This is a genomic window from Paraburkholderia tuberum STM678, from assembly GCF_902833905.1.
GTDB lineage: Bacteria > Pseudomonadota > Gammaproteobacteria > Burkholderiales > Burkholderiaceae > Paraburkholderia > Paraburkholderia tuberum.
In genome coordinates this window covers 57,672-168,360 of record NZ_CADFGP010000011.1, presented here as the reverse complement: position 1 = coordinate 168,360, position 110,689 = coordinate 57,672, and the positions used below count along the sequence as shown (strand labels likewise).

The following is a 110,689-nucleotide window of genomic DNA, read 5'->3' as shown; positions in this document are numbered from 1 at the left end:
ATTCACGCAGGTACTGATGTTGCAGATCCCACGCATAGCGGATCGGCGAATGAATGTAGCTGATATGCATCTGGTTCGGCCCGGTCAACACGCCTTTCGCGACCGCGTGCGAACTCGAAATGACGAGATCGTAGCCTGACAGATCCACCTGCTCGATCGCAATCGGCATCAACGGTAGATAGGCGCGGTATCGTCTTCGCGCAAACGGCATCTTCTGGATGAATGACGTGTTGACGGACTTCCCCTTCACGCAATCGCGGTCTTCGAGAAAATCGACAATCGAAAAGACGTCCGCATCCGGGAAGCACTCGATGATGTTCTTCAATACTTTCTCGGCGCCGCCGGACACTACCAGCCAATCGTGAACAATAGCGACTTTCACTTCGACCTCCTGTGACAATCCACCCAAACTCCCACACACTCACGCGCCACTTCAATCGTCCTTTGCGCCGCCCGCCTGCGTACTCAGCCCGCACACCACACGCACCCGCTCGAGCGCGCGCTCGGCGCCGGGCAACAGCCCGACCAGCTCGAGGCGAATCAACACGCTGAGCAGCGTCACCGACAGCGCCGCTTCGCCGATCACCCGAGCAGAGGCCATGCCAATCGCGCCAAAACGCGGCGCGAGAACGAGCGCCGCTGTGAGATTGACCAGCGCCGAGGCGACGCCGGCAATCGCGAGCACCCGGTCTCTCCTGCGCGGCACGAATACATAGAGCGCGACGAACTCGTTGAAAGCCGCGAACGGGAACATCCATGCAAACACCTGCAACACGTGCACGCTCGGCTCGAACGCGGCGCCGAGAATCAGCGGCAACACGAAAGGCGACAGCGTCAACGCGCCGCACAGCACGAGCACGCCATAGCCGAGCAGCAAGATGGCGCCGCGCCGCGTCGTGACATGCGCGCCCGCCTTGTCGCCCTGCGCGAGTTGCCGGGTTATCGTCGGAATAAAGACTTGCGCCGCGGGGGCCATCAGACTCAGTCCGATCGTCGCGAAACGCTCGGCCGCGCCGAAATAGCCCACCTCCGCGGGCGTCGAGAACAAGGTCAGCAAATACGTCGACGATGCCGTCAGCACGACGGAGCCGGACGAATAGCAGAACAGCATCGTCGACCGGCGCACGAGCGGCAGGACGCCGGCAAACGCCAGACGCGGCCAGCCGAGTTGCCACGTCGTCAAACCGTAGGCAATGATCAAGGACGCGATACCCGCAATCAGCAAACTCGCCAACACCCATACGGCATCGTTCGGTCCTTTGACGAGAGTCAGCACCAGCACGAGACTCAGCGCGAAGCCGAACACTTCGATCATGATCGGCGTTCGAATGTGTTGCCGCCCCTGAAACAGCCAGCCGAGATTGCATGCCGACACGATACCTAGCAAGGTCGCGAGCAGGCCGATCAGCGGCCGCTCCGACAGTAACGGTGAACAGAACGTCGCAATGATGCCGATGCCCGCGCCGATCACGGCGAGTGTCAGCCGCGCGCTGACATGCAGCGAATAGATCGCATTGCATTCCTGGGTCGACTGCGCTTTCGCCACCTCGCGCATGCCGACGAAGGTAAAGCCGAAGCCGACGAGCATCCATATCACGTTCATCAGCGACATCGACGCGAGTACCCGGCCGTATTCGGCCACGCCGAGCACCCGGCCATAGAACGGCACGACGATCATGAGGTACACGTACCTCATGAAATAGCCGGCGTAAACAAATACGATCAGGTTGGCGCTCGTTCGTCTATCCATGCCGTCCTCCTTCGCCTCAGCGTCTTGCGACGCGACGGCGCGCGAGCGGGTTCGCGATATAACGCACCGCGAAATCCGACAGCGGCGAATAAGGCACGAGACACAGGCTCGACAGTACGAGCGTGCCGAGCTTCTTCTTCAGGCTCCAGAACGGATTTGCAATGATCGTGTGCAGATAGTTGCGCGAATCGAGGATCATCCAATGCCAACGCCGGAACAGGGTCGCGCGATAAACGGAAGAGCAGAATGTCGCCTTCTCGTGTGAGAAGTCGAGAAATGTTGCCGGTAGTTCTATGTCGAGCCGATCTTTGGCGATATTGCGCAGAATGGCCCAGCGCATGTTGAACGCGCGCGGTGCTTTCGTCAGTTGTTCCGAGTTCGCGAACGACACCGTTTCACTGCCCGCGTTATGCACCCGGTAGCCGCCTAGCGACTTCGACACGGTAGCGATCGGTCCAGCCAGCGCGACGCCATAGATCGCATAAAAGTCCGCGCCATAGCGATTCACGCCCTCTTCGGGAACCGGGAAGATCTGCTTGAGCGCGCTCACCCGGTAAGCATTGCCGGACGCGGGCGGAGACGGATAGAGCCAGCCGCCGCGCAGCAGCCTGCCGCAGTCGTGTGGCGGCTCGCTATTCGGCACATAGGCGCCCGTCAATGCGCCTTCGTTGTCCATAACGTCGAGCCGGAATTGCACCTTGGCCCACTCGCCGTCCTCGAAAAAGCGCATGACTTCGGTAACCGCGGATGGGTACAGCACGTCATCGGAATCGAGAAGGATCACATACTCGGTGGTGAGCGACGCGATTGCATAGTTGTAGGCGGATACTTGCCCGCCGTTTTTCTTGCACAACGTCAGTACGCGATCGCCATAGCTTTCGATGATCGCGCGCGAACCGTCGGTCGAGCCATCGTCGACGACCATGACGGTGGTCGCCGGATAATCCTGCGCGAGCGCCGAGTCGATCGCCGCGGCCAGATAGTGCTCGTAGTTGTAGTTGCAAATCGCAATGGTGACCTGCTTCATGATGTGTCAACGCTATCCGTCAGGTTCGATCCGCCGGCTCCCGGCGGTCGTCATGCTCGCGAAATATCGCTATGCCACTGCCTGCGTCACACGACGCACCACGAGATAAGCCAGATGTTTGGGCGGATTATTACCAGCGCCGTTCACCTGGTCGGGTACCTTGAATCGCACGTTCATCAAATCGTTGTCCCAACTCGATGCAACCGTGTCCGGTGCGCTCGCCTCGCCGCTCAGCGCATCGATGAAATCGACCTGCACCGCGTGGGAGCGCAGCGGCTGCAGCCCGCCGATGGAAATGTTCTGCCAGCCCGCGCTGCTGCTCACCTGCATCACGAGGTCGTTGCCGGAAAGCAAGGCATTTGCAGCAACACCCGGACCGCATTGCAGCGGCTTCGAAAAACTCGCCAGATGCCCACCCGCTGTTTGATGCAACACGACCAAGCTTCGACCGGAAACGTTGTAGGTTCGTTCAGGCGGGCCGGGATGCGTGAGACGAAAAGGTTCATAGCCGTCCCAGTGATAGATCATCGACAGGTACTTGTTCGGGTCGTCCCAATTCCTGCCGAGCGCCCACACCGCGAAGTCGAAGAAATAACGCGGCAAATAGTGCGGGTCTTTCATGTACTCGTTGCCGATCTCCGTTTGCCAGATGCCGCGCGCGGGACCGTTCTTCACATATCGCTGGTACAGCGATTCCATATCGGCAACCGGCAAGTAGTGCGTGTCGACGTAGTCGACCCAATCGAGCATGCGCTCTTTCAAGACCGGACTGCGATATTCGAGCCAGCGGTGGAAGTTATCGAGGCCGCCCTGGTCCGGCCAGCCGCCATACACTACATATGCGCGATAACTGCGAATGATGCGGGCCGCCGGAATATGAATCCGCTCGACGTAATCCTGCATCGCGCGTTCGTACGGTTTCGAGCGTTTTTCGTCCTTGCTGAACTCCGGGCCGTGCCAGAACACGGACTGAGGCAAGCCGCCGGACAATTTGCCGGCCGCCTCGTTCCAGATCTGGAAATAGCGCAGGTTATAAGGCGGCGCCGAATACTTTCGCACCACCGCGTCGACATACTGCTTCCACACATCCACGTCGACGGGTGCCGAATTGCTGTCGCCGGGCACAGTCGCATTCCATCTCGGCGTATAGCCGAGCATCAACAGCGAACCGATTCCATTGCGTTCGTTTCGCAACAGTGCCGGCGGCAGATCGATATCGAACGCCGAGCTCGTTTTGTCGATGCGCATCGCCTCGCCGGGCCGATCAGGTTGACCAGGGCCGACCGTGTCACGGCCCCAGCTAATGCCCATCGCTCGCCACATCTCGATGTCGGCTTCCGATCCGGCCCAGCCGTTCGTGCCGATCAGATCGGTCATCATGCGGGCGCGCGCGTTCGCGGGCGCTGGGTCCGGTACCAATGCGAGAGCGGGCCTGAGAGTCGACAACGGCGCGGCCGCACCCGCCGCCAACGCGGCGAGTGTGCGCAATGCACGTCTTCTGCCAGCACGGGTCTTCATGCGATCCATGTTCGTGCCCACCCATCGCTAGCTCGCGGACGCGCGCGGCGTCAGTTCGGGCAGCCGCTCGCCAGTCTTGACATCGAGGATTTCGAGCACCGTTTGCGCCGCGCGCTCCCAGCGAAACTCGCGCGCATGCAGCAGCCCCGCGCTGCGATAACGTTGGCGAAGACCGGCGTCGCTCATCATCTGCGCGATCTTTGCGGCGATGTCGTCCGCGGAGGTCGCGTCGCAGTACATTGCGGCATCGCCGCATGCTTCGGGTATCGACGTGCGCGCCGACGCGATCACCGGACAGCCGCAATACATCGCTTCCAGAGGCGGCAGGCCGAAACCTTCGTATAACGACGGAAACACGAGGCAGCCAGCGCTCTCGTACAGTGCCTTCAACTCCGCGTCCGACACGAAACCTGCCCACACGACCTGCCGCGAATGCACAGGATGCTCGACGCCTGCACCGCTGAAGATGCGCGGATACTGTTTTCCCACGATGACGAATTTGACGTCGCGCAGATGCCCGAGCCGCACGATCGCATCGAGCACGCCGCGCAGATTCTTGCGCGGATCGAGACTGCCGACGATCACGCAATAGGCGTCCTTCTTCAATTCGAGCCGTTGCAGCACCGATGGGTCGGCAACGATCCGGTCGAAATGATCCGCGCCGGGCGCCACCACTTTCACACGCGATTCGTCGATTTTCAGGTGATGGCAGATCCGCATTTTCGAAAACGTCGAGACCGTCAGAACGATCGGATGCGTGCGCGGCAAGAGCGCGAAACAGATGCGATACCAGAGCCGGAATTTCCTCGAAAAGCCCTGCGGCACGTCAAAGACGGCCATGTCGTGAACCATCACGACCTGACTGTGCTTGAACAGCGGGTTCGTATTGCACAGACTCAGCAGCGTGATGCCGCGGGCGGCGACTGGCAGCGTGATCTGCTCCCACAGCGTGCCGCGCAGCCACGGAAAGCGCCGCTGCGGTTTGAGCAGCGCCCCCGGCTCGACGGCGTTTTGCGGCACGAACACTTCCGGTTCGTCACCGGGCGCGGCGCGCATCTGCATGGCCCGCGTCAGCTCATACGCAACGCGTTGAACCCCCGTGATGGACTGAGAAGTAAACTTTCCGTTGATTGCAAAGGCCATCTGGTTCTCCGTTTTACGCCATCGCGAACGCGCTTTACCGCGTTGGGGTCTCCACACGCTCAGGCGCCTCGCGGCGCTTGCTGTCCGACGTCGTTTTCGCCGAAATCGCTGGCATAGTTCGTTTCGTAGCCATAGTTCTTCGTGCTTCGACGCAGCGGAATGCCGTTGAACACCGCGCCCGCGATGCGCCCTTCCGCGCGTTCCACCTTTCTGAGCGTGTCGGCGATCTCCTCCTCGCTTTGCATGCCCGAGCGCAGCACGAGCAGAGATGCGCCCGCCTCGTTCGCGACGATCGAGGCGTCGGTGACCGCGAGGAAAGGCGGCGTATCGATGATCACCAGATCGAACTGGCTCGACAGCCGCTCGAGCACATCCTTCAGGTGCGGCCTCATCAGCAGCGCGGCGGGGTTCTCCGGGCGCACGCCGCATGACAGGAACGTCAATCCGTCGATGCGGGTCGAGCGCAGCGCATTGCGGAGCGGCAGGCGTTCGGACAGTACTTCGGAAAGGCCTCCACGATTGCTCTCGTTGAATAGCGAGGCGAGATGACCGCGTCGCATGTCGGCATCGATCAGCACCACCCGTGAGCCGATTTCAGCGTGCAGGATCGCCAGATTCGCGGCGACGAAGCTCTTGCCGGCCGACGGCGTGGGCCCGATGATCATCACGATGTTGTTGCGTGCATGCGCGAGATCGCGCGTGACGGCGGTCCGTACGCTGCGCAGCGCTTCGACCGACGTGTCGTGTGGAAAGCGCGCGGCGAGAATCCTGTTCTGGACGCCGGAATCGAACTGAATCTCGTGCAGACTCTTCTGCATCGGCGGATGGGCGCGCCCGGCTGCTGCCGGCAGCGATTTGCGCCCCGCGGTCGCCTCGCGGTCGAGCAGCAGTTGCTGATGGCTGAACAGAATCTCGCCAAACACCGGCACGCTCATCTGGCGCTCGACATAGCGCGGGTCGGTCACGCCGATCATCACGTGGCGGCGCATGAAGACCAACACGACGCCGGACACGATACCGAGCACCAATCCGCCGCCGAGCACGAGAATCGGCTGTGGCATGACCGGCATATGCGGTCTGATCGCGCGATCGAGAATATGCGCGCCGCCCGTCGTGCTGGCGCGGCGCACCTGCAATTGCTCGGCCTTCTGCACCATGCCGAGATACACCGTTTCCGCGACTTTCTGCGCGCGGATCAGATCGACGCTCGCGCGTTCCGACGCGGGCATGCCGTTGAAATGGTCGGAGAATTTCGCTTTCGCTTCTTTCAATTGCGCCAGTTGCTCGTCGACGTTCTGCACCCAGCGGCTCTGTCCCGTATAGCGCTCGAGCATTTGCGTGCGCTGCAATTGCAGCGCCGCGATCTGCTTGTCGAGATCGAGGCCGCCCTGCAAATAGGCTTGCGCCTCGTTGGTCGGCTGCATCGATTGCGAGCGCGAGCGGAAGTTCTTCAGCGCTTCCTCGGCTTTTCGCAATTCGCCGAGTAGACGCGGGAGTTCGCCGTCAATAAACGCGAGCGTCTGCGTGTCGTTCGCTTGCCGGCTCGCCACCGCGGATGCGAGGTATTGCTCTCCCAATGCATTGGCGACGGCCGCGGCTTTGTCCGGACTCTTGTCGCGGTACTGGATTTGCATCAGCCCGGAGTCTTTCACCTTGTCGCCAATCTTGACGAGACTGGTGAAGCGCTTGATGGCATCGAGCTCATTCCAGCGGATCACCTCGAACTTCGTACCCGGCCGCGCATCGAGTTCCTTCACGAGCATCGACACGCCGTTCTGCTTGAGCGGCATGCCGACCGTGCCTCTCGCCAGCAACTCGCCGGACGGGCCGTGCAATTCGAAGGCGCCATTGTCGAGCGCGGTCAAGGTCAGCTTCTCTTCCTCGAGTTCGCGCGGCACGTCGAGCGCGGCGATCTGCACACGCTCGCCGCCCCATGCAAACGATTTCAGCCCGAGCCACGGCGCCGCGGGCTGTCCCGGTGTAGCGAATTTTTCGGCGATGTCGCCGAGAACCGGAAGCTTGTGCGGCTTCACCGAAATGTCGAAACGGAACTGGTCCATCACCGGCTGCAAAACTGCACGGCTTTCCATGACCGCCATTTCGGTTACCGACGACGGCGTCGGTGGCGGCAACAGTTCCTGGTTCTGCAACGCGAGTCCGAGGGCATTTGGCTCGGGTGGGTCCACGCGAATGATTACGTCAGCGGAATAGATAGGCGTGGCAATCAGAAGATACGCGACCGCGAACGTGAGGACGACGACCGTCGTCACCACGATCTCCCAGATGTGGTCGCGCATTAGCGTGAGCATCGCGCGGGCACTGAGTTGTCTACGCTCGGTATCAACAGCGGGATAGAGCGAGTTTTGCGGATAGTAATCCACCGGTCTGATCCTTGCAGGTTGATGAAACAAAACGATCGGCGATCGCTTTGCGTCGCCACGTCGCTATTTATGCCGCCGGCCGGATAGACCCTCGATTGGCTGGCAGCACGGCGAAGCGACGTGCTGTGTCGGGTTAGGTCGGGGAGCCGTGTTCGGGACCTCTCGAACCACGGAAGGCTACACACCTATTGCTTATCCACCGCGGTATTGCCGATTGTTCTTCTCACGAATCAGCAAATGCGAAGCCCGCCATTCACGTAATCCGCGATTGACAATTTCTCTCTCGATGTTGCGCTGAAGCATAGTCCGCAAAGGATCGAGGCATTCGCCGGCGGCCCAAAGTAGGGTGCTATTGGCCGATAATGCGGAGCCCTTTACAAATGAAAAGAAGCCAGAAAGGCTTGTTGCGATCTGCAATTGCTGTAACAGAGTAATACGACAGGCATCGTACATCGCGACAGAACGCCAATTGCACGGCTCAAGTGCCAGGAATGCCCTTGTTATCCCGCAAATCGCGCCGAATCCAAGCCGCTCGGCGCATTCCGCCGATGCCCCAGCATTTCGCTTGCAAGAATCGCGCTAATTGATCGGGAAAAAAATTCCGTGCAACGTTAATTAGTAGCACGCATTTCTGCGAATAGCGAGGTAAGAATTTCTTGAATCCGGACGATTACGCCAAAACACCCACGCATGCCGGCCAAGCTCGTCTCGCCCAAATCGATGCGCTAATCTCAATGCGTAGATTTTCCTGACTGGAGAAGCTCGCGTGATGAAGCACATTGGTCTATTCGTCTTTCAGGATTGTTCGATGGCAAGTACCGGCGCGATCGGCGACGCGTTCCGGCTTGCCAATGAGTTCAAGAGAACGGCTGGCGAAGAGGCGCCATACCGGTTTACCGTGGTATCCGACGGCGGCGGTCTGGTGACCAGTTCGTCCGGCATATCGATCTGGACGCAAGGCCTCGAACGCTACTGTCTCGCTGATTTCCACGCGCTCTTCGTGGCCTGCCGCGACGTCACCGAAGTCGCGGAATCCAACGACCGCTTTCTGTCGTGGATCTCGCTGCAAGGATCGATTGCGTCTTTCGGCATGCAACAGGGTGCGAATCTCGCGGTCGTCTGCAACGATCCGCTGCAATCGATCGTGCCGATTTTTCTGTTCGACGACAGCGGTGACGCCGCGCGCACGCAAAGCAATGTGACGCCGACCGATCTCGCGCTCGCGCAGATCGAACGCGACATCAATACCGACACTGCCCGCAAGATCGGCCGCATCCTGCAAAACGGCTACGCCGAGAAAAGCCGCTCCGAGTTCGACGACGTCAACATCACGACGACGACGGAGAAGATTCGCGAATCGGCGCGCTGGATCAAGGAAAACTACAGCAAGGCTATTTCGGTTGCGCAGGCGGCCGAATCGGTGGCGATGAGCAAGCGCAATTTCCAGCGCCGCTTCAAATGCGAGTTCGGCATGACGCCGCTCGAATATCTGCTGCGCACACGCTTCGAGATCGTTCGCTCGATGCTGAAGAACACCGATCTGCCGGTCGACAAGATTGCGCGCCGCTGCGGAATGGGCGACGGTAATCGGCTTGGGCGGCTATTCAAGGAGCGCTATGGCATGTCGCCGACGCAATTCCGCGCGCAACAGCATGTGGATGCGGACGAACGCTGGCTGACGCCGGAGGAAAGCTGGAGTGCCGCGACCGAGATGTTGCGGCAAGCGCCGCTGACGCTTTGATTTCAATTCCCGTTACTCCGAGGACGACTCGTCGACTCGACCGCAAAGGGATTAGAACATGACGATCATCAAATCCGCCGAACTGGCCGCGCAGGATGCGGCCGTCGCGCCGAAAAACATGGCCTCCCTACAGTCCGGTGACAGTGCTCTGGCTGCGCCCTGCGAGCAGCCGGGCTTGCACACCGGTGCGCATGCGGCGCACGGGCAATCGCCATCTGCCGCGAGAAAAATCAAGGAAGCGGCGAAAACGCTATTGCCGGACGCCCTTTTCTTAAGCCTGTTACATCACAAATGCATTGGCCGCTATCCGAACCTGATTCGTCCGGTGACGTTCAATGAGAAGATCCTGCAGCGCAATCTTCATCCTGATCCGCGCTATATCGACCTGACCGACAAGCTTCTGGTGCGGGAATATATTGCCCGGAAAATCGGCGACAAGCATTTGATACCGCTGATCGCAGCGCCCGATGCATTCACGCCCGAAGTGTTCGACGCACTGCCGGATGCTTTCGTAATGAAAGCCAATCACGGCAGCAGCTACGTCGAAGTGGTGAGAAACAAATCAGAGACCTCGTTCGAGAAGCTGAAGAAGCTCGCCGACCAATGGTTGCGCAGCGAATTCTATTACGTTGGGCGCGAGCGGCACTATCGGACGATCGAGCCGCGCGTTTTCTTCGAGCAGTTGCTGCTCGATCGGCGCGGCCAGATTCCGGCGGATTTCAAAATGCACTGCTTTGGCGGCCGTCCTGGCGGGCCGATCATCTATATCCTCGTGATCTCGGATCGATTCGGCAACGCGACGCACGGCGACGTGTACGACGCCGACTGGAATCACCTCGATATCGCAATCGGCGACTACAAGCGCAGCGCGTTGCCCGCTCCGCGCCCGCCGCATCTACAGGCCGTGCTCGATGTCGCGGCCCGTCTGTGCGAAGACTTCGACTATGTGCGCGTCGACCTGTATGCGCCGGACGACCTCGTTTATTTCGGCGAACTTACATTTACGCCCGGCGCGGGCGTGCTGCCCTTCACGCCGGACAGTATCGATTACGAGTGGGGCAAGCTGCTGGCTTGAATCCGCTTTCATTCGTAGCGTTTTGCCTCCTCCATCCGATCGGGCGTGCCGGTCGGCGCTGTCAGCGTTTCGAAGCCGAGCATGCGCTCGCGCAAAGAGATGGAGGCGGAAAAGGCAAGGACACAAGCCTGGGCGGCGAGCGCCGCCCGCCATCAAGCCGGTGACATGCCGTTTTGCAGCTTTGCGCCGTCGGCCTCGCGCGAGGCCAGAAACGCCAGCAACGCCTGCGCTGCTTCACGCTGGCGCGCCACCGTGCAGATCGCGGCGGTGAAAGTCGTGGTGGACTGGGTGGCGGCCGGAAGCTCGCCGAGCACGTCGATGCCCGCCACGTGAATCAATTCGCTCATCTGCTGAAAGCCGAGCGCGACTTCTCCGCGCGCGACGAGCGTGCCGACCGGCACACCCGGCGGCGCCTTCACGATACGCGAAGCGATCTGCCCGCCAATGCCCCAGCGTTCGAACAGCTTCAGTAGATGCGTGCCGCTCGGCCCCGTCGAGTAACCGATGCTGCGCGCACCGAGAATCGCGTCGCGCAGCGCTGCTTCAGACGCGATGTCCGGGTGCGTTTCTCCGGCCGCGACCGCGACCGCGATGCCGGAGCGCGCGAGCCCGACGCGGCTCGCCGCCTCGACACAACCCGTCACCACGAGCCGCTCGATCGCGTCGGCGGCAAGCACGACGATGTCGAAGACTTCGCCATCCTCGACCCGGCGCGCCGCATCGACGCCGCCGACCGATTCGATGGCGACGCCCTGCCCCGTGCGCCGCTCGTAGAACGCGGCGAGTCCGGCCAGCACCTGGCGCATGGCCATCGACGAAATGCCGGTGATCGGCCCGCGCGTGGCTTGATCGTTGATCATTGCGACCACGCCTGTCAGTCCTTGTAACGCAGTCCGGCCTGCTCGAGCGGCCCGCGCATGTTGTACATGTCGAGACCGAGCACCCCAGAGGCGAGTTTCGCGCGCTTCCCGGCTTCATTGGCCTCGCGCGCCGCAGCCTTGTCGAGCACGGCTTGCGCGGCGGCCGCCGGCACCACGACCACGCCGTCCTCATCGGCAACGACGACGTCGCCCGGTGTGACCAACGCACCCGCGCACACGACCGGAATGTTCACCGAGCCGAGCGTCGCCTTGACCGTGCCTTTCGCGGAAATCGCCTTGCTCCAGACCGGGAAGTTCATTTCGCTCAACACGCTGACGTCGCGCACGCCGGCGTCGATGATCAACGCATGAGCGCCGCGCGCCTTGAAGCTCGTGGCCAGCAGATCGCCGAAGTAACCGTCGGTGCTCTGTGCGGTGACGCCGGCGACGACGACGTCGCCCGGCCGGATCTGTTCGGCCGCGACGTGCAGCATCCAGTTATCGCCCGGTTGCAGCAGCACCGTGACGGCCGTGCCGCTCGTGCGCGCGCCGGTATAGATCGGGCGCATATACGGTTGGAGCAGGCCCGTGCGGCCCATGGCTTCATGCACGGTGGCCGAACCGAGCGCGCCGAGTTTCGCTGCCACCTCCGCATCCGCGCGCTGGATGTTGCGATAGACGACTCCGATTTCATACATGATCACAGCCCCTTCGTTTTCAGCAACGCGTCGAGACGCGGATAGACGCGCCGCGCGTTACCTTCGTAGATCTTGTAGCGCTGCTCCGGATTCATATCCGCGGCTTCGACGTAGCGCTTCGTGTCGTCGAAATAGTGACCGGTTTCCGGATCGACGCCGCGCACCGCGCCGATCATTTCGCTCGCGAACAGGATGTTGTCCACGGGAATCACGCGCGTGAGCAGGTCGATACCCGGCTGATGATAGACACAGGTGTCGAAGAACACGTTGTTCAGCAGATGGTCTTTCAGCAAGGGCTTTTTCAGTTCCTGCGCGAGGCCGCGGAAACGACCCCAGTGATACGGCACCGCACCGCCGCCGTGCGGAATCACGAAACGCAGCGTCGGGAAATCGCGAAACAGGTCCGAGGTCAGGCATTGCATGAACGCGGTGGTATCCGCATTCAGGTAGTGCGACCCGGTGGTGTGGAAGCACGCGTTGCAGCTCGTGCTCACGTGAATCATCGCGGGAATGTCGTACTCGACCATCTTCTCGTAGATCGGATACCAGGAACGGTCCGACAACGGCGGGCTGGTCCAGTGGCCGCCCGACGGATCGGGATTCAGGTTGATCGCGACATTGCCGTACTGCTCGACGCATTTGACGAGTTCAGGAATACAGGTGGCCGGATCGACACCCGGACTTTGCGGCAGCATCGCGGCCGGCACGAAGTTCTCGGGAAACAGCCGGCTCACGCGATAGCACAGTTCGTTGCAGATCGCGGCCCACGTGCTCGAGATTTCGAAGTCGCCGATGTGGTGCGCCATGAAGCTCGCGCGCGGACTGAAGATCGTCAGATCGAGGCCGCGCTCGCGCATCAGTTTCAACTGGTTGTTTTCGATCGACTCGCGCAGCTCGTCGTCGCTGATCTGCAATTCCGACCCCTTCGGCATCCCGGAAGGACTGTTGATGCCTGCGATCTGGCGGTTACGCCACGTCTCCAACGCTTTCGGCGCGGTGGTGTAGTGTCCGTGAATGTCGATGATCACCGTGATTCCTCAGTAGATGAATTTATCCAGCGGCGCCCGCGAAACGCACGCGCGCCGCGTTGCCTCACGCCTCAATGCGCGATATTCGGCTGCGCCACCGTTTCGGCGCCGGCCACACGCTGGCTCACCAGGATGGCGATAGCGGCGAGTGTGGCGGGGATCGCGAGCATCGCCAGGATCGCGCCGAACTGCCAGCCGAAGCCGAGCAGCGCGCCGCCGATCGCCGAGCCGAAGATACTGCCGAAGCGGCCCATGCCGAGCATCCAGCTCACACCAGTCGCACGCGCAACGGTCGGGTAGCGGCCGGGTGCAAATGCGTTCAGACCGGCCAGCCGTGAACCGGAATCAGCCAGCCGGCCGCGAAGCCGATCAATGCCGAGCCGAGATTGAAGCCCGTGAACATCACGGTGATCAGCAGCGCGCGCTTGCGTTGCGGTGCGTACTCGGACAGCAGCGTCGTCGAGTTCGGCATCGCGGCGCCGAGACCGACACCGCTGAGCAAACGCAATGCTGCCATCGAAAACGGCGATTGCGCGAATGCAGTCGCGATCGTGAACACGCCGAACAGAAACACCGACGTAATCAGCACCCACTTGCGGCCGATGCGGTCCGATGCCGGACCCGCGAACAATGCGCCAATCACGAGACCGATCGGCGCCGCGCTCATCACGAGTCCGAATTCGGGGCGCGAAATCGCCCAGTCATGAATGATGGAAGGCGCGACGAAACCCATGATCGCGACGTCCATGCCGTCGGCGGTCACGATCAGAAAACACAGCACGACCAATAGCCACTGGTAGGGCGAAATCGACCGTTCGTCGATGAACTTCTTGATATCAATCCTGTTACCGCTGGTAGTACTGGTCATCAAAACTCTCCTGTCTCCTTCATTGGTCTCATCGCGCGCTCGAAGCGGGTTAGCTTCGCAAAGTACGTCGACTCCGTCTCCATCGTGGCGATGGGCTCCTACACGGCTTACTCAAATAACTGGCATGAAGGTACGTTTCGTCCTTCGCGGGCCAAAGCGCGGGTTAACCATTGGGTCGATGCGAGTATCCGCATTCTCAGCGTTCCGCATAGCATCGGCGAAGCCCGTCCGATTCGCGCAAAGCCCCGCTGGACAAGCGTTCAAGCCAGAGCCACGGCCCTTCGAAGCGGGCTTTTCGAACGCCTGCCGGTGCACACCCCGATAAACAGAACAGATGAAGCGGGAATGAACTCGCATAGAACGGCAGTGAGACGCCCCGCTTTTCCGATCAACATGGATGCGCCGCGCTGGTAGCGGATTTGCCCCGCGCAAAAAGAGCACAAAAAAAAGCGGCATGACCGTGCTATGGCCATTCCGCTTCGGGCTGAGCCGGCCTCGCGAGACCGGCCGGCTGGTACTCAATTACCGTTGTGCGCTACCCGGCTCAGGGTGCTGCGACACCCCTTCCGCGCTGCAACCTTCGAGCCAGCGTCCGTCCGTAGTCAGGAATGTCGTATGCTGCGTTTCCCATGCGGCGGGACGGCCTTCCTGCGCGATGTGCATCGTCATTGAAAGTCGATAGCAAGAACGAAAAGATTTCAGACACGACGGAATAACCGTCGATCGATCGCGATACCGCTTCGGGCGCAATGCCAGTCAGACGCTCGCAGCGTACCTCGTCGCCCGATCCTGCCTGCGGCCCCATACCGGCGCCGACGGCATCCCGTTGACGGCTTCCGCGGCACCGGAATGATTGTCAACGAGCATGGAGTGGTCTTGAGGCACAACATGGTTCAACCCGGATGGGTGCGAATTACGCACTGGATCAATGCCGTCGCGGTCGTGCTGATGGTAATGAGCGGCTGGCAGATCTACGACGCGTCGCCGATCTTTCCCGCAATTGAGTTTCCACCTTCGATCACGCTTGGCGGCTGGCTCGCCGGCGCGCTGCAATGGCATTTCGCAGTGATGTGGCTGCTGGTCGCCAATTTCATCGTCTATCTGGCGCTGAATCTGGCGACCGGACGCTTTCGACGCAAGCTGCTGCCTGTCCGGCCGAAACAGTTGGTCGTCGATCTGCTCGCTGCGCTGAGCGGGCGCCTGAAACACGACGACCTCGCGCACTACAACTCGGTGCAAAAGCTCGCCTATCTCGTCGTGATCGCCGACATCCTGCTGATCGTGTTGTCGGGGCTCGCCATTTGGAAGTCGGTGCAGTTCCCACTGCTGCGCACGCTGATGGGCGGATATGACAACGCGCGCGTGGTGCACTTCATGTGTATGAGCGTCCTGGTGGCGTTTTTCGTCATTCACCTCGCGATGGTTGCGCTCGTGCCCCGCTCGCTGCTGTTGATGCTACGCGGACGGTAAATCATGACGATCCGAAAACGAACCGCGCAACAAGGCACCTTCCTCGCGACGCATGGCGAATCGATCATTCGCGATGCTCAGCGCGAACTCAAATCGCCTGCGCGCCGGCTGTTCGGCCGGCGGCTGCTGACGTTAGGCGGCATCGCGCTGCTATCCGGTTGCGATCTGACCGACGACAAGGCGGTGAATACCGCGCTGCGCCGCATCTCGTTCTTCAACGACGACGTGCAGGCACTGCTGTTCGATCCGAACAAGCTGGCACCCACGTATCCGGCATCGATGATCACACGGCCGTTTCCGTTCAATGCGTTCTATGGCGTCGACGAGGTGCCCGAGATCGATGCCGCGACCTACCGTCTGCAGGTCAGCGGCCTCGCGCACGGCAAGCGTACGTGGACGCTCGACGAACTGCGCGCGCTGCCGCAGGAAAGCCAGATCACGCGTCTTATCTGTGTCGAAGGATGGAGCGCGATCGGTCGCTGGGGCGGCGTGCGCTTTTCCGAATTCCTGCGCCGCGCGGGCGCGGACACGAGTGCAAAGTACGTGTCGCTTCATTGCGCGGACTACAACTACTGGACGAGCATCGACATGCCGACCGCGCTCCACCCGCAGACGCTGCTCACGCTGACTTACGACGGTGACGTGCTGCCGCCGAAGTATGGTTTCCCGATGAGGCTGCGTGTGCCGACCAAGCTCGGCTTCAAGAATCCCAAGCATGTCGTCGCTATCGAAATCACGAACCAGTATCCGGGCGGCTATTGGGAGAACCAGGGATACAACTGGTTCAGCGGCTCGTGACGCAATGATGTTTTTCTCGTTCCATCAACCACGCACAGCGTCATGTTGACGTGACGCGGGCTAAGTCGTGTCAGGATCATTGCGCGCGGACCAATACGAGCAGTCGACGGGTTGACAAAATATTACGTTTTTCACCGTGGTAGATCGCGTAGCATAGTGGGGGTATGTCCTGCGAGCGCCCCCACTCGCATTCGTTATTCAACCGCGGAGATTTCGGAAATGAGTATTTTTGGTGACATCGTGCACAAGCTGTTCGGCAAAGCGAAGCCGGACCAACCTCCCCCCGCGACAGAACCCACCCCCGACCCGGCCGCCGCGCAAGCCGCGACGCCCAGCGCTCCCGCCGCGCCCGCGCCGCTGACCGACGTCGACGTGGCCGCCGTGATGGATCAACTCGTCAGCGAAAGCGGACAGACGTTGAACTGGCGTACGTCGATTGTCGACACGATGAAGGCACTCGGCGTCGACAGCAGTCTCGAACACCGCAAGCAACTTGCGCAGGAATTGAAGTACAGCGGGGACATGAACGACTCCGCGAGCATGAACATCTGGCTGCACAAGCAGGTGATGCAGGCGCTCGCGGCAAACGGCGGCAAGCTGCCGCCCGATCTGGCAAGTTAAGCAGGACGAAGCAGGCGTTTCGCAGTAAGCGAGGCGCCGTGGAAGTCGAGCAGTAAAAATCAAACCCTCAGTCCAGGTTGCCCGGTCGAAGCACGAAACCGGGCAACCGGACACTTCTCCGCTCGGCAATCAATGCTCACACAATCGACTATCGAGAGCGCGCACTGCACGCGCCCGCGACAGCACGATTGCCATCAGCCCACGTATCGAAACGCGGGTGACGGAACACATTGCGATGGAATAGACGCGGCTATTGCGCCGCGGTGAGCTTGAGTCCCGGCCGCAACGGCTGGGGAGGCTCCAGAGGAGCCTTGCGTTCGTCCGATACCTGTTCGATTCCCTTTCTCGTGACTTCTTCGAGGAAGGTCAGGCGAGCCCGATAGTAATCGGCACGCAGCTGTGCGTCGAGCACGAGCTGTTCGGCCTGAAACAGTTCCATGCGCAAGTTGTTCAGCGCGCGTTCGGCCTGTTTCTCGGGAGTAGGAGCATGTTGTGAAGCCCAGTTAGCAAGCCACCTTATCATGGTGAAGCCCTCCTTGAGTTCAATGCTCTGCTGCGACAAAGGCTATCAAATTATGGATGCGGCGTGTGTTAAATCGCTTCAGGCGTTGCTTATTGTGCGAGCTACCGTGGGTCGTCGCACGATCGACTTCACCGCCGCGCCTTGACTACTGATACCACAACACGCGCGAGGCGAAAAAAGCCCGCACAGCAAAGGCGGGCAATCCCACTCTCTTTGAAAGCGTGTCACGAGGATGACACGCCACAAGTTTAGAGCTCGTGCAACCCCAACGTCCGTGTGCTGGCGATCACTTTGCGCGAATATATCGATCTCCAATCATGCGTCGCGCGTTATTGCAGCTCTTGAAGCGCTGCCACATTTTTCGCAATGGCCCGCGCGAACTGCGCGATCTGCCGGCCCTGCTCGATCAGATCCATGGCGATCCGGAACGTGACCACGTCCGCCTTGTCCGCCAGTTGAAGCTTCGCGAGCACGACCTGACGCGCGGTCGCGGCGAGCTTGTCGATGCCGGCCTTCGCGTCGACGACCTTCGCGACCTCTTCCGGATCGCTCGTCGCAATCGTGCGGATCGCCTGCTCGAGATTGCGGATCACCGCCTCGGAAAACTGCGTGGTCGCCGCATCGCGCAGACGCAGCAGATCGATCTGCTGCGTCATTCGTTGTTGTCCGACCGTCATCAGCGTCATGCCGACAATGCCGCTGATGCTCTCCAGATGACTCGTGACCTGCGTATAGCCGACCACCTGCTGACCTTCTTCCTCCGAGTGCTGCCGCTGCGACAGGCGGCCGATATATTGAAGAATCTCGAAGGCCAGCCGGTCGCTTTCCTTGTCCTGATCGAGCATCTGATTGATCTCTTCCATCGTGCCGGTCGACACTATTTGCGAGCCGCGTTGCACAACGTCGAGCACCTGCGCGCCGAGCCGGGTCAGCTCGATACGCACGCGTTGCAGTGCAAGCGCCGGCACCGCCAGCGACGTCTCGTCGAGATACTGCGGATCACCCGCGGGTTTGGCGGCCTTCGCGCGCTTCGGCACGACCAGTTGCGCGAGCCGCGCGATCGGACCGGCAAACCAGATCAGCAGCAGCGTGTTCGCCACGCTGAACAGCGTATGCACATTGGCTACCTGACGCGGCGCTTCGGCAGCGAGGCGCGCAAGCCCTTGCAGTTCCGGATGCGACGGCGATATCCAGCGCACGACCTCCGCCATCTGCGGAATCAGGAAGAGCGCAATCACGACGCCGAGCACATTGAAGATCAGATGCACGACGCCGACCTGCAACGCTTCCGGTGGCTTGCCGATCGAGGCGAGCAGTGCCGTGCCGCAGGTGCCGACATTCGCGCCGAGAATCAGCGTGATGGCGGCTTCGAGCGGCATCAAGCCCTGGCCGCTCAACGCAATCACGACCGCGAGCGTCGCCGCCGAGCTTTGCACAACCGCGGTGAAGACCGCCCCCACGATGACGCCGACGAGCGGATTGCGCATGTCCTGCATCGCGTCGATGAACGGCTGATAGGTGCGCAGCGGATGCGTGGACTCGCCCATCAGCTGGATGCCCATGAACAGCAGTCCTAGCCCCATTACGACGCGTCCGATCTGCCGCAGCAGCTCGCGCGGGGCAAACGCGTGCAGCACGAAGCCGATCGACAGCATGTACGGCGTCAGACGCGAAACGTCGAAGGCGATGATCTGCGCGGTGATGGTCGAGCCGATGTTCGCGCCCATGATCATCGGCACCGCCTGGGTCAACGTCATCAGGCCGGCGGACACGAAACCGACCATCAGCACCGTCGTGATGGTCGACGAATTCAGCAGCGCGGTCACGACGGCGCCCGCCACCACGCCGCGAAACCGGCTTGCGGTCAGCACGCCGATCAGCGACTGCAGTTTCGATCCCGCGATCGCCTTCAGGCCGCCGGTCAAGAACTCCAGACCGAGAAGAAACAGCGCGAGGCCGCCAATCAACAGCCCGAAGATCCCAAGGAAGTTCAACCTGTCGGGATCGATGTCAGCAAGATAGTCAGCCATCCTGATGCGCCTCTGATGATCACACGAATAGAGCGGGAGCGAGGGACGGCTTCGCGCCCCGCATCGACGACCGTGCAGGCAGCCTGCCGCACGGTGTCCGGGGCAGGTACTTAAGGCTAAGGGTAAGAGGAAGACGGCGCGCAGGCAAGGACGGGAGGGCGGCCGGCAGTCTCGAGCGCCCCCGGAGTTCGCAAAGCATGCAACCCGCAATCGACGTAATTCATTGCCCCGTCAAGCAACGATTCCACCCCTGATTTTGCAGTTAACCCGTAGGTGAAAATGCCCATCGTCCCAGCCATTGGCCGCTGCCAATAATAGGTCCATCCTCCAATCAAACTTGCTCAACTCACCCAAACAAGAAGGAGGACTTATGGCAAACCGTGTTGCATACGTAACCGGCGGCATGGGCGGTATCGGAACCGCCATTTGCCAGCGCTTGCACAAAGAGAACTACACCGTCATCGCGGGCTGCGGCCCGAACTCGGCGCGCAAAGCCCGATGGCTGGAAGATCAGAAAGCGCTCGGCTATAACTTCGTCGCATCGGAAGGCAACGTCGCGGATTGGGAGTCCACCGCGAAAGCGTTCGAGAAGGTCAGGAAAGAAGTTGGTGAAGTCGACGTGCTCGTCAACAACGCGGGCATCACGCGCGACGGCATGTTCCGCAAGATGACGTTCGAAGACTGGGAAGCGGTGATCGACACCAATCTCACGAGCCTGTTCAACGTGACCAAACAGGTCATCGAGGGCATGGTCGGCCGAGGCTTTGGGCGCATCATCAACATCTCGTCGGTCAACGGCCAGAAAGGCCAGTTCGGCCAGACCAATTATTCGACCGCAAAGGCCGGCATTCATGGCTTTACGATGTCACTCGCACAGGAAGTGGCGACCAAGGGCGTGACGGTCAACACCGTGTCGCCGGGCTACATCGGCACCGACATGGTCAAGGCCATCCGTCCGGAAGTACTGGAAAAAATCGTCGCGACAATTCCGGTACGGCGTCTCGGCACGCCGGAAGAGATTGCGTCGATCGTCGCGTGGATCGCGTCGGATCAAGCGGGCTTTGCGACCGGGGCGGATTTCTCGCTGAACGGCGGTCTGCATATGGGCTAACGGGAACGGCGCCGCGTCGCGCGCGGCGCAGCCGTTTTCCGTTATGGACGTTGTCAGGTTCCGTGATGGTGTAGCGGCCGGCGCGAGCCGGCCGCCTCAGTGAGCTTATGACCAGAAAAGCGAGCCCTACTCGCACTGCACCCGCGAAGTCGCCGCGCACGCACCCGAAGGCTATGCTGCGCCCGATCGTACCTGCCAAAGCAGGCGAAATTTCGCTCGACTATCACATGACGCTCGAGGCATTACGCAGCGGCGTCGCCAATCAATATCACGTCGGCAGCATGGCGCAGGCCATTTACATGGCGATGCTGCTGAATCAGCGCGGCTATGGTTCGGCCGTACCCGAGCTGTTTCGCGACGCGGAGGGCGCAATTCTGCGCTGCCGGCAGGCGGGACTCGAAACGGGCCTCTGCGTGGTCGATCACGACGCCTACGCGCTACTCGGTCAGGTTCTCACGCTCTTCGATCAGCAACTCGCGGCGGCGCCAGTACGGGAGTTGATCGCGGTCAATGCGAAGCTGAAGACGCTGTTCAGCGCCGCCAATGGCCACTGCGACGGTGACGAGAACACCGCATGACGAGGCGCGTTGGCATTTACTTGCGCAATGCGCCGCGCACGCTCGACACATCGTTTCGCGTGACCGGTCCGGCCATATTTCCCCATGTGGTCCGAACAAACGTGAGCACGCGGGCCATTTCGGTGTCCGTCAGCTTGCCGGCGAAAGACGGCATCTTGCGCGGCTCCGGTCCCGACTCGGTATGCGGACTGCCCCCGCCTTCGACCAGCAGGCGCACCAATGACGCGCTCGACGCCGACAACACCGCGGGGTTGCCCGCGAGGCGCGGATACTTGTTCGGCACCCCCGCCCCATCCATCTGATGACAGCGCGCGCAATACGATGCGTAAATGCCCGCGCCGGGTCTTTCCACATCCCCGGTTTTCAGCGCCCGTACGGTTTGCTGCGCGGCGGCGGAGCGGGCGTTGAAATAGCCGCTTGGCGCGCGCGGCGGCAGGCTCTTCAAATACGCGGCGATCGCCGCGAGATCGTCGTCGTTCAGGTACTGCGTGCTGTCTTCGACGACCTGAACCATGCTGCCGAACGGGATGAGTCCGCCGCCGTGGCCGTTTCGAAGGAACTCGACGATGTCGGTCGCGGAACTGCGGCCGAGCCCCGAGCCCGGGTCGGCGCTCAGGTTCGGCGCGAACCAGTGATCGTTGGTGCCTCCCGTCAGATAGGCCGATGCCGACTCGTCATAGCCGCGCTCTTCGTACGCCGGTCCGCGCGGCGTGTGGCAGGCGCCGCAATGGCCGAGCGATTGCACCAGGTACGCGCCGCGATTCCATTGCGCATCGCGTTTCGCATCGGCTTTGAACTGGCCTTTCGGCGCGAATGCCCAGTCCCAGAACATCAATACCCAGCGCTGATTGAATGGAAACGGCAAGCGCGTTTGCGGGGCGGGCGCCGCGACCGGTTGCACGCCGTGCATGAAGTATGCGTAGAGAGCATGCATGTCGTCATCGGTGATCTTCGCGAACGACGGGTACGGCATCGCCGGATAAAGCCGCTTGCCCCCGGGCGCGATGCCCTCGCGCAACGCGCGTGCGAAGTCGTCATAGCTATAGCGGCCGATGCCGTATTGCGGGTCCGGCGTGATGTTCGCCGTATAGATCGTGCCGAACGGCGAACCCATGCCGAGGCCGCCGGCAAACGGCGGCGTTGCTTCAGGCGCCGCCCCCGGATGCGGCACGCGCGGCGCGGCGGTGTGGCAACCGGCGCAATCGGCGGCTTTGGCGAGATATGCGCCGCGCGCGACCTGCGCGGCGTCGGTGGAGGCGCCGGCGGCGTTTGCGGTCGCTGCTATCGTCAGCGGGCATGCGGCCGCGATGGCGAACCTGAGCGCGTTGAGAACGTCGCGCTTCATCACCACCACCTGCATGGCGATACGATCGCGACCGCGGCATCCGTTGCGATCAATGCGAACAGAAACAGCGTGCTGCACATCACCGCGACGCGCGTCAGAAACCAGTCGAGTTCGGCACGCGTGCGGCGCTCGCCGTTCAGCGCACCGAACTTCAGTGGCGCGACGCGGCGCAAATTGCGCCACGCGACCCACGTGCCGAACGCGCCCGCGATCAGACACACGGTGCCGAGCGCGACGAGCGCCGGACGCATCCACGACACGAGCGGCGCGCCGAGCGGATGGTTGTACGGATAGCAGGCCTGCGCCGCGAGCGCTTCCGCGAGCATCATCTGCAACAGCCACGCGAACGGCGCCGCGAGCAGACCGATCAGCACGTAGGGCATCGAGATGTGCGAGTCTCTGGGCGCTGTCGTCACGACCACTCCCGGAACAGATACGGCGTCAGATACAGCGTGCTGAAAATGAACAGCCAGACGACATCGACGAAGTGCCAATACAGCCCACCGACCGACAGCGCCGCGCAGCGTTTGTCGTCGAAATAGCCGAGCGCGGTCCAGATCGCCAGCAGCGTCAGCACGACGATCCCGACCAGTACGTGCGCCATGTGAAAGCCGGTAATCGTGAAGTACAGCGAACCATAGAGATGCGAGGTCAGCCCATAGGGGTGGTTGTGCCATTCGCGCAACTGAATGCCCAGGAAGATGCAGCCCAGCACGATGCCCACCGCCATCGACGCGACACCGAGCCGCAATCGCCGCCGACGCACGCAGCGCTCGCAGAACCAGACGAACACGCTGCTCGATAGCAGAATGACCGTATTGGCGCTGCCGAGCCCGAGCTTCGGCAATCCTTCCGGCGGCCAATGCTGCTGGCTTTGCGAGGCCAGATACAGATACGAGAAGATCAGATAGCCGAACAGCGCGCCTTCGGTCGTGATCAGCGTGAAGCAGCCCCACCAGCCGCTCGATCGCTCGCCCGCGCTGCCAACCGGCAACGCACGCGCGGTCTCGTCCGGTTCGCTCGACGAGCGATTGAGATCCAGTGCATCGCTCATGTCAGCCTCCGGCATCCTCGACCGCGACCGGCTCGCGCTGGATCAGCGCGCGCTCGGGCCACAGCCACGTGATGATCGAGACCGCGCAGCCGGCCAGCATCGCCCCCACGAACACCCAGGCGGTCAACGCGAGCCCCGCGAACAGTAGCGCGGCAAAGACCGCGAGCCAGAACGGCGCGTACGAATCTTCGGGCATCTTCAGGATCACGTCGGGACTCGCCTCGAGCGCGGTCGTGCCCAACGCTTCGCGACCTTGCGCGAGCAGATAGCCTTCGTCGAGTTGCGAGCGTGTTTGAACCGCGTCGCCCGGCTCTTCGATCCGGCCTTCCCACAACGGATGCCGGCTCGCGAGCGTCGGCACCACCGCGAAGTTGTACGGCGGCGGCGGCGAGCTGATCGACCATTCGAGCGTCGGCGCGTCCCACGGGTTGTTGCCGGCGACCTTTCCGCGCCTCAGGCTCACCGCGACATCGATCAGAAACAGCAGCACGCCGGCCGCAAACAGGAACGAACCGAGCGACGTGACGAGATTCACCGTGTTCCAGCCCATGTCGGCGGGATACGTGTACATGCGGCGCGGCATGCCGAGCAGTCCCGCGATATGCATCGGAAAGAACGCGACGTTGAAGCCGATGAAGAGCACCCAGAACGCGAGCTTGCCGAGACGCTCGTTCGTCATCCTGCCGGTGAATTTTGGAAACCAGAAGTAGATGCCGCCGATCACCGGAAATACGTTGATGCCAAGCAGCACGTAGTGCAGATGCGCGACGACGAAGTACGTGTCGGTGAGTTGCCAGTCGAACGGCACCGCGGCCGTCATCACGCCGGAGACGCCGCCGATCACGAACAGCAGCACGAAGCCCGCAAAAAACAGGAACGGCACGCGATACACGGGGCGACCGGTCCAGATCGTCGCGACCCAGGCGAACGTCGCGACCGCGCTCGGCACCGCGATGACCATGCTGGCCGAGCCGAAGAACGACAGCGCGAGCGCGGGGATACCGGTCGCGAACATATGGTGAATCCACACGGCAAAGCCGACCACCATCGTCGCGACCGTCGCCAACGCGACCGGCCCATAACCGACCAGCGGCCGGCGGCAAAAGACCGGCAATGCATCCGACACGATGCCCATGGCCGGCAACACGACCACGTAGACCCACGGGTGCGCGAAAATCCAGAACAGGTGCTGCCAGAGCAGCGGCCGCCCGCTATTGAGCACGTCGAAGAAATGCGTGCCGATGCGGCGGTCCATCCACAGCATCAGAAACGCGAGGCTCACCGACGGCACCGCCAACAGATTGCCGGCCGACGCGGTCAGCGTGCCCCACACGAGCACCGGCACGCGATCGAGCGACATGCCCGGCGCGCGCATCCTCAGCAGCGTGACGACGAAGTTCATCGCGCCGACCGTCGTCGAAATGCCGAGCAGCACCATGCCGAGCGCGTACACGTCGATATTCGGGCCGTTGCTGTACTCGAGGTCGGACAGCGGCACGTAGTTGAACCAGCCGGCGTCGGGCGCCTGTCCCGTCGGAAAACTCGCATACAGGAAGATGCCGGAGAACAGGAACACCCAATACGACAGCGCGTTCAGGCGCGGAAAGGCCATGTCGCGCGCGCCGAGCACGAGCGGCCATAGATAGTTCGAGAAGCCGGACAGAACGGGCAGCGCGTACAGAAAGATCATCGTCAGTCCGTGCATCGTGAACAGCTGGTTGTACTGTTCGGGCGTCAGCACCGTTGCGTTGGGGCGCGCCAGTTGAACGCGCATGATCAGCGCTTCGACGCCGCCCATCAGCAGAAAGATGAACGCGCTCACCAGGTAGCGCAAGCCGATGGTCTTGTGATCGACCGTCGAGAACCAGCCGCGCCAGCCGGGCCGCGACTCCCAGATTTCGCGCAGCCGCTTTTCCTGCTCGCTGCCGGGCTCGACACGGCCGCGCCGCGGCGTGCGGGTCAGCGCGGGTAGCGAAGCGGAAGCGGGATGATCGGACATTGAACGGGCTCCTCGAGTGCGATGCGCTTCAATGCAGCGTCGCGAGATACGCCGACAACGCGGCGGCCTCGCTGGTGGTCAGCGCGATACTGGGCATCAATGCATCGGGTTTGATCCGCTGGGCGTGCTCGATCCAGTCGAGTAGATGGTCGGGCGTGTTGCTGAGCGCGCCTGCCGCGATCGTGCGACGCGAATCGAGATGGGTCAGATCGGGCGCCTGCACGCCAGTCGCCTTGGTGCCGCGAATCGTATGGCAACCCGCGCAGCGCTCCTCGAACAGATGCTGGCCGGCCGCGACGGCCGCGTCGCCCGTGGGCACGGTGGCAGCGCGTCCCTGCGCGTCGCGCCACGCGTTGAACGCCGCGGCGTCCTGCGCGATCACTTCGAACGCCATATGCGCGTGCTGCGCGCCGCAGAACTGCGAGCACTGCCCACGATAAATACCGGGACGGTCCGCCTGCAGCCACTGCTCGTTGGTTTGGCCTGGAATCGTCTCCGTCTTGCCCGCGAGTTGCGGTACCCAGAATGCGTGCACGACGTCCGCGCTTTTGAGTTCGATCTTCACCGGCTCACCGACCGGAATATGAATCTCGTTCGCCGTGGTGAAGTTGCGGGCGGGGTTCGGATCGTCGCGGTAATCGGCTTTCCACCACCAGTCGTAAGCGGTCACGGTGATCGTCAATTGCGGATCCGACGCGGGCGACGCCACCGATTCGAGCGTGATCAATGCATAGACCAGCATCGCCAACAGCACGACCGACGACACCGCGGTACCGATGAACACCCAGCGGATGCCGCCGGGCTCGGCGCTCAGCGCATCCGGTTGCGCCACGGGACGCTTGCGGACCATCGCGCCGATCAACAGGCCAGCGACGATCAGCGTGACCAGCGTCACGATCGCGGTGAAAACCCAGCCGAGGTACAGCGTCGGACGAGCCGCCGGGCCGGCCGCGTGCAGGAAGTAGTTCAGCGGCGCCACCGCGTTCGCGTGTGCGGAGTTGGCGAAACCGATAGCCAGCGCCGGCAATAACGTGACGCTGCCGCGCGTGACGCGCCGGCCTGACGTTCTGGATGCTTCCGCTGCTGCCACTGAGAACCCCGCTGACAGTGATGACCTTTCGACACGCGCCGTCCCCTGCGAACGAGGCGACGTCCGAGCACATCAGCAAAAATCAGGCCGCGTCTGCCGAGGGTGCGGGCGTGAGGTTCGCACTGACTCGAACAGGTCAGCAGAAGGGTGCATTCGCTCGGTTATGCGAACGCGTAGACGAGCTGCTGCGTAGGCAGGAATTGTCGGTGCGGAAAATTTTTTAATATTGGCTTTCTCAATATAAATCGCCTTTAAAATGGCCGTTCGGCATAACTGAGCTATTTCTTATTTCACACTTGTCAGCCGATATGGAGGACTGATGCTTCAATGCTCATTCAAACTGAATAATAAACCGATGAGTGAATTTCGAATTGGCGCGCTAGCGTTTCCCGCGTACTCTGGGCAGGAAGGTTATATCAATAGGGCGGCTGGAATGTGCACGCCGAAGTATGGCGCCATTCCCGTCGGCAGGTATTATATTTTTGACCGAAGGTCCGGAGGCATTCTTGGGCCATGGAAAGATCAGCTTAACCTGAATGGCAATAACAAGAGCGAATGGTTCGCGCTCCACGCTATCGACGGCGATATTGATGACGACAAACTCTTATGCGACGGAATCATTCGCGGCCGATTCCGATTGCACCCAAAGGGAAGATTGGGGAAAAGCGAGGGCTGCATAACTATCGATCAACTCGCGGACTGGCGTCATATCCGTTCAATACTAACCGATACGCCGAAAGTTTCAGTTCCCGGTTCGGAACTTAAAGCGTACGGTGAAGTGATGGTGAGATGAGAAAGCTCCTAATCTGCCTCGCGGTCGGTTTCGGCTTACTGCTCGCAATCTTTGCCAATGCGCTGTGGTGGATGATGAATCCCGAAGCGCCCTTGAACTTTTCGAACCCGATATGGAAATTGGCGGTTCGTCTGTATGGGGTCAAGACGGCATATCAAGAATCCGACCTGGCCTTCCTCATGTCGTCGGCCGCAATCGTGCTAGGGTTCGCCGCAGCTGTGCTGGTTTTCCGGCGGAGCAGGAAGCGTGGTCAGCGAAAGCTTGACGACTAGCCATCTCACGACGGGAATAATCGCTGTTGGCGCGGAAATTTTTTACCAGCAAAGTGATTGGCAGCGTATCCGCTCGATACTCACCGATACACCGAAAGTATCAGTACCCGGGTCTGAACTTAAAGCGTACGGCGTAGTGACGGTGGCATGAAAACAATCCTGCTCTGTCTAGCTGTCGGCATAGCTTTCGTGCTCGCAATCTCTGCTAATGCAGTCTGGTGGATTTGGCATCCGGATACGCCCTTGAACTTTTCGAACCCGATATGGAAATGGGCGGTTCGTATGTATGGGGTCAAGACGGCATATCAACAATCCGACCTGGCCTTCCTCATATCGTCGGCTGCAATCGCGCTAGGGTTCGCCGCAGCTGTGCTGGTTTTCCGGCGGAGCAGGAAGCGTGGTCAGCGAAAGCTTGACGACTAGCCATCTCACGGTGGAAATAATCGCTATCTCAGCACCAAAAGTTGCGCCTGAAGCCCGCCGCCCAGCGGGCTTCGCGCGGCTAGCTCCGCTCGCACGTCCGGTCGCCCAGCCTTGAAAACCGTGTCATGCCATTGACGGCGCCCAGCGCTTTCGGCAAGGCTTCTTGCACTCGTGGGCCGAGAACATTCTTCGAGGCAGTTTTGCCTTGGCACGGTCCCACCATGACGGCGGTAGCTCAATTTCTCCGTCGTCGCCTTCCGCCGATGTGTCGTATATCAGAGAGTCCTCTGTCCAGAACAGCCGGATTCGCTCTGGATATCGATAAACTCTCGCGGCGAGCAATTTTGCCGTAGTTGCCCGGTACAGCCTCAAGGCGATCCGGTCGCGAGGCAGATATGCATACCGGGCGATGTATTTCCCGTCATCTGATTTCTGATCGTGAAATGTGGCTCCTGTCATTTGCCTGACCGCGGAACGATAGTGGACCGCGCCGAGCGCGATAATTACACTCGTCGTTACGATGAACACCCTGGCGGGAACCGATCGCAAGGCCTTGCTCCTGAAGACATTCATTGATCAAAAATGCACAACGATCGACGACACGCCGCATAGCTTCTCGCTCCAGATTCAACGTTCGTAAACTACTGATGACCGGAATGCGGGAGCACTGCTTTCTAGCCACATGACATTAATAGCTAACTGACAGTTCGAAAGAAATCAGAGCATGCCCAAACGGGGCATCCAGCCTGGCGCGCCAACCCGGTATCAGGTCGACGGCAACAGCGAAGCGATGACGCCGACGCGCGTGAACGTCGAGGTACGCGCCGCCGACGGTTCGCTGCATACCGTGTCGCGCACGCTGTATCGTTCGCGCTTCGGACCGCTGGTCAATCTCGGCACGATGTCGCCCGCGCTCGCGTGGAATGCGCAGCAGGCGTTCGCGCTGCGCGATATCAATACCGACAACTTCCGCGTGTTCGAAAACTTCCGCGCATGGAATCAGGCGGCCTCGCTCGACGATTTCATCGCCATCCAGAAGAAGAACGCGGCGGTGCCGTGGGTCAACACGCTCGCGATCGGCCGTGACGATCCGCGCGTCTCGACGGTTCGCGCAGCGACTGCGACTGGCGCGACGAGCCCGGCGCGGTACAGCATCATGCGTTGCCGGTCGCGCAGATGCCGTCGCTGCTGCGGCGCGACTATGTCGGCAATTTCAACGACAGTTACTGGCTCAGCAACCCGGCCGCACCGATGACCGGCTATGCGAAGATCATCGGTGCGACCGCGACGCCGCAGACGCTGCGCACGCGACTGGGCCATACGATCGCGGCGCAATTGCAGAGCGATCCGCATGGCGTTTGCGCCGATGCGCTCGGCCACGCTGCGCTCGACAGCCGCTCGATGTCGGCGTTGCTGTTCAAGTCACCCGTGCTCGACCGTCTGTGCGGCAGCGACACGCTCGCGGCCCTGCCGGCCGACCCGAACGCCCACCCGCAGCGCGCGGCGTGCAAGGTACTCGCCGCATGGGACGATACGGCCGCGGCCGACGCAGTGGGGGCAACCTTGTGGGACGAACTGTGGCGACGTCTGCTGACGATACGGCCCGCGCAGCTATACGCGGTACCGTTCGATCCCGCGAAGCCGTTGACCACACCCGCGGGCATCGCCGCCGATCCGCCGCAGCTCGCCGCCGCGCTGCATGACGCGCTCGCGGCACTGCAACGCGCCGGCATCGCGATCGATGCACCGCGCAGCGTGGCGCTCTACGTGCAACGCAACGACGAGCGCATTGCGCTATTCGGGGGTTGCGACGCGGGCGGCTATTTCACCTCGGCGTGTGCCGCGCATCCCTTCGATGCGAGCGGCTATTCGATGAACGTCAAGCCAATGGGCGACACCTATCTGCAGATAGTGTCGTTCGCCGGCGCTCAGGTGATCGCGCGCACGCTGCTCGCACCGTCAGAATCGGATGACCCGGCGTCGCCGCACTATGCCGACGGGACGCGCGATTACGCGGCCCAACGCTGGGCGATTATTCCGTTCTCCGAAGAAGCGATTGCGCACGATCCGGCGTTGAGTGTGCGCACGGTAAGTTCGTCGGATTCCGAGGGAAAAGCGCAATAAATAAGCGGTACGACGGGCATCAGGCCCGTCGTACCGCAGAAAATCACAGATCGAGCACCAGCAGCGGCGATTTCGCGCGCGAGCAGCACGGCAGGAACTGATCGTTTGCCGCGCGTTCGTCATCGGTCAGATACGAATCCAGATGATCCGGCTCGCCGGACAGCACCCGCGTCAAACAGGTACCGCACACGCCCTGCTCGCACGACGTGATCACTTCGACGCCATGCGCGGCCAGCGCCTGCACGACCGTGCATTCGGGCGGCACGTCGATCGTCGCGCCGCTGCTCGCGATGCGCACCTGGAAGCTGCCGCCCGTCGCCGCCTGATTCGCGGCCGCGCCGAAGAACTCGTAGTGCAGCCTGTGTTCCGGCCAGCCCTTCGCACGCGCGGTCTCGAGCACGAAGTCCATGAAGCCGCGCGGACCGCAGACATACAGGTGGGTGCAGGCCGGCGCATCGCTGAGCGTCTGCTCGATATCGAACGTCGAGCCGCCCGGATGGTCATCGTGATGAAGCTGGACCGACTTCGCGAAGCCAGCTTGTGCGAGACGCTCGACGAACGCCGTGCGTTCCTTCGAGCGCGTGCAGTAGTGCATGTCGAACGAAGCGCCCGTGGCGGCAAGCCGCTCGGCCATGCAAAGAATCGGCGTGACGCCGATCCCGCCCGCGAGCAGCAGATGATGAGCCGCATCGTCAGCGAGCGCGAAATGATTGCGCGGCGCGCTGATCTGCAGGCGATCGCCTTCGCGGACCAGATCGTGCACCGCTTTCGATCCGCCGCGTCCCCCTTCGTCGCGTAGCACCGCGATCAGATAGCGATGCGTTTCGCGCGGATCGTTGCACAACGAGTACTGACGCACGAGCCCGTTTGGCAAATGCACGTCGACGTGCGAGCCGGCGTCGAACGCCGGCAACGCCTGAGCGTTTTCGCTCGCGAGTTCGAAGCTCGCGATACCGAGCGCTTCGTCGCGCCGGCGCGCGACCACCACATTCAGCACGGGATGATTCATGTCGCCGTCCGCACGGGAATGACGCGCGTCACTTCAGCCTGCGGCGCGCCCGTCTCCGCGCGTTCCTGCGCGACGAGCCGATCGATCACGCGACGCGACATCACGCCGCCCGCATCGATATTGAGCTTCAGCAGATTGCGCTCGGGCCAGCGCAACAGGTTCTGCTGCTGACGTTCGAGCATCTCCAGATCTTCACTGAAGATCTTGCCCTGCCCTTCGCGGATGCTCACGGTCAGCGCCGCATCGTCGGGACGGAAATTGCGCGCCATGCCCCAGAAATACCAGATCGACGTTTCCGTTTCCGGCGTGATGAAATCCACCACGATCGACGACGCTTTCTGGTCGGCCGGCGCGTGATAGCCACCCTGCCCGGCATGCGCGACGCCCACCTCGATCAGCACGTGACTCGGCGGCGTGAAGTGGCAGATCTGCCAACGGTCGACGGGCACGTCGTCGGCGAGACCATTGCCGCGCAACGCCATCTTCCAGAACGGCGGCGCCGCGACGTTTTCCATGAAACGGCTCGTGCGCACGGTATCGCCTTCGGCCACGGTTTTGGGCGCGGCTTCGTCGATTTCCTTTTGCCCGATGCTGTTCGCGTGCACATAGGTCTCGTGCGTCAGATCCATCAGGTTGTCGATCATTAGCCGGTAATCGCAGCGGATGTGATAAAGACCGCCGCCGTACGCCCATTCGGCACTCTCGGCCCACTCCAGATGATGCAGCTTGGCGGCATCGGCCTGCGCCGCATCGCCGGGCCACACCCAGACGAAGCCATAGCGCTCGATCGCTGGATAGCTGCGAATCGATGGAAAGCCGTTGACGCGTTGCCCCGGCATGCCGGTCGCCTTGCCCTGACAGCCCATTTCGAGGCCGTGATAGCCGCACACGAGCGTGCCATCGCGCACGAAACCGAGCGACAGCGGCGCGCCGCGATGCGGACAGAAGTCTTCGAGCGCCACCACGGCACCTCCCGCGTTGCGATAGAAAACCATCGGCTCGCCGCAGATCTGCCGGCCGAGCGGCTTATCCGCGACTTCATCGGGCATACATGCGACGTACCACGCATTCTTGGGAAACATGTCAGTCTCACTCCCTGGATTATTCATGGATTGCATTCAGCCTACTCATTGAGATTCAGTGTACTCAATGCGTCTTTAATGATTAAATGAAGGTTTTCCCCTAGACGAACTTTCAATCAGGTAACACGAACGCCGGTTCGCCATTTCCATTCGCAACGAAAAGGCGCGAGGTCTTCAGAACTAATATGGTCACTTCAACCGATACCAGCACTTCCGCGATCAGCATCGATCTGTACGACCAGCCCGGCCATTTGATCCGACGCGCGCATCAGATTTCGGTGTCCATGTTTCATGATCTGATCGGACGCGAGGTGACGCCCGTTCAGTATGCGGTGCTCAGAATGCTGCAGGAATTGCCCGGACTCGATCAGGTCACGCTCGCGCAGCGAGTCGGCCTCGACACGTCGACCACCGCCGATATCGCGGTACGGCTCGAAGCGAAAGGCTGGATCGTGCGCGAAGTTCTGCCGCGCCGCCAGCGTCGTCTATTGCTGACGCCGGCTGGAGAGCAGTTGCTCGATGAATTGATCCCCGGCGTCAACGCGCTCAATCACGGCCTGCTCGACGGGATGGGAGACGAGGATGCGCGAGAGCTATTGAGACTGTTGAGAAAGTTCGTGCATCTGAATAACGATCAGAGCCGCGCGCCGCTGCGCAGCGCGAGCGACGACGCGAATCCGAACTAGCAGACAGCGCGCTCTCCGTACTACGACGCCAGCTCCACCACGATCTTGCCGCGCACGTGGCCTTTCGCGAGCCGTTCCAGCGCCTTGGCCGTCGCATCGAACGCAAACCGTTCGGCGACCACGACACGCACGCTGCCCTTGTCGAGCAACGACGCGATCTCCGTCAATTGCCGGCCGTCGGGTCGCGCGGTATAACGCGTGGCCCGTGCGCCATGGCTCGACGCCTCGGACTGCGACGGCTCGTTGAGCGTCGAGACCAGCGCGCCACCGGTCGCGACGGCCGACCACGAGCGGCGCTGCGTATCGCCGCCGATCAGATCGAACACGAGGTCGATGTCGCGCGCGACGTCTTCGAAGCGCTGCGCGTGATAGTCGATCACGCGATCCGCACCGAGCGAGCGCACGAACTCGATGCCGTCGCCGGACGCCGTAGCGTACACTTGCGCGCCCTTCTGCTTGGCGAACTGCACGGCGAAATGTCCAACGCCGCCCGCGCCCGCGTGGATCAGCACGCGGCCGCCGGCTTCGAGGCAGCCGTGATCGAACAGGCCCTGCCATGCGGTCAACGCGGCGAGCGGCACGGCGCCCGCGGACCCCACATCCAGTTTTTCCGGCGCATGCGCTAACGCGCTCGCGGACACGACGACGAATTCCGCGTACGCACCCTGTCCCTGGCCAACGAAGCCATACACCTGCTCGCCCGCGCGCCATTGCCCGACGCCCTCGCCGACCCGTTCGACCACTCCGGAAAAATCGCGCCCGAGCGTATAGGGCAGTTTCTCTTCACGAATCAACGGGTACTGGCCCGAGCGCGTCTTCAGGTCCACCGGATTGGCGCTGGCCGCGCGCACGCGCACCAGCACCTGGCCGGCGCCAGGCTCGGGGATCTCGATCTTCTCGGCCTTGAACACCTCGGGACCGCCGAAGCGGTGAATGCGATATGCGAGCATCGTGCTCATGATGGCCTTCTCCTTGAAAGGTCCTGTGTCAGCGGCGCTATTTTGCCGGCTGCACGCAAGCCGCGTTCCTCATCGCGGGGTTCTTTTTCATTCGCACGACGTGCGCCGCTGGAAAACGCAACTCGAGCCCGCGCGCCGAGGCACGAGATATGCGGGAGGTACCGGTAGGCGCGCAGTCGTGATGTACTCATTCAAGGAGGAACCATGTCACAGCACCCCGCCCATTCCCAGGATCACCGCCACCCCGGTCAGCCGAATCCCGCTGACGTCGAAAAAGCAATCAGTGGTGTGAATTACCCGACCACACGCGAAAAGCTGGCCGCGCAGGCGCGCAAAAATCAGGCGAATACCGACATCGTCGATCTGGTCGACCGTCTGCCCGATCACAATTTCGACAGCCCGGCCGCGGTGGCGAAGCAAATCGCGCGTATTCAATGACGCTGCGATCCGTCGAGTCGGAGCCGGACTCCGAACCCCATTCCGCCGGACCCGACGCGCGAATGAAGAAAACCGGCGATGTGCGTATCGGCATTTCCGGCTGGCGCTACCAAGGTTGGCGCGGCAGCTTTTACCCAGAGGATCTCAAACATGCAGCGGAATTAAAGTACGCGTCGGCGCTATTCGGCACGATCGAAATCAACGGCACGCATTACAGCCTTCAATCGCTCGATAGCTGGCAGCGTTGGTACGCGCAAACGCCTGACGGCTTCGTGTTTGGCATCAAAGGCGCGCGCTATCTGACTCATATGCTGCGGTTTCGCGATGCGAGCGCACGTGTCGGCATCGCGAACTTCTTCGCGCAGGGGCTGCTCGCGTTGAACGAAAAGCTTGGTCCGGTCCTATGGCAATTTCCGCCCTCGTTCCGATTCGAGCCCGAGGCAATGGAGCGCTTTCTGAGCGTGTTGCCGTCCGACGTCGCGAGCACATCGGCGCTGGCGAAGCAACATGATGCGCGTGTCAAGACGCCTTATGTCGCCATCGATCGCAAGCGGAAGTTGCGTCACGCGGTCGAAGTGCGCCACGCGAGCTTTGTCGATCCGGCGTTCGTGACCTTGCTTCGGCATTACGGGGTCGCGCTCGTCGTTTCAGATTCCACCGAACCGTGGCCCGTCGCCGAAGATCTGACGGCGGACTTCGTCTATCTTCGCCTGCACGGCAGCGAAGCCAAATACTCGGGTTCGTATGGGGACGACGCTCTGCAACGATGGGCCGAGCGAATCGATGCATGGCGCGGCGGCTCCCAGCCTGCCGACGCGCGCTTGATCGCGCCGCAACTCCGGCCGCCTCGCCGAGCCGCGCGAGACGTCTACTGCTACTTCGACAACGATGTAAAAGCTCGGGCGCCGTTCGACGCACAACGATTGATGAAAGGCCTCGGATTACGAGCGACGCACGCGCCGGCGTCATCCTGAGCGCTTGCCGCCGTGGGCCAGCTTCTGTGCGGTGCGCAATGCTGCGACGATGCGTTCGTACACCTCGCGACGCGTTTCAGGGTCCGGCGCGCGCAGCGCAAACGACGGATGGTACGTCGCGACCACGCGTTGCTCGCCGCGCTCGAGCGTTTTGTCGAACGCGTCCTGCAAGCGCGCGTGCGAGTCGTGAACAACCGCTTTCAACGCGGTCGCGCCCAGTGCCACGACCACGCGCACATGCGGCATGTCGAGTTCCTGCTCCAGCCAGTAGCCGCAAGCATCCACTTCACGCTGAGCGGGCGTTTTGTGCAAGCGACGCTTGCCGCGCGCGATCCACTTGAAATGCTTGACGGCGTTCGTCACGTAGACGTCGTCACGCTTGACGCCCGCTTCTTCGAGCGCGCTGTCGAGCAACGCGCCGGCCGGCCCGACGAAGGGCTTGCCCTGCAGATCTTCCATGTCGCCGGGTTGCTCGCCGACCAGCACGATCGACGCATGCCGCTGCCCTTCGCCGGGCACGGCCTGAGTCGCGTTGCGCCAGAGCGCGCAACGGCGGCAATCGTCGAGCTTCGCCGGATGCTGATCGGGTTCGACATCCGCTGGCTCCGATTGCGGGTCGCCATGCGCGCGCTTTTTCTGCGGCCTGTCGGTCATGGGTACGACCGCGCGTGCTGAACCGCTTATTTCTCACTCTTCTTCGGAATCTTCGCGCCCGACTTGCGCGCCTGATTCAACGCGATCGCGACAGCCTGCTTGTGTGGCTTGCCATGCTTCGACTCGGTCTTGATGTTGTGCGACACGGTCTCTTTCGATGTCCCTTTCTTCAGCGGCATGATCTTCTCCGGGTGTAGATGACGAGAGGAAAAATCAGGACCCGCACGGAATGGCGTCCCTGCACCGAAGCTACGCAGCATATGCTGTGCCCGGGGGCCTCATCGGCCGGATCGGCCGCGTCGAAATCAACCGGAAACGCCCGCTGCCGCCGCGTTCAACGCCAGCGACACGCCGCCCACCAGAATCAGACTCGACGCCCATACCGCATCGAGATTGAACCAGCTGCGCGACACGAACCTGAGCCCAAGGTAGCGATAAACGAGCCATGCGAGCACGCCGCCGGCCATCGTCATCGCGGCCGCATGCACCGCGGAGACCGACAGCGCCATGCGCAGACTCGTTTCGATCAGCGTTTGGGCGGCTTGGTGCGCGCTGTCCATTGCGTCTGCGCGGCACAGACCGAGGTAGATCGGCACCAGCATCAAGCCGGCGCCGTGCGCGATCGCCACCGCGAACGACCAGAGCGCGAGCCGCGACGGCGGAATTCTCGCCAGTACGCGCGGATGGCGCCGGCGCATCAGCAACACCAGACCGAAGCCGATCACCAGCACGCTCGCGCCGATCTGCATCTGACGCTGCCACGCGAGCACACTGGCTAACATCGCGAACGGCAGCATCATCAGCAATATGGCGAGCGCGTGCCCCGCCGCGAGATAAAGAAGCGCTACGACCAGCGCTTGCGAGCGCCGCTGCATCAGCGCGTTCGACACCGCGAGCGGCCACCCCATCGCCGGATTGAGTCCGTGATACACACCGCTCGCGAGGACGGCCATCCACAGTGCCGCTTGCGGCGACACCGCGCCGCTCAAACGCCCACCGAGGGATAGCAGAACGAATCGGTCGAGCAGTCGCCGCCTTCGAGGCGAATCTGGTGCGCGCGATAGCCGGCGGGAAACTCGACGAAGTAATCTTCGGCGAGCTCGAGACCGCCATTGGGCTCCGCATGCGCCATCACTTGCACGCCGGGCACACCATCCGGGTAGAACTGGTCGTCCCACGTCGAATAGAGCGAGTTGGTCCAGTAGATGCGCTTGCCGTCGCGACTGATCTCGACCATCTGCGGACCGCCGGCGAAAGCCTTGCCGTTCGGATGCGGCGCGCAATGTTCGATTCCACCGATGCGCACCGAGCCCGTCAATTTCGGCTTGCGCGGTTCGCTGACGTCGTACTGGCGCATCTCGCCGGTGCCCCAGCAGGAGACGTAGAGGAATTTATCGTCGATCGAAAGATCGATGTCGGTGACGAGCGGCGGCACCGCGCCGAAACCTTGCAGCAGCGGCGGCAATTCATCGGCATGCGCGGGCTCCGGTGGAATGGTCGCGGTCTTCTCGATGTGGAAGTGGCCGCCTTCGCGCCACCAGGTCCAGATCGACCCTTCCAGATTCGTCGTATCGACCACGACGCCGATAAAGCCGTACTCGCGGCTCGGGTCGTGCGCGGGCCGCACTTCGAGCGCCATCTGATGATTCGCGCCGAGATCGAGCGTCTGCACGTTGCGCCTCGCGCGCAGATCCCAGCAGTGCACGCGATGGCCGTATTTGTTCGCGAGCAGGTCTTCGGGCACGATGCCGTTTTCGAATTGCGGCGGGAGCGCCCATTCGGTCGACACCATGTAGTCGCGCGGCAGATTCCACCAGAAGTCGTAATGCTTTTCCTGCGCGCCGCGCTCGATTTCCCAGCGGCCCAGCACCTCGAATGTTTGGCAGTCCATGATGAAGATTCCGGGCGGCCCGTCGGTGCCGTCCTTGCCACCACCGCCGAGCGTGCTCACGTAGATGCCCTCCGGTCCGCAATGCACGGTGTGCGGGCGCGAATAGCCGGTCTTGCGGAAAATTTCCTCCGGCTCGATGATCTTGTGAATCTTCGCCTGGGTCGGATGCGGCTTCGTATCGACGATATAGATGCGCGACGAGCGCATGCCCGGAATGATCAGATAGCGACGTTCCAGAAACGCGTGGCCCGTCAACGGCGACAACGCGGACGAACACGCGTTCCAGCCGAAGTGATGGAATTCGTCGCCCTTGTTCGGCACCGGCACCGTGTGGACCACCTGGCTATAAGTCGGCGAACCGGGCTTCACGTCGATCACGGCGAGCGCGTCGGGCTGCGAGGAGTCCGGACTTAGCAGCACCGTGTACGCGTATTCTTCCGCCGGCGCATCCATCGCGAGCTTCGGCGATGCATGAAAGGTAGGATCGGGGCGCATTCTCATGACGGCACTCTCCCTGTCGTTCGAACGGTTCTGAACGGAAGCCCGGCCCGCCGAAAATCGAACCAGCGCGTAACTTTAGATTTGTAGTTCACGATAGCGACGGACGCAACCGAAAATATGCACCCGAACGCAGGTGCGATCCGGCTGCCGGGCCGCATCGCACGAGAACTGCCAATCTGGTGGGGGTGAAGAGGCGCGGGGAAGGCGGTATGGCGGGGTGGTATTGGAGGAATGAAAGGGAGCTAGCGGTTTGGGGCTATTGCGCTATCGCGCACGCCGAGCTTCGATAAAAGCTTCGACATAACGCAGCGCCTGTTCGCACTGCTCGGGCGTGAACGCGTGAATGCTCGCCGGAACCGGATCGAAGCCAAGCTCGGTCGCGACCCACCGGATCGCTTTCGCGCGGGCTTCGAACGCGTTGACACCATCGCGGCGCACCTTCCCGGCAACGAGCGGTTCAAGCGCATCGTGCAGCTTGCTCTTCGACTCGCGCAACGTTGCGTCGGCGAGGCGGCCGAGCGGCAGGTTGTGCTTGCTGCGCGAATAAACGCCGATCCACGCCTGACATGCGGTGCAGATCCACAGCGGCCCTTGATCGCTGCGATAGGGGTAGGACTCGTCGCCGTAACGCGCGAGCAACGCACGGTTGCCGCAGTAGTCGCATGACGGCTGCGGCAGTGCCTTGACGGGCTTGCCTACGCGCATGGGGAGTGCCCCGGGGAAAATTCTTCGTACTTCATCGCATCGATCCGACTGGCGGAAACGGGTAGAGCCACACAGTTTAATGGAATGCCCGTACCCGCATGCAAGACTTAGCTTCTCTCCGCGATCTCCATCACCACCCGGCGCCGCGCGGCCAGGCCTTCCGCCGACCGTCGCCGGACCAGTTCCACCACCGCTTGCGGCGCCAACGCCGGATCGCCCGCGTCGAACGGCGGGGCTGGCGCGTATTCGAGTTCGAGCTGGATCGCCTGCGCCTCTTCTACGCCCGCCAGTTCGGCCGCGACGGTCAACCCGAAATCGATGCCCGCTGTCACGCCGCCGCCGGTAATCAGATTGCCATCGCGGACCACACGCGCATGCGTCGGTATCGCGCCGAGCGGTGCAAGCAGCGAGTGAAACGCCCAGTGAGTCGTCGCGCGCCGCCCGCGCAGCAAGCCGGCCGCGCCAAGCAGCAACGCGCCGGTGCAGACCGACGTCACGTAGCGCGCGCTGGCGGCCTGTCGGCAAACGAAGTCGATCGTTTGCTCGTCTTGCAACAGGTCGGTCACGCCGCTTCCGCCTGGCACACAGATCACGTCGAGCGGCGGGCAGCTTTCGTAGGTCGTGCTCGGCGTCAGCACGAGCCCGTTACTCGACACCACGGGCTCCCGTGTCTTCCAGATCAGATGCATCGTGGCGCCCGGCAACGATGCAAGTACGTCGTGCGGGCCAGTCAGATCGAGTTGCTGTACTTTCGGAAACACCAGAAAACCGATTTGCAGGTTCATAGGGATACCTTATTCAGGGAGAAATCGAAACACGTGATCCGCCGCGTCTTCCAGGTGGACGGACTGATTCTATGCGCGTAGTCTTTGGCAAGACTGCCATTAACCCCAGTTTTTCTGCCACGCGCGCTCTCTCTTACAGCCCCTGTTACACACGATATGTCCAGCGCTCCCCCCTCCATCGTGCTGCTCGCCTTCCCCAACATGCAACTGCTCGACGTCAGCGGTCCGCTGCAGGTATTTGCGTCCGCCAATGAACTCGTCGCGCAGCGTGGGCTCGACGAACTCTACTCACCCCGCGTCGTGGCAGCCGAAGCCGGGCCCGTCACGTCGTCGTCGGGACTTGCGGTACTCGCCGGTTCGCTGCGCTCGGTGAAAGCGCCGGTCGATACGCTGATCGTTCCGGGCGGCTGGGGGATTCGTCAGGCATCGGCCGATCAGCGTCTGATCCGCTGGACGCAGCGCCATGCGCCGCATTGCAGACGCGTTGCCTCGGTCTGCTCGGGCGCGTTCCTGCTCGCCGAGGCGGGACTGCTCGACGGCCGCCGCGTCGCCACGCATTGGGGGCGCTGCGACGAACTCGCGCAGGCGTATCCGCAACTGCGCGTCGAAGCCGATCCAATCTTTATTCGCGACGGGGCTATCTGGACATCGGCGGGCGTCACCGCCGGCATCGACCTCGCGCTGGCCATGCTCGAAGAGGATCACGGGCGCGCGTTGGCGCTCGATGTCGCGCGCGAGCTCGTCGTGTTTCTGAAGCGGCCGGGGGGTCAGTCGCAGTTCAGCGCGACGCTGTCGCTGCAACATGCCGACGACCGTTTCGGCGAATTGCATGCATGGATGACGTCGCATCTCGCAACCGACCTGTCGGTCCCCGCGCTCGCGCGACGGCTTCATATGAGCGAGCGCAGCTTCATGCGCCACTACAAGGCGCAAACGGGCCGCACGCCGGCCCGCGCGGTCGAGCAGTTGCGCATCGAAGCGGCACAGCGCTTGCTAAGCGAGACATCCTGGTCGATCAAACGAATCGCGGCGCGGTGTGGATTCGGCAGCGAGGAAACGATGCGCTGCAGCTTCGTGCGTCAGCTGCGCGTGGCGCCGCAGGTGTATCGCGAGCGCTTTTCATCGACGTGACTCGTCGACGTGACTCGTCGACGTGAAATGCGCGGCCGTCCGACATCACTCAGTAGCGACGTTTGACGATCAGCGTCGCGCCCGTATCGTGAGAATGCAGAACCGCGACGCGCGCGGTGCCGGAGAACACCCAGTCGTCGATCGTCAAGGACAAGCGTCGCTGCGGTGACGCGCCTATCGACAACACTGAACTGTTCATCTGAACGATGGACAATTGCGGCGCGGTAGACGGACCCAGTTGCAGAGGATTCGAAGCATTTTGCGCGGCAGGTTTTGCGCCCGGTTCGGACACCGGTGCGAACTCCGGTCCGGACGACACCAATGCCTTCGCAGTGCCGAGCTGGACATCGCGCGTCACGTCCACACTATAGTAATTCTCCATTTGCGCGAAGAACGGCTTGCCCTGATCCCCGTGATACTCCATCGCATAGCGCTGCTGCTCGAAGTAGTGCCGAGGCTCGGGAATCGGCGGCACGACTTCGACGGGCGACGCGACGATGTTGGCGACCATCATCGCTTGCGGCACATCGCCGAAGGGGCCGCCCGCAAACGCGTAGCCGCTCATCAAGACGAGTACCGCTCCGACAATCCTCTCGTTTTGGCACGTCATCGCATGCCTCCAGTGAAGGAATTGAAATGTCACATGACACGGCGCTCCCCTCGAACCGAGCGCCTTGCAGCGTCGCTTGCACTCAGACATTGTAGTCAGTCATTGGCGTACCGGTAGGTCAAAGTGTGGGGTATCTCGCGTGAGTGTGGCGAGCGCATGCGCCTTCGCGACTCAGCGCTGGAGTCGACGTCGAAGTGGACCGATTGAGAATGATTCCTGGCAACGCTCTCCGGCCTCGAAGACCGGCAAGAGCTTCTGGCGCAAGCCTCGTGAGTCGGTCGAACCCGGCAACTCTTGCGAGGTTTCGCAAGCAACTACGCGGTTCGATCGGATACCTGCACCTTCAACCGTTGCAGCGTCAACGGTCGCGCTCGCGTGAGTCAGTCGACTCGTGTCGGCCGGCCATTGAATGCCGGCGCGATCTGCAAAACGATCGTTCGAATGCGCTTTCGCCAGGCGCGCGGCCATGCGAGAACGGCATCCGGCATGAAGCGCGCGACGAGCAGCAGCAACGCGAGCAGCGCTGGACACCAGCGCAGATCGGTCGGCACCGGTTCGCGGCGAGCGAAGCGCGCATCGAGCAGCGCATCGCCGAACGACGTCACGTTCAGCAGGCGCCGGTAGTCGAGGCCAGTCTGCCCCGCCACCGACGCAAGGTACTCGCCGCGCAATTCGGACAACTCCTCGTGCGTTTGCGCCTCGACACCGGAGCCTGGCGTCGGCGGCAGCTGGATCACGTCGTCGGCCTGCCAGTAGCCGATCCGGTTACCGTTGGCGTCGGTCTTCGGAATGGCCGCGGGCTGGTCGCCGCCGACGCCGATCAGCCAGCCCCTGATTCGCGCGGCATTGATGCCCTCCATCAGCGGGCGCGACGCCGATACCGGCGGCGCCTCCTGACCATCGGTGACGAACGCGATGGCCGCGCCGCCGCCGACCTCCTGCGCGACCCGCACGGCCGAATACACACCGCCCTCGGCAATGCGGCTCCAGTTGGTCCAGCGCATGCGCCCGTCGATGCCCTCGAGCGACACCAGCAGCGCGTCGTAGTTGCCACAGACTTCGAGCGGCGCCATCAGCAGCAACACCCGCTGCCCCGTGAACACGCTCCAGCCGACCTTCGAGCCGCACGGCAAGCGCCCGAGCGCGTCGCGCATCGCGGCCTGCGCGAATTTGAGCCGGCTGACCGGAGCGCCGTCGAGCACCACGTCCTCGACGTCCATGCTTTGCGTGATATCGAACGTCACGATGTAGTTAAACGTGTTGCGCGGCAAGGTGACGTCCGGCATCGCAACCGCCGCAATCAATGCGACGAGCGCGAGCGGCGTCAACGCGTGACGCCATCTGGCGAAGCCGCGCTCGCGCGAGACGCCGCTCATGGCAAGTCCTGGCTCTGCGGGTCACGCAGCTTGACGTTGTGCTGCTCTTTCACATCGGGCCCGGCGAGCGCGGACGGCGTTTCCGGCGCAAGCCACAGCGCGCGCTCGAGGTTGTAGCGCGCGTCCCAATCGTCGGGCGCCGCGCGCAGCGCGAGCCGGTAGCGCGCCTTGGCCTCACCGATCATCGCGAGAGACCTGACCGTCTGCCCCGTCTCGCCGCTGCCTTCGCGCAGGTACAGGTTGCCGAGATCGAACAGCGCCGCGCGGCCGACTTCGTCAGGCGGGCTGCCCTCGGGGATCAGACCGTTATAGAGCCGCGCCGCTGCGTCATACGCGCCCGCTTTCGACAGCGCTATCGCGCGGGCCAGTTGGACCTCGCGCGCGTCGTCGCCGGCAGGCTGGTCGCGCGCAGCGGCGTTCGTCGCGAGAATGGCCTGATCGACGCGCTCCGCGTGCTGCAGACGAACGAAGCCATACCCGGCCCACGCGGCGCAACAGATCGCCACGGTGCCGAACAGCGTGTGGATCAGCGTGCGCTTCATGCCCAGCTCCTGACCTGCAACTGGTGCAGCAGCACCAGCAGCGCCGAACAGAACAGCGCGAGCGCGAAACAGTACAGACTCAGGTCCTGGCGAGGCAGATGCTCGACGAACGTCGTCGTCGCGTTCTGCTGCCGGTTGATCTCCGCGATCGCCGCCATCATCGCCTTCGGGTCTTCGGCCTGAAACAGCCTATACGGTGTCCTGAGCGTCAGAAAGAAGCGATGCAGCTGCGCTTCGGCCGAGGTTCCGCTGACGGGCTGCGTCGCGTTCAGATCGGGACTGAAGACGCTGCTGCGCAAGTAGATGAAGTAGAGGGCGATCCGGTTGCGTCGCAGTCCCGCCTCGATGCGCCGTTGCATCGTTTCGTCGAGCAACGCGCCGCCATCGGAGACGAGCACGATCGCGCGGCGGCCCGACGACAGGCGCCCGTCGAACTGCGCGATCGCCGCGAGCATGCCGCGATCGAGCTCGGTGTCCGGCATGCCACGGCCAATCGCCGTCGCCGCGACAGCGGCCTCGATTACGCGATGGTTGTACGTGAACGGCATCGCCAGCACGGGGTTGGTGCCGAACATCATGAACGCGAGCCGGTCGTTGGGCCGCTGCTCGACGAAGCGCGTCAACGCGGCGCGCGCCACGTGGTTCTTGGAGTCGCCGCGCGGCGCCTCGACGCCCTTGCTGCCCATCGGCTCGTCCATGCTCGCACTGCGGTCCATCAGGATCAGGATCTGCGCGCCGCTGCCGGTGCGCAGCACCTGCAACTGCGAGCGCCCCGGCCCCGCCAGCCCGACGACGATCGCGGCGATAGCCAGTGCCGCGCCGCCGCGTACGAGCCAGCCGGCCGCGCGCCCGAGATCGTCGGCGGGCAGCCACGCGACGCTCGAAAACACCAGCGTGTCGCTGCGTCGCCGCAGCAGCGGCAGCGCGGCGAGCGGCAGCAGCACCAGCATCCACGGCAGGGCGAAATCGAGGCTCATGGTCATCGCTGATGGCGCCTCTCCGCCCGATACAACGCACGGCACAGCGCGTGCAACGACAGCTCGCCGGGATTCCCGACGGCCTTCGGCGCCGGTGTGAAAAAGCGCTCGGACGACGCCAGATAGAAACGTTCGAGCTGCGCGCGCAGCGGTTGCAGATAGGGCGCGCGCGCGAGCAACGCGGATAGCGAAGCCGCATGCACGACCTGGCCGGCGGTTTCGTTCAGTGCGCGATGCAGGCAGACCCACGCATCGTTCGATGAAGCAGCGGGCGCCTGCGGCAGCCGCTGCATCTGCCGCCATGCACGCGCGAACGGCAGCCGTGCCGCCTCGCGTCGGTTGCGCGCCCACCACCAGCTCGCCCACGCGAGCAGGGTCGCGAGCAGCAGGCCGAGCGCCCACGCGATCTGCCGACGCCAGCCGGCCGTGCCCAGCATGGGTGCCTGACGATCGGGCCGCAGCGGCTGCAAATCCCCTGCGGCGAACGCGGTTTGCGGCGTCAACGGGCCGATGCTCGCCGGCCATTCGGCGACCTGCAATTGCGTGCCCGCCGCCGACGTCAACGTCAACGCGGGCAACGTGATCTGCGTGAGCGTCTGCGGCGCGTTGACGACCTGATACGCGATCACCATCCACTTGCGGCCGTTGGCATCGGTTTCGAGCGTCACGGGCCGGCGTTCGAGCCACACGCCCGTGCGTCCGACCGAAGGCGGCGTGACCGCGCCGATGTCCCGATCGTTGGCCTCCAGCAGCACGCGCTGCGTCAGCACATCGCCGAGCACATAGCCGAACGCGCGCGGCTCCTGAACGAGCGCGGTCGCCACGGCGGCGCTGGCCGTCGCGCTCGCGGCGCCGCAGAGCGACGCGATCAGCATAAGCAGCGCCGCCCGACGAGCGACGCCACCGCGCACACCGCGCGCGCTCATACCGTCATCTCCAGAAAGTAGCGCGACATCGCTTCCGGATCGAACGCGCCTTCGACATAGAACGGCCGGATGCCGCGCGCGCCGAACCCCGCGGCGAGTTCGTCGCGACGGCGCGCGACGCCTTCGCGCCAGCGCTCGCGCACATCGCGGGAAAGCCACACGCGACGCTCCTCGCCGGACTCCGCATCGTTGACGGCCAGCAGCGAGGCGTGCTGCGGCGGCGTGATCTCGGCCGCGTCCCACACGACCATCGGCACCACACACGCATGCACCAGCATGTCGAGTACCGACGACAGTCGCGCGAGCGGCCAGTGGAAATCGGACACGACGAACACGAGCGCCTGGCGTCCAGCGATACGGATCGCGCAACGCCGCAATCCTTCGACGGCCGCGGGTCCGGCCAGACGTCCGGCCTGACGTTCTGCCTGACCATTCGCCTGACGATCAGCCGTTTCACCGGCGCGTTCGCGCAGCATGCTCGCGAGCAGCGAGCCCGTGCCCCGCCCCGTGCGCGCCGGCATGAACAGATCGTCGCGTTCGCCGCCATCGAAGGCCAGCATGCCGAGCCGGTCGCCGACCCGGAATGCGCTATGGCCGAGCGCTTCGACGAAATCGGCGGCGACCTCCAGCTTCGTTTTGCGGCTGCCGAACCGCATCGACGCCGATACGTCGACGATCACGAACACCGGCACCGCGACGCGCTGCAAATGCACGCGCACGAGCCACTCGTCGCGCGCCGCGCGCAAGCTCGCGCGCAGATCGAGCCGGCGCGGGTCCGGGTAGTCGAACAACCGGCCGTGCATCGCGAACTGCTGACCCGAGCCGAAGCTCGAGCCCGGATGTGAGCCGGGCCGCGCGCCGGCCGCGCGCATCGGCAGACGGTAGTGGAATTCCGCGGTGTCGTTCATCGTGGTGCGCGCGCCGCCGGTCAGCGAGGCACGGCGACGTTCGCGACGATCCGCGCGATCAGCGCCTCGGCCAGCTCCTGGCGGCGCAGCTCGTAGATCGGCGTGAAGAACACGCGATGCCCCAGCGCCGGCAGCAGCACTTCGTGAATATCCTCCGGAAGCAGATGCGTGCGTCCCGCGAGCCACGCGACCACGCGCGCGGCCCGCAGCAGCGCGCTCATGCCGCGCGGACTTGCGCCCGCGAGAATCAGCTGCTCCATGTCGACGCCGTCGAGCGCGATGCCGAAGCGCGCCGGCGTTTCCGTCGCCTGCCAGATGTCGTGCACGTAGCGCTCGATCGTCTCGCTCGCCTGCACGCCCTGCTGGATCGCCGCGCCGATCCGGTTCAACTGTTCCCACGGCACGATCGACGCTGTCAGTTGCGCGAGCAGGCCGTCGACGTCATGGAACCTCGTGTCGAAGACGAGGCTGCGCCGCGCGTCCTCGTCGGTCGGCGTCGGCATGTTCAGCTCGAACAGGAAGCGGTCGCGCGCCGCCGACGCGAGCTCGAAGGTCTCTTCCTTCTCGACCTTGTTGCGGTCGGCGTATACGGTCATGTGCGGAAAGCGGTGCTCGCGGTCGAACGCCCACACGGAACGTTCGGCCATCGCGCGCAACAGCAGCGATTGGACCTGCGGACGCGCGCGATTGATCTCGTTGAAGAAGAAGGTGGTCAGCTGCTCGCCGTGGCGCAGCAGCGGGCCCGGTTCGATGCGCGGCTTGCCGTCGGCATCGACATAGGTGTGATAGACGAGGTCGCCCGGCATCAGATCGATCGTCCCTTCGACGCGCTCGAAATCGCCGCCGACCACGCGCGCGAACGCCCGCAACACGGTCGTCTTGCCGACCCCCACGCCGCCTTCGAGCAGCACGTGGCCGCGTGCGAACAACGCGACGTTGATGAGCCTCAGCGTTTGCTGCTGACCGACGACGACTCTCGCGACTTCGTTTTCGATCCGCTGGGCGTGAGAACGCCAGTCCTGAAGCTGCTCGCCGGAAACCATCGCTGCGCTCCCCTTCCGTGGTGGCTGGCGTTTATTTGCACGACGCTCGAACGTCGACGCGCTTCAAGGCTCGCCAGCCTTCCGTTCAAGCATGGTTTATGCCGATCGTGAGCACGGGACCCAGGAGTTAAATCGAATGCGAAAAGTTGGCAGCCTGTCACGACAGCCGGGTACAGACTGTGCCATCGACGCGGCCTGGGACGCGTCGTTCACCAGCAAGCCGACAAGCGCATGACGCTACCGCTGCGCGCCGACCGGCGGTTTCGCAAACACCCCGGCAAACTGCGCATATTCCTGCTCCAGATGCACCGCCGCATGCTCGAGCAGAAACTGCCGGAACATCATGCTGGTCGGCGAAAGCTGCTTCGTGCGCAGATGCACGACCTGCCACGCGCGTTCGATCGGCGTGCCGTTCACGTCGAGCAGCGCGATCTCGCCGGTGCGCAACTCCAGCTGCAACGTATGCAGCGAGATCAGACTCACGCCCATGCCCGCCATCACCGCCTGCTTGATCGTTTCGTTGCTGCCGAGCGTGATGGTTTTCGCGGGTGTGAACAGATGCTGCCGGAACATCGCCTCGGCGGCCATGCGCGTACCCGAGCCCGGCTCGCGCAGCAGGAAGGTGTCGCGGCGCAACTCCTGCAGATCGAAGCGGCGCGCGCCGCACAGCGGATGATCGAGCGGCGCGATCACCACCTGAGGATGACTCGCGAGCGGCTCGGCCGTCGTATCGAGTTCGGGCGGCGGGCGGCCCATGATCGCGAGATCGATCGCGTTGTCCTGCAACAGACGCAGCAACGCGTCGCGATTGCCGACCGAGAAGTGCACGTCGACCTTCGGGTATAGATGCGAGTACATCGCCAGCAGTTTCGGCGCGAAGTAGGTCGCCGAACTGACGATGCCCACGTTGATCGAGCCGCTGTCGGCCTGCTTCAGCGACATCATCGCGTCTTCGGTGTCCTTGATTTCGCCGAGAATGCGGCTCGCGTGATGGGTCAGCACCTCGCCCGCTTCGGTCAGCGTGAGCTTGCGCGCGATGCGCTCGAACAGCCGCAGGCCGACCGCCTCTTCGAGCTGATGAATCTGCATCGACACCGCCGGCTGCGTCAGATGCAGCTCCTCGGCCGCGCGCGCGAAACTCGTATAGCGGCTCGCGACGACGAAAATCTGCAACTGCCGCAGGGTCAGCGTGCGAACGAAATTCAGCTTGACCCGGTTCGTCGCGAAACTCGCGTTCTGCATTTGATTCAGCGACTCGCTCGCGGCGCATTCGATGACGGTTTCGCCGGCGCCTTGCCCGACGGCAACTTGTTCAGTGCCGATTGAAAGCTCAACGACTCCGTATGCGCCGGATGCGCAAAGTCGTTGTGGGGGCCCGGCACGTCGGTGCGGATCTGCACGACCTGGCCCGGCACGCCGTCTGCGAGCAGGAACGTGTAGCGCTTGCCCGTGTATTGTGCGAAGCGCTCCGCGTTCGGATCGTTCAGATAAGGCCGCACGACGATGCGCCGCGCGCTGACCGGCTTGCCGCCGACCTCGCTCGGCACGCTCTCGATCTGCGGCCCCGCGGCGAGCGCGAGACGCAGACGCTGCTGGAAATAGCGGCGCTGCCCGCCGGTGAGACCCTGCATCTCCGCGATGTCGTGTTCGAGAAAATAAATGATTGCCGGATTGCACTGCAGGCCGCCGATCGGCAGGTTCACGCTGCCGCTATGGTCGGACACCTGTGCGTCGCCTTTCGCGTTGTTCTCGCTCAGCACCAGCACCTTGACGACATCGGCGCTGCGAGACGGCTGCCCGGAATCGATCAGCGCGTAGTCGAGTTCGGTCTGCGCGGCGACGCCGTGCAGATGATCGGTCAGAAAAATCAGCCGCTCGGCCGGCGTGATCTCGTCGCCGCCCGGCGCCGACGCCGGACTCGCCGCACGCGCGGCGGCTGGCGCGAGGCACAGCACACACAGCGTGCCCATCAGCGCGGCGCGTGCCGCGCGCAGCCAGGCGCCGCCCGCGCGCGTCATTGCGACGCGTCGCCAGGCTTGCCCGCCGGCGCGTCGACCGGTTTGAGCATCGGCACCTGGTAGGTCGCGAGGATGCTGTCGATCTTGTCGTGATTCGCGCCGATCCATTGATCCACCTTGTCCTTCCAGTCCTTCTCGCCGTAGCGCACGCCCATCGAAATCGTGTAGTCGAAGCGGATGCCCGGCCCCGGCGGGAACGGCACGAGTCTGACCGAATCACCGGCGCGCTTCGCGAAGTAGCCAGCGATCGGCCCCCACAGAAACACCACGTCGACGTTGCCCGCGCGCAGGTCGTGTTCGATCATCTGGCCCGGGTACACGGCCGGATCGCCGCTTTGCACCTGGTACGACACCGCCTGGTCGATCAGGTTGTGGCCGAGCAGCCAGTCCACCGCGGGGGTTTGCGAAAAGATGCCGAAGCGCAGCTTGTGCAGTTGATCGGGCGGCAGCTTCAGCAGGTCGTCGGGCGTCTTGATGCTCGCGAACTCGGGGCGGTTCGGCAGCACCATTGCGTAGGTCGAGCGCAGATACGGCTGCGTCGTCGACGTCATGTCATAGCCCTTCGGCACGCCGATGATCAGGTCGCACCGATAGCGCTCGCTGCCGTCCTCCTTCTCGCGCAGCGTGTGGCGCACGAAGCCCATGCGCTGCGGAAAGTACGTGTATTCGAGCTTGTAGCCGAAGTCGCTCGCCATCTGGGCCGCGATGCGGTTCTCGTAGCCCTCGCCCTTGTCGTTCGACAACGGCATGTTGTTCGGGTCCGCGCACACCCTGAGCACGCCGTCCGCGCCGTCGTTGTTCGGCAGCGCGGGGCCGTCCGCCCGGACCGCGGCGCTCGCGAGCGCCGCGCCGCACAACGCGGCCGCGATCACGCTGACATGCACGGACATGCTTCTCTTATCACGCATCGTGAGCCTCCGGAAGAATGACGGCACGGCGTTATTTGGCGTCGATGGCCTTCAGATCGCCCGGCTTGATCTGTCCATCCGAGCGCCCTTTCAGGTACGCGTAGAGGTTTTCCCAGTTCTTCTGCATCATCTGGCTCGTGCTGAAATCGGGCATGCCCTTGTCCACCCGGCCGCCGAACACCGTGCGATGAAACTCGGTCTTGTCCAGCGTCTTGAACGCGTCGATCAGCGACGGCCCGACCATGCCCTGCTGCTGCGCGCCGTGGCAGCGTTCGCAGGCGAGCGCGCGCCACGTCTTCCAGCCCAGCAGCGTATTACTGTCCACCTTGGTGCCGTCGACCACCTTGTACGCGACCTGCGCAATCGAAGGATTGTTCTGCGCGTATCCGACGGGCAGCACGACGAGCGCTGCGGGCAACACCGTGAGCAACAGGATAGATCGGCCTTTCATGCACATGTCTCCATCTGGGAATAAGCCGCGCCCCGACGCGTTTCATCGACGCATCCACCAACGGGCGCGATCGGGGGGTGATTCAATGCTTGCGCGAGGCCGACGGGGCGGCCGTGCCTGTTCAAGCCGCCCCGCTGGTTCAGCCTTTCATTTCAGCCGTTCGTTCAGCTCTTTTCGCCAGGAATCGCGAACACGAACAGCGTGCCGCCGAGCGCGGTGTACTTCGCGAGATCTTTGTAGCCGCCGACCGCACCCAGACCTTCGGTCGGCTTCTCCAGACCTGCCGCCATGCCGATGCCGGCCCAGCCGCCGATGCCCGAATACACGCCGACGTACTGCTTGCCCTGATACTCATACGTGAAGACGTTGCCGATGATTCCCGACGGCGTCTTGAAGCGCCACAGTTCCTTGCCGTCCTTGATGCGCACCGCCTTCAGGTAGCCTTCCAGCGTGCCGTAGAACGCGATGCCGCCCCCGGTCGCCAGCACACCCGACCACACCGAGAACCTCTCCGGCTTCGAGTAGACGATCTTGCCCTTGCTCGCATCCCACGCGATGAAGTTGCCCATCGCGTTGCCCTCGTTCGGGCCCGGATACATCGACAGCGTGGCGCCGACATACGGCTGTCCCGACACGTAGTCGACATCGAACGGCTCGTAGTCCATACAGACGTGGTTGGTCGGCACGAGGAACAGGTGCGAGTTCGGATCGTATGCCGCCGGTTGCTGGTCCTTCGAACCGAGTGCCGCCGGGCAGATGCCCTTCACGTTGTGATCGGAGCCGGCCGCCTGCGTCGAGTACGCCGCGTTGCGAATCGGCAGGCCGCTTTGCAGGTCGACACGGTCGGCCCAGTTCACCGCCGGGTCGTACTTCTGCGCGACCAGCAGCTGTCCGGTTACGCGATTGAGCGTATAGCCGAAGCCGTTCCGGTCGAAGTGCACGATCGCGGGCACCTGCTTGCCGTTGATCGTCAGATCGGACAGGATCATTTCGTTGACGCCGTCATAGTCCCATTCGTCGTGCGGCGTCATCTGGTAGACCCATTTGGCCATGCCGGTATTCAGGTCGCGCGCGAAGATCGACATCGACCATTTGTTGTCGCCCGGACGTTGCGTCGGGTTCCATGTGCCCGGATTGCCGGTACCGTAGTACACAAGATTGAGTTTCGGATCCCACGCATACCAGCCCCACGTGGTGCCGCCGCCGAGCTTCCACTGATCACCCTTCCATGACTTCAGCGACGAATCCGCGCCCACCGGCACCATCTGGCCGTTGGAATACGTCATCGTCTTTTGCGGGTCGAGCAGCATATCGTTGTCGGAGCCCGTGCTGTACGCGGTCCAGGCCGGTTTGCCGGTCTTGATGTCGTACGCGATCAGACGACCGCGCACGCCGAACTCGCCGCCCGAGATCCCGGTCAGCACCTTGTCGCCGAATACGTGCGGCGCGTTGGTGTTGGTTTCGCCGGCTTTCGGATTGCCGTTCTGCGCGGTCCACACCACGTCGCCCGTCTTCGCGTTCAGCGCGACGAGCTTGGTGTCGGCCTGCTGCAGGAAGATCTTGCCGTCGCCGTACGCGAGACCGCGATTGACGGTGTCGCAGCACATCACGGAGACGACCTGTTCATCCTGTTTCGGCTGATACTGCCAGAGGAACGTCTGATCCTTCAGGTTGACCGCAAAGACCTTGTTCGGAAACGGGGAGTGGACATACATCGTGTCGCCGATCACGAGCGGCGAGCCTTCATGGCCGCGTAGCACCCCGGTCGACATGGTCCATGCGACCTGCAGTTTGCCGACGTTGTTCTCGTTGATCTGCTTGAGCGGGCTGTAGCGGTGATTCGCATAATCGCCCGCCTGGGCCGCCCAGTTGGCTGGATTTTTCATCAGCGCGTCGAGCTGCGAATCGGCCTGCGCAGCCAGAGAGCCAAAGGCTGCGGATGCGAGGATCGCGAGCCCAAGAACTACAGTGCGTAAGTTCATGTCTCCTCCAGAATTGTCCTGCTGTTCAACTCACGAATGACCCACGCTACCTCATCGCATCGTGCGCGCCTTCTCGAGTGCAGGTAACGATTAACGCGCTATCCCGATTCGATGTCGGGCTTCGCGACGCATGAACGGCCGATGCACATTCCATGCCGGAATAGCGGCAACGTTTGCCGCTATTGGCTGCGCTGGCCCGGCGACTCGGCACGCGCGAGGTGTCGCGGCACTCGGGCGTTGCACGCCGATGCTTGCATGGCGGTAAGCTGAAGGGCCTGCGTCACGCGATGCGGCACATACTGTGTCACTTGCGTGATACGAATCGTGTCCTTTGCGAATCACACGCCGCGGCACGGGCCTGTCACTTGCAACGATGCTTCGTTCGGCGATCGATTCGCGCATTCGAGGAGCAACAGCCATGGCAAACACCGAGCACGTCTATACCGACGAAGAGATCCAGCAGCGCCTCGTCGGTCCGCTGCAGCACTGGTATCTGGAAGATGGCTGGCTGCGGCGCAAATACCGCACCGAGGGCTGGAAGGGAACGCTGATGGTGGTCAACACTGTGGGCCACCTCGCGGAAGCCGCCTGGCACCACCCCGATCTGACGGTCTCGTACGCATTCGTGACCGTGAAGCTGAAGACGCACAGCGCCAAGGGCATCACCGACAAGGACTTCGCGCTCGCGACGAAGATCGAATCGGTGGTCCACTGGCAGCCCGGCCTCGAGGACGGTCCGCTCGAAGGCACGCCCGCCGACGATCAGCGCTTCCGCTATATCAAGTACGACGCGCCCAAACCCGCGCAAGGCAGTTGACACGCGTTCCTGTCGCCGGATGAAACAGCGCGTGACACAGTGCGCCTTCGGCGTCACACAGCGTCCATGCGGCGGCGAAACCGCGTGGGCGCGGCGTGCCCGTTTCGCGGTTCCAGTGGGCCAAACTCGCGGCGGCGGCCGTTGCGCGTGCCTGGTACGGCTTTCGCTTGACGTCGCCGGGCGCACTATCGCTGGAACCCGCGACGCGTTGCGGACGCCCCGCGGCCGAACCCGGTCTTGCGCACCCGCAAGGACACCTGAGGACACTCGAGATGCCGCTTCAGCTCCGCCGCCTGCCGCCACGCGCCCCCATCACGATCGATGCGCCCGCGCGGCTGCATCTGGGCTTTCTCGATCCGAACGCGTCGCTCGGGCGTGCGTTCGGCAGCCTGGGGCTCGTCATCGATACGCACGGCACGCGGATCGAAGCGCGGCTCGCCGAACGCGAGCAGATCGGCGGCGTGGTCAGCGAGGCCGAGCGCGAGCGCATCGCGCTGAGTCTCGCGCGGCTGCAGGCCGCCTATGGACCGGCGACACTCGCGATCGACGTGCTGGAGGCACCGCGCGCGCACACCGGCCTCGGCTCCGGCACGCAGCTGGCGCTGGCGGTCGGCACCGCGTTCGCGCGCCTCGTCGGCCAGCCGGCGAGGAGCGCCGAGCTCGCGAGTCTGCTCGGGCGCGGCGCCCGCTCCGGCATCGGCATACTCGGCTTCGAGTGCGGCGGCCTGCTGCTCGATGGCGGCCCGCCCGGCGATCTGCGCCAGAGCATGCCGCCGCTGCTGTCGCGCCAGCCGTTTCCGCAGCCGTGGCGCGTGCTGCTCGTCAGCGACAACAGCCGCGAGGGCTTGCACGGTACCGAGGAACGCAGCGCGCTCGCATCGCTCGCGCCGTTTCCGCAGCGGCTCGCCGCGCATCTGTGCCATCTGGTGCTGATGCAGATCCTGCCCGGCGCCGCCGAACATAACTTCGCGCCGTTCGCGCACGGCCTCACCGAGCTGCAGCAGACCATCGGCGAATATTTCGCGAGCGCGCAAGGCGGCGTGTTCGCGAGTCCCGACGTCGAGCACGTACTGCGCGCGGTCGCCGCCGAACGCACCGCCGGCATCGGCCAGACCTCGTGGGGCCCGACTGGCTTCGCGGTGCTCGCGAGCGCGCGCGAGGCCGACCGCGCGCTCGCGACCGCGCGCGCCGTCGCGAGCGCGCTGCCGCATATCGAATGCAGCGTCGTCGCGGGCCGTAATAGCGGCGCGGCGATCAGCGGCGCCGAGGCGCGCGCGCCGCACATCGACGCCGCATGATGCGCTGCACCGCTCAGGCCGCCGCTTACATAAGCCGCTGCCACGCGCGGCGCGGCCTTGCCTTGCGCCGTCCCCGAGATTGCCACTGAAACGAGCCCCTGCCATGTCAGAAACCCTTGAAAGGCCCTACATCCTGCACATGTTCACGGCCACGCCACAGATGAGTCCGTTCGACGTCAACATGGCCGCCGACGCCGGCTATCAGGTCATCGTGCCGTATTGCAACGTCGAAGCGGGCATGGTCGCGAATCTGACGCAGGACGCGATCTTCTCGCGCGGCCCGAAAGGGGTGTCGCGCACCGGCATCTTCATCGGCGGACGGGACGTGATGCAGGCCGCCGACATGCTCGACACCGCGCGCCGCGCGATGGTCCCGCCGTTCGAGGTCTCGGTGTTCGCCGATCCGAGCGGTTCGTACACGACCGCGGCCGCGCTCGTCGCGCTGGTCGAGCGGCATCTGGGCAAACAGCACGGCGTGGAGCTGGGCGGCAAGCGCGTGCTGATTCTCGGCGGAACGGGCGCGGTCGGGCGCATCGCGGCGGCGATCGCCGCGTCGCGCGGCGCCGACGTGACGATCGCGAGCCACCACGACCGCAATCGCGCGCTCGGGGCCTCGGACGAAGTCAACGAGCGCTTCGGCATCTTCACGAACGGCATCAGCGCCACCACGCCCGCCGAACTGCGCGGCGCGCTCGCCGACGCGGAAATCGTGCTCGCCACCGCCGTCGCGGGCGCGCAGGTGGTCGGCAGGGACGACCTCGTGCATGCGAAGCGCCTGCTCGTCGCCGCCGACGTCAACGCGGTGCCGCCCGAAGGGATCGCCGGCGTGAACGTGATGAACGACGGCAAGCCGATCGACGGCGTGCCGAACGCGGGCGCGGTCGGCATCGGCGCGCTGGCGATCGGCAACGTCAAATATCAGGTCGAGCATCGCCTCTTCGTGCGCATGCGCACGGGTGGTAAGCCGGTCTACCTGGGATTCCCGGAAGCCTACGACGAGGCCCGCGCGGTCGCGGCCGGTCTCGGCTGAGCGCGGTCGTCATGAAGTCGCACCGCCCGCTCATGCATGCGCCGTTGGTCGCGGTCGTCGGGCAGTCCGCGCGCTTGCTCGCGCAGTCCGCGGCGCGCGCCGGCCTGCATGTCGCCGCGCTCGATGTCTTCGGCGACCGCGACACGCGCGAGGCCGCCGAGCTATGGTTCGACATCGGCCGTGGTGATGGCGCGCTCGGGATCGACCGGGCGCGGCTCGTCGATGCGCTTGCGCGTGTCGCGCGCTTGCCGGGTTTGCTTGGCTGGATCGGCGGCAGCGGGCTCGAAGCTTTGATGCCTCAGTTGTGCCGCGAATCCGGCTTGCCGCGCTTTCTCGGCAACGCTGCCGAGGCGATCGCGGCCGTGCGCGAGCCGCGGCGTTTTTTCGCGCTGCTCGACGCGTTGCGGATTGCGCATCCGGCTGTGTCGTTCGAGCGGCCCGCGACGGCCGAGGGCTGGCTGTTCAAGCAGGCGGATGGTTGTGGCGGTACGCATATCGAGGCGGCCGACTCGTTCCATTTGACGACCGACTCCGCGCACGGCTACTTCCAACGCATTGGCCAAGGCCGTTCGCTGTCGGCGCTTTTCATCGGCGCGCACGGCAGCGCGCATCTGATCGGTTTCGCCGAGCAATTCACGTGCGCGATCGGCGATCTGCGCTTCGTGCATGCCGGCTCGATCGGGCCGATCGACTTGCCGCCAGCGTTCATCGCGCGCGTGCAGCAAGCGCTCGAGGCGCTGTGCGCAAACACCGGCCTCGTCGGCATCAACAGCTGCGACTTCCTGTCGGACGGCGCCTCGTTCGACGTGCTCGAAATCAACCCGCGCCCTTCGTCGACGATGGCGCTCTACGAAACCGCGTCGCCCGATGCATGGCCGGCCGGCCTGCTCGCCTGCCACCTCGACGCGTGCCGCCACGGCCGCGCGCCGTCGGCCGCGAGCCTCGCGCTCGCCCGCGCGCCGCGCTGGCGTGCCGGTCAGCGCGTGCTGTTCGCGCAGCGGCCGTTCAGCGTCTCGGCCGCGTTCTCCGACGCCTGCGTGCGCGATCCGCAATGCCGCGACGTGCCGATGCCGGGCACCCGCATCGACGCAGGGCAGCCGGTCTGCACGCTGCAAGTGCGAGCGGCATCGGTGGACGCGGTGCTCACCGCGCTCGACGCGCAGCACGAACGCGTCGTCCAACGAATCGAAACCTGCGATGAACCCGACCATGCCTGCCTCCACGCCCACAGCTGAGACTTCCGCGCCCGCCGCGTTGCCGAGCGTGAACGCGCTTTCAGAGCGCCTCGTAGCACGGCTCGTCGATCAAGCGGCACAGCTCGGCGTCGCACTGACGCGCACGCGCGATGGCACCGTGATCGCCGACGCCGGCGTCGACGCGCGCGGCGGCGTCGACGCCGGCGTGCTGATCGCGCGCATCTGCATGGGCGGTCTCGGCCGTGTCGCGGTACGCGCGAACTTCGACGCCGCGCCGCTGTGGCCGACGATGCTCGAGGTCAGCACGTCGTCGCCGGTGCTCGCGTGTCTGGGCAGCCAGTACGCGGGCTGGAGCCTGTCGGCGACCAGGGAGCAGACCGGTGGCAAGAAATTCTTTTCGCTCGGCTCGGGGCCCGCGCGCGCGCTCGCGGTCAAGGAGCCGCTCTTCGACGAACTCGGCTATCGCGACCGCCACGAGCGCGGCGCGCTGGTGCTCGAAGTGGACCGCCTGCCGCCGCAGGTCGTGATCGACAAGGTGCTGCACGATTGCGGCCTCGCGCCCGAACACCTGACGCTGATCGTCACGCCGACACACTCTGTCGCGGGAACGGTACAGGTCGTCGCCCGCGTGGTCGAAGTTGCGCTGCACAAGGTGCACGTGCTCGGCGTACCGCTCGATGAGATCGTCGCGGGGACGGGCTCGGCGCCGCTGCCGCCGCCCGCGCCCGACGGCATTCAGGCGATGGGCCGCACCAACGACGCGATCCTGTACGGCGGCCGCGTGCACCTGAGCGTCCAGCACGACGAGATCGCGCAACGTCTCGCCGACACCCTCCCTTCCGCCAATTCGCGCGACTACGGCCGGCCGTTCGCGGACGTCTTCACGGCCGTCAACTTCGACTTCTATCAGATCGATCCCGCGCTGTTCGCGCCCGCCGAGGTGTGGGTCAGCAGCCTCGAAAGCGGCGCGACCTATCATGGCGGCCGGCTCGACGGCGGCCTGCTGCGCAAACAGTGGGGCGGCGAGTCCGTCGCGCGATGATGATCACATCAGGCGTGCGCATCGCGATCATGACCGACGAAACCGGCTGGCACACCGGCCGGCTGAAAAAGGCGTTCCGCGCGCGCGGCGCCGAAGCGCGTTGCGTCGATCTCGCGGATTGCCGCATCGACACCACGTGGCTGCCGCACGGCCTCGCGATCCCGGGCTTCGGCCGCACGCTGCCGGACGCGGTGTTCGTACGCGGCATCGCCGGCGGCAGCTTCGAGCAGGTGACGCTGCGGCTCGGCATCCTGCACGCGCTGCGTGAATCGGGCGTGCCGGTGTACAACGACGCGCGCGCGATCGAGCGCAGCGTCGACAAGTCGATGACGAGCTTCCTGCTGCATCGCGCGGGCGTGCCGACACCGGCCACCTGGGCCGGCGAATCCGCCGCGTTCGCGCAACGCGTACTGATGCGCGAAGCGGCCGCCGGCCGTCAGGTCGTGCTCAAGCCGCTGTTCGGCTCGCAAGGCCACGGGCTCAAACGGCTCGGCGCGCGCGGCGGCCTGCTCGCGCCATTGCCGTCGCTCGCGCGTTATCGGCAGGTCGCTTATCTGCAGCGCTTCGTCGCGAGCGACCGGCCGGGTTTCGACTGGCGCGTGCTCGTGATTGGCGGCAAGGCGGTCGCGGCGATGCGGCGCAGCGGCGGCAAGGGCTGGATTCACAACGTCGCGCAAGGCGCGCGCTGCGAGCCCGCCGAGCTGACGGTCCCGCTCGCACAGACGGCAGTGCGCGCAACCGCCGCGCTCGGGCTCGACTACGCGGGCGTGGACCTGATCCCGAATGCCGACGACGCCGCGCTGCCCCTCGTGCTCGAAGTCAACGGCGTGGCCGCGTGGCGCGGTTTGCAGTCGGTCGTGCCGCTCGATGTCGCGGCGGCGCTCGTCGACGATCTGCTCGATCGCAGGCTGGCCGAGCAAGCCGCTAGCGCCGGGTTGCCCGAGCAGTCTCCGCAGCGCCGGGCTTGAGCGCGATGCCCGACACTCATGCGATTCCCGTCGAGCACGCGCGCGCGGCCTTCCTCGAAGCCTGCGCGCTCGACGTCACCACGCCGAAACCCGGCAACGTCAGCACCCAAAGCCCCGGCCACGGCATGCACGCGGCCCAGTTCCTCGCCAGCGCGGACGCGTCGCTCGACGCGCTATTCGCGCGCGGCGAGCGCGTCGGACAGCGCATTCTCGACGCGGTCAAGCGCACGCGCGCGGCCGTCGGCTGCAATACGAATCTCGGCATCGTGCTGCTGGTCGCGCCGCTCGCCGCGGCCCTCGACGAAACCGGCGAACCGCCGGTGTCGGCGCAAGCGTGGCGCGCGGCCGTCGGCGACGTGCTGAGCCGGCTCGACGTCGAAGACGCTCGGCTTGCTTACCGCGCGATCGCGCTCGCCAATCCCGGCGGCCTCGGCGACGCGCCCGAGCAATCGGTCCGCGCACCGCCGACGATCGGCCTGCGCGACGCGATGCGGCTTGCCAGCGAACGCGACAGCATCGCGCGGCAATACGCGAACGGTTTCGCCGACCTGTTCGACACCGGCCTCGCCGCTTACTTCGAAGCCTCGAAACCAACGTCCGAACCCGCGCCCGCCGATCCAGGCGAAATCGCGATGCTCAACGTGTTTCTCACGTTCCTCGGCGGCTGGCCCGACTCTCACATTGTGCGCAAGCACGGCCTCGCGCTGGCGCAGAGTGTCACGCTCGTGGCACGCGAACAGCGCGCGCGCTGGCGCCAAGCGCGATCCGCCGCGCGCCGCTCGGCAAGCGATCCGCAACTCGATGCTTGGGACGCCGAATTGAAGGCACGCGCGATCAATCCCGGCACCAGCGCTGACCTCGCGGTGGCCACGCTGTTTCTTGCGCGCTGCGTCGAAGGGCGCGGTTAACCCTGAATCGTCTGGACTGAAGAAGACCCGAACAGCCGCGTCAGCAGGCCCTTAGCGACAACTGGCACGGAACCTGTTAGTTAGTACCGCCGTGCATTCCCGCACCGCTCTCGCGAGGCTGATCCGGACGATCGCGGGCGGCGCCTCGTCAGCAGGTCCATACCTACTCTTTTGGAGGAACAGAATGGCCAAGATCAACCGCGTCATGATCGGTGAGTCGCTCGTCGGCGACGGCAACGAGGTCGCGCACATCGACTTGCTGATCGGACCGCGAGGTTCGGCTGCGGAAACCGCGTTCTGCAACGCCCTCACCAACAACAAGGACGGCTTCACGTCGCTGCTCGCCGTCGTCGCGCCCAATCTCATCACGAAGCCCAATACGATCCTGTTCAACAAGGTGACGATCAAAGGCGCCAAGCAGGCCGTGCAGATGTTCGGCCCGGCGCAGCACGCGGTCGCGCTCGCGGTGGCCGACAGTGTCGAGGACGGCACGATCCCGCAGGAAGAAGCCGACGATCTGTTCCTCTGCGTCGGCGTGTTCATTCACTGGCAGGCCGAGGACGACAAGAAGATCCAGCAGTTCAACTATCAGGCGACGCGCGAGGCCATCAAGCGCGCGGTCAGCGGCGACCCGAGCGCGGCTGAAGTGCTGGCGAAGAAGGGCAGCGTCGCGCATCCGTTCGCGCCGAACTGACGGCGCATGCAAGCGCAGGAGACGCGGCGCCGTTGCCGGCCCCGCCTCCTCGCGCATCCCGTCGCCTCGCGGCCGCAAGGCACGCATCTCGCGCAGCGGTTCGCGAAGCAGGCTCAATGCTTTCGCAGAGGCATTCAATGACCAACAGATGTCGCGCGCTTCTCGCCTTTACCTCGCTCCTGCTCGCCGCGCCGCTCGCGTGGGCGGGCGGCTACAACTATCCGACCGAGGGTCGCGTCGAATACGTGCTCAGTTGCATGGACGATAACGGCCACGATTTCGCGAACGTCTACAAGTGCTCGTGCGTGATCGACAAGATGGCCGCGTCGTTGCCCTACGACGAATTCGTCGACCAGTCGACCTTCTCGAAGTACGCGACGCTAGGCGGCGAAGGCGGCGCGGAATTCCGCGTCGACCACGCTAAGGCGCAAACCAAGCGCTTCCGCGCGCTGCAAACCAGCGCATATCAGGCGTGCGGACTCGGTCCGCAGAAAACGTCGACCGTGGCGAAATGACCACGGCCTGAAACGCGCCGGGCATTCTGCGCGCCCCGCTCGGCGCGCCCGGCTGGGCGCCCCCCTCAACTAGGCACCAGCCCCTCGCCCAGCGACGCGTACCGCGCGAGACCCACGGCCGCCGCCGAGCCATCGCCGCGACGCCGCTCGATCTGCACGCCGACGGCCGCGAGGTCGGCGAACTTGGCCGGCTTCGCGAGCGACACGCGCACCCAGTGCGCGCCGAAGTCGGCGATCAGCAGTTGCGCGATCGTCTCGGCAAGCGCCTCCAGCAGCCGCACGCGATGCGACGCGAACAGATCGAGCAGCGCCCCGCGCACGGCCGCGTAGTTGACCGTATCTTCGATCCGGTCCGTCGCGCAGGCGCGGATCGCTGGCACGCCGATAGCCAGGTTCACACGCACCGGTTGCGCAACATGCAACTCACTGCTATCGATACCGATGACCGTCTGGCCGATGAAATTCTCGATGAATACGATGTCCAGGCGCTCGGGCAACGCGCCGACTTGCGGGCCGGGATTGGCGCCGATGCTGGAAAATGCGGCAAGGCGAACAGTATCGAAACGATCCATGATTTGCTCTCCGCCGCGGCGCGGCCCAGGATTGAACAGCCTGTGATGACGAGCGAAACGATGCAACAGTAGAACAGTAGAACTGAACGACGCGCGGCACACTCTGTGCCGAAGCTGCGACAGGCATGCAACCTGCAACCCGTTTAACGCGTCGCGCATCGAGAAAAGCAAAATCCGGGCACAGTGAGGTAAACCCAGTGTGACTTTCTGTTGAACCAATCCTGCATCGGGCGTACAGTTTTCAACACCCGCCTCGTAATAGGGCCGGTCGGGAGGGCGCAGGCGAACCGAGATTGCGCCGCGCCAGGGGCAGGCAGGCTTGATAAAGCGGCATTCGCGGCGTGCGAAGCAGTCACGCTTGCGAAATGACGCAACGGAGGCAAATCCCATGTCGTTGCTCGCTGACAGCAGTACGCACGTCCGGGAAGTTCTGAACGTGGTCAACCATCAGTTGACCACTCGCCCGACAAGCGAACCCGTAGCTCAGTCGTGGACGCGCTGCATCAACGAATTCCAGCTGGACCCCGCGCGTTTCGTGCCGCCGCCGGTGCTCACCGAGTACGAACTCAGCGCGCGCCGTGAGGCGCTCGGCGATCTGATCGCGTGTTCGAAGCTCGAGATGACGACGCTCTATCAGCAACTGGCCGATCCCGAGCTCGCGGTCGTGCTCGTCGATTCTGGCGGCGTGATCGTGCATCAGGTGTCGTCCGTGCCGTTCGCCGAGGCGGTCGCCGTCGACGGCTTTCGCGTCGGCGCGCTGTGGAGCGAACGCGAAGCCGGCACCAACGGCATGGGCACCTGCCTCGCGGAGCGCGACTGCATCGCCGTCTGTCAGCACGAGCATTTCTATCCGCGCTATACGTCGCTGACGTGCTCGGCCGCGCCGATCTTCGACGACGGCGGCGAAATCGCCGGCGTGCTCGACGTCACGAGCCGCTCGAAGCTGCTGCAGCAGCACTCGCTGGTGCTGGTCGGCATGTCGCGGCAGATGATCGAAAACCGTCTGCTCGATGCGCGCTACCGGCATGCCAACATGATCCATTTCCACAGCCGCCCGGAATTCGTCGGCACGCTGCACGGCGGCAAGCTCGCGGTCGGCGACGACAGCACCGTGCTCGCCGCGAATCGCAGCGCGCTGTTCCAGCTGGGCTTCCGCTCGCTGAGCGAGCTGCGCGGCCGGCGCATCGAGGAAGCATTCAACGCGTCGCTCGAAGACATGATCGCGCGCAGCATTCGCGGCTCGTTCCATCCGGTCACCGTCTACAGCGCAAACGCGACGAACCGCTTTTTCCTCGTCGCGCAGACGCCGCAAAACGCCACGGGGCGCGTGACGCGCGTGCTCGTCCCCGACTCCGCCATGCGCGCCAACGCCTCCGAAAAACACGACAAACATCCGCCGGTACCGAAGCTCGACGAGATCGCGCACCTCGAATTCGGCGACCCGCGCATGGCCTCGCAGATCCAGTTGGCCGCGCGCGTGATCCAGCGCAAGATTCCGATCGTGCTGCGCGGCCAGACCGGCACCGGCAAGGAAGTCTTCGCGCAGGCCTTGCATAGCATCAGCCCGCACGCCGACGGTCTGTTCGTGCCGGTCAACTGCGCGTCGCTGCCGGAGAACCTGATCGAGAGCGAGCTGTTCGGCTATCGCGCGGGCGCGTTTACCGGCGCGCAGCGCGAAGGACGGCGCGGCAAGATCGTGCAGGCCAACGGCGGCACGCTGTTTCTCGACGAGATCGGCGACATGCCGCTCGTGTTGCAGGCACGCCTGCTGCGCGTGATCGAGGAACACGAGGTCACGCCGCTCGGCGCCGAGACCACCGTCAAGGTCAATTTCCAGCTGATCAGCGCGAGCCACCGCAATCTGCTCGAACTCGTGCAAAGCGGGCAATTCCGCGAGGATCTGTACTACCGGCTCAAGGGCGTCGAGCTGAATCTGCCGGCGCTGCGCGAGCGCGTCGACAAGCTGCCGCTGATCCATCATCTGCTCGCGAACGAAACCGACGATCCGCCCGATCTGACGCCGGAAGCCGAACACGCGCTGCTCACCTACGCGTGGCCCGGCAACATCCGTCAGCTGCGTCACGTGTTGCAGATGGCCATCGCGCTGTCCGACGGCGAGCCGATCCGCTGCGAGCATCTGCCGCCCGAGGTCACGCAACGCACGTCGGCGGTCGACCTGCCGATTGCGCTGCGCCTCGCGAACGCGGACATGGACGGGCATCTCGCCGACGAGGCGGACATTTCTTCGCTGAACGCGATCCAGCTGAACGAGCGCGAAACGGTGCTGTCGCTGCTCGACGAGCACCGCTGGAACGTCAGCAACGTCGCGAAGGCGCTCGGCATTAGCCGCAATACGCTGTATCGCAAGATGCGCCGGCTGCATATCCGGCTGTCGCATGAAGGCTCGCCGGCCGACGGCATGCCGTTCGATCTCGACGCATGACCGGGTCGTCCCTCAGGTCCCCCAGCGAGTCTGCTCGCAAGGGTGCCCGCGATCTCGCCGACTTCAGGCCGGATGCGCACTTCGCGTGGTGCGTGACCGGCTCCGGTCATATGCTGGAAGAATCGATCGCGCTCGCGCGGCGCTTGCCGCGCGTCGATCTGTTTCTGTCCGCGGCGGCCGAGGAAGTGCTGCCGCTCTATGGCTGGTCGCTCGACAAGCTGCGCGAACACTTTCGCGTACTGCGCGACAACAGCGCGAGCGGCGTGCCGGTCGGCATGCTGTATCACGGCGTCTATCACACGGTCGTGATCGCACCCGCCACCAGCAACACGGTCGCCAAATGTGCTTACGGCATCTCGGATACGCTGCCGACCAATATGTACGCGCAGGCCGGCAAGCAATGCATCCCCGGCATCGTCTTTGCGTGCGACACCGAACCGAGCGTGATCACGCATAGCCCGGACGAATGGGTCGAACTGCGGCCACGGGCGATCGAACTCGACAACGTCGAGCGTCTGGCGCGCTTCGAATACACGACGCTCGCGCGCTCGCTCGACGAACTCGAAGCGGCGCTCACCCAACGCCTCGCGACCCTCGACCTCGCATGGACCACCTCCTCTTCCTGACCGGCCGGCTTGCCGAACCGAGCCTGCGGCGCGTGCTCGACGGCATGGCGCCGACGCCGTTTAGTTGGGAGGTGCGCGAAATCGGCCTGCAAGTGGCCGGGTTGATGACCGCCGACCTGATCCAGCGCCGCGTGAGCGCGCCGCTCGCCGCGCAGCGCGTGATCGTGCCGGGCCGCTGCCGTGGCGATCTCGACGCGCTGAGCGCGCACTACGGCGTGCCGTTCGAACGCGGTCCCGAGGAGGTCAAGGACTTGCCGCAATTTTTCGGCCGCAAGGCGAAGCCGTTCGATCTGAGCCGCTACGACACGGAGATTTTCGCGGAGATCGTCGATGCGCCGCGCCTCGACCTCGACGGCATCGCGGCAAGAGCGCGCGAGTATGCGGCCCAAGGCGCGGACGTGATCGACATCGGCTGCCTGCCGGACACGGCGTTTGCGCATCTCGAAGACGCGGTGCGGCGGCTGAAGGCCGAAGGCTATCGCGTCAGCGTCGATTCGATGCGCAACGACGAACTGCTGCGCGGCGGCCGCGCGGGCGCCGACTATCTGATGAGCCTGAACCTCGACACGCTATGGATCGCCGACGAAGTGCCGTCGACGCCGATCCTCGTCGCGCGCGAACCGGCCGACCCCGCGTCGCTCGACGCCGCGATCGACGCGCTGTCCGCGCGCGGCCGCGCGTTTCTCGCCGATCCGATTCTGGATCCGATTCCGTTCGGGCTGGCCGCGTCGATTGCGCGCTATGTGCGTTTGCGCGAGCGCTATCCCGACATCGCGATCATGATGGGCGTCGGCAACGTGACCGAACTGACCGAGGCCGACACGAGCGGCATCAACGCGGTGCTGCTCGGCATGGCGGCTGAATTGCGCATTGGCGCGGTGCTGGCGACGTCGGTGAGCCAGCATGCGCGGCGCGCGTTGCGCGAAGCCGATGTCGCGCGCCGCGTGATGCATGCCGCGCGCGATGCGCAGGTGCTGCCGAAGGGCATCAGCACCGAACTCGCGACGGTCCACGCGAAACGGCCGTTTCCGTACAGCGCCGAAGAAATCGACGAATTCGCGCGCGGCGTGCGCGACCCGAATTTGCGCGTGCAGATCAGCGCCGACGGCATTCACGTGTACAACCGCGACGGCCATCGTCGCGGCGACGATCCGTTCGCGCTGTACCCGCAGTTGAACCTCGAAACAGACGGCGGCCACGCGTTCTATATGGGCGTGCAGCTTGCGCGCGCCGAGATTGCATGGCGGCTCGGCAAGCGCTTCGATCAGGACCAGCCGCTCGACTGGGGCTGCGCGGTCGACCGGCCTGAAGAAGATCTCAGCGCATGGTGCGCGCCGGGCGAGACGCTGAAAAAGCGCTGAAACAGCAGCGCCATCACTGCATGGCGGCCACCCCCGCGGGTTCGTCGACAGTGGCCAGTTCGCCGCGCATGCCGCGGATCGCCTGCGCGCGATCGCCCGCACCGAACACGGCCGACCCGGCAACGAACACGTCCGCGCCCGCCGTGGCGACACGCGCGATGTTCGACGCCTTCACGCCGCCGTCCACTTCGATCAGCAAGGGCCGCCCGGTGCGCTGCATCGTCGTGTCGACGCGCTCGCGCAGCAGCCGCAGCTTGTCGAGCGTTTCGGCGATGAATGCCTGGCCGCCGAAGCCCGGATTCACCGACATCACCAGCACGACGTCGAGCATCTCCAGCACGTGATCGAGCGCCGCGAGCGGCGTGGCCGGATTCAGCGCCAGCCCCGCGCGCGCACCGTGCGAGCGGATCAGGTCGATGGTCCGATGCACGTGCAGCGTCGCCTCCGGATGAAAACTGATCAGGTTCGCGCCGGCCTCGGCAAACGCCGGCACCAGCGGATCGACGGGCGTGGTCATCAGATGCACGTCGAACGGCAGCGTCGTGTACGGCCGGATCGCCGAGCACACGAGTGGGCCGACTGTCAGGTTCGGCACGTAGTGGTTGTCCATCACGTCCAGATGAATCCAGTCCGCGCCGGCCGCCGTCACGTCGCGAATCTCGTCGGCGAGCCGGGCAAAATCCGCCGACAGCAGCGACGGCGCAATCAGGAATTCGCGCATTGCGTTCTCCGTGGCAGTGGCGTTAGTGGTAGCGGCTCGCCATCGTGTCGAGCGGCAGCGGCTTGATGCGCGCCGCCTGACCCGCGCAACCGAACGCCTCGAATCGCTCGACGCAGATCGCGCTCGCCGCGGCGGTGGCGGCCTTCAATGCCGCGCGCGGATCGAACTCCGCGCGCGCATTGGCGAGCGACCTGCGCATCGCGCCGCTCATCGCGAGACGGATGTCGGTGTCGATGTTGACCTTGCGCACGCCCTGGGCGATGCCGCGGCGGATTTCGTCGACGGGCACGCCGTAGGTGGTCGGAATCTCGCCGCCATATTCGCGGATCACCGCGAGCCATTCCTGCGGCACCGACGACGAACCGTGCATCACCAGATGCGTGTTCGGAATGCGCGCATGGATATCGGCGATCCGGTCGATCGCGAGGATGTCGCCGGTCGGCTCGCGGCTGAACTTGTACGCGCCGTGCGACGTGCCGATCGCGATCGCGAGCGCATCGACGCCGGTCGCGTCGACGAAGCGCCGCGCTTCGTCCGGATCGGTCAGCAGGTGCTCGCGTGTGAGCTTGCCTTGTGCGCCGACGCCGTCCTCTTCGCCCGCCGTGCCGGTTTCGAGCGAACCGAGACAGCCGAGTTCGCCTTCCACCGACACGCCGACCGCATGCGCGGCGTCCACCACGCGCCGGCTCACCTCGACGTTGTAGTCGTACGCGGCGGGGGTTTTCTGATCGGGCAGCAGCGAGCCGTCCATCATCACCGACGTGAAGCCCGAGCGGATCGCCTGCTGACACACCGCGGGGCTCGCGCCGTGATCCTGATGCAGCACGAGCGGAATGTCCGGGTGCGCTTCGAGCGCGGCGAGCACCAGATGGCGCAGATACGGCTCGCCGGCGTACTTGCGCGCGCCGGCCGACGCCTGCAGGATCACCGGGCTAGCGGTGGCCTCGGCCGCGCGCATGATCGCGTGAATCTGCTCCATGTTGTTGACGTTGAACGCGGGCACGCCGTAGTCGTGTTCGGCCGCGTGATCCAGCAGTTGCCGCAGGGTGATGAAGGCCATTGCGTGCTCCTCGAAATGAAATGAAATCTTGGCGAACGGCGGGCTCAACGCGCGCGGTCGGCGACGCGCCGCGCTTCGTCGAGCGCGAGCATGCGCAGCGCGTCGGCCATCGAGCGCGTGGCGGGTGCGTGAAGCGGTTGCGCGACTGCACTCATCGAATCTCTCCTTGCGAAATGAACCTCGGTATCCGTCTGGTGCCGCTCAGGCGCGCGAGCGTCGGTCGATCAGTTGCAGGATCATCGGCGTGAAGATCAGCTGCATCGCGAGTCCCATCTTGCCGCCTGGCACGACGATCACGTTCGGGCGCGACATGAACGAGTCGTGCAGCATCGTCAGCAGATACTGGAAATCGATACCCTTCGGCCGCGCGAAGCGGATCACCACGAAGCTCTCGTCCGGTTGCGGAATCTCGCGGGCGGTAAACGGGTTCGACGTGTCCACGGTCGGCACGCGCTGGAAGTTCACATGCGTGCGCGAGAACTGCGGGCAGATGTAGTTCACGTAGTCGGGCATGCGCCGCAAGATCGTGTCGACCACCGCTTCGTGCGTGTAGCCGCGCATCGTCTGATCGCGGTGCAGCTTCTGGATCCATTCGAGGTTGATGATCGGCACGACGCCGATCAGCAGATCCGCATGCCGCGCGATATCGACCTTCTCGGTCACCGCCGCGCCATGCAGCCCTTCGTAGAACATCAGGTCGGTATTGGGCGCGACCTCCTCCCACGGCGTGAAGGTGCCGCCGTCCTGCTTGTACAGTTGCGCTTCGCCCGCGTCGTGCACGTAGTGGCGAAACTGCCCGCTGCCGTTTTCGCCGTAGCGCGTAAACAGCGTTTCGAGTTCTTCGAGCAGATTCGCTTCCGGCCCGAAGTGGCTGAAATTCGGCACACCGTCGCGTTCGCGCTCCTGCATCGCCGCGCGCATGCCGTTGCGGTCGTAGCGATGGAACGCGTCGCCTTCGACGATCTGCGCATTGATGTGCTCGCGTCTGAAGATATGCGTGAAACTCTTCATGACGGTGGTGGTGCCGGCGCCGCTCGAGCCGGTCACCGCGATGATCGGATGTTTGACTGACATGCGTTTGTCTCCGGATGACTGTGTTCTGTGCGCTGAGCGCGCCGTCGGTCGCCGATCACGCCGTGAAATCCGGCAGGAACAACGAGCGCGTGCCGAACAGCGGCGACGTGAACGGCTTGTCCTCGCCGCGGTCGTATTCGCCGTGATAGCGCGCAATGCGCTCGACCTCGTTCTTCGAGCCGAGAATCACCGGCACGCGGCCATGCAGCGCACGCGGCGCGACGTCGAGAATGCGTTCCCGGCCGGTGATCGAGAGACCGCCCGCCTGCTCGACCAGGAAGCTCATCGGGTTCGCTTCGTAGAGCAGGCGCAGGCGTCCTTCCATCGCCGGCGTTTTCGAGTCGCGCGGATACATGAACACGCCGCCGCGCATCAGGATGCGATGCACTTCCGCGACCATCGACGCGATCCAGCGCATGTTGAAGTCGCGCGCGCGGCAACCGCTGCGGCCGTCCTTGCACTCCTGCACGTAGCGGCGCACGGGCGGCTCCCAGAAGCGCTCGTTCGATGCGTTGATCGCGAACTCGCCGGTTTCCTCCGGAATCCGGATGTTCGAATGCGTGAGCACGAAGTTGCCGATCTCGCGCTCCAGTGTGAAGCCATGCGTGCCATTGCCGACCGACAGCACCAGCATCGTCGACGGTCCATACACGGCATAGCCGGCCGCGACCTGTTCGCAGCCCGGCCGCAGGAACGCGGCTTCGCTGGTTGCATCCTCTGCCGGGTCGCGCGTGCGCAGCACCGAGAAGATCGAGCCGACCACGCCGTTGATGTCGATATTCGACGAGCCGTCGAGCGGATCGAACGCGAGCAGATACTCGCCGCGCGGATAGTCCGGCGGAATCGCGTAGACGTGCTCCATTTCCTCGGACACCATCGCGGCCAGCAAGCCGTCCCACTCGCATTGCTGCACGAAGATCTCGTTGCTCGAGACGTCGAGCTTCTTCTGTTGCTCGCCGTGCGTGTTGAGCGTTTGCGCGGAACCGTAGTTGCCCCCTAGCGCGCCCTTGGTCAGCATCGCCGAGATCGACTTGATGGCCGCCGCTACGTCGATGAGCAGCGCGGAGAGTCCTGCAGTGTCGCGCGTGTCGTCCGTACACGGCGGGCGATCGAGCGTGTCGATCAGGAACTTCGAAAGTGTCGTGCGTCCGTCCTGCATGGCGTTCTCCGTCGATGGTGTCGTGATTCAGCCCGGCGGCGCCGTGACGGCGCGCGCGGTGGAAGGCGAATGCGAGGACTGCGGCGGCGCGTCGAACACGCGGCTCGCGCGCACGTCGGCGGCATCGATCAGCGTCAGCGTGGCGGCGTCGATCGGCTCGCCGCCTTGCAAGGCGCTCGCGAACAGGCGGTTCGCCTGGCGCAGCCGCGCGCGGTCGAGCGCGTTGCGCACCGAGCGCGCGTTGGCGAAATTCGGTTGGCGGATGCGGCGCGCCAGATAGTCGGCGAACGCGCGGCGCGACGCGGCATCGAAGCGGTAATGCATGGCGCCGAGCATCCGCTCGGCGATTTCGAGCAACTCCGTTTCCTCGTAATCGGGAAACGTAATGTGATGCGCGATGCGCGAGCGGAAACCCGGATTGCTCTCGAAGAACACTTCCATTCGCGACGCGTAGCCGGCCAGAATCACGACCAGGTCGCTACGCTGGTTCTCCATCGTCTGCAACAGAATTTCGATCGCTTCCTGCCCGTAGTCGCGCTCGTTCTCCGGGCGATACAGGTAATACGCTTCGTCGATGAACAGCACGCCGCCCATCGCGCGCTTGAGCACGTCGCGCGTTTTCGGCGCGGTGTGGCCGATGTACTGGCCGACCAGATCGTCGCGTGTGACCGACACCAGATGATTGCGGCGAATGTAGCCAAGCCGGTGCAACACTTCCGCCATGCGCAGCGCAACCGTCGTCTTGCCGGTGCCGGGGTTGCCGGAGAAGCACATATGCAAGGTCGGCGCGCCGCCCGCGAGACCCAGCGAAGCCCGCGCGCGCTCGACCAGCAGATGCGCGGCGACTTCGCGAATGCGCGTTTTCACGGGCGCGAGCCCGACCAGATCGCGATCGAGTTCGCCGAGCACGTCGCCGATCCCGGAGTCGCGGTACAGCGCCGCGAGGTCGATGTGGGGCGCGGCGGCGTCGCTGTGCGCGGTGGACGCGGGCAGTGCGTCCACGGTGGCGGCGTCTGTCATGGTTCCTCCTCGCTGCGGGTCGTCGTGTGCGTTGTTGCGCGATCAGCGGCGTCAGCCCGCCGCGCCGTAACGCTCGCCCGCTGGCCGGTCGCCCGCGTAGCCCGTCATGCTGTAGCGCTGCGTGCGCCCCTGCGCGTCCTGCCGCAACAGCCGGAAGCCCGGCTCCACGTCCGGCCGGTTGACGATGAACGACAGGCGCATCGTCTCGAAGGTGCGCACCGAGTCGAACGCGTTGACCTTGATGTAGTGCTGCGGCCGCGCCTCGCGGCAAGCCCTGACCTCCTGCAACACGCCGGCCGCGTCGTGCAGGTCGAACATCGGCAGACCCCACATTTCCCAGTAGGTGTTGCGCGGATGCGGGTCGTCGGTGAATTCGACCGAACAGGCCCAGCCCTGGCGCAGCGCGTAGTCGATCTGCAAGCCGATTTCCTCGTCGGTCAGCTCGGGCAGAAAAGAAAACGTTCCTTGAGTAATACGCATGACGAACCTCGTGGATGGATGTCGCGTTCGGATCGGCGTCAACGGTGCCCCGCGCGGTGCCGTTGCACCGCGTTGCGGATGCGCTCGTGAGGCGCTCGCGGGAAAAGCTCGGCGTGGCTAGGCCGCCGTCGGCGTGGCGGCGAAATCGGGCGTATCGGTCGATGCGTAGTTGAAGCTCACGTCGCGCCACGTATCGAGCGCCTGCTTGAGCGGCGTGCACCAGCGCGCGGCGGCTTCTAGCACGTCGGGCCCTTCGCGCAGAATGTCGCGGCCCTCGTTGCGCGCCTTCACCATCGCTTCGAGTGCGACGCGGTTCGCGGTCGCGCCGGCCTGGATGCCGGCCGGATGGCCGATCGTGCCGCCGCCGAACTGCAGGATCGCGTCGTCGCCGAACAGATCGAGCAGCTGATGCATCTGCCCCGCGTGAATCCCGCCCGAAGCGACCGGCATCACCTTGCGCAAGCCGGCCCACGGCTGATCGAAGAAAATGCCGCGCGACAGATCGACCGCGTTGTGCGCGTCGCGGCACACGTTGTAGTAGCCCTGCACCGACAGCGGATCGCCTTCGAGCTTGCCGACCGCGGTGCCCGCATGCGCGTGATCGACGCCCGCCATGCGCAGCCATTTGGCGATCACGCGAAACGAGATGCCGTGGTTGCGTTGCCGCGTGTAGGTGCCATGCCCCGCACGATGCAGATGCAGGATCATGTCGTGCCTGCGGGCCCAGCGCGACATCGACTGGATCGCGGTCCAGCCGATCACGAGGTCGATCATTACGATGCACGAGCCGAGCTCCTTCGCGAATTCGGCGCGCTCGTACATGTCCTCCATCGTGCCGGCCGTCACGTTCAGATAGTGCCCTTTGAGCTCGCCAGTCTCCGCCTGGGCGCGGTTCACCGCCTCCATCGCGAACAGGAAGCGGTCGCGCCAGTGCATGAACGCCTGCGAGTTGATGTTCTCGTCGTCCTTCAGGAAGTCGAGGCCGCCGCGCAGGCCTTCGTAGACCACCCGTCCATAGTTTTTGCCCGACAGACCGAGCTTCGGCTTGACCGTGGCGCCGAGCAGCGGCCGACCATACTTGTCGAGCCGTTCGCGCTCGACGACGATGCCGGTCGGCGGCCCCTGAAACGTCTTCAGATACGCGACGGGAATGCGCATGTCTTCGAGCCGCAATGCCTTCAGCGGCTTGAAGCCGAACACGTTGCCGATGATCGACGCGGTCAGGTTCGCGACCGAGCCCTCTTCGAACAGATCGAGTTCATAAGCGATATACGCGAAGTACTGCGGCTCGTCGGCGCGAGACACCGGCACCGGCTCGACGCGATACGCCTTCGCGCGATACATGTCGCAGGCGGTCAGGCGGTCGGTCCACACCACCGTCCACGTCGCGCTCGACGATTCGCCGGCCACCGCGGCGGCCGCTTCCTCGGGTTCGACACCGGGTTGCGGCGTGATGCGAAACAGCGCGATCACGTCGGTGTCTTTCGGTTCGTAGTCCGGTTGCCAGTACCCCATCTCGCGGTATTTCATCACGCCCGCCGCGTACCGTTCGCGCGGATTGTGCGGATCGCGCGCTTGAGGTTCGGGCTGGATCGGCGGTTGACTGAAATCGTTCATGACGTGTCCTCGAAGGTGGCAAGCGCACTGCCGGAAGAACGAAGCGCTTGAGTTGCACTGTAGGCACGGACACGCCCAAGGTGAATTCACGATTTTATTTGGCAGACTTAACGGATCGGTTATCGCTATCACATCGTGAGGTTCTTTTTCGAGCCGTGCGACGCGAATCGGAGCAGAATGTGTTGGTGAGCGAGGCGGGCGCGGCGTGACAGCGCAATCGAATTAGCGAATCGCGATGGCACACTTTGCTTCGTTTTCGCCACACCGCGCGGCTCTTTGCGTCTGGCAACCCGCGCAAGCGCCACGGCGTGGCGCAATTCGCCGGGTGCTGTATTGGCGGTCGAATGCACGCACGCCTGGTCGGCCGGAACGCGCATGGGCACGGAGCTTGCATGATGCCGGCTGCCGTCGACACCGGGCATCACGCCGGGCCGGCGGCGCAACGCTGTTCCACCCGCTGTTTCAACCGAAGGAGAAAGCACGTATGCAATGGACGACTCCGAGCTACACCGACGTACGCCTCGGTTTTGAAATCGTGATGTATGTCGCTACGCGTTAAGCCCGCAACCGGGCCGCACGCCGCGGCCCCCTTGCGGTTCCCGTTTGTGTTTGACCTCTGCTGACGGCCGGCCTTCCGGCGCTGTCGGGACACGCGTTCCCAGCCATGATCCACGAAACGATCGTCACCACGGCAGCGTGCGATGGCCGTCCTCATATCGCGCCAATGGGCGCGCGCTACGAGGGCGAGCGCATCATCCTCGCGCCTTTCCGTCCGTCGGTCACGCTCGACAACGTGATCGCGACGCGCGCGGCCGTGCTGAATTTCACCATCGACGTGCGGATCTTCGCGGGCTGCGTCACGCACTGCGCGACCGATTGGCCGACCGTGGCCGCGAGCCGCGTGCCGAGCGTACGTCTGGCCGAGTCGCTGGCCCACGCCGAGCTCGAACTCGACGAGCTGCGCGACGACGCCGAGCGCCCGGTGCTGGTGATGAAATGCGTGCACCGTGAAAACCACGCGCCGTTCGCGGGCTTCAATCGCGCGCAGTCGGCGGTCGTGGAAGGCGCGATTCTGGTGAGCCGGCTCTTCATGCTGCCGGCCGACAAGGTCGATCGAGAAATGGCGTATCTGCAGTTCGCGATCGACAAAACCGCCGGCGACAACGAGCGCACCGCATGGAGCTGGCTCGTCGCCGCGATCGCGCGATATCGCGCGAGCCTCGAAGACGCGGCGCATCAGGCCGCCGCTTCGGCCCATCACTGAACACCCTTCCTTCCGCGGAGAACCCCGATGACCGCATTGCTCGCGAGCGTCCGCTCGGCTGACGAAGCATTCGACGCCGCCCGCGCCGGCGCCGAGCTGATCGACCTGAAAGAGCCGGACGACGGCGCGCTCGGCGGCCTGTCGATCGGCGCCATCACGACCATCGCGCAACAACTTCGCGCGCACTACCCGGTCAAGCCGATCAGCGCGGCGATCGGCGACGTGCCGGCCGATGCGTTCGACGAGATCGCCGCGCGCGTGATCGACGTCAGCGATGCTGGCGTCGACTATGTGAAGGTCGGCGTCGCGCGCGGACCGGCCGCGCGCCGCTGCCTCGAGCAGCTCGCGAATCTGCCGGCTAGCGTCGTGCCGGTGCTGCTATGCGACGGCGGCATGGACGACGAACTGGTCAGCCACACCGCGGCGCTCGGCTTCGCCGGCCTGATGTTCGATACCGCGAGCAAGGACGGCGGCACGCTGTTCGATCACGTCGATGTCGACTCGCTCGCGCGCTGGTTGCGGCTCGCGCGTCAGCGCGGCGCGATGGCGGGCATCGCCGGTGCGCTCGGCTGGGCGCAACTGCCGCAGATCCGCGCGCTGGCGCCCGACGTGGCCGGTTTTCGCACCGCGCTGTGCGCCGACGGGCGCCGCTCGCGGCTCGACCCCGAGCGCGTCGCGCAATGGGCGAGCGCGTTGCATCGGCCGGCTGGCGAGATTCGCGTCGATGGCGCGGCGCCGTTGCCGGGCTCGACGAACGCGACGCGGCTGTAGCAGCCGATCACATCACCGGAATATTCAGCAAACGGTCGCGCATCAGCGCGACGTTGCTCTTGTCGAGCAATTCGACCACATAGTTCGCATCGTTCACGTAGTCGACGAACTTGCGGTCGATCACCCCCGACGCGGCCAGCGTTTCGAGCGGATCGTCGACGGCGATCGGACAGGATTTGACGACGACCAGCCGCTCCGCGTTGAGCATCGTCGATAGCCAGGCGGCGAGGCTGTCCGAGGTCGTGTCCCAGTTGCTCATCGCGTCGGGCGTGTCGCGCATCAGCGCGGTCGGCGCCCACACGGCCACATGACCGTCACGCAGGGTGCGGCGAATCTTCGCCTCGCTCGACGCGATCACCAGTTCGGGCGAAACGCCCTGCATCAGCAGCGCATATTGCGTCATCGCGAGCAGACACATGTTGTGCGCGGCCAGATCGTCGAAGTTCCACTCGCCCTGGTACTGGCGGACCTTGTCCGCGAAATCGCCGCCGCCGGGCACGATCACGACCCGTCCGCCGCCGACTTCGCATAGCTCACTGAGCCAGTGGCGCAGTGCCGGGTCGTGACTCAGGCTGCCTCCGATCTTGACCACCCACATGACTGCTGCCCTCGTGTCCAGTTGAGTGCCCGGCCGGGTCGCGTCGTTTCGCAACCTCGTTCATCACCGAACTTGTCCCGCTCGCCATATCGTGTCCCCTGCCCCTCTTTGCGCTACTCGTGCGCCGGCGCGCCGCGTCCCCGGATTGCGCGCCGCGAGCAGCGCGACCGCCACGCTCGGCGCGCAGGTCGCCGCCCATGCCGCGCAAGCATCGGGCACGCCCGCCAGCGCGCCGAAGTCGATATAGCCGCGCGCCTCGTCGCGCGCCAATGCGGCGACGAGGAAGCGGCCGCAGCCGGCGCCCACCAGCGGCGCGGCCGCGAGCGCCGGCTGCGCGGCGACCACCCGCATCAGGTTCGCGCCGATTTCGCGCATCTGCAGCGCGCGCCAGCGCCGCGCAAAGTGCAGCCATTCGACGTCCGACGCGTCGTGCGCGTCGTGCCCGATCATGCGCGCGAGCCGCGCGCGGCTCGCCGCCTGCGTCTTCGGCCCCTGGTCGGCGCTCGGCTGCACGTCGTGCAGCGGGTCCAGTTCGCCGGTCAGCCGGTAGACGTCGGCGGTCGTCGCAAACCATTCGTTCATCACGTTCAGCATGGCGCCGCCGAATTCGATCCGCTGCGCGACGCCGCACAACGGCGTGCGCACGACGCCGTGATACACGAGTTCGCCGGTCGCGAGCCGGCCCGCATCGGTCGCGGCACGCGCGACGACGCGGCCGTCGACGATCGGAATGATGTCGGTGGTGGTGCTGCCGATGTCGATCAGCAGCGCGTTCGCCATGCAGGTAGCGACCCAGCTCGCGGTCGCGAGCCAGTTCGCCGACGCGACGTGACGCCAGCCGGCCGCGCAGTCGGCGGCGGCGAGCCAGCCGGCGGCGCCGGCGTAGAAACGCAGTGATGGACCGAGCCGCTGCGCGAGCGCGGTCACGATCGCGCGCACGCCTTCGGCGCGATCCGCGAACAGGTCGACCATCTCGCCGGTCATCGTCACCGCATGCTGCGCGGCGTCAGTGCGGGCCTGCGGCCAGCGCTCGAAGACGAGGTCGATCGCGCGGTGCAGATGGTCGAGGCCCTGCCAAAGCGGACACGGCCATTGCACGACGTCCAGCACGGCGTCGCCGCCGTCGACGAGCGACACCTTCACGTGCGCGCCGCCGACGTCCCAGCCGAACCGCGCCGCCGGGTTCGAACGGGCGGGGCTCAAGGGCGCACCTCGTACGTCGCCGAATTGGCGCGCGCCGCGCCGCAGCGCTCGATGCGCACGCCATGCGCGGCCAGCAGCGCGCGCGTCAGGCCGCTGCCGCGCGCCGCCGACAGCCCCGCATAAGCGACCGTCAAACGCGGATTCACTTCGATCACGACCGGCCCGAGTTGCGGATGCCACACGACATCGATGCCGACGAAGCCGCGCAAACCCGGAATGGCCCGCGCGACGCGATGCGCGAGCGTGTCGAGCGCGCGGCCCATGTCGCTGTGCTGGTCGATCTGATCGACCAGCACGCCGTCGAACTCGACGATCCGCGCAACATCACCCGACGCGTCGCCGCCGCTCAGCCCGATCTGCTGACGGTTGATGCTGAGGAGCTTGGTGGCGTCGCCGCGGCAGATCAGCGACAGGCTCAACGGCTCGCCATCGACCCACGCCTGCAGCACCGGATTGCGCGCCGCCGCCGCGCGCGCCTCGTACTCGGCGCAGGCATCGGCGAAACGCTCGTACACGATGGTGTCGAGGCCGCCCGCGCCGTCGTCCGGCTTGACCACCCACCGGCCGTCGTGCTGCGCGGCTGAGTCGCCGGGTTCGAGCGCCGGCGTCGTCGCAATGCCATGCGCGGCAAGACACGCCGCTGTCGCGCTCTTGCTCGACGCGACGCGGATCGCTTCCTTCGCGCATCCGAGCCAGCGCGCGGTGCCGACCGCATCGTGAAAGCGCAGCAGCAGCCCGTCGCATTCCGGCGCAACGACCCACGCGTAATCGTGCTCACGCGCCGCGCGCGCGACGAACGCCGTCATCGATTCGCCGGGCGCGGCCATACAATGGGCCTCGCCCGCCCCTGGCGTTTCGAAGCGCGAGGTCGCGAACGTGACCTGCACGCCGTCGAGTTCACGCAGAGCGTCGACCAGCGCGTCGCGCATCACGCGTCCTTCGACGATCAGCGCGCTCAAATCGGCGAGACTGCCCGGGCCGGCGAGCTGGGGGTCGATGCCGCCGCCGGTGAGATACTCGTAGACAAAGATTCTGGTCAAAGGAAAGCGCCCCTATGCAGGTGATACCTGTTCTCGATCTGCTCGACGGCCAGGTCGTACGCGCGGTGCGCGGCGAGCGGAGCGCCTATCGGCCGATCCAGTCCCGCCTCGTCGCGACGAGCGACCCACTTGCCACCGCCCGCGCGCTGCTCGAAGCCAGCGGCGCGCGCACGCTCTATATCGCCGATCTCGGCGCCATCCTGCAGCGCGGCGCGCATGCTTCGACGCTCGCCGCATTGCGGGCCGCGCTGCCCGGCATCGAACTGTGGCTCGACGCGGGTTTCGCGGACTACGCGTCGATGCGCGCGCTGTTCGAGCGCATCGACGACGCCATCGATCAACACGACAGCCCTGCTGCCGGTTCCCACCTCGCGACTCTCGTGCCTGTGTTCGGCTCGGAGACGCTGCGCGATATCCACGCACTGCACGCGGCTCAGCGCGCCGGCCTTGCGCCGATCCTGTCGCTCGATCAGCGGGCGGGCGAACTGCTCGCCGCGGCCGCGCTCGACCGCTCGTCGGCGTGGTGGCCGCCGCGCGTGATCGCGATGACGCTCGACCAGGTCGGCAGCTACGCCGGCCCCGATCTCGCGACGTTCGAGCGCGTGCGCGCGCAAGCCGCCGCGCACACCACGCTGATCGGCGCGGGCGGCATCCGCAATCGCGACGATCTGGCCGCCGCGGCCGGCACCGGCGCAAGCGCCTGGCTGGTGGCCTCCGCGCTGCACGATCGACAGATCGACTGCGCGCATTCCGATTCCGCGTAGGCCTTCCATACAATTTCCATGCCACGCGTTCTGACAGCGCTGTCGGTAAACGCAACGCAAGCCGGACTGTTCGCGTGTGACACTCTGCTTGACACTCTGCTCCAGAACGGCACACATTTTGTATGGCGCAGCGGGCCTTTGACGCGCGCGCCGACGCAGGATCAGGCACGCTTACCGCAGGGTCGAAAGATCGGCATGGAGCTTGCTAAACCTGCCCCATGCATAGCCCCTCCATCGATCCATCGACCCCCAGCCCGAGCGCAACGCGCGCCGCGGCGCTCACACGCGACTGGATCTGTCCGTTCTGCCCTTTGCTGTGCGACGACCTGGCCGCCGCTGCCCACGACGACGGCACGCTCGATGTGCCGGACACCGAATGTTCGCGGCTCGCTCACGCGCTCACGCAGTACGGCGCGACGGACGTGCAATGCGCTTGCACCGTCGATGGCAACGAAGCGGACAAGGATGCCGCGCTGGCGAGCGCCGCGCAGTTGCTCGCGAACGCGCGCCGCCCGCTATTCGGCGGCCTCGCCACCGACGTCGCCGGCATCCGCGCGCTGTATCCGCTTGCCGCCGCCTGCGGCGCGATCCTCGATCATCTGCACGGCGATGCGCTGACGCCCGCGACGCTCGCTTTGCAAGATCGCGGCTCGTTCTTTACGACGCTCTCCGAAGTGCGCGCGCGCGCCGACCTGCTGGTGTTCTTCGGCTGTCAGCCGTCGCGGCGCTATCCGCGCTTTTTCACGCGCGCGCTGGCGGGCACCGAACTCGCGCGCGAGCTGGTCTTCGTCGGCTGCGAAGCGGACCCGGCCGCGGCCAGCTTCGCGCAAACGCGCATCGACACGCTGCTGCCGGACACCGATCCGTACGACACGCTCGCGCTGTGGTCAGCGCTCGCGGAAGGACGCGACGCCGCCGCGCTGAGCCACGGCGATGGCAGCGCAGCCAACGTGGCAAGCGCGCTCGCGTCGTTGCACGCACGCATCGCCGGCGCGCGCTATACGGTGGTCGTCTACGAACCGGCCGCACTGCCCGCGCCGCACGCGGCGCTGCTGATCGAAGCGCTGAACCGGATCGTGAAGGCCGTGAATCGAACGACGCGCGCGGCATGTCTCGCGCTCGGCGGCGACGACGGCGCGTTGACGGTCAATCAGACCGTGACGTGGCTGTCCGGCTTGCCGCTGCGCACGCGCGTGTCGATGCCGGCGCACGCCGCGGGCGGCGCGCCGCTCGATCACGATCCGTACCGCTATCGGACGGCTCGGCTGCTCGCCGAACGCGAAGTCGATGCGCTGCTGTGGATCGCGGGCTTCGCGCCGCACGCGTGGCCGGCGTCGCTCGATCCCGCGCTTGCCCTGATCGTGCTCGGTCATCCGGCGCTCGCCGACGCCGCCAGGGCACGCGGCGCGAACACCGTGTTCGTGCCGGTCGCGACACCGGGCGTCGATAGCGGCGGACATCTGTTTCGCATCGACGGTACGGTCGTGATGCCGCTCACCGCCGCGCGTGGTGCCGCGCTGGAGTCGGTGGCGTCGATTGCCGCGAAGTTGAGCGGGCGATTGAGCGGGCAACTGAGCGAACGCTCGAGTACGCGCGAGGATCAGCCATGACTCTGGTCCGGCTCAAGGGCGGCACGTTGTTCGACCCGATCCACAACGTCAACGGCGAGCGCCGCGACCTGACGTTCCGCGACGGCCGCATCGTCGACGTGCCCGCCACCACGCCCGTCGATCGTGAATACGACGCGACCGGCATGATCGTGATGGCGGGCGGGATCGACCTGCATTCGCATATCGGCGGCGGCAAGACCAACCTGTCGCGCCTGCTGCTGCCCGAGGACCATCGCGCCGATGCGCGGGGCGCCCATGCGCCGCGGGAGGCCGCCTACGAAGCCGCGCGCGACGACAACGGCCGCTACCTGCGCCTGCCGTCGTGCGGCGTCTGCACGCCGGGCACGCTCGCGACCGGCTACCGCTACGCCGAAATGGGCTACACGGCCGCGTTCGAGCCGGCGATGATGCCGTCCAACGCGCGCCACACGCACCTCGAAATGGGCGACACGCCGATCATCGATCATGGCGCGTACGTGATGCTCGGCAACGACGAGCTGTTCCTGCGGATGCTCGCCGCGCGCGACGACTTCGAACGTCTGCGCGATTACGTCGGCTGGACGATCGACGCGAGCAAGGCGCTCGGCGTCAAGGTGGTCAACCCCGGCGGCATCTCGGCGTTCAAGTTCAACCAGCGCTCGCTAGACGTCGACGAGCCGCACGCGCACTACGGCATCACGCCGCGCGACGTGCTGCGCACGCTGACGCGCGCGCTGACCGAGCTGCGCGTGCCGCATCCGCTGCACGTGCACACGAGCAATCTCGGCGTGCCCGGCAACCTCGCCTCGACCATCGCGACGATGGACGCCGCCGACGGCCTGCCGATCCATCTGACGCATATCCAGTTTCACAGCTATGGCACTGAGGGTTCGCGCAAGTTTTCGTCGGGCGCGCGGCAGATTGCGGAGGCCGTGAACGCGCGGCCGAACGTGTCGATCGACGTCGGCCAGATCATCTTCGGACAGACCGTCACGGCCTCCGGCGACACGATGATGCAGTTCCGCAACGCGCCGCTCGCGCGGCCGCACAAGTGGGTGGTGGGCGACATCGAGTGCGACGCGGGTTGCGGCGTGCTGCCGTTCCGTTATCGCGAACAGAGCTACGTGAACGCGCTGCAATGGATCATCGGCCTCGAAATCTTCCTGCTCGTCGACGACCCGTGGCGCGTCGCGATGACCACCGATCATCCGAACGGCGGACCGTTCACGAGCTATCCGCATCTGATCCGCCTGCTGATGGACAAGCCGTTTCGCGATGAGCAACTGGCGAAGCTGCATCCCGAAGCGCAGGTCGCCAGCGCACTGCCGGAGCTCAAACGCGAATTCTCGCTGTACGAGATCGCGATCATCACGCGCGCCGGTCCCGCGCGGCTGCTCGGCCTGCGCGATCGCGGCCATCTCGGCGCGGGCGCGGCGGCGGACATCGCCGTCTATCGCGACGAGCCGGACCGCGAGCGGATGTTCACGTCGCCGGCCTATGTGTTCAAGGACGGCGAACTGGTCGCGCGCGACGGCACGCTGGTCGCGACGCCGACGGGCGGTATCCATTTCGTCGCGCCGCAATTCGATCGTGGCATCGAGACAACGCTGCGCGCGTATAGCGACGCGAACCTCGCGAGCAACTTCGCCCACGCCGCGATCAGCGACAACGAAGCCTGCCGCTGCTGCCGCGGCGGACGGCTATTGCCCGTCGAATGTCTAACCTGACGCGGCCACGATGAACGCTCCCGCCCCGCTCGACATCAACGGCACCGCGATCGACGCGACCTTCGCCGAAGCCTTTCCGATGAAGGCGACCCGGCTCGTGATCACCGCGCACACGCCGACGTGGGCAATGCACGCGGCGAACTCGCTGGCGGGCTTCGCCACCTCGGTGATCGGTTGCGGCTGCGAGGCGGGCGTCGAGCGTGCGCTCGCGCCCGCTGCCACGCCCGACGGCCGGCCCGGCGTCGCGGTGCTGTTGTTCGCGGTGTCGTCGAAGGAACTCGCGAAGCAGATCGGCCGGCGCGTCGGCCAGTGCGTGCTCACCTGTCCGAGCACGGCCGTCTACGGCGGCATCGATCCGGCCACGAGCCACGCGCCGCTGTCGGACCCGGCGCCGCTCGGCAGCGGGCTGCGCTTTTTCGGCGACGGCTGGCAGATCGCGAAGATGATCGACGCGGGGAACGGACCCACGCGTTACTGGCGCGTGCCGGTGATGGACGGCGAGTTCGTCTGCGAAGACACGGCGGCGACGGTCAAGGCCGTCGGCGGCGGCAACCTGCTGCTGCTCGCGCGCGACCTGGGCGCCGCGCTCGCGGCGGCCGAAGCCGCGGTCGCCGCGATGCGCCGGCTGCCGAACGTGATCATGCCGTTTCCCGGCGGCATCGTGCGCTCGGGCTCGAAGATCGGCTCGAAGTACGCGGGCGCGACCGCGTCGACCAACGACGCGTTCTGCCCGAGCCTGATCGGCCTCGCGCGGCGCAGCGAGTTGAGCGCGGACGTTGGCTGCGTGCTGGAGATCGTCATCGACGGTCTGACCGACGCCGACGTCGGCGCGGCGATGACGGCCGGGATCGGCGCGGCCGCCGGACTCGGCCGGGCGGCCGGCGTGCTGCGCATTTCCGCGGGCAACTACGGCGGCAAGCTCGGGCCGTATCACTTTCATCTGCACGAACTGGCGGCGGGGCTCAACGGGAGTCACGCATGAGCACGACCACGTTGCGCGTGAAGACACCACCCGGCTTTCGCGTCGATGCCACGGCGCTGTCACCCTCGGCGCTGGCCAGCATGAGCGCGGCCGAGATCGAGCGCATCGTGCTGCCGGCCGGCAACGAGCGCTGCGTGGTCGGCGACGTCTTCGAGGTTTCGCGCGACGACGCGCCTGCGTCCGGCGACGACATGGCCACGCTGCTGATCGACGACGCCGCGCGGTGGCTGGACCGGCTCGGCGCGCAGATGGACGGCGGACGGCTCGTCGCGCGCGGCTCGGTCGGCGACTACAGCGGCTTCAGAATGAGCGGCGGCTTGCTTGAAATCGACGGCGACGCGGGGCATTTCACCGGCTGCGAAATGCGCGGCGGACGCGTGACGGTGCGCGGCGACAGCGGCGACTTCGCCGCCGGCGCACTGACGGGCGATATGGAAGGCATGAGCGGCGGCACGCTGACGATCCACGGCAACGCGGGCGCGCGGCTCGCCGACCGGATGCGCCGCGGCCTCGTGCTGGTCGGCGGCAACGCGGGCGACTTCGCGGCGTCGCGGCTGGTGGCGGGGACCGTCGGCGTGGCGGGGCAACTGGGCGCGCATTATGCCTATGCAATGAGGCGTGGCACGCTGCTGCTCGCGCAACGGCCAGAGCCACTGCCGCCCCCTACTTTCACCGGCGGCGGACACGGTTTCGACGTATTCTGGTCATTGCTCATACGCAGTCTCGCGGCCGAAATCGCGCCGTTTTCGCAGTGGCGCGCGGGCCGTCTGCCGGTCCGATTCACGGGCGACCTCGCGGTCGACGGCCGTGGCGAAATACTGATCGCCGGCTGAACCAGCTATGTCAGCCGCGACTGAAACGGTGTTCGGCAAAAAAGAAACGTCCCGCAACGATGTTGCATGGAGACAGGGCATGAGGACAGCGGATTCTGCAAACGCGAAGCCTGATATCGACGTCAACGCAAATGCCAGCGCCGGCGGCCCGCGCTATGCCGGGCTGCTGATCGCGCTGCACTGGCTGATCGCGCTCGGGATCGTCGGGCTGCTCGCACTCGGGCTTTATATGGTCGGATTGCCGAAGGGCTTGCCTGTCAAGGCGACGCTGATCAATCTGCACAAGTCGCTCGGACTGACGGTTTTCCTGCTGGTGCTTTTGCGCATCGTCGCGCGGCTGGTCCTTCACCGGCCTCCGCTGCCGCCGATGCCACCGTGGCAACGCGCCGCCGCGCGCACTACGCAGGGTCTTTTATATGTCGGCATGGTGGCGATGCCGCTTGCCGGGTATCTCGGCTCGTCGTTCAACACCTATGGCACGCGCTTCTGGGGCATCCTGCTGCCGAAGTGGGGCTGGGACGACGCGCATCTGCGCGCGCTGTTCTTCGGCCTTCACCACGCCATCGGCTTCGCGCTGATCGTGCTGATCGTGCTGCACGTGGCGGGCGCGTTCAAGCATCAGTGGATCGATCGCGACAACCTGCTCGCGAGGATGCTGCCATGACGATGCGAAGCTTATCGCGCCACACGCAGGCAGCCGCCGCGCTCGAAGTCCATACGCTGCGCACGCGCGATGGCCATCGCGTGTGGTATGCGCTGGCCGGCGCGCGCGACGGCGTGCCGGTCGCGGTGCTGCACGGCGGCCCAGGCAGCGGCAGTCAGCCCGGCGTGCTGAGGCTGTTCGATCTGCAGCGCTTTCGCGTCGTTCTGATCGACCAGCGCGGCACCGGTGCCTCGACGCCGCACGGCAGCGTGCGCCACAACCGCACCGACTATCTGATCGCCGATCTCGAAGCGATTCGCGCGCGGCTCGGCTTCGCGCGCTGGGGCGTGCTCGGCGGATCGTGGGGCGCGGCGCTCGCGCTCGCGTATGCGGGGCAGTGTCCGCGGTCGGTGACGGGCGTCGTGCTGCGCGGCCTGTTCCTGACGTCCGCGCGCGAAGTGCGCGGTTTGTTCATCGGCTCACGCAAGCGCGCGCCGCGTGCGTGGTCGAGACTGCGTGCCGCTGCTCGCTGCGAGCAGCCCGCGACACTGGCCGCGCGTTGCGGCGAGACCTTGCAATACGGCGCGAATGAAGCGCGGCAACGCGCGCTCGCGCTGGCCTGGCGCGGCTATGAAAACGCGGTGCTCGCGAGCGCATCGCCGCGAGGCGCCGCACAACGACGTGCGAACCTGCGAAACCCACGCGAACCCCAACGCCACGCGCGCAAGCTGATCGGCAAATACCGGATTCAGGCGCACTACCTCGCGCATCGCTGCTGGCTCGGCGAGACGCGTTTGCTGTCGCTCGCGCGCCGCGCAGCGGCGGCCGGGGTATCGATTGCGGCCGTGCATGGTGCGCGCGATCCGGTGTGTCCGCGCGGCAATCTGCGACGTCTGTCGCGCGCGGTTCCGTCGGCGCGCGTCGAGTCTGTCAGCGCGGCGGGTCATCTGGCGAGCCACCCCGCGTTGCATGCATGCGTCGCGCAGGCGCTCACCGCGATGTTCACGCCCACCGTCGAAGAGGGGCGCAGCAGCATGCGTCGCGCGGCATGAAGATCAAGGTACTCGGCTCGTCGGCCGGGGGCGGCTTTCCGCAGTGGAACTGCAATTGCCGCAATTGCGACGGAGTGCGTCGCGGCACGGTGAAGGCGACGCGCCGCACGCAGTCGTCGATCGCGGTCAGCGCGAATGGCGAGGACTGGCTGCTCGTCAATGCATCGCCCGATCTGCTCGCGCAGATCGCCGCGCATCCCGAACTTCAACCCGCGCGGCGCGCGCGCGACAGCGGCATCGCCGCGGTGCTCGTGATCGACGCGCAGATCGACCACGTGACCGGCCTCTTGATGCTGCGCGAACGCGACACCCCGCTGCCGCTATACGCGACCGATGCGGTCTGGCAAGACCTCCGCTCCGGCTTTCCGGTCGCGCCGATCCTGTCGCACTACTGCGGAGTCGAGCACCGCCGTATCGCGCTCGACGGCGCGCCGCTCGCCGTCGACGCGCTGCCCGGCATCCGCATCGAGGCGCTGCCGCTGTCGAGCAAGGCGCCGCCGTACTCGCCGCATCGCGATGCGCCGGAGCGCGGCGACAACATCGGTCTCGTGCTGACGAACCTGCAATCGGGCCGGCGCGTGTTCTACGCGCCGGGGCTCGGCGCGATCGAGCCGCACGTGCTGGCGGCGATGCGCGAGGCCGATCTGCTACTCGTCGACGGCACGCTGTGGACCGGCGACGAAATGATCCGCCTCGGCCTGTCGAAGAAGACCTCGGCGGATATGGGCCATCTGCCGCAGAGCGGCGCGGGCGGCATGATCGAAACACTCGATTCGCTCGGCGCGAAACGCAAAGTGCTGATCCATATCAACAACACGAATCCGATCCTGATCGAAGACGGCCCCGAGCGGCGCATGCTGGGCGAGCATGGCATCGAGGTCGCGTACGACGCAATGAGCTTCGAGCTTTGAAGCGCGCGGTGAAGAGTACGCAGCGATGCGCTAACGAGGCGCGGCTGTGAACGACGATAAAACGGAGACGGCATGAACGCGAAAGACATTCAGGATACGACACCAACACGCGACGCGAGTACCACGGGAACTCAAGGCATCGACCGACCCGCCTGGAGCCGTGAAGAATTCGAGGCGCAGTTGCGCGCGAAGGGCACCGCCTATCACATCCACCATCCGTTCAACGTGAAGATGAATAGCGGCGGCTGCTCGCGCGAGCAGATTCGCGGCTGGGTCGCGAACCGCTTCTACTACCAGATCAACATTCCGCTGAAGGATGCGGCCGTGCTGTCGAACTGTCCGGACCGCGAGACGCGCCGCCGCTGGGTGCTGCGCATCCTCGATCACGACGGCTACGACGGCGCGGAAGGCGGCATTGAAGCCTGGGCGCGTCTCGCGGATGCGGTCGGCCTTACGCGCGACGAACTGTGGTCGCTCGAACACGTGACGCCGGGCGTGCGCTTCGCCGTCGACGCGTATGTGAATTTCGCGCGCCGCGCGCCGTGGCAGGAAGCGGTGTGCTCGTCGCTGACCGAAATGTTCGCGCCGCAGGTGCATCGCGACCGGCTCGCGAGCTGGCCCGAGCACTATCCGTGGATCGAAGCGGAGGGCCTCGCGTATTTCCGTTCGCGCATCTCACTCGCGCAGCGCGATGTGCAGCACGGACTCGAGGTCACGCTTGCCCATTTCACGCGACGCGATCAGCAGGAACGGGCGCTCGACATCCTGCAGTTCAAGCTCGACATTCTGTGGACCATGCTCGACGCGATCGAGAAGGCATTTCCGCAATGAACGACTCGACACGCGCCGACCCCGCCACGCCGCTCGCGATCGCTAAGCCATTCCGCCTGCAATGGGAGCCCGCGCAGAACGCGCACGTGCTGCTGTACCCCGAGGGCATGGTGAAGCTCAATCAAAGCGCGGGAGAAATCCTCAAGCGCTGCGACGGCACACGCGACATCGATACGCTGATCGCCGACCTCGAACAGGCGTTCAACACGACCGGCATCGGCAGCGAGGTGCGGGCCTTCATCGCCGACGCGCATGGGCGCGGCTGGCTGGAGTAGCGCGATGACCGATCTTTCTCAACCTGTCTCTCAACCCGGCGCGCAAGTGCAAAGCGACGCGGCCGCCGTCGTGCCGCCGCCGCTGTGGCTGCTCGCGGAGCTGACCTATCGCTGTCCGCTGCATTGCGCGTTCTGCTACAACCCGCTCGACTACACCGATCACAACCGCGAACTGACCACCGGGCAATGGCTCGACGTGCTGCGCGAGGCGCGCGCGCTCGGCGCGGTGCAGCTCGGCTTTTCGGGCGGCGAGCCGCTGGTGCGCGACGACGTCGAAGTACTCGTCGAAGAAGCGCACAGGCTCGGCTTCTATACGAACCTGATCACGTCGGGCGTCGGTCTCACCGATCAGCGCCTCGGCGATCTGAAGGCCGCCGGGCTCGATCACATCCAGCTGTCCTTCCAGGATTCGACGCAGCAGTTGAACGACTTCCTGAGCAGCACGCGCACCTTCGAGCTGAAGCAGCGCGTCGCCGTCGCGCTCAAACGGCACGGCTTTCCGATGGTGATGAACTGCGTGCTGCATCGCTACAACCTGCCGCATGTCGACAAGATCATCGAGATGGCATTGGCTCTAGGCGCCGAATATCTGGAGCTGGCGAACACGCAGTTCTACGGCTGGGCGCGCGAGAACCAGGCGCAACTGATGCCGACGCAACAGCAGCTCGAAGAAGCCGAAGCGGTGGTCGCGCGCTATCGCCGCACGCATGGCGAGCGCTGCAAGATCTTCTTCGTCGTGCCCGACTACTTCGAGCGCCGTCCGAAGCGCTGCATGAACGGCTGGGGCGCGGTGTTCCTCGGCGTCGCGCCCGACGGCGCCGCGCTGCCGTGTCACGCGGCGCGCGGCCTGCCCGGCCTGACGCTGCCGAACGTGAAGGACATGCCGTTGCGCGAGATCTGGTACGACAGCGACGCGTTCAACCGCTTTCGGGGTTTGCAATGGATGAAGGAGCCGTGCCGCAGCTGCGATGAAAAGGACCGCGACCTCGGCGGCTGCCGCTGCCAGGCCTACCTGCTGACCGGCGACGCGGCCAACGCCGACCCGGTCTGCGACAAGTCGCCGTTTCACGACACCGTGGTCAAGATCGTGCGGCGTGCAGCATCGGGATCTGCATCCGAAACCGGGGCGACAGCAGCGGCCCGCGAACAGCCGATCCTGTTCCGCAACGACGCCAACTCACGCAAGTTCGCGGCCGCTGCCCGCGAGCCCGACGCCGGCGGCGATAACCGGGCATCACCCGGAGTCCAATCATGAGTGCCGACACCATCTCCGTTCTGCTCGTCGACGACCATGCGGTCGTGCGCGAAGGCTACCGGCGTCTGCTCGAAGTGAATGCCGACGTCGAGGTGTGCGGCGAAGCGGGCGACGCCGCGCAGGCCTACCAGCGTTTTTGCGCGCTGCGGCCCGACGTGGTCGTGATGGATGTGGCGCTGCCGGGCGCAAGCGGCATCGAAGCGATGCGGCGCATGCTCGCGCGCGAACCGGACGCGCGCGTGCTGATCTTCAGCGTGCACGAGGAATCGATCTTCGTGCGGCGCGCGCTCGACGCGGGCGCGCTCGGCTACGTGACCAAGGCAAGCGCGCCCGACGTGCTGGTCGAAGCGGTGCGCTCGATTGCGCGGCGTGCCCGCTACCTGAGCCCGGACATCTCGCAGGCGCTCGCGCTGCGCACCGCGTTCAACGAAGGGCCGCCGGGGCGTCAGTTGTCGGCGCGCGAGTTCGAGGTGCTGCGGCTGCTCGTGCAGGGCTATACGCTGCCGAGCATCGCCGAAAAGCTGGGCTTGAGTCAGAAAACGGTGGCCAACCACCAATCGGTGATCCGGCAGAAGTTCGGCGCCGACAACGGCGTACAGCTTGCGCAGATGGCAAGCCGCCTCGGGCTTCAGTTCACGGGCTCGGCCAGCCCCGCCTGAGCGGGCACGCGCGCGCAGAACAGAAAACCGCGCTGCGGCTCGCTCGCCACGTGAAATTCGCCGCCGAGCGCCTCGACGCGTTCGCGCATGCCGATCAGCCCGAGCCCGCTGCGCGGCTTCGTCAGATCGGTGCCGGGGCCGTCGTCGGCCATCGTGACGACGATCTCGTCGATCTGCGTGCCGTTGTGTTCGCGCGGCGCGCGCACCATGAACAGTTCGACGCGCGCGCGGCGCGCGAACTTCGACACGTTCGTCAGTCCTTCCTGCACGAGCCGGTACAGCGTGATCGTCAACGCATCGCTGAGGCCGCTGAAATCCCCTTCGATCGTCATCGAGAACGATGCTTCGGGCAAGCGCTCGCGCCAGCCGTCGACGCAATGTTCGAGCGCGCTCGGCAAGCCGAATTCGTCGAGACCGATCGGCCGCAGGCGGCGGATCATGCCGCCGATCTCGCGGTACACATGCGTCGCGCTCTGCATCAGCCCGAGCGCGATGCGATGAATTTCCGGCTCGCGCTCGCCCGATAGATCGCGGATGCGCGCCGCGTCGAGCGAGATCGCGTTCAGGTATTGACCCAGCTCGTCGTGCAGCTCGCGCGCCAGATGGCGGCGCTCCAGTTCCTGCGCCTGCAGCGCCTGACTGGCAAGGCGCCGGTTGTCGGCGAGCAGTCGTTCGGCCTGTTCCTCGAGCATGCGGCGACGGCGCAGTTCGCGGCGCGCATCGCGATAGCGGCGCCACGCGAACCACGCGAGCGCGATCGACAGCACGAACAGCGCGCCCGGCAACTCGTCGAGCTGGAAGCGCTCCATGCCACGCGTGAACCGGTAGACCTTCTCGCTGAGATCGAAGGCGGCGCCGAGCACCGCCGCGAGCACGGTCACGGCGACGACCCAGCCGAGGTCGCGCCATATCGGCGACGATGGCGGCGCTCGGTCAGCGGAAGAGGAATGGATCGGTTCGCTTGACATGACGCTTGCATTCTACTCAGCGCCGGCACGCGCAGCGGGTTTTGCGCGAGTTTGGGAACGCTTCCCCGGCAGATCGGGAAAAGCTCCCGCGCGTCTTACAGACGCGTATGCGAAGCTTTACACCAAGGTCAAACAACGCGCGACACGCGTACAAATCAAGCCGGCAGGAGACAATAACGATGAGCATGCGATCACAAGCACGCCGCAAACGCCGGCTTCAGCGGCGTGCCGGCATCACCTTCTGCGTCGGCGGCGCGCTCGCCGGTCTGTCCACGAGCGTATGGGCGCAGGCGGAGCCGCCAGTCGCGGCGTCGGCGTCGGCGCCGGCCTCGGCGTCTTCCGCTGCCTCTTCCGGCGCAGCCGACGGCAACGCCAACAGCAACACGACACCCACCACGACCCTCGCGCCGATCGTCGTCGTAGGCACCACGCCGCTACTCGGCATCGGCACACCGCTCACGCTGGTGCCGGCCAACGTGCAGACGGTCAACGCGGCCGACATCCAACGGCAGGGCCGCCAGACACTCAGCGACTACCTCGCGGCGAATCTGCCTAGCGTCACGATCTCCGACGCGCAGGGCAACCCGTATCAGATGAACCTGTTCTATCGCGGCTTCACCGCGTCACCGCTGCTGGGCACGCCGCAAGGTTTGTCGGTATTCGTCGACGGCGTGCGCGTGAACGAACCGTTCGGCGACGTCGTGAACTGGGACCTGCTGCCGCAACAGGCGATCGACACGATGCAGCTGATCCCCGGCTCCAATCCGACTTTCGGCTTCAATACGCTCGGCGGCGCGCTGTCGATCACGACGAAAAACGGCAAGGACAACCCGGTCGGCGAGGCCGAAATACAGGGCGGCTCGTGGGGACGCAAGGCCGCGCAGATCGAACAGGGCGGCACGATCGGCCAGAACCTCGACTACTACTTCACCGCCAACGCCGCGAACGACAACGGCTGGGCCGAGCAGAACGAGAGCCGCATCCGCCAGGCGTTCGGCAAGCTGCGCTATACCGACGCCGACACGACGCTGTCGTTATCGGCCGGCGGCGCGGACAACGATCTGCACGGCGCGCAAACCATTCCGCGCTCGTTCCTCGGTAACCCCAGGCAACCGTACACGTATCCCGATCAGAATCAGAACAGCGCCGGCTACCTGACGCTGTCGGGCGATCATTACTTCAATGACAACGTCGAGCTGAGCGGCAACGCGTACTACCGGCACTTTCGCAATGCCAACACCAGCAGCAACGTCAACAACGACTACGGCACGATCAATCCCGACGGCACCGTCGACACGTTGCAGGCGACCAACGTACAGTCCACCGTGACGACCGACAGCTACGGCGCGAGCCTGCAACTGACGCTGCTCGGCAAGCTCGGCGGCATGCAGAACCAGTTCATCGCGGGCATGGCCGTCGATGCCGCCGACTCGCGCTTCACGCAGTCGTCGCAGGACGCGGCGTTTACCGATTCGCGCGCGACAGTCGGCATCGGGAATTTCGCACAGCAGACCAACGCGAACACGCACAACACGAACTACGGCATCTACCTGACCGACACGCTGTCGCTGACGCCGCAGTGGTCGCTGACGCTGTCGGGCCGCTACAACTGGGCCGATGCGACGATCGGCGACGAATCCGGCACGCAGCCGCAGCTCGACGGCCACCATACGTTCTCGCGCTTCAATCCGGCGGTCGGCATCAACTGGAATCCGACGCCGGCGCTCACCGCCTACGCGACCTACAACGAGGGCATGCGCTCGCCGACCGCGATCGAGCTGGCCTGCGCCGATCCGAACGCGCCGTGTTCGCTGCCGAACGACTTCATCGCCGATCCGTCGTTGCAGCCGGTCATTTCGAAGACCTATGAAGTCGGCGCGCGCGGCAGGATCGGCGGCAACACGACATGGAGCGCGGCTGCCTACAGCACGACGCTCGACAACGACATCGAGTTCATCAGCAGCACCGGCGCGGGCAGTTCGCAGGGGTTTTTCCAGAACGTCGGGCGCACGCGCCGGCAAGGCGTCGAACTGGCTGGGCAGACGAAGTACGGTCCGTTCACGGTGACCGGCAGCTATAGCTACGTCAATGCGACCTACCAGTCGACATGGGTCGAAAGCAGCCCCAGCAACTCGAGCGCCGACGCGAACGGCAACATCACCGTGCATCCCGGCGATCACATCCCGAGCATTCCGGCGACGACCGTCAAGCTGCGGCTCGATTACGCGGCCACCGCGAAATGGCGAATCGGCACGAATCTGACGTGGCGCGGCAGCATCTACGCGCAGGGCGACGAGAACAACCAGGACGTGAACGGCAAGATCTCCGGCTATCTGTTGATCGATATGGACACCAGCTACCAGGTGACGAAACAGTTGCAGGTGTTCGCGTCGGTGTCGAACCTGCTCGACAAGCGCTATGCGAGCTTCGGCGCGCTCGGGGAGAACTTCTTTACCGGACCGGGCAATACGTTCAACGGCACGGCGCCGGTCAACGAGCAGTTCGTCGGGCCGGGTGCGCCGAGGGGGTTCTGGGTGGGGATGAGGTATGCGTGGAAGTAGTGGTGCTTGGCGGGGGCGGATCGCATGGCTTCGCTCCTTCCGCCGCCTGAGGCTTCGTCACGAGCGCAATGCCGGGGAACGCGGCGCGGATTTTGAGGAATATGTACGCCTCGTCGCGGCACCCGTAAGCCCGGCGTTCGATGCCTAACGACTTCGTGCTCGCGGGATCGAGTTGATAAGCGACGTGGCCGATGCTCAGTCGTGGTGGTGCCGCTTGCCTGCGTGACCCGCCTTTAAATGGCCCTGCCGAAACGGGTCGTTCAACCCGTTTTTATCGAATAGAGGTCGCGCAGGATTTCGTTTTGCTGCTTGCGAATTGAATAATGGCAACGCGCTCCCGTGACATCGTACATATCCACGTGTGTTTTTGGCGGTTCTTCAATATTCCAATCATAAGCTAGTTTAGGGGCTAGATCGCAAGCCTTTGCCGATTCATCTTGTGCGCGCATGTACCGATCGAGCTCAGCCTTGCTCGCGCCTTTGATGCCTCGTGCGGATTTAATTGAATTCGCCAGTTTCTTGTTGTCGACTTCAAGGGATCTTGCATGATGCTCATAGCAATCAAAATCTCCAAATCCGCCACCGCCCAGGTACTGCATGCAATTCGAATCGTTGATCACCTCATCGGCAAATATCGGCCGAAAGCTGCAAAGCGCCATGACTAGCAAGAAGCACCTCCAAAATTTATTCAATGTCGATACCTCTGCCATGTCGAGCATCACCTGACGATTACCAGGAATACCGGTAATGAGGGGACGCTCAATGTCCAGTCTCTCCTTACGACAAGGACCAGGGATCGACCTTGCCACCCTCGATCACGAAATGCTTCGCGTCGGGATTCGAGGGGAATAGGCGCCAGTCCTCATCATCAGGTATCGCATCCGCAAGAATGACTAGTCGCATATCTCTCGCCAGCAAAATGACGGCATCACCGTTCTCGCCCGCCTCGATATTCAAAACAGCCGTTGGGCCATGTGTCACAAGGAGATCACGGATTCGTTCCGTTGTCACTCTCGTTCTCTCTTCAGACGCTGCGAAGTCCGAATAAGACGCAACGATCACGTGTCCCTGCTCGATGCGCCAGTCGCACTGAATATGGAGCGCCCAATCGCCCAGATACTTGATGGTTCCTCTGCCGGTCTTTACCTCCCGAAGCGGACCGAACTGTAACGTAAGCATGTCGGCCGCGTGCGCCACTCCGCTAACGTTAAGCCCGATCAAGGCGGAAAGGTGAAGTCCTACCTGCTCTTTCGTATCGATCATTCCAATTTGTCTCCAAACAGGTCCAGGGCGCGCTCCATCATGCCGTGATACTCAAGATCGTCCATCTGAATATCGTAGTGAAGGCGGCGTGCTTGATTCTTGCTTAGTCCAAGTGCTTTGACCACCGCCTTAAATTGCTTGTTCTGCGCCTGATTGTTACCGGGCCGACCATCGGCGCCGGCGAGCTGCACAGCGTCGCCGTCCGGCATGTCGGGCTGATAGACGAACGACTGAGCATTGCCGAGATTCTCCGGCACGCGCGGGCTGCTGCCATAGAGCGAGCTTGCCATGCTCGCGTCGTCCGCTTGTCGTGAGCGCCCGCGACAATCGCACGCCCATGCGGTGCCCAGGGCTACGGCCATCTCGTAACCGTTTGAATACGACTTCAGCCTATCGAACGGAAACCATTTGCCGGTTTCGATGTTCAGCGCCATTGCGGATGGCATTGGCGGAAAGTTTGAGTAGATCGAATAGGTGATACGGCAAAGCAGGCATTCTTCCTCGTCCCCAGTGCCGTCCTGTTTCTGTTGTTCCATTTGACCTCTTCTGATTTTCCAGAAAACACCCGACGAATTAACCATCTAAAGGAATCACAGTCAACAGTTTTAATTTAGGATAGGTACGTTTTGACAAACATTGACAATAAACGTCAAAAAAACGGCAGACCTGTGACTCCTGGCTTTACCACGGCAAACCACTAACCGGTTCTGTCGGCATTCCAATGAAGGTGGCTTGATAGCGCCTTTTTCAATTACACGGCGAGAAGCAGACGTTTAGTCGTTTGCATATCTCGTCTGCGCATATTGGCGCTTTGCGCCCATCAGACAATTCCTGTTTTTTATTTCTGTTGTTGCTTCGCACTGCATTGACAATTTTTAACTTACCCGAGCGGTGGTATGAGGTATTTTTCGGCAGGTTAAAGAAATACGCTACGCAGAATGAATAAGAACATGTTCAGGCTGGTTTTCAGCCGGTGCCGGAGTATGCTCGTCGCTGTTGCGGAAACCGCCATTGCCCACGGCAACGCAAGTCAGGGCGAGACCCATTCATCGGCCTCACGGCGCCCGATCACACTGTTCGCCATGCGTCACGCAGCTTTCGCCGCGCTGGTGCTGTGCGGACTCGCACCTGTTCTCGCGGATGCGCAGATCGTGCCCTCGGGTGCGCACGCGCCGAATGTCATCCAGACGCGCAATGGCCTGCCGCAGGTCGATATCAACAAGGCGTCGAATGCGGGTGTTTCGGTTAATACGTATTCGCAGTTCGATGTGCAGAAAAACGGCGCGATCCTGAACAACTCGCCCGTTATCACGAACACGCAACTCGCAGGACAGGTGAGTGGTAACCCGAATCTTTCGCCAGGCCAGTCCGCGCGGATCATTCTCAACCAGGTCAACAGCAATTCGCCCAGCCAGTTGCGCGGCTATCTCGAAGTGGCGGGCAACAGGGCCGAAGTCGTCGTGGCAAGCCAGCCATTGCGCTACGTGACGAGCGTGCATGGGCAGTTCACGAACAACACGCTGAACTATATCGATGACCTGACCATCGGCAGCCGCTACACGGTGCGCGGCTTCGACGGCGAAACGATGCTCGCGGCCGAACGTGGTTTCTTCTGGCGCAACGAGTTGGAGCTACCGGTTGGATCGACCGGACAGTCACTTTACGCAGGTATCGACTACGGCCATGTGTTCGGCCCGAGCGCGGTCTATCTCGCCGGTACACAGCTGGCGGGTGTGGTGCTCGGTGTGCGCGGTAGTGCATCAGCAAAGGCTGGCGCGCTCGCCTATGACCTGTTCGCCGGGACGCCAATCTACAAGCCGTCAGATTTTCCCACTGCGCGCGTGACGCTCGGTTTCCAGTTGACCGCTCAATTTTGATATTCACCCTGCCGACGCTATCCCGGTTTTCGGCGTTTCAACAAAGAGGAAAACAAAATGAAGTTATCGAAAACGAATGGGCTTGGAGCCGTTGCTGTTGCCGTTGTGGTGGCGCTGGGCGGATGTGCAACCGAGTCGTCGCGCTCGCTGCCGGTGCCCCCCGTCGCCAGTGCGCAGAAGCCAGCAGTGGGCCAACCCATCGGCATTTCAGTCGGCAAGTTCGACAACCGGTCGAGCTATATGCGCGGCATCTTCTCGGACGGCGTTGACCGTCTGGGTGGTCAGTCCAAAACCATCCTGATTACGGCGCTCCAGCAGACTGGGCGCTTCAATGTGCTCGATCGCGACAACCTCGACGAAATCCGCCAGGAAGCAGGCTTCCTCAAAAAAGCACAATCGATCAAGGGGGCGCGCTTCGTCATCACCGGCGACGTAACGGAGTTCGGTCGCAAGGAGGTCGGCGACCGGCAGCTATTTGGCATCCTCGGCCGTGGCAAGAGTCAGGTGGCCTACGCAAAGGTCAGCCTGAACGTCGTCGACACGACGAGATCGGAAGTCGTGGCGTCGAGCCAGGGAGCGGGCGAGTTCAGCCTTTCGAACCGTGAAGTCATCGGCTTTGGCGGAACCGCCGGCTACGACTCGACACTGAACGGCAAGGTGCTCGATCTGGCGATCCAGGAGGCCGTCAATCACCTGGTCGAGCAGGTCGATGCAGGCACGCTCAAGGCCGCACAGTAAGTGTGCCGGGCCATTGCGTTCCATCCACTTTCAACCGCATCTGCCATAAATATGATGACGCGATTCACGATGAAACATAGCCGCATGATGCGGGGAATCTGTCTGCCAGTAATGGCAACAGCCATGCTCCTCACGGGATGCGCGGCGAACCGCCCCCAGCCGCTTTACCAGTGGACCGGCTACCAGCCGGCCGTGTACGACTATCTCAAGGGGGAAAAGGCTCCGCAGGAGCAGATCGATGCGCTGGAAAAGGCCCTCCAGGACATCAGCGGCAAGGGGCACACGCCGCCGCCGGGATTTCATGCGCAACTGGGCATGCTGTACGCGAGTGTCGGGAACGATACCCAGGCCATGCAGGAGTTCGAGTCCGAGAAGCAACTGTTTCCGGAGTCCTCGACCTACATGGACTTCCTGATGAAACATAAAACGAAACAGCCTTAAGCGAGCCGTCATGTCCAGATTCCTTTCTTTCAGACTTTGGTTTGCCCTCTCGACGTTCGCGTTGTTAGCTGCGTGTGCGCAACCCGTCAAGCATGCCGATTACACCGCTTTCAGGAACAGCCGGCCGCACTCAATCCTCGTTCTACCGCCCGAAAACGAGACGACCGACGTGCAGGCGACGAACAGCATGCTTTCGCAGATGACGATGCCACTCGCCGAATCGGGTTACTACGTGGTGCCAGTGGCGGTGATGGATGAGACATTCCGCCAGAACGGCCTGACCGTCCCGGCCGATATTCAGGCAACCTCCCCCGCGAAGCTTCGGGAGATCTTCGGTGCTGACGCCGCGCTGTATTCGAAGATCACACAGTACGGCACCGTGTACCACGTCGTCGACAGTGCAACAGTAGTAACGGCGTCCGCCAGGCTGGTCGATCTCAAGACCGGTGACGTGCTATGGCAGGGTAGTGCGAGCGCCAACAGCAATGAGGGCAACAACAATGCTGGCGGTGGCCTGATCGGCATGCTGGTCATGGCAGCGATCAAGCAGGTTGCGAATTCGCTGACGGACAGGGGGCACGATATTGCCGGAGTGACGAGCTATCGGCTTCTGCATGCCGGCCCGCCGAACGGGCTGCTTTACGGGCCACGGTCACCTCAATACGGCACTGATTGAACGATCCTTGATCAGCAGGGACGGGCTGTGGCGGCAGATGGCTCGTACGGTACTACTGCGTAGAAAGTAGGACCTGGTCGGACAGACGATGTCAGATCGTCGGTCTCAGTGCGGCCATGAAGCGTCATTCGCCCGCACCATAGCTGGGACATTCGAAAGTCGGCTCCGCTCGGCGGATCCAACCGGTCGATGCAACACAATGAACGTCTCATGAGCGGCGCGAGTGTTGCAAATGAAACAGAGGCGCCGGTGCCTCTTCAGCTGCCGCAGCTCCGGTTTCGGCTTCGCGGCGCCAGGCGCGGTTCTCGTCACACAAACGGGAGACGATCAGAGATCACGGCTCGTGATCTTTTCGCTAACTGGCGCAGCCTCGGGTCTCGGCTGGCCAAAATCTTGTCGTCTTCCGACTCCGCGATTTCGACGACGTCCCTGCAACTAACATCCATTTGTCCATTTCGATTCGACAAACGGGCAGTGAGAGGTCGAAAAACCATAGGAGAAAGCAATGGCAGGCGCGCCCCTCAATATTGACGATTCGGGCTGCAGCCTTGAAATCAGCGTCGACGAGACACCGGCAAGCTCACGTCGTGTCCGGGCCGGTGACAAGCAAAATGAAGCAGCATTATTTTGCAGTGAGTTTCTCTCTGTCGACATCGATCAGATCGTCAGCGATCTAAATGTAAATGGATATTACGCCTTCCCCTCGGCGATATCGCAATACACGCTGAAAACCATCGAGCGCGACGCGACACAAACGAGAATTGGGCTGAATGAAAACTCCATCAGCGGCGTCTACTCCGAGAAACAGTACTACCTGACCAATCTTCTCGCAGTTTCGAAGACCTTCTACAACTTTGCCACCTCGTCGTTAGTGCTCAAAATCTGCGAGCGATATCTGGGCAACGAATTCCGGCTGAAAGCGCTGCGTTATTATGAAACATATGGTGGACACCATATGCAGTGGCACACCGACAACAAGACTGACAAAGCATTCGCTCATATTCCTGGAATCATCTTTATTTTTTATGTCTCGGATGTCGAGGATGGCGAGTTTCAATATATCGAAGGCTCTCACCTTTGGTCGGGCGAAAAGGCATATAGCGACTATACCGACGAGTTTATCGAAGCGAACTACGAGTCCGCGATCAGAAGCTTCAAGATGCCCAGTGGCTCCTTGCTGATCTACAATACATACGGCATACACAGAGCGAGGCCCGTCAACAACAAGAATTTCGTCAGGAAAAGCGTCTTCCTCCAGGTAGACAGCGAAATCCAAAGGTCCGAGCCGATTATCGTCAACACCGAATTCATCACCCGGTTGAATGACCAGATCTCGATGTTTTTGGGCTTTGGGCAACCGTCCGACTATGAGGTCTTTCCAAAAACCACGCTGAACTCCTTGCCCCTCGACAAGAAGATTATCCGCGTGATGACGAGATATGTTTTGTATCGCCTCTCCCGCGGGGCTTTTTCCAGGCTCCCGCATTCTGTCCGACTCGCCGTCAGGCGGCTCATCAAAAGGTAGTCGGTTGCGCCGCGGCTCGCCTGCTCTCTTATATAGGTTGCCGACTTAGGGAGTCCTTCTTCTTGAACGAGCTCGTTGCATCGCTTGCGGATGCGACGAATCTCATCTGAACGTCAAGTGACATGGAAATTTTTAGCGGGACGGTGACCTTCTGGTTCATCGACCGGGCACTCGCGGCGGCGGTGCCGCGCGCGAACGTGCTGGTATGGCAGGACCCGATAACAGCTCATTCGCCCGCTTCGCTCAATACGATTCGATCGAGCCGTCGCTGTGCGGATACGTGACGATGCCCCACGCGAGCGGCAGCTCGCCGATCTGCTTGAGCGGCTGATAGCTCTTCGCGTCGAGCACGTAGACCGCGTCGGAGCGACCGCACGCGACCATCAGCTTCGAGCCGTCCGGCGTGAAGCTGAAATGCCAGCAGCGCTGGCCGACCGGCACATCGGCGACATGTTCGTACGTGTGGCCGTCGAACACCTGCACCACCTTGTCGCGCGCGGCGGCCACGAAAAGCCGCTGACCGTTGGGACCGAACGCGACGCCATAGGGCCCGAGTTTGGTGTCGACGGTCTTGACTACCTCGAACGTGTGCGCGTCGATCACGACGAACTTGCTGAGCGACTCCAGCGTGACAACATAATGCTTGCCGTCAGGCGACAGCCGGATGCCGCGCGGCCGCCCGCCCGCCGCGAGCTTCACGGTTCGGATCGGCGCGCCGGTTCGTGTGTGATAGATCGACACCGTATCGTCGCCTTCGTTGGTGACCAGCATCATCTGGCCGTCGCGCGAGAATTCGATGCCTTCGGTTTCGTGGCCGCTCGTGACCGAACGGATCACGTGCCAGTTTTTCATATCGATGATCGCGATTTCGGCGGGCGGCTTGTTCGCGTCGTCGTCGTCCGCGCCGGGCTTGTTGCCCGCGTTCGCTGCGGGCTTATTGTCCCCCTTCGCGTCGGGTTTGGCTCCCGGCGGCCCGCCGTCCTCGCCGGGCTCGTAGGTCACGTATGCGTAGCCGTTGCGCACCCGCACATATTCAGGGTTTTTGCCGATCTTCACGCGCTGGACCACCTTGCCCGTGGCGGTGTCGATCACCGCGAGATCGTTCGTGTTCTTGTTGGCGACCAGCAGACGCGTGCCGTCTGCGTTCAGGCTCAGGCCGCGCGGGCCACCGGCGCCGACCGGAAAGGTCTGCGTGAGCGTCATCTGGTCGAGATCTATCACGCCGACGCCGGCCTTCTCACTCGTCACGTAGGCGAGCGGCGCGGCCGCGGCATGCGCGGCGCTCGCGGCCAGCACGAGCGCGCAGGCCAGCGCGAGGGAACGGCGTGGTGGTCGGGGGAAAATCCGTGTCTCCAGCATCGTTGTACTCCGGGTTGATATGGCGGCGCCGCGATGGTTCGCGTCATCGTTTCAAGGTAGCCCACCGGGCGATTGTTTGACAACGCGGATCGGCGGGAGATTTTCCCGAATTGCTTCGCGCCGGCCGGCGCGGGTTTGAAAAGCGGGGTCGGCGGGGGACAATGAGCGCGGAGGTGGCGATGATGCTGCAAGTTGCCATGGTGAACCCAGGAAGCCCTACGAATGCCGCGGCCGGTTACCGTCGCGCGGCCATCGTGCTGGGCGCCGTGATCGCCGCGCATCTGGTGCTGCTCGCCATCGCGTTGAGCGCGCGTAACCGGATCGTCGAGCGTCCGGTCGAGCCGCGCACGATCACCGCGTCGCTGCTGAGCCCCGAGCCTCCCGCTCCGGTTGTTTCACCTTCCGCGCCGCCCCCACCCGCCGCTGTCGTTCCGACGGCGCCAACGCCGCCGGTCACGCACCCCGCCGTGCGCGTCAAACCGGCGCCGCAGCCTCGCGCGCAGGTGCCGCGCAGTGTGGAAAAGCCTGTGCCGACACCGTCTCCGACACGCGAAAGCACCGCGCAGCCCGTCACGCAAGCCGCCGTGCCAACAGCCGCCGCGCCGTCGGCGGCATCGGCTTCCGCCGTCCATCCGGCGGTGCCCGCGTCGACCGAGCCGCGCAACGTGTCGCACGTCGACTGCTCGATTCCGAAGCCCGACTATCCCGACATCGCGAAGCGGCGCGGCGAGCATGGCACAGCGATCGTGCGTTTCGTCGTCGGGCTGAGCGGGCATATCGAAACGGCGCGACTGCAAACCAGCAGCGGCTCCGCGCGGCTCGACGACGCGGCGCTCGCCGCCGTCCATGCGGGCGCCTGCCAGCCGTACACCGAAAACGGCACGCCGGTGCGCGCCGCGTACTCGCAGTCGTTCGTGTTCGGACTGACCGAGTGACGCGACAGGGTGAGCGCACCGCCAAACAGACCAGGGACACCAAACGAAGGAACTCGCCATGCAACACTACGGACTCGCAAACGTCTGGGATTCAGGTGATATCGTCACGCGCGGCATTCTGAGCGTGCTCGTGATCATGTCGGTGCTGTCGTGGACGGTGATCATCGTGAAGCTGTGGCAACTGATCCGCCTCAGACGCGCAACCCGGAGCGACGCGCGCTTCTGGAGCGCGGACCGCTTCGACGACGGGCTGCGCAGCCTCGGCCATCCGGAATCGGGCGCGCACGACAATCCGCTGCTCGCGCTCGCGCTGGCGGGCCATGAAGCCGCGACGCACCATCGGCAGACGCAGCAGCATCTGCACGACCGCATCGACGTGTCCGACTGGATCACCCGGCGTCTGCAGGACACGATGGACGAGACGATCGCGCGCCTGCAAAGCGGCCTCGCGATTCTCGCGTCGATCGGCAGCACCGCGCCTTTCGTCGGGCTGTTCGGCACCGTGTGGGGCATCTACCATGCGCTGATCGTGATCGGCGAGACCGGTCAGACCTCGATCGATCATGTCGCCGGCCCGGTCGGCGAGTCGCTGATCATGACGGCGTTCGGGCTCTTCGTCGCGATTCCCGCCGTGCTCGGCTACAACGGCCTGACGCGCGCGAACCGCTCGATCGTCGCGCGCCTGAAGCGCTTCGCGCACGGCTTGCACGCGTACTTCGTGACCGGCTCGCAGTTGCCGTCGAGCGCCGGGCCGCAGATGCGCGTGGTGCCGCGCGGCACCAACGCGACGAACGCAAACCGCGACGGAGACCTCGAATGGCAATGAGCCCTTTCTCCGACGACGACGATCAAGGTTTGATGAACGAGATCAACATGACGCCGCTCGTCGACGTGATGCTGGTACTGCTGATCATTTTTCTCGTCACCATTCCGGCGCTGCAACACGCGGTCAGGATCGATCTGCCGCACGCAAGCAGTCAGCCGGAAGCGCTCAAGCCCGCGCACGTGGACGTCGCGGTGCAGGCGGACGGCACGGTGCTGTGGGACGGTCAGCCCGTGACCGACGACGCCTTGCGCGCGCGCATCGCGCAAGCCGCCCTCGCGACGCCGCAGCCGGAGCTGCATTTGCGCGCCGATCGCAAGGTGCCGTACGAGCGTGTCGCGATCGTGATGTCGGCGGCGCAGCGTGGCGGACTGACGAAGCTGGGCTTCGTGACCGATCCGCAGTTGGGCAGATGACGCGGCGCGGCGTGCGTGTTCGGTGCGTGCCGGCACACAAAGTCCCGCTTATCGGCGGCGAAAGAATCTCTGAATTTGAATCGGCGGACGGCTCGGCTATCGTGGTGCGTGTCTGAACGGCACCCCACCCTTGCGAGGACCGCACGATGCAAGCCCTCATCTTCGACGTCGACGGCACGCTCGCCGACACCGAGACTGCTCATCTGCACGCATTCAACGCCGCGTTCGCCGAAGCGGGCCTCGACTGGTTCTGGGACGAAGCGCTCTATTCCAGCTTGCTGAAAGTGGCGGGCGGCAAGGAGCGTCTGCTGCATTACTGGCGCACGGTCGAGTGCGAGGAAGCCGGGGGCCCGCGAGCGCGAGAGGCCGTCGACGCGCTGCACGCGCTGAAAACGCGCCACTACACCGAGCGCATGCGCGAGCGCGGCGTGCCGCTACGACCCGGCATCGCGCGTCTGATCGACGAGGCGAACGAGGCCGGTCTACGCGTGGCGATTGCGACGACCACGACGCCCGCCAACCTTGACGCGCTGCTGCAGGCGCATTTCGGCGCCAGTTGGCGCCATCGCTTCGCGGCGATCGGCGACGCCGGCACCACGCCGGCAAAAAAGCCCGCCCCCGACGTCTATCGCCACGTGCTCGAACAGCTCGGCTTGCAGCCCGCGGCCTGTCTCGCCTTCGAGGACTCGCGCAACGGCCTGCTGGCGGCGCGCGCCGCGCGCGTGCCCGTCATCGTCACGCCGAGCGCTTTTACCGCGCGCGAGGACTTCGATGGCGCGCTGGCCGTGCTGCCTCATCTCGGCGATCCGCACGCGCCGATCGTTGCGATGGTGCGCGGCGAATGGCATCGCTGGGTGGATCTGGCGACACTGCGCCGTTGGCATCAAGACGCCACGCGTCGTCCCGATTCGGCTGCGCACGGCGCACTGAACGCGGACCAGGCGAACGCGAGCGCGTCACGGCAATGAACCGCGACTACCACGCTGTCCTGATCGATCTCGACGGTACGATGGTCGATACCGCGCCGGACATCGTCGCGGCTGCCGGCCTGATGCTGACGGACTTCGGCGCCACGCCGCTGCCTTATGACAGGGTGACCGGCTTCATCGGCAACGGCGTGCGCAAGCTCGTGCAACGCTCGCTGGATGCGGCGGGCCTCGGCGAGCACGTCGAACTGGAGCACGCGCAGGCCGTGTTCGAGCGGCACTACGCGGTGACCAACGCGGCGCTGGGTCGGGCTTTTCCTGGCGTGATGGCCGGGCTGCGCGCGTTGCAGCAGCACGGGTACCGCTGCGCGTGCGTGACCAACAAGCCGCAGGCGCTGGCGGCGGCGCTGCTCGACAAAACGGGGCTTGCCGCTTATCTGGACGGGCTGGTCGCGGGCGACACCGTGGCGAGCATGAAGCCGTCGCCCGAGCCGCTTTGGCACGCGTGCCGGCTGCTCGACGTCGAGCCCGAACGTTGCGTGCTGGTCGGCGATTCATCGGTCGATGTCGCGGCGGCGCGCGCGGCCGGTCTGCCGGTCTTCATCGTCAGCTACGGCTATGGCAGCGCGAGCGGCACCGACCTGCCGCGCTGCGACGCGCTGATCGATTCGTTCGAGGCATTGCCGGCGATTCTGGCGCAAGCGCGGCCGGCATTGCGTGCGTGATTCGAGTCGCTAACCCGCCGACAACAACCCCGCGACGCGCTCCGACTTCGTCTGCACCGCGATATCTTTCGCCGTCATCCCGCGATTGTCCTTCAACGACCGGTTCGCGCCGCGCGCGAGCAACAGTTGGGCGGTCTCCGCGCGATCGTATCCCGCCGCCCACATCAGCGCGGTCAGTTCGTTCTTGTAGGTCCGGTTCACGTCGACGCCCGCATCGAGCAACTGACCGACGACCTTCGTTTGCCCCTGGCCCGCTGCGTATTCCATCGCGGTCTTGCCGACGCGATCGGTCGCGAGCGGCTCGGCGCCATGCGCGAGCAGCAGCGCGACGATCTCGTCGAAGCCGCCGTAGGCAGCGGCCATCAGCGGTGTATCGCCCGGCGCGTTCGCATGCTGCACGTTCGCGCCGCGCTCGATCAGCGTGCGCGCCATCGCCGTATCGCCCTTCTTGCACGCGGTGACGAGCGCGGTGTCGCCGATCCGGTTCATCGCATCGACCGACGCGCCGCGCTGCAGCGCCGCGACGACCGACCGCTGATCGTCGTCCTTCGCGGCCGCGAGCAGTTGGCGGTTGATTTCCCCCTGGTCCTGGGCGAGCGCCGGCACCCATGCGCCGAATGCGGTGGCGAGCAGAACGGCGGCCGCAAGCTGCCGAGTGAACATGTCTGTCATGGTGTCTTCCCCGTGCTAATGCAGATTGTTGATATAAGCGGCCAGATGATGGATGTCGTCGTCGGACAGATTACGCGTCACGCTGGTCATGTTGCCCGCATCGTTGGTGCGTGTATGCGAGCGGAAGTCCTGCAATTGCTTGACGATGTACTGATACTGCTGGCCCGCGACGCGCGGAATCTCGTTCTGCCCGGAAAAGCCACCCAGGTGGCACATCGTGCACAACAGCTCGGCGGCCTTCTTGCGGCCCGCCTCGATGCTCGCGCCATCCGCGTTGAACGGCACCGATACGGGCTTCTGCGCGGCGAAGTAGTCGGCGAGGTCCTGCATGTCCTCGCTCGACAGGTTCGCCGCCATCGGCGACATGCGCGGATCGCTGCGCCGTCCCTGCTTGAAGTCCTTCAGCTCCAGATACAGGTAGCGCGCGGTTTGCCCGGCCAGAATCGGATAGTCCGGATTGGTCGAATTGCCCATCGGCCCATGACAGGCCACGCACACCTGCGCTTTCGCCTTGCCCGCCTCGGCGTCGGCGCGCGCGCCCGACGGCAGCCATGCGGCGATCAGTCCGCCGCACAGCAGCGCCACCCATGCAGCGCGCGCCCCACCCGGCGCTCCCCGCGGCGCCGGCCGCCTCATGGCACCGCGAACACGACGACGCTATTGCCGCGCTTGAAGTCGATCTGGGTATTGCCGCCCGCCGCGACCGCGATGTACTGCTTGCCGTTGACCATGTACGACACGGCCGGCGCGTTGACGCCCGCGCCGCACTGGAACTCCCACAGCTTCTTGCCGGTGGCGGCATCGAACGCGCGGAACAGGCCGTTGCCCTCGCCGTTGAACACGAGACCGCCCGCCGTTGCAAGTACGCCGCCGATCAGCGGCTGGTCGGTCTTGTAGTCCCACGCGATCTTGCCGGTGTCGACGTTGACGGCCGACAGCTTGCCCCATTGCGCCTCGGACGGAATCAGCTTGAAGGCGCCGCCGAGCCAAAGCTTGCTGCCGCCCGGATAGGCGGCGTCCTCGACCTGGTACGTCATCGGCTGATTCAGATTGGCCGCGTAGACGAGGCGCGTTTGCGGATCGAACGCGATCGGCGACCACTCGACGCCGCCGTTCGCGCCCGGCAGCATGCGCGCGCCGGCTGCTGTCGGCAGGGTCCACATGTTTTCCTGCGGAATCATCGCCTGCGAGAAGCGGATCAGACGGCCGGTCGCACGATCATGCACGTACACGTTACCGGTCTTGCCCGCATGCACGATGCCGGGGATCATCTTGCCGTCGTTGTCGCGCACGTCGATCAGCACCGGCGGGCTCACTGCGTCGAGGTCCCAGACGTCGTGCGGCACGTACTGGTAGTGCCATTTGTACTTGCCGGTGTCGAGATCGATCGCGACGAGCGAATCCGTATAGAGGTTGTCTCCCGGCCGGATCGCGCCATACAGGTCCGGCGACGGGTTGCCGACCACGAAGTACACCGTGTGCGTTTTCCGGTCGACCGCCGGCGTCATCCACACGCCGCCGCCGAGCGTCTTGTAGAAGTCGCCGCCCTTGTCGGCCAACTGCTTCTTCTCCGCGTCGATGTCGCGCTTCTCGTCGCGGCCGGTCGCGTCTTTGGTGGCCCACACGCCTTCCTGGCCGGTTTCCGGAATCGTGTAGAAGGTCCACAGCAACTGGCCGGAATTCGCGTCGTACGCCTTCACGAAGCCGCGAATGCCGTACTCGCCGCCGTTCGTGCCGATCAGCACCTTGCCGTCGACGACCGTCGGCGCCATCGTTTCCGAGTAGCCCTCGTCGGGATTGGCGATCTGGCTTTGCCACAGCACGTTGCCGGTTTTGGCGTCGAGCGCGACGAGCTTGGAGTCGAGCGTGCCCATATAGAGCCGGTCACCCGAAATCGCGACGCCACGATTGTTCGGCCCGCAACAGAACGTCGTGACCGGACCCATCTTGTGCTTGTAATGCCAGAACTCTTTGCCCGTCGTCGCATCGATCGCGTACACGTGATCGAACGACGTGGTCAGGAACATCACGCCGTCCTTCACGATCGGCGCCGTTTCCATCGACTCGTTGACGGCCGTCTGGAAGATGAACGCCGGCCTGAGCTTCGCGACGTTCGTCCGGTTGATCTGCGCGCCGGGGTAATAGCGCGTCTGCGCGTACGAGCCGTTCGGATGGAGCCAGACCGCCGTCATGCTGCCGGCGCGATCGAGCTGATCCTGGGTCACAGGCTGAAGCCTCGATGGCACCGGCGCGGCGGTGGTGGTCGAGCTGTTCTGTACTTCGTCGGCGGCATGAGCCGCAGGCAAGCCGAACGCGATGGCGAGCAGTGGCAGGCCGACAATTCCCTGAATACGGTTGAATGGCATGAGCGTCTCCTAGCTTTTTATTGTTCCTATGAATTGCAGCGCAGGAGTGCGACATGGATCCACGCGGACGACAGCGTGAAAGAGCACGATGGCGCAACCCTCGCAGACGACAAAAGCGTACGACTTCGAATCGTTGTTAGCTTTGTCAGGACGGGTCGGCTTCGCAGAGAGGGGAGAAGTGATGCACGGGTCCGCGGAAAACCGGCTCGTTTAAGGGTAGGCGATGTGTTGTGGATTTTCTAGATTAAATCGTTAAGGAGTGGCGAGCGATCAGCGTGCACCGTTGTGGTCGCTGACCGCCGCCCTGATCGTCGCGTTTTCACCTGGGTCGCTTCGCGTTGCCGCCGCTCGTTGAGCCGATCAGAACCGGCCGCCGCGCGAATCGGCCCCCTGCTGATAGTTCCGGTTGGTCTGTTCCGGATTCCGGTTCACCAGCGGGCGCGCGTAAAGTGGGTGATGCAGGCTCCGTACTTCGTGTTCGAGCCGGAAGCAACGCTCTCCGGATGACAGATCGAGCAGGTCGGCAAACCGGTATTGATGCGGCTCTTCTCCATATACCAGACCTTTTTCGGCGAGCCGTGTGAACGGCCCCGAAAAAGCAGCGGTGTAAATGGCGATATGGTGTCCGTCGTATTCAGGAATGGGCTGGGTCGTTTCCGCGTACAGCAGTTGTTGATGCGTGCCGATATCGATCACCGCGCGGTGCAATCCATGCTTCTCTTCGATGTCGACGGTCGCATCGAACATATCGCGGTAGAAGCGCGCGATAGGCAACGCGCTGCCGACCGGCACATCCATCTTCACGAACGCGATGCCCAGATCGATGTCCGACCACGGAGCCGACGCGGATCGATTGAAAGGATCGAGGCACTCGTAGCGGTTGCCCCACGGACACGTCACTTCGACACTGCCTGCGCGCTCCGTCCAGCCGAACGCGGTGCCGGCGAGCAGCGGTTCAACCGAGCGCAGCCGCCTCACCAGCGCTTCGAGCTCGCCGACCACGAGACCGACACTGCCGCGCAGACGTTGCGCCGCCCCGTGCGGCAAGTGAATCTGCGACCGGCCGACGTTGATCCACATATTCTCGACCCCGGTCATCACGAACGGATCGCGCGTGAGCCCAAGGCCGGTGACGTAGAAGGCGGTCGCGAGAATCTGGTTGGGGATTTTCAGGTTGACGTGTTCGAGCAGGATCAGATTGCCGGTATCGTCGTTAGCGTAAGAGTGTTCCATGTGTTTGCCTTGTGCATGAGCCGCGAAACGCTGGACAAATTATGCATCAACAGGGCACATGGTACGTGCTCGTGCAACTCGGGCGGCGCGGCGGCGCCGCCATGTTCGGAGGCGTACGAAGCGACACGCATGCGTTTATTGCTTCAGAATCTTCCACGGCCCATTGCCGGTTTTGCAGACGATCGGCGTCCACGTTTGGGTCTGTCCTTTCGCGACCGCGGTCAGCGTCGCGGTCCGGCAGGTTCGATCGCCGTCCTTCGTCGTGTCCTGCGGCGTCACCGTGCCCTTGATCGACACGGAATTGCCGGTGCCCGCATTGCTCCACTCGTACGATTCGCCATCCTTTTTTGTATCGAGCGCCTTTTGCGCCGCGTCGTTGAGCGCTTTACGGTCGGCCTGGCGCATGTAAGTAATGGGCGTGTCTTTCAGAAAGTTCAGGTTCGCTGCGTAACACAACATGGGGCTGGCGAGCAGCGCCGCTGCCGCAAGCCACTGCGTGATCGTGTGGGCGTACGCGGCGTCGAGTGCGGGCGCGCCCGCGCCAGGACGAAATTGACGTGACATGGGTTTCTCCTCGAGTTCATCCGCGATCCGCGTCGTCCGCGAAATCGCCGTTTTGCTGGAATGCGTCGACGACGTCGGCCACCGAGCCGCGTCGGCCGATGTGGCCGACACGAACTTCGAGCCCCTCGGCGCGCAGCATGTCGCGCACGTCCGCGTGCGCGCCGACGACCTTCATCGCGGCGCCCGCGGCCTCCAGCGCGCCGTGCATCGCTTCGAGCATGCGCGCGCCCGCCAGATCGACGACCGCCGATGCGGACAGATCGCAAATCACGAGCCGGACCGGTTCGGGTGCGGTGTGGATCATGCGCCAGATCGTCTCGCGCACGTGCTCGACATTGAAGTACAGCAACGACGCCTCGACACGCACCGCCAGCACATGCGCAATCGTCTCGTTCTCGGCATGACGTTCGAGATCCGAGAAATAGCGCGTGCCGGGAATACGCCCGAGCATCGCGACATGCGGATGCGCAGCGCGGTGGATGATCAGCAGCATCGACACGAGCACCGCGACGATGACGCCCTTCAGGATGCCCAACAACAGCACCGCCGCGAACGCCACCATCGAAATCGCGAATTCGAAGCGGCTCACGCGCCACACATGACGCAGTTCGCCGACGTCGACGAGGCCCTTCACGGCCACGAGCACGATCGCCGCCAGCACGACGTTGGGCAGATTCGCGAGCAGTCCTGTGAGGAACATCAGACAGAAGCCGATCGCGAGCGACGCGAATACCAGCGCAAGCGCAC

At 64.4% G+C, this 110,689-nt stretch carries 112 protein-coding genes and 2 pseudogenes (2 of these 114 only partly in view); 53 read left to right on the top strand and 61 right to left on the bottom strand.

What is annotated here, in order from left to right; translation table 11 throughout:
* The 6 genes from HWY30_RS12485 to HWY30_RS12460 form a co-directional block, all read right to left on the bottom strand.
* On the bottom strand, positions 1 to 382 hold the start of the coding sequence (locus HWY30_RS12485; protein WP_090810422.1) for a glycosyltransferase family 4 protein. Its footprint begins 809 nt before the window's first position; 382 of the gene's 1,191 nt are visible here — the first part of the coding sequence; the start codon lies at positions 380 to 382; the stop codon falls past the left edge of the window.
* Positions 383 to 433: 51 nt separating this feature from the next.
* Entirely contained in the window at positions 434 to 1,750 is a 1,317-nt protein-coding gene (locus tag HWY30_RS12480) for a lipopolysaccharide biosynthesis protein (protein WP_090809178.1), read from the bottom strand.
* A 16-nt stretch (positions 1,751 to 1,766) separates the two neighbouring features.
* Complete coding sequence (locus HWY30_RS12475) at positions 1,767 to 2,777, bottom strand: glycosyltransferase family 2 protein (protein ID WP_090809176.1); 1,011 nt, start codon at positions 2,775 to 2,777, stop codon at positions 1,767 to 1,769.
* Positions 2,778 to 2,846: 69 nt separating this feature from the next.
* Positions 2,847 to 4,304, bottom strand: a complete 1,458-nt coding sequence (locus tag HWY30_RS12470) for a hypothetical protein (RefSeq protein ID WP_176078889.1) — start codon at positions 4,302 to 4,304, stop codon at positions 2,847 to 2,849.
* An 18-nt stretch (positions 4,305 to 4,322) separates the two neighbouring features.
* A complete protein-coding gene (locus HWY30_RS12465) occupies positions 4,323 to 5,438 on the bottom strand; it encodes a glycosyltransferase family 4 protein (RefSeq protein ID WP_090809172.1) in 1,116 nt (371 codons plus the stop codon).
* 59 nt (positions 5,439 to 5,497) lie between these two features.
* A complete protein-coding gene (locus tag HWY30_RS12460; protein ID WP_176078888.1) occupies positions 5,498 to 7,819 on the bottom strand; it encodes a polysaccharide biosynthesis tyrosine autokinase in 2,322 nt (773 codons plus the stop codon).
* Between the two features lie 808 nt (positions 7,820 to 8,627).
* Here HWY30_RS12460 and HWY30_RS12455 point away from each other — a divergent pair.
* Positions 8,628 to 9,560, top strand: coding sequence for a GlxA family transcriptional regulator (locus HWY30_RS12455; RefSeq protein WP_176078887.1), 933 nt, complete (start codon positions 8,628 to 8,630; stop codon positions 9,558 to 9,560).
* A 58-nt stretch (positions 9,561 to 9,618) separates the two neighbouring features.
* Positions 9,619 to 10,635, top strand: coding sequence for an ATP-grasp fold amidoligase family protein (locus HWY30_RS12450; RefSeq protein ID WP_090809170.1), 1,017 nt, complete (start codon positions 9,619 to 9,621; stop codon positions 10,633 to 10,635).
* Between the two features lie 152 nt (positions 10,636 to 10,787).
* Here the strand turns inward: HWY30_RS12450 and HWY30_RS12445 are convergent, their stop codons facing one another.
* The 5 genes and pseudogenes from HWY30_RS12445 to HWY30_RS12425 all read right to left on the bottom strand — a co-directional run bounded on the left by HWY30_RS12445 (position 10,788) and on the right by HWY30_RS12425 (position 14,758).
* A complete protein-coding gene (locus HWY30_RS12445; protein ID WP_244144889.1) occupies positions 10,788 to 11,495 on the bottom strand; it encodes a substrate-binding domain-containing protein in 708 nt (235 codons plus the stop codon).
* A 14-nt stretch (positions 11,496 to 11,509) separates the two neighbouring features.
* Positions 11,510 to 12,193 (bottom strand): 4-carboxy-4-hydroxy-2-oxoadipate aldolase/oxaloacetate decarboxylase, encoded by a 684-nt coding sequence (ligK, locus tag HWY30_RS12440; RefSeq protein ID WP_090809166.1) that lies wholly within the window; start codon positions 12,191 to 12,193, stop codon positions 11,510 to 11,512.
* Between the two features lie 2 nt (positions 12,194 to 12,195).
* Positions 12,196 to 13,221, bottom strand: coding sequence for an amidohydrolase family protein (locus tag HWY30_RS12435; RefSeq protein WP_090809164.1), 1,026 nt, complete (start codon positions 13,219 to 13,221; stop codon positions 12,196 to 12,198).
* A gap of 71 nt (positions 13,222 to 13,292) precedes the next feature.
* Positions 13,293 to 14,089: pseudogene (locus HWY30_RS12430) on the bottom strand (MFS transporter).
* Positions 14,090 to 14,611: 522 nt separating this feature from the next.
* On the bottom strand, positions 14,612 to 14,758 hold the full coding sequence (locus HWY30_RS12425) for a hypothetical protein (RefSeq protein ID WP_167368753.1): 147 nt from the start codon (positions 14,756 to 14,758) through the stop codon (positions 14,612 to 14,614).
* Positions 14,759 to 14,977: 219 nt separating this feature from the next.
* Between HWY30_RS12425 and HWY30_RS12420 the strand changes: the two genes are divergently transcribed.
* The 3 genes from HWY30_RS12420 to HWY30_RS12410 all read left to right on the top strand — a co-directional run bounded on the left by HWY30_RS12420 (position 14,978) and on the right by HWY30_RS12410 (position 16,978).
* Positions 14,978 to 15,559, top strand: coding sequence for a cytochrome b/b6 domain-containing protein (locus HWY30_RS12420; protein ID WP_090809162.1), 582 nt, complete (start codon positions 14,978 to 14,980; stop codon positions 15,557 to 15,559).
* 3 nt (positions 15,560 to 15,562) lie between these two features.
* Positions 15,563 to 16,357 (top strand): molybdopterin-dependent oxidoreductase, encoded by a 795-nt coding sequence (locus HWY30_RS12415; protein ID WP_090809160.1) that lies wholly within the window; start codon positions 15,563 to 15,565, stop codon positions 16,355 to 16,357.
* A gap of 219 nt (positions 16,358 to 16,576) precedes the next feature.
* A complete protein-coding gene (locus HWY30_RS12410) occupies positions 16,577 to 16,978 on the top strand; it encodes a DUF3597 domain-containing protein (RefSeq protein WP_090809158.1) in 402 nt (133 codons plus the stop codon).
* A 250-nt stretch (positions 16,979 to 17,228) separates the two neighbouring features.
* On the opposite strand, the gene HWY30_RS12405 is transcribed toward HWY30_RS12410, so the two are convergent.
* Positions 17,229 to 17,501, bottom strand: a complete 273-nt coding sequence (locus HWY30_RS12405; protein WP_013091148.1) for a hypothetical protein — start codon at positions 17,499 to 17,501, stop codon at positions 17,229 to 17,231.
* A 329-nt stretch (positions 17,502 to 17,830) separates the two neighbouring features.
* Positions 17,831 to 19,531, bottom strand: a complete 1,701-nt coding sequence (locus tag HWY30_RS12400; protein ID WP_090809157.1) for a Na/Pi cotransporter family protein — start codon at positions 19,529 to 19,531, stop codon at positions 17,831 to 17,833.
* A 370-nt stretch (positions 19,532 to 19,901) separates the two neighbouring features.
* On the opposite strand from HWY30_RS12400, the gene HWY30_RS12395 reads away from it, so the two are divergent.
* Together HWY30_RS12395 and HWY30_RS12390 are read left to right on the top strand one after the other, a co-directional pair.
* Entirely contained in the window at positions 19,902 to 20,642 is a 741-nt protein-coding gene (locus HWY30_RS12395; RefSeq protein WP_090809155.1) for a 3-ketoacyl-ACP reductase, read from the top strand.
* Between the two features lie 173 nt (positions 20,643 to 20,815).
* The gene (locus HWY30_RS12390) at positions 20,816 to 21,220 is read left to right on the top strand and encodes a Fis family transcriptional regulator (RefSeq protein WP_090809152.1); all 405 of its coding nucleotides are present in this window, start codon (positions 20,816 to 20,818) and stop codon (positions 21,218 to 21,220) included.
* A gap of 16 nt (positions 21,221 to 21,236) precedes the next feature.
* Here HWY30_RS12390 and HWY30_RS12385 read toward each other — a convergent pair whose 3' ends face one another.
* The 5 genes from HWY30_RS12385 to coxB are packed head-to-tail and all read right to left on the bottom strand — an operon-like array spanning position 21,237 to position 26,708.
* Positions 21,237 to 22,565 carry a c-type cytochrome gene (locus HWY30_RS12385; protein ID WP_244144888.1) on the bottom strand — a complete coding sequence of 443 codons (1,329 nt, stop codon included), beginning with the start codon at positions 22,563 to 22,565 and terminating at the stop codon, positions 21,237 to 21,239.
* Positions 22,565 to 22,981 carry a hypothetical protein gene (locus tag HWY30_RS12380; RefSeq protein WP_090810418.1) on the bottom strand — a complete coding sequence of 139 codons (417 nt, stop codon included), beginning with the start codon at positions 22,979 to 22,981 and terminating at the stop codon, positions 22,565 to 22,567. Before HWY30_RS12380 ends, HWY30_RS12385 begins: the two co-directional genes overlap by 1 nt.
* Positions 22,978 to 23,619 (bottom strand): cytochrome c oxidase subunit 3, encoded by a 642-nt coding sequence (locus HWY30_RS12375; RefSeq protein WP_090810416.1) that lies wholly within the window; start codon positions 23,617 to 23,619, stop codon positions 22,978 to 22,980. Before HWY30_RS12375 ends, HWY30_RS12380 begins: the two co-directional genes overlap by 4 nt.
* A gap of 1 nt (position 23,620) precedes the next feature.
* On the bottom strand, positions 23,621 to 25,618 hold the full coding sequence (gene ctaD / locus HWY30_RS12370) for a cytochrome c oxidase subunit I (protein ID WP_090809148.1): 1,998 nt from the start codon (positions 25,616 to 25,618) through the stop codon (positions 23,621 to 23,623).
* A gap of 28 nt (positions 25,619 to 25,646) precedes the next feature.
* On the bottom strand, positions 25,647 to 26,708 hold the full coding sequence (coxB, locus tag HWY30_RS12365) for a cytochrome c oxidase subunit II (protein WP_090809147.1): 1,062 nt from the start codon (positions 26,706 to 26,708) through the stop codon (positions 25,647 to 25,649).
* Between the two features lie 319 nt (positions 26,709 to 27,027).
* Between coxB and HWY30_RS12360 the strand changes: the two genes are divergently transcribed.
* The 4 genes and pseudogenes from HWY30_RS12360 to HWY30_RS12350 form a co-directional block, all read left to right on the top strand.
* A complete protein-coding gene (locus HWY30_RS12360; protein ID WP_090809145.1) occupies positions 27,028 to 27,501 on the top strand; it encodes a DUF2778 domain-containing protein in 474 nt (157 codons plus the stop codon).
* Complete coding sequence (locus HWY30_RS12355) at positions 27,498 to 27,773, top strand: hypothetical protein (protein WP_090809143.1); 276 nt, start codon at positions 27,498 to 27,500, stop codon at positions 27,771 to 27,773. The genes HWY30_RS12360 and HWY30_RS12355 overlap by 4 nt, the downstream gene beginning before the upstream one ends.
* 1,147 nt (positions 27,774 to 28,920) lie before the next feature.
* A complete protein-coding gene (locus HWY30_RS42465) occupies positions 28,921 to 29,451 on the top strand; it encodes a penicillin acylase family protein (RefSeq protein ID WP_341809931.1) in 531 nt (176 codons plus the stop codon).
* Positions 29,355 to 30,320 (top strand): annotated as a pseudogene (locus tag HWY30_RS12350) (penicillin acylase family protein); the annotation flags it as partial. The gene HWY30_RS42465 and the pseudogene HWY30_RS12350, both read left to right, overlap by 97 nt.
* Before the next feature lie 43 nt (positions 30,321 to 30,363).
* Here HWY30_RS12350 and HWY30_RS12345 read toward each other — a convergent pair.
* Together HWY30_RS12345 and HWY30_RS12340 are read right to left on the bottom strand one after the other, a co-directional pair.
* A complete protein-coding gene (locus tag HWY30_RS12345) occupies positions 30,364 to 31,329 on the bottom strand; it encodes a PDR/VanB family oxidoreductase (RefSeq protein ID WP_090809139.1) in 966 nt (321 codons plus the stop codon).
* Positions 31,326 to 32,411 carry an aromatic ring-hydroxylating oxygenase subunit alpha gene (locus HWY30_RS12340; RefSeq protein WP_090809137.1) on the bottom strand — a complete coding sequence of 362 codons (1,086 nt, stop codon included), beginning with the start codon at positions 32,409 to 32,411 and terminating at the stop codon, positions 31,326 to 31,328. Before HWY30_RS12340 ends, HWY30_RS12345 begins: the two co-directional genes overlap by 4 nt.
* A 185-nt stretch (positions 32,412 to 32,596) precedes the next feature.
* Between HWY30_RS12340 and HWY30_RS12335 the strand changes: the two genes are divergently transcribed.
* Complete coding sequence (locus HWY30_RS12335) at positions 32,597 to 33,097, top strand: MarR family winged helix-turn-helix transcriptional regulator (protein ID WP_090809135.1); 501 nt, start codon at positions 32,597 to 32,599, stop codon at positions 33,095 to 33,097.
* 20 nt (positions 33,098 to 33,117) lie between these two features.
* Here HWY30_RS12335 and HWY30_RS12330 read toward each other — a convergent pair whose 3' ends face one another.
* Complete coding sequence (locus HWY30_RS12330; RefSeq protein ID WP_090809133.1) at positions 33,118 to 34,056, bottom strand: NADP-dependent oxidoreductase; 939 nt, start codon at positions 34,054 to 34,056, stop codon at positions 33,118 to 33,120.
* Positions 34,057 to 34,260: 204 nt separating this feature from the next.
* On the opposite strand from HWY30_RS12330, the gene HWY30_RS12325 reads away from it, so the two are divergent.
* Together HWY30_RS12325 and HWY30_RS12320 are read left to right on the top strand one after the other, a co-directional pair.
* Positions 34,261 to 34,494: a DUF2795 domain-containing protein gene (locus HWY30_RS12325; RefSeq protein ID WP_090809131.1), complete on the top strand. Its 234-nt coding sequence runs from the start codon at positions 34,261 to 34,263 to the stop codon at positions 34,492 to 34,494.
* 62 nt (positions 34,495 to 34,556) lie between these two features.
* Positions 34,557 to 35,468, top strand: a complete 912-nt coding sequence (locus HWY30_RS12320; protein ID WP_090810414.1) for a DUF72 domain-containing protein — start codon at positions 34,557 to 34,559, stop codon at positions 35,466 to 35,468.
* Here HWY30_RS12320 and HWY30_RS12315 read toward each other — a convergent pair.
* The 6 genes from HWY30_RS12315 to HWY30_RS12290 all read right to left on the bottom strand — a co-directional run bounded on the left by HWY30_RS12315 (position 35,460) and on the right by HWY30_RS12290 (position 40,004).
* Positions 35,460 to 36,122, bottom strand: a complete 663-nt coding sequence (locus HWY30_RS12315) for a UdgX family uracil-DNA binding protein (protein WP_090809129.1) — start codon at positions 36,120 to 36,122, stop codon at positions 35,460 to 35,462. The two genes, HWY30_RS12320 and HWY30_RS12315, sit on opposite strands and share 9 nt — an antisense overlap.
* 26 nt (positions 36,123 to 36,148) lie before the next feature.
* On the bottom strand, positions 36,149 to 36,301 hold the full coding sequence (locus tag HWY30_RS12310) for a DUF6496 domain-containing protein (protein ID WP_018437257.1): 153 nt from the start codon (positions 36,299 to 36,301) through the stop codon (positions 36,149 to 36,151).
* Positions 36,302 to 36,427: 126 nt separating this feature from the next.
* On the bottom strand, positions 36,428 to 37,075 hold the full coding sequence (locus tag HWY30_RS12305) for a hypothetical protein (RefSeq protein WP_090810413.1): 648 nt from the start codon (positions 37,073 to 37,075) through the stop codon (positions 36,428 to 36,430).
* Positions 37,076 to 37,107: 32 nt separating this feature from the next.
* On the bottom strand, positions 37,108 to 38,514 hold the full coding sequence (locus tag HWY30_RS12300) for a selenium-binding protein SBP56-related protein (protein ID WP_090809127.1): 1,407 nt from the start codon (positions 38,512 to 38,514) through the stop codon (positions 37,108 to 37,110).
* 264 nt (positions 38,515 to 38,778) lie between these two features.
* The gene (locus tag HWY30_RS12295) at positions 38,779 to 39,219 is read right to left on the bottom strand and encodes a zinc-finger-containing protein (protein ID WP_090809124.1); all 441 of its coding nucleotides are present in this window, start codon (positions 39,217 to 39,219) and stop codon (positions 38,779 to 38,781) included.
* A 107-nt stretch (positions 39,220 to 39,326) separates the two neighbouring features.
* Entirely contained in the window at positions 39,327 to 40,004 is a 678-nt protein-coding gene (locus HWY30_RS12290; RefSeq protein ID WP_090809122.1) for a DJ-1/PfpI family protein, read from the bottom strand.
* Positions 40,005 to 40,160: 156 nt separating this feature from the next.
* Here HWY30_RS12290 and HWY30_RS12285 point away from each other — a divergent pair, with 156 nt between their 5' ends.
* On the top strand, positions 40,161 to 41,135 hold the full coding sequence (locus HWY30_RS12285; protein WP_090809120.1) for a GlxA family transcriptional regulator: 975 nt from the start codon (positions 40,161 to 40,163) through the stop codon (positions 41,133 to 41,135).
* Between the two features lie 49 nt (positions 41,136 to 41,184).
* On the opposite strand, the gene HWY30_RS12280 is transcribed toward HWY30_RS12285, so the two are convergent.
* From HWY30_RS12280 to HWY30_RS12225, 12 genes are all read right to left on the bottom strand, one after another.
* Positions 41,185 to 41,745 carry a hypothetical protein gene (locus tag HWY30_RS12280; RefSeq protein ID WP_090809118.1) on the bottom strand — a complete coding sequence of 187 codons (561 nt, stop codon included), beginning with the start codon at positions 41,743 to 41,745 and terminating at the stop codon, positions 41,185 to 41,187.
* A gap of 380 nt (positions 41,746 to 42,125) precedes the next feature.
* Complete coding sequence (locus HWY30_RS12275; RefSeq protein WP_090809116.1) at positions 42,126 to 43,121, bottom strand: vWA domain-containing protein; 996 nt, start codon at positions 43,119 to 43,121, stop codon at positions 42,126 to 42,128.
* Entirely contained in the window at positions 43,118 to 43,663 is a 546-nt protein-coding gene (locus tag HWY30_RS12270) for an MxaK protein (protein WP_090809114.1), read from the bottom strand. Before HWY30_RS12270 ends, HWY30_RS12275 begins: the two co-directional genes overlap by 4 nt.
* A complete protein-coding gene (locus HWY30_RS12265; RefSeq protein ID WP_090809112.1) occupies positions 43,660 to 44,646 on the bottom strand; it encodes a vWA domain-containing protein in 987 nt (328 codons plus the stop codon). Before HWY30_RS12265 ends, HWY30_RS12270 begins: the two co-directional genes overlap by 4 nt.
* Positions 44,643 to 45,566: a calcium incorporation protein MxaA gene (locus tag HWY30_RS12260; RefSeq protein WP_090809110.1), complete on the bottom strand. Its 924-nt coding sequence runs from the start codon at positions 45,564 to 45,566 to the stop codon at positions 44,643 to 44,645. The genes HWY30_RS12265 and HWY30_RS12260 overlap by 4 nt, the downstream gene beginning before the upstream one ends.
* Positions 45,563 to 46,474, bottom strand: a complete 912-nt coding sequence (locus HWY30_RS12255) for a DUF58 domain-containing protein (RefSeq protein ID WP_090809108.1) — start codon at positions 46,472 to 46,474, stop codon at positions 45,563 to 45,565. The genes HWY30_RS12260 and HWY30_RS12255 overlap by 4 nt, the downstream gene beginning before the upstream one ends.
* A 20-nt stretch (positions 46,475 to 46,494) precedes the next feature.
* Positions 46,495 to 47,517: an AAA family ATPase gene (locus tag HWY30_RS12250; RefSeq protein WP_090809105.1), complete on the bottom strand. Its 1,023-nt coding sequence runs from the start codon at positions 47,515 to 47,517 to the stop codon at positions 46,495 to 46,497.
* 237 nt (positions 47,518 to 47,754) lie between these two features.
* Positions 47,755 to 48,759: a LysR family transcriptional regulator gene (locus HWY30_RS12245; protein ID WP_090809103.1), complete on the bottom strand. Its 1,005-nt coding sequence runs from the start codon at positions 48,757 to 48,759 to the stop codon at positions 47,755 to 47,757.
* A 5-nt stretch (positions 48,760 to 48,764) separates the two neighbouring features.
* On the bottom strand, positions 48,765 to 49,535 hold the full coding sequence (locus tag HWY30_RS12240; RefSeq protein ID WP_090809101.1) for a hypothetical protein: 771 nt from the start codon (positions 49,533 to 49,535) through the stop codon (positions 48,765 to 48,767).
* On the bottom strand, positions 49,532 to 50,443 hold the full coding sequence (locus HWY30_RS12235) for a substrate-binding domain-containing protein (RefSeq protein WP_167368752.1): 912 nt from the start codon (positions 50,441 to 50,443) through the stop codon (positions 49,532 to 49,534). The genes HWY30_RS12240 and HWY30_RS12235 overlap by 4 nt, the downstream gene beginning before the upstream one ends.
* Before the next feature lie 31 nt (positions 50,444 to 50,474).
* Positions 50,475 to 50,894 carry a c-type cytochrome gene (locus HWY30_RS12230; RefSeq protein WP_090810412.1) on the bottom strand — a complete coding sequence of 140 codons (420 nt, stop codon included), beginning with the start codon at positions 50,892 to 50,894 and terminating at the stop codon, positions 50,475 to 50,477.
* A gap of 164 nt (positions 50,895 to 51,058) precedes the next feature.
* Entirely contained in the window at positions 51,059 to 52,876 is a 1,818-nt protein-coding gene (locus tag HWY30_RS12225; RefSeq protein WP_090809097.1) for a methanol/ethanol family PQQ-dependent dehydrogenase, read from the bottom strand.
* Between the two features lie 418 nt (positions 52,877 to 53,294).
* On the opposite strand from HWY30_RS12225, the gene HWY30_RS12220 reads away from it, so the two are divergent.
* The 9 genes from HWY30_RS12220 (at position 53,295) to HWY30_RS12180 (ending at position 61,344) form a co-directional block, all read left to right on the top strand.
* Positions 53,295 to 53,693, top strand: a complete 399-nt coding sequence (locus HWY30_RS12220) for a 4a-hydroxytetrahydrobiopterin dehydratase (RefSeq protein ID WP_090809095.1) — start codon at positions 53,295 to 53,297, stop codon at positions 53,691 to 53,693.
* Between the two features lie 272 nt (positions 53,694 to 53,965).
* Positions 53,966 to 54,991, top strand: a complete 1,026-nt coding sequence (locus HWY30_RS12215; RefSeq protein WP_090810411.1) for a beta-ribofuranosylaminobenzene 5'-phosphate synthase family protein — start codon at positions 53,966 to 53,968, stop codon at positions 54,989 to 54,991.
* Positions 54,992 to 55,094: 103 nt separating this feature from the next.
* The gene (locus HWY30_RS12210) at positions 55,095 to 56,021 is read left to right on the top strand and encodes an NAD(P)-dependent methylenetetrahydromethanopterin dehydrogenase (protein WP_090809093.1); all 927 of its coding nucleotides are present in this window, start codon (positions 55,095 to 55,097) and stop codon (positions 56,019 to 56,021) included.
* Positions 56,022 to 56,032: 11 nt separating this feature from the next.
* A complete protein-coding gene (locus tag HWY30_RS12205; protein ID WP_090809092.1) occupies positions 56,033 to 57,256 on the top strand; it encodes an ATP-grasp domain-containing protein in 1,224 nt (407 codons plus the stop codon).
* On the top strand, positions 57,219 to 58,259 hold the full coding sequence (mch, locus tag HWY30_RS12200; RefSeq protein WP_244144887.1) for a methenyltetrahydromethanopterin cyclohydrolase: 1,041 nt from the start codon (positions 57,219 to 57,221) through the stop codon (positions 58,257 to 58,259). The genes HWY30_RS12205 and mch overlap by 38 nt, the downstream gene beginning before the upstream one ends.
* Positions 58,256 to 59,227, top strand: a complete 972-nt coding sequence (locus HWY30_RS12195; protein ID WP_090809088.1) for an ATP-grasp domain-containing protein — start codon at positions 58,256 to 58,258, stop codon at positions 59,225 to 59,227. Before mch ends, HWY30_RS12195 begins: the two co-directional genes overlap by 4 nt.
* Before the next feature lie 5 nt (positions 59,228 to 59,232).
* A complete protein-coding gene (locus HWY30_RS12190; RefSeq protein WP_090810410.1) occupies positions 59,233 to 60,135 on the top strand; it encodes a triphosphoribosyl-dephospho-CoA synthase in 903 nt (300 codons plus the stop codon).
* 184 nt (positions 60,136 to 60,319) lie between these two features.
* A complete protein-coding gene (gene fae / locus HWY30_RS12185) occupies positions 60,320 to 60,829 on the top strand; it encodes a formaldehyde-activating enzyme (RefSeq protein ID WP_090809086.1) in 510 nt (169 codons plus the stop codon).
* Between the two features lie 137 nt (positions 60,830 to 60,966).
* Complete coding sequence (locus HWY30_RS12180; protein WP_090809084.1) at positions 60,967 to 61,344, top strand: hypothetical protein; 378 nt, start codon at positions 60,967 to 60,969, stop codon at positions 61,342 to 61,344.
* Between the two features lie 65 nt (positions 61,345 to 61,409).
* On the opposite strand, the gene HWY30_RS12175 is transcribed toward HWY30_RS12180, so the two are convergent.
* Positions 61,410 to 61,916: a dihydroneopterin aldolase gene (locus HWY30_RS12175; RefSeq protein WP_090809082.1), complete on the bottom strand. Its 507-nt coding sequence runs from the start codon at positions 61,914 to 61,916 to the stop codon at positions 61,410 to 61,412.
* 388 nt (positions 61,917 to 62,304) lie between these two features.
* Here HWY30_RS12175 and HWY30_RS12170 point away from each other — a divergent pair, with 388 nt between their 5' ends.
* Genes HWY30_RS12170 through HWY30_RS12160 form a run of 3 tightly spaced genes read left to right on the top strand, consistent with a single transcriptional unit; the run spans position 62,305 to position 66,346 of the window.
* A complete protein-coding gene (locus HWY30_RS12170; protein ID WP_090809080.1) occupies positions 62,305 to 64,359 on the top strand; it encodes a sigma-54-dependent Fis family transcriptional regulator in 2,055 nt (684 codons plus the stop codon).
* Entirely contained in the window at positions 64,356 to 64,985 is a 630-nt protein-coding gene (locus HWY30_RS12165) for a flavoprotein (protein WP_090809077.1), read from the top strand. The genes HWY30_RS12170 and HWY30_RS12165 overlap by 4 nt, the downstream gene beginning before the upstream one ends.
* Positions 64,964 to 66,346, top strand: coding sequence for a DUF6513 domain-containing protein (locus tag HWY30_RS12160; RefSeq protein ID WP_090809075.1), 1,383 nt, complete (start codon positions 64,964 to 64,966; stop codon positions 66,344 to 66,346). Before HWY30_RS12165 ends, HWY30_RS12160 begins: the two co-directional genes overlap by 22 nt.
* A 13-nt stretch (positions 66,347 to 66,359) precedes the next feature.
* Here HWY30_RS12160 and rpe read toward each other — a convergent pair whose 3' ends face one another.
* The 7 genes from rpe to HWY30_RS12125 all read right to left on the bottom strand — a co-directional run bounded on the left by rpe (position 66,360) and on the right by HWY30_RS12125 (position 73,477).
* Positions 66,360 to 67,067 carry a ribulose-phosphate 3-epimerase gene (gene rpe, locus HWY30_RS12155; protein WP_090809074.1) on the bottom strand — a complete coding sequence of 236 codons (708 nt, stop codon included), beginning with the start codon at positions 67,065 to 67,067 and terminating at the stop codon, positions 66,360 to 66,362.
* A 22-nt stretch (positions 67,068 to 67,089) separates the two neighbouring features.
* Positions 67,090 to 68,127 (bottom strand): class II fructose-bisphosphate aldolase, encoded by a 1,038-nt coding sequence (gene fba, locus HWY30_RS12150; protein WP_090809072.1) that lies wholly within the window; start codon positions 68,125 to 68,127, stop codon positions 67,090 to 67,092.
* Positions 68,128 to 68,328: 201 nt separating this feature from the next.
* Positions 68,329 to 69,201 carry a phosphoribulokinase gene (locus tag HWY30_RS12145; RefSeq protein ID WP_090809070.1) on the bottom strand — a complete coding sequence of 291 codons (873 nt, stop codon included), beginning with the start codon at positions 69,199 to 69,201 and terminating at the stop codon, positions 68,329 to 68,331.
* 55 nt (positions 69,202 to 69,256) lie between these two features.
* On the bottom strand, positions 69,257 to 70,360 hold the full coding sequence (locus HWY30_RS12140; RefSeq protein WP_090809068.1) for a class 1 fructose-bisphosphatase: 1,104 nt from the start codon (positions 70,358 to 70,360) through the stop codon (positions 69,257 to 69,259).
* A gap of 27 nt (positions 70,361 to 70,387) precedes the next feature.
* Complete coding sequence (gene cbbX / locus HWY30_RS12135) at positions 70,388 to 71,380, bottom strand: CbbX protein (RefSeq protein ID WP_090809065.1); 993 nt, start codon at positions 71,378 to 71,380, stop codon at positions 70,388 to 70,390.
* 51 nt (positions 71,381 to 71,431) lie between these two features.
* The gene (locus HWY30_RS12130) at positions 71,432 to 71,860 is read right to left on the bottom strand and encodes a ribulose bisphosphate carboxylase small subunit (RefSeq protein WP_027195078.1); all 429 of its coding nucleotides are present in this window, start codon (positions 71,858 to 71,860) and stop codon (positions 71,432 to 71,434) included.
* A 117-nt stretch (positions 71,861 to 71,977) separates the two neighbouring features.
* A complete protein-coding gene (locus HWY30_RS12125) occupies positions 71,978 to 73,477 on the bottom strand; it encodes a form I ribulose bisphosphate carboxylase large subunit (protein WP_090809063.1) in 1,500 nt (499 codons plus the stop codon).
* Between the two features lie 235 nt (positions 73,478 to 73,712).
* On the opposite strand from HWY30_RS12125, the gene pqqA reads away from it, so the two are divergent.
* From pqqA to HWY30_RS12110, 3 genes are all read left to right on the top strand, one after another.
* Positions 73,713 to 74,036: a pyrroloquinoline quinone precursor peptide PqqA gene (pqqA, locus tag HWY30_RS42700; protein WP_090809061.1), complete on the top strand. Its 324-nt coding sequence runs from the start codon at positions 73,713 to 73,715 to the stop codon at positions 74,034 to 74,036.
* Positions 74,037 to 74,141: 105 nt separating this feature from the next.
* Positions 74,142 to 74,741: a DUF447 domain-containing protein gene (locus HWY30_RS12115; protein ID WP_090809059.1), complete on the top strand. Its 600-nt coding sequence runs from the start codon at positions 74,142 to 74,144 to the stop codon at positions 74,739 to 74,741.
* A 27-nt stretch (positions 74,742 to 74,768) separates the two neighbouring features.
* Complete coding sequence (locus tag HWY30_RS12110; RefSeq protein ID WP_090809057.1) at positions 74,769 to 75,512, top strand: (5-formylfuran-3-yl)methyl phosphate synthase; 744 nt, start codon at positions 74,769 to 74,771, stop codon at positions 75,510 to 75,512.
* Between the two features lie 7 nt (positions 75,513 to 75,519).
* Here HWY30_RS12110 and HWY30_RS12105 read toward each other — a convergent pair whose 3' ends face one another.
* The 3 genes from HWY30_RS12105 to HWY30_RS12095 form a co-directional block, all read right to left on the bottom strand.
* Entirely contained in the window at positions 75,520 to 76,110 is a 591-nt protein-coding gene (locus HWY30_RS12105; protein WP_018424588.1) for an amino acid kinase family protein, read from the bottom strand.
* A gap of 63 nt (positions 76,111 to 76,173) precedes the next feature.
* The gene (locus HWY30_RS12100) at positions 76,174 to 77,313 is read right to left on the bottom strand and encodes a hydantoinase/oxoprolinase family protein (protein WP_090809054.1); all 1,140 of its coding nucleotides are present in this window, start codon (positions 77,311 to 77,313) and stop codon (positions 76,174 to 76,176) included.
* Positions 77,310 to 78,353 (bottom strand): ATP-grasp domain-containing protein, encoded by a 1,044-nt coding sequence (locus HWY30_RS12095; protein ID WP_090809052.1) that lies wholly within the window; start codon positions 78,351 to 78,353, stop codon positions 77,310 to 77,312. Before HWY30_RS12095 ends, HWY30_RS12100 begins: the two co-directional genes overlap by 4 nt.
* Before the next feature lie 14 nt (positions 78,354 to 78,367).
* On the opposite strand from HWY30_RS12095, the gene HWY30_RS12090 reads away from it, so the two are divergent.
* The 12 genes from HWY30_RS12090 to HWY30_RS12035 all read left to right on the top strand — a co-directional run bounded on the left by HWY30_RS12090 (position 78,368) and on the right by HWY30_RS12035 (position 89,874).
* Positions 78,368 to 79,117 carry a HisA/HisF-related TIM barrel protein gene (locus tag HWY30_RS12090; RefSeq protein WP_090809050.1) on the top strand — a complete coding sequence of 250 codons (750 nt, stop codon included), beginning with the start codon at positions 78,368 to 78,370 and terminating at the stop codon, positions 79,115 to 79,117.
* A 218-nt stretch (positions 79,118 to 79,335) separates the two neighbouring features.
* Positions 79,336 to 80,727, top strand: a complete 1,392-nt coding sequence (locus HWY30_RS12085; RefSeq protein ID WP_090809048.1) for a molybdopterin-binding domain-containing protein — start codon at positions 79,336 to 79,338, stop codon at positions 80,725 to 80,727.
* Positions 80,724 to 82,433 carry a formylmethanofuran dehydrogenase subunit A gene (locus HWY30_RS12080; protein WP_090809046.1) on the top strand — a complete coding sequence of 570 codons (1,710 nt, stop codon included), beginning with the start codon at positions 80,724 to 80,726 and terminating at the stop codon, positions 82,431 to 82,433. The genes HWY30_RS12085 and HWY30_RS12080 overlap by 4 nt, the downstream gene beginning before the upstream one ends.
* Positions 82,434 to 82,443: 10 nt before the next feature.
* Entirely contained in the window at positions 82,444 to 83,415 is a 972-nt protein-coding gene (gene fhcD / locus HWY30_RS12075; protein ID WP_090809044.1) for a formylmethanofuran--tetrahydromethanopterin N-formyltransferase, read from the top strand.
* Complete coding sequence (locus tag HWY30_RS12070; protein WP_090809043.1) at positions 83,412 to 84,248, top strand: formylmethanofuran dehydrogenase subunit C; 837 nt, start codon at positions 83,412 to 83,414, stop codon at positions 84,246 to 84,248. The genes fhcD and HWY30_RS12070 overlap by 4 nt, the downstream gene beginning before the upstream one ends.
* A 79-nt stretch (positions 84,249 to 84,327) precedes the next feature.
* Complete coding sequence (locus HWY30_RS12065) at positions 84,328 to 84,912, top strand: cytochrome b (protein ID WP_425199373.1); 585 nt, start codon at positions 84,328 to 84,330, stop codon at positions 84,910 to 84,912.
* Positions 84,909 to 85,943 carry an alpha/beta fold hydrolase gene (locus HWY30_RS12060; protein ID WP_090809039.1) on the top strand — a complete coding sequence of 345 codons (1,035 nt, stop codon included), beginning with the start codon at positions 84,909 to 84,911 and terminating at the stop codon, positions 85,941 to 85,943. Before HWY30_RS12065 ends, HWY30_RS12060 begins: the two co-directional genes overlap by 4 nt.
* Positions 85,940 to 86,854, top strand: coding sequence for a pyrroloquinoline quinone biosynthesis protein PqqB (pqqB, locus tag HWY30_RS12055; protein WP_090809037.1), 915 nt, complete (start codon positions 85,940 to 85,942; stop codon positions 86,852 to 86,854). The genes HWY30_RS12060 and pqqB overlap by 4 nt, the downstream gene beginning before the upstream one ends.
* A 72-nt stretch (positions 86,855 to 86,926) precedes the next feature.
* Positions 86,927 to 87,685, top strand: a complete 759-nt coding sequence (gene pqqC, locus HWY30_RS12050; protein WP_090809035.1) for a pyrroloquinoline-quinone synthase PqqC — start codon at positions 86,927 to 86,929, stop codon at positions 87,683 to 87,685.
* On the top strand, positions 87,682 to 87,960 hold the full coding sequence (pqqD, locus tag HWY30_RS12045; RefSeq protein ID WP_090809033.1) for a pyrroloquinoline quinone biosynthesis peptide chaperone PqqD: 279 nt from the start codon (positions 87,682 to 87,684) through the stop codon (positions 87,958 to 87,960). Before pqqC ends, pqqD begins: the two co-directional genes overlap by 4 nt.
* A 4-nt stretch (positions 87,961 to 87,964) precedes the next feature.
* Positions 87,965 to 89,215: a pyrroloquinoline quinone biosynthesis protein PqqE gene (pqqE, locus tag HWY30_RS12040; protein ID WP_090810407.1), complete on the top strand. Its 1,251-nt coding sequence runs from the start codon at positions 87,965 to 87,967 to the stop codon at positions 89,213 to 89,215.
* A complete protein-coding gene (locus HWY30_RS12035; RefSeq protein WP_090809031.1) occupies positions 89,212 to 89,874 on the top strand; it encodes a response regulator in 663 nt (220 codons plus the stop codon). Before pqqE ends, HWY30_RS12035 begins: the two co-directional genes overlap by 4 nt.
* On the opposite strand, the gene HWY30_RS12030 is transcribed toward HWY30_RS12035, so the two are convergent.
* Positions 89,844 to 90,842, bottom strand: a complete 999-nt coding sequence (locus HWY30_RS12030) for a histidine kinase (RefSeq protein ID WP_090809029.1) — start codon at positions 90,840 to 90,842, stop codon at positions 89,844 to 89,846. The two genes, HWY30_RS12035 and HWY30_RS12030, sit on opposite strands and share 31 nt — an antisense overlap.
* A gap of 179 nt (positions 90,843 to 91,021) precedes the next feature.
* Here HWY30_RS12030 and HWY30_RS12025 point away from each other — a divergent pair, with 179 nt between their 5' ends.
* Positions 91,022 to 93,403, top strand: coding sequence for a TonB-dependent receptor (locus HWY30_RS12025; protein WP_090809027.1), 2,382 nt, complete (start codon positions 91,022 to 91,024; stop codon positions 93,401 to 93,403).
* Between the two features lie 260 nt (positions 93,404 to 93,663).
* On the opposite strand, the gene HWY30_RS12020 is transcribed toward HWY30_RS12025, so the two are convergent.
* The 3 genes from HWY30_RS12020 to HWY30_RS42695 all read right to left on the bottom strand — a co-directional run bounded on the left by HWY30_RS12020 (position 93,664) and on the right by HWY30_RS42695 (position 95,202).
* On the bottom strand, positions 93,664 to 94,071 hold the full coding sequence (locus tag HWY30_RS12020) for a hypothetical protein (RefSeq protein WP_143037255.1): 408 nt from the start codon (positions 94,069 to 94,071) through the stop codon (positions 93,664 to 93,666).
* Between the two features lie 109 nt (positions 94,072 to 94,180).
* A complete protein-coding gene (locus tag HWY30_RS12015) occupies positions 94,181 to 94,666 on the bottom strand; it encodes a hypothetical protein (RefSeq protein ID WP_090809023.1) in 486 nt (161 codons plus the stop codon).
* Complete coding sequence (locus HWY30_RS42695) at positions 94,663 to 95,202, bottom strand: hypothetical protein (protein WP_341809930.1); 540 nt, start codon at positions 95,200 to 95,202, stop codon at positions 94,663 to 94,665. The genes HWY30_RS12015 and HWY30_RS42695 overlap by 4 nt, the downstream gene beginning before the upstream one ends.
* Positions 95,203 to 95,604: 402 nt before the next feature.
* On the opposite strand from HWY30_RS42695, the gene HWY30_RS42460 reads away from it, so the two are divergent.
* The 5 genes from HWY30_RS42460 to HWY30_RS11980 all read left to right on the top strand — a co-directional run bounded on the left by HWY30_RS42460 (position 95,605) and on the right by HWY30_RS11980 (position 99,923).
* Entirely contained in the window at positions 95,605 to 96,543 is a 939-nt protein-coding gene (locus HWY30_RS42460; protein ID WP_176078886.1) for a ShlB/FhaC/HecB family hemolysin secretion/activation protein, read from the top strand.
* Between the two features lie 57 nt (positions 96,544 to 96,600).
* Positions 96,601 to 97,281: a CsgG/HfaB family protein gene (locus HWY30_RS11995; RefSeq protein ID WP_090809021.1), complete on the top strand. Its 681-nt coding sequence runs from the start codon at positions 96,601 to 96,603 to the stop codon at positions 97,279 to 97,281.
* A gap of 69 nt (positions 97,282 to 97,350) precedes the next feature.
* Positions 97,351 to 97,722, top strand: coding sequence for a DUF4810 domain-containing protein (locus HWY30_RS11990; RefSeq protein WP_244144886.1), 372 nt, complete (start codon positions 97,351 to 97,353; stop codon positions 97,720 to 97,722).
* A gap of 10 nt (positions 97,723 to 97,732) precedes the next feature.
* Entirely contained in the window at positions 97,733 to 98,398 is a 666-nt protein-coding gene (locus HWY30_RS11985) for a DUF799 domain-containing protein (RefSeq protein ID WP_090809019.1), read from the top strand.
* Between the two features lie 505 nt (positions 98,399 to 98,903).
* The gene (locus HWY30_RS11980; protein WP_090809017.1) at positions 98,904 to 99,923 is read left to right on the top strand and encodes a phytanoyl-CoA dioxygenase family protein; all 1,020 of its coding nucleotides are present in this window, start codon (positions 98,904 to 98,906) and stop codon (positions 99,921 to 99,923) included.
* A gap of 243 nt (positions 99,924 to 100,166) precedes the next feature.
* On the opposite strand, the gene HWY30_RS11975 is transcribed toward HWY30_RS11980, so the two are convergent.
* Entirely contained in the window at positions 100,167 to 101,282 is a 1,116-nt protein-coding gene (locus tag HWY30_RS11975) for a YVTN family beta-propeller repeat protein (RefSeq protein WP_244144885.1), read from the bottom strand.
* Positions 101,283 to 101,461: 179 nt separating this feature from the next.
* Here HWY30_RS11975 and HWY30_RS11970 point away from each other — a divergent pair, with 179 nt between their 5' ends.
* The 5 genes from HWY30_RS11970 (at position 101,462) to gph (ending at position 105,107) form a co-directional block, all read left to right on the top strand.
* Positions 101,462 to 102,217, top strand: a complete 756-nt coding sequence (locus HWY30_RS11970) for a TonB family protein (protein ID WP_244144884.1) — start codon at positions 101,462 to 101,464, stop codon at positions 102,215 to 102,217.
* 58 nt (positions 102,218 to 102,275) lie between these two features.
* Positions 102,276 to 103,043, top strand: coding sequence for a MotA/TolQ/ExbB proton channel family protein (locus HWY30_RS11965; RefSeq protein WP_090809011.1), 768 nt, complete (start codon positions 102,276 to 102,278; stop codon positions 103,041 to 103,043).
* The gene (locus tag HWY30_RS11960) at positions 103,034 to 103,456 is read left to right on the top strand and encodes an ExbD/TolR family protein (protein ID WP_090809009.1); all 423 of its coding nucleotides are present in this window, start codon (positions 103,034 to 103,036) and stop codon (positions 103,454 to 103,456) included. Before HWY30_RS11965 ends, HWY30_RS11960 begins: the two co-directional genes overlap by 10 nt.
* A 146-nt stretch (positions 103,457 to 103,602) precedes the next feature.
* A complete protein-coding gene (locus HWY30_RS11955) occupies positions 103,603 to 104,424 on the top strand; it encodes an HAD family hydrolase (RefSeq protein ID WP_090809007.1) in 822 nt (273 codons plus the stop codon).
* Positions 104,421 to 105,107 carry a phosphoglycolate phosphatase gene (gene gph / locus HWY30_RS11950; RefSeq protein ID WP_090809005.1) on the top strand — a complete coding sequence of 229 codons (687 nt, stop codon included), beginning with the start codon at positions 104,421 to 104,423 and terminating at the stop codon, positions 105,105 to 105,107. The genes HWY30_RS11955 and gph overlap by 4 nt, the downstream gene beginning before the upstream one ends.
* Positions 105,108 to 105,116: 9 nt before the next feature.
* Here gph and HWY30_RS11945 read toward each other — a convergent pair whose 3' ends face one another.
* The 6 genes from HWY30_RS11945 to HWY30_RS11920 form a co-directional block, all read right to left on the bottom strand.
* Positions 105,117 to 105,779, bottom strand: coding sequence for an ankyrin repeat domain-containing protein (locus HWY30_RS11945; protein ID WP_090809003.1), 663 nt, complete (start codon positions 105,777 to 105,779; stop codon positions 105,117 to 105,119).
* 15 nt (positions 105,780 to 105,794) lie between these two features.
* Positions 105,795 to 106,415, bottom strand: coding sequence for a c-type cytochrome (locus tag HWY30_RS11940; protein WP_090809001.1), 621 nt, complete (start codon positions 106,413 to 106,415; stop codon positions 105,795 to 105,797).
* Positions 106,412 to 108,145, bottom strand: coding sequence for a pyrroloquinoline quinone-dependent dehydrogenase (locus tag HWY30_RS11935; RefSeq protein ID WP_090808999.1), 1,734 nt, complete (start codon positions 108,143 to 108,145; stop codon positions 106,412 to 106,414). The genes HWY30_RS11940 and HWY30_RS11935 overlap by 4 nt, the downstream gene beginning before the upstream one ends.
* 360 nt (positions 108,146 to 108,505) lie before the next feature.
* Positions 108,506 to 109,378, bottom strand: a complete 873-nt coding sequence (locus HWY30_RS11930; protein ID WP_090808997.1) for a VOC family protein — start codon at positions 109,376 to 109,378, stop codon at positions 108,506 to 108,508.
* A 135-nt stretch (positions 109,379 to 109,513) separates the two neighbouring features.
* A complete protein-coding gene (locus HWY30_RS11925) occupies positions 109,514 to 109,942 on the bottom strand; it encodes an RT0821/Lpp0805 family surface protein (protein ID WP_090808995.1) in 429 nt (142 codons plus the stop codon).
* Between the two features lie 16 nt (positions 109,943 to 109,958).
* Positions 109,959 to 110,689 carry the final stretch of a SulP family inorganic anion transporter gene (locus tag HWY30_RS11920; protein WP_090808993.1) on the bottom strand. The gene runs 1,021 nt beyond the window's last position, so only the last 731 of its 1,752 coding nucleotides appear in the window; the start codon falls outside the window, past its right edge — the gene reads right to left on this strand; the stop codon is at positions 109,959 to 109,961.

Excerpts from the sequence above, each read along its gene's own strand:
- HWY30_RS11925 (WP_090808995.1), bottom strand. The coding sequence starts at position 109,942 with ATGTCACGTCAATTTCGTCCTGGCGCGGGCGCGCCCGCACTCGACGCC.
- HWY30_RS12030 (WP_090809029.1), bottom strand. The coding sequence starts at position 90,842 with ATGTCAAGCGAACCGATCCATTCCTCTTCCGCTGACCGAGCGCCGCCA.
- HWY30_RS12180 (WP_090809084.1), top strand. The coding sequence starts at position 60,967 with ATGACCAACAGATGTCGCGCGCTTCTCGCCTTTACCTCGCTCCTGCTC.
- HWY30_RS11985 (WP_090809019.1), top strand. The coding sequence starts at position 97,733 with ATGTCCAGATTCCTTTCTTTCAGACTTTGGTTTGCCCTCTCGACGTTC.
- HWY30_RS12330 (WP_090809133.1), bottom strand. The coding sequence starts at position 34,056 with ATGAGCACGATGCTCGCATATCGCATTCACCGCTTCGGCGGTCCCGAG.
- HWY30_RS12070 (WP_090809043.1), top strand. The coding sequence starts at position 83,412 with ATGAGCACGACCACGTTGCGCGTGAAGACACCACCCGGCTTTCGCGTC.
- HWY30_RS11990 (WP_244144886.1), top strand. The coding sequence starts at position 97,351 with ATGAAACATAGCCGCATGATGCGGGGAATCTGTCTGCCAGTAATGGCA.
- HWY30_RS12090 (WP_090809050.1), top strand. The coding sequence starts at position 78,368 with ATGCAGGTGATACCTGTTCTCGATCTGCTCGACGGCCAGGTCGTACGC.
- HWY30_RS12405 (WP_013091148.1), bottom strand. The coding sequence starts at position 17,501 with ATGATAAGGTGGCTTGCTAACTGGGCTTCACAACATGCTCCTACTCCC.
- cbbX (WP_090809065.1), bottom strand. The coding sequence starts at position 71,380 with ATGACAGACGCCGCCACCGTGGACGCACTGCCCGCGTCCACCGCGCAC.
- HWY30_RS12270 (WP_090809114.1), bottom strand. The coding sequence starts at position 43,663 with ATGAAGCGCACGCTGATCCACACGCTGTTCGGCACCGTGGCGATCTGT.
- HWY30_RS12280 (WP_090809118.1), bottom strand. The coding sequence starts at position 41,745 with ATGACGTGCCAAAACGAGAGGATTGTCGGAGCGGTACTCGTCTTGATG.
- pqqB (WP_090809037.1), top strand. The coding sequence starts at position 85,940 with ATGAAGATCAAGGTACTCGGCTCGTCGGCCGGGGGCGGCTTTCCGCAG.
- fba (WP_090809072.1), bottom strand. The coding sequence starts at position 68,127 with ATGGCCTTCATCACCCTGCGGCAACTGCTGGATCACGCGGCCGAACAC.
- HWY30_RS12195 (WP_090809088.1), top strand. The coding sequence starts at position 58,256 with ATGATGATCACATCAGGCGTGCGCATCGCGATCATGACCGACGAAACC.
- HWY30_RS12455 (WP_176078887.1), top strand. The coding sequence starts at position 8,628 with ATGGCAAGTACCGGCGCGATCGGCGACGCGTTCCGGCTTGCCAATGAG.
- HWY30_RS11940 (WP_090809001.1), bottom strand. The coding sequence starts at position 106,415 with ATGAGGCGGCCGGCGCCGCGGGGAGCGCCGGGTGGGGCGCGCGCTGCA.
- HWY30_RS12205 (WP_090809092.1), top strand. The coding sequence starts at position 56,033 with ATGAAGTCGCACCGCCCGCTCATGCATGCGCCGTTGGTCGCGGTCGTC.
- HWY30_RS12465 (WP_090809172.1), bottom strand. The coding sequence starts at position 5,438 with ATGGCCTTTGCAATCAACGGAAAGTTTACTTCTCAGTCCATCACGGGG.
- HWY30_RS11935 (WP_090808999.1), bottom strand. The coding sequence starts at position 108,145 with ATGCCATTCAACCGTATTCAGGGAATTGTCGGCCTGCCACTGCTCGCC.
- HWY30_RS12175 (WP_090809082.1), bottom strand. The coding sequence starts at position 61,916 with ATGGATCGTTTCGATACTGTTCGCCTTGCCGCATTTTCCAGCATCGGC.
- HWY30_RS12170 (WP_090809080.1), top strand. The coding sequence starts at position 62,305 with ATGTCGTTGCTCGCTGACAGCAGTACGCACGTCCGGGAAGTTCTGAAC.
- pqqE (WP_090810407.1), top strand. The coding sequence starts at position 87,965 with ATGACCGATCTTTCTCAACCTGTCTCTCAACCCGGCGCGCAAGTGCAA.
- pqqC (WP_090809035.1), top strand. The coding sequence starts at position 86,927 with ATGAACGCGAAAGACATTCAGGATACGACACCAACACGCGACGCGAGT.
- HWY30_RS12080 (WP_090809046.1), top strand. The coding sequence starts at position 80,724 with ATGACTCTGGTCCGGCTCAAGGGCGGCACGTTGTTCGACCCGATCCAC.
- HWY30_RS12360 (WP_090809145.1), top strand. The coding sequence starts at position 27,028 with ATGCTTCAATGCTCATTCAAACTGAATAATAAACCGATGAGTGAATTT.
- HWY30_RS12110 (WP_090809057.1), top strand. The coding sequence starts at position 74,769 with ATGACCGCATTGCTCGCGAGCGTCCGCTCGGCTGACGAAGCATTCGAC.
- HWY30_RS12420 (WP_090809162.1), top strand. The coding sequence starts at position 14,978 with ATGGTTCAACCCGGATGGGTGCGAATTACGCACTGGATCAATGCCGTC.
- HWY30_RS12290 (WP_090809122.1), bottom strand. The coding sequence starts at position 40,004 with ATGAACCTGCAAATCGGTTTTCTGGTGTTTCCGAAAGTACAGCAACTC.
- HWY30_RS12015 (WP_090809023.1), bottom strand. The coding sequence starts at position 94,666 with ATGATCGATACGAAAGAGCAGGTAGGACTTCACCTTTCCGCCTTGATC.
- HWY30_RS11930 (WP_090808997.1), bottom strand. The coding sequence starts at position 109,378 with ATGGAACACTCTTACGCTAACGACGATACCGGCAATCTGATCCTGCTC.
- HWY30_RS42460 (WP_176078886.1), top strand. The coding sequence starts at position 95,605 with ATGAATAAGAACATGTTCAGGCTGGTTTTCAGCCGGTGCCGGAGTATG.
- HWY30_RS12190 (WP_090810410.1), top strand. The coding sequence starts at position 59,233 with ATGCCCGACACTCATGCGATTCCCGTCGAGCACGCGCGCGCGGCCTTC.
- HWY30_RS12320 (WP_090810414.1), top strand. The coding sequence starts at position 34,557 with ATGAAGAAAACCGGCGATGTGCGTATCGGCATTTCCGGCTGGCGCTAC.
- HWY30_RS12300 (WP_090809127.1), bottom strand. The coding sequence starts at position 38,514 with ATGAGAATGCGCCCCGATCCTACCTTTCATGCATCGCCGAAGCTCGCG.
- HWY30_RS12125 (WP_090809063.1), bottom strand. The coding sequence starts at position 73,477 with ATGAACGATTTCAGTCAACCGCCGATCCAGCCCGAACCTCAAGCGCGC.
- HWY30_RS12265 (WP_090809112.1), bottom strand. The coding sequence starts at position 44,646 with ATGACCATGAGCCTCGATTTCGCCCTGCCGTGGATGCTGGTGCTGCTG.
- HWY30_RS12315 (WP_090809129.1), bottom strand. The coding sequence starts at position 36,122 with ATGACCGACAGGCCGCAGAAAAAGCGCGCGCATGGCGACCCGCAATCG.
- HWY30_RS12335 (WP_090809135.1), top strand. The coding sequence starts at position 32,597 with ATGGTCACTTCAACCGATACCAGCACTTCCGCGATCAGCATCGATCTG.
- HWY30_RS11980 (WP_090809017.1), top strand. The coding sequence starts at position 98,904 with ATGGCAGGCGCGCCCCTCAATATTGACGATTCGGGCTGCAGCCTTGAA.
- HWY30_RS12085 (WP_090809048.1), top strand. The coding sequence starts at position 79,336 with ATGCATAGCCCCTCCATCGATCCATCGACCCCCAGCCCGAGCGCAACG.
- HWY30_RS12025 (WP_090809027.1), top strand. The coding sequence starts at position 91,022 with ATGAGCATGCGATCACAAGCACGCCGCAAACGCCGGCTTCAGCGGCGT.
- HWY30_RS12325 (WP_090809131.1), top strand. The coding sequence starts at position 34,261 with ATGTCACAGCACCCCGCCCATTCCCAGGATCACCGCCACCCCGGTCAG.
- HWY30_RS12035 (WP_090809031.1), top strand. The coding sequence starts at position 89,212 with ATGAGTGCCGACACCATCTCCGTTCTGCTCGTCGACGACCATGCGGTC.
- HWY30_RS12250 (WP_090809105.1), bottom strand. The coding sequence starts at position 47,517 with ATGGTTTCCGGCGAGCAGCTTCAGGACTGGCGTTCTCACGCCCAGCGG.
- HWY30_RS12385 (WP_244144888.1), bottom strand. The coding sequence starts at position 22,565 with ATGAAGCGCGACGTTCTCAACGCGCTCAGGTTCGCCATCGCGGCCGCA.
- HWY30_RS12210 (WP_090809093.1), top strand. The coding sequence starts at position 55,095 with ATGTCAGAAACCCTTGAAAGGCCCTACATCCTGCACATGTTCACGGCC.
- HWY30_RS12220 (WP_090809095.1), top strand. The coding sequence starts at position 53,295 with ATGGCAAACACCGAGCACGTCTATACCGACGAAGAGATCCAGCAGCGC.
- HWY30_RS12310 (WP_018437257.1), bottom strand. The coding sequence starts at position 36,301 with ATGCCGCTGAAGAAAGGGACATCGAAAGAGACCGTGTCGCACAACATC.
- gph (WP_090809005.1), top strand. The coding sequence starts at position 104,421 with ATGAACCGCGACTACCACGCTGTCCTGATCGATCTCGACGGTACGATG.
- HWY30_RS12230 (WP_090810412.1), bottom strand. The coding sequence starts at position 50,894 with ATGAAAGGCCGATCTATCCTGTTGCTCACGGTGTTGCCCGCAGCGCTC.
- fae (WP_090809086.1), top strand. The coding sequence starts at position 60,320 with ATGGCCAAGATCAACCGCGTCATGATCGGTGAGTCGCTCGTCGGCGAC.
- HWY30_RS11970 (WP_244144884.1), top strand. The coding sequence starts at position 101,462 with ATGATGCTGCAAGTTGCCATGGTGAACCCAGGAAGCCCTACGAATGCC.
- HWY30_RS12285 (WP_090809120.1), top strand. The coding sequence starts at position 40,161 with ATGTCCAGCGCTCCCCCCTCCATCGTGCTGCTCGCCTTCCCCAACATG.
- HWY30_RS11955 (WP_090809007.1), top strand. The coding sequence starts at position 103,603 with ATGCAAGCCCTCATCTTCGACGTCGACGGCACGCTCGCCGACACCGAG.
- HWY30_RS12480 (WP_090809178.1), bottom strand. The coding sequence starts at position 1,750 with ATGGATAGACGAACGAGCGCCAACCTGATCGTATTTGTTTACGCCGGC.
- HWY30_RS12260 (WP_090809110.1), bottom strand. The coding sequence starts at position 45,566 with ATGAGCGCGCGCGGTGTGCGCGGTGGCGTCGCTCGTCGGGCGGCGCTG.
- HWY30_RS12450 (WP_090809170.1), top strand. The coding sequence starts at position 9,619 with ATGACGATCATCAAATCCGCCGAACTGGCCGCGCAGGATGCGGCCGTC.
- HWY30_RS11945 (WP_090809003.1), bottom strand. The coding sequence starts at position 105,779 with ATGACAGACATGTTCACTCGGCAGCTTGCGGCCGCCGTTCTGCTCGCC.
- HWY30_RS12115 (WP_090809059.1), top strand. The coding sequence starts at position 74,142 with ATGATCCACGAAACGATCGTCACCACGGCAGCGTGCGATGGCCGTCCT.
- pqqA (WP_090809061.1), top strand. The coding sequence starts at position 73,713 with ATGGCACACTTTGCTTCGTTTTCGCCACACCGCGCGGCTCTTTGCGTC.
- HWY30_RS11965 (WP_090809011.1), top strand. The coding sequence starts at position 102,276 with ATGCAACACTACGGACTCGCAAACGTCTGGGATTCAGGTGATATCGTC.
- HWY30_RS12215 (WP_090810411.1), top strand. The coding sequence starts at position 53,966 with ATGCCGCTTCAGCTCCGCCGCCTGCCGCCACGCGCCCCCATCACGATC.
- pqqD (WP_090809033.1), top strand. The coding sequence starts at position 87,682 with ATGAACGACTCGACACGCGCCGACCCCGCCACGCCGCTCGCGATCGCT.
- HWY30_RS42695 (WP_341809930.1), bottom strand. The coding sequence starts at position 95,202 with ATGGAACAACAGAAACAGGACGGCACTGGGGACGAGGAAGAATGCCTG.
- HWY30_RS12425 (WP_167368753.1), bottom strand. The coding sequence starts at position 14,758 with ATGACGATGCACATCGCGCAGGAAGGCCGTCCCGCCGCATGGGAAACG.
- HWY30_RS12305 (WP_090810413.1), bottom strand. The coding sequence starts at position 37,075 with ATGGCCGTCCTCGCGAGCGGTGTGTATCACGGACTCAATCCGGCGATG.
- HWY30_RS12165 (WP_090809077.1), top strand. The coding sequence starts at position 64,356 with ATGACCGGGTCGTCCCTCAGGTCCCCCAGCGAGTCTGCTCGCAAGGGT.
- HWY30_RS12340 (WP_090809137.1), bottom strand. The coding sequence starts at position 32,411 with ATGTTTCCCAAGAATGCGTGGTACGTCGCATGTATGCCCGATGAAGTC.
- HWY30_RS12225 (WP_090809097.1), bottom strand. The coding sequence starts at position 52,876 with ATGAACTTACGCACTGTAGTTCTTGGGCTCGCGATCCTCGCATCCGCA.
- HWY30_RS12345 (WP_090809139.1), bottom strand. The coding sequence starts at position 31,329 with ATGAATCATCCCGTGCTGAATGTGGTGGTCGCGCGCCGGCGCGACGAA.
- HWY30_RS12375 (WP_090810416.1), bottom strand. The coding sequence starts at position 23,619 with ATGAGCGATGCACTGGATCTCAATCGCTCGTCGAGCGAACCGGACGAG.
- HWY30_RS12145 (WP_090809070.1), bottom strand. The coding sequence starts at position 69,201 with ATGTCAGTCAAACATCCGATCATCGCGGTGACCGGCTCGAGCGGCGCC.
- HWY30_RS12240 (WP_090809101.1), bottom strand. The coding sequence starts at position 49,535 with ATGACGCGCGCGGGCGGCGCCTGGCTGCGCGCGGCACGCGCCGCGCTG.
- HWY30_RS12355 (WP_090809143.1), top strand. The coding sequence starts at position 27,498 with ATGAGAAAGCTCCTAATCTGCCTCGCGGTCGGTTTCGGCTTACTGCTC.
- HWY30_RS12065 (WP_425199373.1), top strand. The coding sequence starts at position 84,328 with ATGAGGACAGCGGATTCTGCAAACGCGAAGCCTGATATCGACGTCAAC.
- ligK (WP_090809166.1), bottom strand. The coding sequence starts at position 12,193 with ATGTATGAAATCGGAGTCGTCTATCGCAACATCCAGCGCGCGGATGCG.
- ctaD (WP_090809148.1), bottom strand. The coding sequence starts at position 25,618 with ATGTCCGATCATCCCGCTTCCGCTTCGCTACCCGCGCTGACCCGCACG.
- fhcD (WP_090809044.1), top strand. The coding sequence starts at position 82,444 with ATGAACGCTCCCGCCCCGCTCGACATCAACGGCACCGCGATCGACGCG.
- HWY30_RS12475 (WP_090809176.1), bottom strand. The coding sequence starts at position 2,777 with ATGAAGCAGGTCACCATTGCGATTTGCAACTACAACTACGAGCACTAT.
- HWY30_RS12445 (WP_244144889.1), bottom strand. The coding sequence starts at position 11,495 with ATGATCAACGATCAAGCCACGCGCGGGCCGATCACCGGCATTTCGTCG.
- HWY30_RS12470 (WP_176078889.1), bottom strand. The coding sequence starts at position 4,304 with ATGGATCGCATGAAGACCCGTGCTGGCAGAAGACGTGCATTGCGCACA.
- HWY30_RS12395 (WP_090809155.1), top strand. The coding sequence starts at position 19,902 with ATGGCAAACCGTGTTGCATACGTAACCGGCGGCATGGGCGGTATCGGA.
- HWY30_RS12235 (WP_167368752.1), bottom strand. The coding sequence starts at position 50,443 with ATGCGTGATAAGAGAAGCATGTCCGTGCATGTCAGCGTGATCGCGGCC.
- HWY30_RS12390 (WP_090809152.1), top strand. The coding sequence starts at position 20,816 with ATGCTGCGCCCGATCGTACCTGCCAAAGCAGGCGAAATTTCGCTCGAC.
- HWY30_RS11975 (WP_244144885.1), bottom strand. The coding sequence starts at position 101,282 with ATGCTGGAGACACGGATTTTCCCCCGACCACCACGCCGTTCCCTCGCG.
- HWY30_RS12160 (WP_090809075.1), top strand. The coding sequence starts at position 64,964 with ATGGACCACCTCCTCTTCCTGACCGGCCGGCTTGCCGAACCGAGCCTG.
- HWY30_RS12060 (WP_090809039.1), top strand. The coding sequence starts at position 84,909 with ATGACGATGCGAAGCTTATCGCGCCACACGCAGGCAGCCGCCGCGCTC.
- HWY30_RS12140 (WP_090809068.1), bottom strand. The coding sequence starts at position 70,360 with ATGCAGGACGGACGCACGACACTTTCGAAGTTCCTGATCGACACGCTC.
- HWY30_RS42465 (WP_341809931.1), top strand. The coding sequence starts at position 28,921 with ATGCCCAAACGGGGCATCCAGCCTGGCGCGCCAACCCGGTATCAGGTC.
- HWY30_RS12275 (WP_090809116.1), bottom strand. The coding sequence starts at position 43,121 with ATGAGCGGCGTCTCGCGCGAGCGCGGCTTCGCCAGATGGCGTCACGCG.
- HWY30_RS12410 (WP_090809158.1), top strand. The coding sequence starts at position 16,577 with ATGAGTATTTTTGGTGACATCGTGCACAAGCTGTTCGGCAAAGCGAAG.
- HWY30_RS12400 (WP_090809157.1), bottom strand. The coding sequence starts at position 19,531 with ATGGCTGACTATCTTGCTGACATCGATCCCGACAGGTTGAACTTCCTT.
- HWY30_RS12105 (WP_018424588.1), bottom strand. The coding sequence starts at position 76,110 with ATGTGGGTGGTCAAGATCGGAGGCAGCCTGAGTCACGACCCGGCACTG.
- HWY30_RS12245 (WP_090809103.1), bottom strand. The coding sequence starts at position 48,759 with ATGCAGAACGCGAGTTTCGCGACGAACCGGGTCAAGCTGAATTTCGTT.
- HWY30_RS12130 (WP_027195078.1), bottom strand. The coding sequence starts at position 71,860 with ATGCGTATTACTCAAGGAACGTTTTCTTTTCTGCCCGAGCTGACCGAC.
- HWY30_RS12415 (WP_090809160.1), top strand. The coding sequence starts at position 15,563 with ATGACGATCCGAAAACGAACCGCGCAACAAGGCACCTTCCTCGCGACG.
- HWY30_RS12255 (WP_090809108.1), bottom strand. The coding sequence starts at position 46,474 with ATGAACGACACCGCGGAATTCCACTACCGTCTGCCGATGCGCGCGGCC.
- HWY30_RS12295 (WP_090809124.1), bottom strand. The coding sequence starts at position 39,219 with ATGCGCGTAGGCAAGCCCGTCAAGGCACTGCCGCAGCCGTCATGCGAC.
- HWY30_RS11995 (WP_090809021.1), top strand. The coding sequence starts at position 96,601 with ATGAAGTTATCGAAAACGAATGGGCTTGGAGCCGTTGCTGTTGCCGTT.
- mch (WP_244144887.1), top strand. The coding sequence starts at position 57,219 with ATGAACCCGACCATGCCTGCCTCCACGCCCACAGCTGAGACTTCCGCG.
- HWY30_RS11960 (WP_090809009.1), top strand. The coding sequence starts at position 103,034 with ATGGCAATGAGCCCTTTCTCCGACGACGACGATCAAGGTTTGATGAAC.
- rpe (WP_090809074.1), bottom strand. The coding sequence starts at position 67,067 with ATGCGCGAATTCCTGATTGCGCCGTCGCTGCTGTCGGCGGATTTTGCC.